Consider the following 86965-nt stretch of genomic DNA (forward strand, 5'->3'; position numbering starts at 1 on the left):
TGCTTCTCGCCGGCCCCCATCGGGGGCGGTGGCGGGGTGACGGCCAGCCGTCCGGGCACCGTCAGCGTGCCGATTTCGTAGTCGGCGAAGCTGCCCTGGCGCGCCGACACCCGCCAGATCCCGTCGTGGGGCAGGGCGATCGCGGCCGCGTAGTGCGCCGGTTCGCGCAGGGCGACACCGCCGAACACCGCCGGAACACCCTGCGCGGGCGTGAAGACGAGGGCGGTCGAACCCAGTTCTCCGTAGCTGACGTGGGAACCGTGCTGCAGCACCCAATAGCCGACGGTGTAGGGCTGTCCGGCTCCGAAGGTCTCCGGCAGCGGGTCGAGGTACGTCGTCGCCCAGTTGCCCGCCACGGCGCCGGGCGCCGGCACCAGCATGGCCACCAGGACGGCACCGAGCAGGGACACGAGTCGCAGTTTCATGCCCGCACTACACCGCGGCGCACGAACCGGTTCCCGGGGGAACCTCGCGGCCGCGGCCGGTGTAGAGGAGGGTGGAACAGCCGTGGGAAGGGGCGGGCGACGGACGACGACGAGGTGGTGGCCCGGATTCGCGACGGTGACCCGGCGTCCTACGGGACGCTGGTCGACCGGTACACCGCGCTCGCCCACCGCACGGCCTACCTGCTGGGCGCCGGGCACGAGGCGGAGGACGTCGTGCAGGAGGCGTTCGTGAAGGCTTTCCGGGCGCTGCCGTCGTTTCGCGGTGGCGCCTCGTTCCGCGCCTGGCTGCTGCGCATCGTCGCGAACGAGACGCACAACCTCGTCCGCTCCCGGCGACGGCGCGCCGCGACCGAATTGCGTGCCAGGCGCCTGGAGCCGGTCCGCGACGAAGATCCGGCGGCACAGGCGGTGTCGGACGCGGCCGGTGCCGCGTTGCTGGACGCGGTGCGGACGTTGCCCGAGAAGAACCGGGCCGTCGTGATCTGCCGGTACTTCCTCGACCTCACGGAAGGAGAAACGGCGGAGGTGCTCGGGTGCCCGCGGGGTTCGGTGAAGTCGCGGGCGCATCGCGCGTTCGCCCGGCTGCGGGAGCTGCTGGCCGAGCCGGACAAGGAGGCGGTCGGTGACTGATCCCCGGGACGCGCGGCTCGCCGCCGCGCTGCGTGCGCTCGGCGACCGCCTCGACGTGCCGCCGGCCCCCGAGGTGCGCGCGGCCGTCCTGGCCCGGGTGACCGCCCGGCCGCGACGGCGTCCGGTGGTTCCGCGCTGGGCCACCGTCGCCGCGGCGCTCGTGCTGGCGTTCGCCGCGGCGGTCACGCAGTCGCCCGCGGTCCGCGCGACCGTGACCGACCTGCTGCGGTTCGCCGGCATCGAGCTGCGCGGCGAACCCGGCCCCACCGTGCGCGGCCAGGGCCTGCTCCCCGGCGAGCGCTCGGTGGAGCTGGCCGAAGCGCGCCGGCTGACGGCGTTCCCGATCGGGGTCCCGGCCGCACTCGGCCGGCCGGACGACGTCCGCGTCACCGGCGATCCGGCGCGCGTCGTTTCGCTGCTCTACCAGGCCGGGCCGGGCCGGCCGGCCGCGGCGGCGGGGCCGGTCGCCGTCCGGCTCGACGAGTTCGACGGGCAGCTCGGCCCGGTCTTCGAGAAGTTCCTCGGCATGTCCGGCGGCCGTCAGGTGAGTGTCGGCGGCGGACCGGCGATCTGGATCGACCGGCCACACGGGCTGATGTACGTCGACCGGGCCGGCGAGTGGCGCACCGAAACGGCACGCCTCGCCGCCCAGTCGCTGATCTGGCAGCGAGACGCCGTCACCTACCGGCTCGAAGGCGCGTTCACCGTCGAGGACGCCCTGAAGATCGCGGCGACGGTCTCGTGATCGAGCGTTGTCCCGCAAGGGGAAAGCGACCACCGAAGGTTGTTCATGATCGCTTTTCGCCGCCGTCCGTGAACCCACGGACTCGGGCAACGCACGACAACGCGACCAGGTCGGCTTGAACCGCCCGTCCCAGCGGCCGGATGTCCGGGCTCCGGCCGCTCCCCGAGGCCGCGCCTCAGCCGGCCGCGCAGTCGAACAGCGTCATGCCGCTCGGCGCCCGGAGCGGCACCGGCGTGCAGTGGCCGCGCGCCCACGCCGCGCGTTCACCGAGCACGCCCGGCAGGCCGGGGACCGCGGGCAGGTAGAGGAACCGCAGCTGTCCCGTGTGGACGAGCTCCGCGACCTCGTCCGGTTTCGGGTACGGCGAGAAGCCGGTGAACCCGCCCATCGGGAGCACGCTGTACCCGGCGGCGAGGTAGGGCGACGCGGTGCTCGCGTCCCCGGTCGCGAACAGGAACCACTCCCCCGCGTGCCGCGCCCGCAGGTGGCCCAGCAAGCCGGGGTCGACGTCGGCCCCGGGCAGGGGCGCGTCGATCGGGGGCACCGGCCCGGTCGGCGGGATGCCGAGGATGCGGGCCAGGGTGATGCGCGGATCGGCGACGCCGAAGACCGCGACGGCGGTCTGCGGTCCCGCGACCGGGTTGGCGGTGTGCATCGAGTTCGGGGGCACGGCGGGGGTGATCGCGATCCAGGCCACCGGTGCCGCCAGCAGCACCACCGCACCCGAGGCGGCGACCGCCCGGCGTGCGCCGCGCAGCAGTGCCGGCCCGAGGACGGCCACCACCGCGGCCGCCACCAGCCAGCCCGGCCCGCCCGCACGGGTCACGACCACGGTGGCGCCCGCGCCGGAGAGGACCCCGCCGGCCGGCAGCACCCACCACCGGCCACCGCGGTCTCGCCACCACGTCCAGGCCACGGGGACACCGGCAGCGACGACCGCGGCCAAGGCCGGCGCGAGCAGCGTCGCGTAGTACGGGTGGATGCCCGGCAGGAAGCTCAGCACCAGCACGGCCGTCAGCAGCCAGCCGCCCCAGAGTGTCCACAAAGGATCGCGGCGGTGCGTCCACCAGGCGGCGGCCAGCAGCACCAGCGCCAGCGGAACCAGCCAGCCGATTTGACCCCCGAGCTGGTCGTCCAGCAGCCGCAACGGTCCGGGCGGCCCGCCGTAGGGCGCCGCCGTCGCCGACAACGGCGAACCGCCTCCGGCCAGGCTCCGGCCGAGGCCGTTGTAGCCGAAGACCAGTTCCCACCACGAGTCGCCCCGGCTGCCGTCGACGTGCGGACGTTCGCCGCGCGGGACGAACCCGACGGCCACCAGCCAGGTCAGGGACACCACGAGCGCCGTTCCGCTCAGCACGGCCGCTCGCCACAGCCGCGGCCCCGGACCGGCCAGGCACGCGGCCACCAGCGCGGGCAGGACGACCCAGGCTTCGACCATCTTGATCTGGAAGCCCACGCCGACCAGCGCGCCGGCCGCGACCACCCAGCGCCACCGGGCGTCTTCGCGGGCGCGGGTCAGCGCGTAGGCCGCCGCGACCAGGCACAGCACGAGCAGCGGGTCGACCAGGTTGACCCGCGCGGTCACGAACGCCACCGGCGAGGCGAGGAGGACGACCGCGGCGATCAGGCCGGCCCGTGTCCCGGCCCAGCGGCGGACGGCGGCGAACAGCAGCGGCACGGTGGCCGTCGCGGCGAGCGCGCCCGGCAGCAGCAGGACCCACGAATGGAACCCGAGCACCCGCACGAACAGCGCCTGCACCCACAGGCCGCCCGGCAGCTTGTCCACCGTCATGCTCGCCGCCGGGTCCACCGCGCCGAAAACGAACGCGGACCAGCTCGTGCTCATGCTGCGCACCGCCGCGCTGTAGTAGTAGTGCGTCCCGCCCCGGAACAGCCCCCAGCCGTACAGACAGCCCGCCACCAGGGTCAGCACGACCAGCGGCCGTCGCATCGCACCCTCCTTGCTACCGTTTGTAGTACTACGCGAAGTAGTACTACACCGGTGGAGGTCTGTCTACTACGCTGTGTCGTGACAGGCGGGGTCGTGACACGCTGGGTCGTGCCGGACGGAGGGGCGATGGGGAAGCTCGGTGAGCTGGAGCGCGCCGTGATGGACGCGTTGTGGGCGCGGACCGGCCCGTGCAGCGTGCGCGCGGTCCACGAGGCCCTCGCCGACCGGGGCCTCGCCTACACGACGGTGATGACGGTGCTGTCCCGCTTGGCGGACAAGGGTTTCGCGCGCCGGGAGCGCGACGGGCGAGCCTGGCTGTACGCCCCCGCCGCGAGCCGCGACGAGTACGTCGCCGAGCTGATGTTCGAGGCGCTCGGCGAGACCGGCGACCGCGACGGCGCGCTGACGCACTTCGCCCAGGCGGTGAGCGCCGACGAGGCCGACGTCCTCCGCAAGGCGCTCACCCGCAAGCGCCGGCCATGATCTACGTCCTGCACCACCTCGCCGCGCTCCTCCTGGCCGGGCTCGCCGCCGGTTACCTTCGACGGGCGCGGTGGCCGGTCCTGCGGCCGCGGCTGGCCGTGGCGCTGTGGCAGGCGATCGCCCTCACGATCGTCGTCGCGGCCGTCAGCGGGCTGCTCGCGCTGGGGCTCGTGCCCCTGCGCCAGGGCATCGTGCCCGGCCTGTTCTCCTTCGCCGCCGCCCCGCCGGATCCGCTCGGCGCCCTCGCGATCACCGCCGGACTCGCGCTGGCCGCCGCGCTCGCCGGGCAGCAGCTGTGGTGCGCGGTCCGCGTCGCCCGGCAGCGAGCCCGGCATCGCGACCTCCTCGCACTGCTCGCCGAGCCCCGCGGTGACGCACTGGTCCTCGACCACCCGCGGCCGGTCGTCTACTGCGTCCCCGGCCGGACGGCCGAGATCGTGCTCAGCACGGGTGCCCGCAGCGTGCTGACCGACGGCGAACTCGCCGCGGTCCTCGCCCACGAGCACGCCCACCTGCGTGAGCGCCACGACCTCGCCCTCGCGCCGTTCGCCGCACTGGCCCGGCTGTTCCCCCGCTGCCGCCGGCTCAGCGCGGACATCCACCTGCTGCTGGAAATGCGGGCCGACGACCGGGCCGCCCGCCGGCACGGCCGCGACACCGTGGCCGCCGCGCTCGAGAAGTTCCGCGCGCACGGCGCAGCCGCCCCACCCCCCGGCACCCTCGGCGCGGCAGCGGCCACGACGTCGCGGATCGACCGGCTCCGCCGCCCACCGGCCACCGGTCCGCTCGTGCTGCCCTGGCTGGTCACCGCCACGGTGTTGACGCTGCTGGCGACGCCGCTCAGCCTGCTGCTCACCCCGCGCTGAGCCTCGCCGCGGCGACGTAGGCGACGAACCCGGCGCGGTGGGCCCGTGCGGCCGACCGGAGCGTCGTTCACCCTCGAGCGCGGGATTCCGCAGCCGCCAGCCGGTGGTACTCGGCCCGCGTCACGGGGAGGACGGTGCCGTGCCGGGGACGGCCCGGCAGCTGGGCGTCCGCCACCGGACGCCAGTCGCCGGAGGCCAGGTCCGTGGTCACGAACGGCCGGTAGCCACGGCCGCCGTACTCGTCGATGAACAAGTACCACCGCTTCTCGGTGTTCGACCGGAACACCAACGGGCCCTCGCCACCGACGACGGCGTCCTTGCCGATGCACTCCTTCACCAGCGCGTACGAGCTGCTGGTGAGCACGGTGGACTTCTCCTCCGTGATGTACCGGCCGCACGGTGTGGCGCCACCGCCTCCCGGGCCGCGGTCGTCCTGGGAGAACCGGTAGTACTCGCCGTCGTGCCGGATCACCGTGGAGTCGATCACCGAATGCCCCGGGTCGAACCAGGCCTTCGGCTCGCTGAACGTGCGGAAGTCCCGGGTGGTGGCGTACACGATCCGGTTGTAGGACGTCGAGGTGTGACCGGTGTCGTCCGGCGGGTAGATCGTGGATGCCCAGAACGCCACATACGCACCGCGCGCCGGGTCGTAGAACGCCTCCGGCGCCCACACGTTGCCGGCGGTGTCCGGCGCAACCCGGACCAGCCGCGGCTCGCTCCACCGCACCAGGTCCGCCGACTCCCACACCACGATCGAGCGGCTGCCGTGGCGCCACGACTGCTCCCAGTCGTCCCGGCCGTACATCCGCAGGTCCGTCGCGATCAGGTAGAACCGGTCACCACGCGGCGACCGGATCACGAACGGATCCCGGACCCCCTTGGTCCCGACGGTCGAAATCAACGCCGGGCCGCCACGGGGTTCCCGCCACCGCAGCGGGTCGTTGCCCTGGCTGAGCGCGAAGTAGACCTGCTCACCGTCGGGCGTACCCTCGCCGGTGAAGTAGGCGAACAGATAACCGGCATAACCCGGGCGGGCACTCGCGGATCCCGCGGGCACCACCAGCCCGCAAGCGATCAGCAGTACGGCGGCGATGCTCCGGAACCGGCGCATGTGTGCGTCCTTCCGCTCGAACCCGTCGGGATATGCCCTCAGCCAAAAGCAGCGCCACGCTATTGCGTACTTTCCCGAAGTGTCAAGCATTCGTCGAATTCGACAAACAGTTCGACAATTCGACAATTTCCGGGTTCCGGCCGAGCGGCACGATCGGAAATCCGAATCATGATGAACCATCGAGCGGCGAAGCACCGAGATCGGCCGGCGGTCGTCGAGCGTGCCGTCAAGTCGGCAGCACGGCGGCGACCGGACGGTCGACGTCCACGTCCGCATGCTCCGGGCCGAGCTCGAGCCGCACCTGGACCCGATCACCACGGTCCGCGGCGTCGGCTACCGCTTCGAGGAATCGGCACCGGTGACCCTGGTCTGAGCCGACGGTGAACAGGAGAACCGCGGCCGCACTCCGGCCGGCACCCCGGAAGAAGCCGCCACGCACGCGTGGAGCGACGAGGACCGGGCCCTGCTCGCCGACCGCGTCGCCCCCCCAGTTCACCGGCTCACCGGCTCACCGGCCACGGTCACCCGAAGGCCGCCCGGTGGGCTGCAACGCAAGGGGACGGCAGGTCGTCCGGGACGACGACGCTGCCGGTGATCGTCGTGCGGGGTTCGAGCGGGATGGCCCGCACCCGCGTGGAGCGAAGGTCGGCGACCTGATCTTCCGGCAGCACCGTCCAGCTGCCCGGATCGGAGCCGACCTCGACGATCGTGTCCCCGGCCGTGCCCGCGCGGTGCCCCGGCCGCACCGCGGCTCCGGCCTCCCGCAGCGCGGTGACCACGGACGGGTCGTGGTCCTGGGAGGTCCGGAAGGGACCACCGGCCAGTTCGGCCACGCCGACCGCCGCGCGACCGGCGGCGGCGTGGCGCGCGGAGACGACCGCGAACAGGGACTCCGTCCACGTCGGCAGCACCCGCAGCCCCGGCGCCGCCCGCACACCCCGCGCCAGTGCCAGGTCGAGTTCCCCCTGCCGCAGCGCGTTCAGGCGTGCGGGCAGCGGCAGGTCGACGAGCACGACGTCGAACGCCGCGGCCTGCTCGCGCAACGCGTCGATCCCGCGTTCCAGCCGCGCGGTGAACTGGCCCGTGCCGATGCCGATGCGCAGCACGCCCGCCCGTGGGCTCGCCGCGACCCGCACCCGGTCGGCGGCCGCGAGAGCCTCGCGCGCCGCGTCGAGCACCCGGTGTCCGGCCGCGGTGAGCCGGACCCGCCGCGGTGAGCGGTCGAACAGCCGGACCCCCAGCTCACGCTCCAGCCGCGCGATCTGCCTGCTGACCGCGGGCTGGGCGATGTGCAGCCGCTCGGCGGCCCGGCCGAAGTGCAGTTCGTCGGCGACCGTGACGAAGTACCGCAACGCCCGTAGTTCCACCGGTCCTCCCTGCGACGATGCCCTCAGGTTATCGCTGCGCGGGCGACCTGGCCCTCGTTCGCGGCGGGGTGCCGTGCTGAAGTCGGGGCATGACCCTCGATCTCGGCCTGCTCGGCGCCCATCTGCGCGAGCACGAAGTGAACCCGGCAGCCGCGGCGGAAGTCGAGCGAGCCGGCTACGGCACGCTCTGGCTGGACGCCTCGCCGGCCGCCGGCCTCACGCTCGCGGAGAAGTTGCTCGACGCGACCACCCGGCTGACCGTCGGCACCAGCGTGGTGAACGTCTGGACCGCCGACCCGGACACCGTCGCCGCCTCCTACCACCGGATCGACGCCCGGCACCCCGGCCGGTTCCTGCTCGGCGTCGGCGTCGGGCACCGCGAAGTCCACGCCGAATACGCTTCGCCGCACGACACTCTGGTGTCCTATTTGGACAAGCTCGCCGCCGCGGGCGTCCCGCCCGGCCGGACCGTGCTCGCCGCGCTCGGGCCGAGGATGCTGCGCCTGGCCCGCGACCGCACCGCCGGCACCATTCCCGGCATGGTCACCCCCGAGCACACCCGGCAGGCGCGCTCGGTCCTCGGTACGGGCAAACTGCTGCTGCCGGGGCACTTCGCCCTCGTCGAGCCGGACGCCGGACGGGCCCGCGCGATCGCCCGGTCCGCCCCACCCGGGACGGCGCTGGCGGTCACCAACTACGCGAACAACCTCCGGCGGCTCGGCTACACCGACGACGACCTCGCCAACGCGGGAAGCGACCGTCTCATCGACGCGCTCGTCGCCCACGGCGACCCGGCCACCGTCGCGACGAAGCTGCTGGCCCACCGCGACGCCGGTGCCGACCACATCGGCGTCTTTCCCCTCGGCGACGACCCGGTCGCCACCCTGCGCACGGTCGCCGATGCGGCGCACGCCGTCAAAACCCCGTGACGTGCCGGAGGATCAGCTCGGCACACCCGGCCGCGGTCGTGGTGGCGGTGTCGACGACCAGGTGATCGCGGTCCCACGGCTCGTACTCCCGCTCGACGACGTCCCGCCACGTCGGCAGCTCGAGGCCGGGGATGTCGGCCGTCCGCCCCTCCACGCGGGCGCGGTGCTCGGCCGGGTCGGAGCAGACGAGCTCGACTTCGAGGACGCGGGGCCCGGCCGCGCGCCACGCGTCCCTGGTGATCTTCAGCGGATTGACGCACTCGGCGACGACGGTGACGCCGTTGGCGAGCTGGTCGCGGGCCAGTGCGTAACCGGCGACATACCCCGCGGCCCGCGGTGCTGCGGGGAGCTCGCCCGAGTCCACGAGAGCCTGCTCGATCGTGTCGATCCGCAGGTAGGCCGCGCCCAGTGCGCGAGCCAGCGGCCGGGCCACCGTGGACTTGCCGGTGCCCGGCAGGCCGCCGAGCACGACCAGGACGGCGGACATCACCGGGCCTCGGGATCCAGCTTGCGGTCGGCGTCGTCGCCGCGGACGAGCGTCGTCACGCTCGGCAGCTTAGCCGCCCCGGCAGCCGGGAACGGCCTTCTCACATCGCGGACTCTGCGGGCTACCGCGTGAAGAGGGCGTTGACCTGCTGGTTGGCGACCTTGAGCGAGTCCGGTTCGGCGGTGAGGCTCATGATCGCGTCCATCGCCGGGTTCATCACCGCCTGCAGTTCGGTCCAGTGCTGGGCCACCGGCGCCAGGTGCGTGCTGTTCTCGTCGATCGGCACCTGGAACGCCGCCGTGTCGATGCCCTGCCCGGCGAACGCGTCCTTCGAGATCCGCGCCGAGGACTCCACCGCGGGGAAGGCGATCCCCTCGGCGGCCGTCAGGTCCTGGCAGGCCTTGGACCCGAGGAACGCCACCAGCTTCTTGGCTTCGCCGGCGTGCCGGGTGCCGGCGGCGATGTTGTCGGCGAGCCCGTTGAACATCGACGCGCGCCGGCCGTCCGGGCCGGACGGCACCGGGGCGATCGTCGTCTTCACGCCCTGCAGCCGGAAATAGGTCTTCGTGTTCCAGCTTCCCTCGGTGACCATCGCGTACTTGCCCGCGCCGTAGTTGTCGGGCTGGCGCCCCACCTTGCCGCCGCCGGCCACCTGGAGCGTCGGCAGGTACCCCTTCTTCGCCAGCGACTGGAACCACCCGATCGTCTCGATGAACTTCGGGTCGCCGTAGTTCCACCGGGCGCCCCACGGGTTCCGGTCGGCGTGGGTCCAGCCGGTGCCGAAGGCGTACTGGCTCCATTCCGTCTGCCCGAATCCCCCGCCCGAACCGTTCAGCCCCAGGCCGTACACCGCGACGTTCGCCTTGTCGAAGCCGGGCTGGTCGCCGCGGACGCCCTTGCGGTCGATCGTCAGGTGCGCGATCGTCTTCTCGAACGTGCCGCCGTCCCGGGGGTTCCAGGCCATCGAGTTCAGCTGCTGGGCCGTGATCCCGGCGTCGTCGAGCATCTTCTGGTTCGCGAAGACCGCGACGGTGTCGTAGTCCTTCGGCAGGCCGTAGCGCTTGCCGTCCTGGCCGACCCACAGATCGGCCAGGCCCTTGCGGTAGCTCGACAGGTCCGCCTGCTTCGACTCGACGACATCGTCGATCGGCATGATCTGGTTCTGGCCGGCCAGCTCCGGGTAGTGGTTCAGGTGCGAGACGAACACGTCCGGGCCTTCACCGGACACCAGACCGGCGGTCAGCGTGGTCCAGTAGTCGTCCCACCCGTACTGGGTGAGCTTGACCCCGATGCCCGGGTTCGCGCCGGTGAAGGCGTCCGCGCACTTCTGGTACCCGGGCTGCTGGGCCGAGTCCCACAGCCAGTAGTTCAAGGTGACGTCTCCGGAGCTGCCCGCCGTGCCCGAACAGCCGGCCAGGACCAGGGCACCGGCCGCCGCGGCGGCGGTGAACCGGCTTCGTTGCCACTTCATCGGGGTTCCTTTCCCCCGGGCTACTTCAGCCCGGTCGAGCCGATCGAGTTGATGACGCGCCTGCCGAGCAGGGCGAAGAGCACGAGGACGGGCAGGGCGGAGACCAGGGTCGCCGCCATGAGGCCGGGCCAGTCCGGATTTCCCTGTGGTGTCTGGGACCGGAACACGCCGAGGGCGACCGTGAGCACCCGCACGTCGTCGGCCTTGCCGACCAGCAACGGCCAGAAGTAGTCGTTCCACGAGGTGATGTAGGTCAGAATGGCCAATGTGGACAGTGGGGCGGAGCTCATCGGCAGGATGAGCCGGAAGAAGATGCGGGGACGGCCCGCCCCGTCGAGGATCGCGGCCTCTTCGAGCTCCCGCGGGATGGCGAGGAAGAACTGGCGCAGGAAGAACACCGCGAACGGCGCCATCAGCAGCGTGGGCAGGACGATGCCGAGGAAGGTGTTGAGCAGGCCGAGGTCCCGCATGAGGACGAAGTTCGGCAGGATGGTGAAGATCGGCGGCACCATCATGGCGGAGAGGAAGAGGAAGAACACGGCGTCGCGGCCCGGCCACCGCAACCGGGCGAACGCGTAGGCCGCCATGGCGCTGAAGAACGTCTGGCACACCGTGGTGGAGGTCGCGACGATCACGGAATTGCGGAGGTAGAGCCAGAAGTGCAACGAGGCACCCGAGCCGCCGCCGGCCAGGGCCTCGGCCGGCGTGGCCAGGCCGAGGACGCGTTTCCAGCCGCCGAGGCTGAAGCCCGCCGGGAACGGGTTTCCGCTGCCGGCCGCCAGAGCGCCGTTGCTGGAGAACGACGTCCGCAGCATCCAGTAGAAGGGGAACAACGTCACCAGCAGGACCAGGCCGAGGACGATCCACGCGATCGCCCGGCCGATCCCGCGCGACCGGCGCACCGGGGTGGCCGCCTCGGGCGGCGGGACGGAGGTCCGGGGCAGCACCGTGGTCATGGCTCGCTCCTCACGCCAGGTCCGAGTGGCCGGCCCGGGTCAGCCGCAGTTGCAGGAGGCTCACCGCGGCGAGCACCACGAACAGCACCACCGACACCGCGGAGGCGTAGCCGAACTTGAACCGGCCGAAGGCGAGTTCGTAGATGTAGTAGTAGAGGACGCGGGTCGCGTTGACCGGACCGCCCTGGGTGGTGACGGCGACGGTGTCGAACGTCTGGAACGAGCCGACCACGCTGACGACGAGGACCAGGGCCAGCACCGGGCGCAGCAGCGGGAGCGTGACCCGCCAGAACATCTTCGCCTCGGTCGCCCCGTCGATCGCCGCGGCCTCGTAGACGGTCTTGGGGATCATCTGCAGCCCGGCGAAGATGAGCAGGGCGGTGTAGCCCAGGTGCCGCCAGACGTTGACCAGCGCGATCGTGGGGATGGCCAGCGCCTGGTCGCCGAAGAACGCCAGCCTCGGCAGGCCGAGCCAGTCCAGGACCTGGTTCCCGATCCCGAGCTGGTAGTCCAGGATCCAGAACCAGACAAGCGCGACGACCACGTTCGCCACCAGGTACGGCGTGAGGATCAGGCCGCGGATCACCATCGAGCGCGTCAGCCGGTGCAGGAGCACCGCGATCCCCAGCGCGAGGACGGTCTGCACGCCGATGTTGATCACGACGTACTCGAGGGTGACCCACAGGGCGTTCCAGAAGACCGGGTCACCGGCGAGCTGCCGGTAGTTGTCGGCTCCGACGAACTTCCCGGGCCGGAAGACGCTGAAGTCGGTGAAACTGGAGAAGAGCCCGCGTACCGCGGGGACGAGGGTGAAGGCGAGCAGCCCGGCCGCGGCGGGTGCGACGAACAGCCAGGCGGCGCGCGTTTCCCTGGCGGGCAGGAACTTCACCGCCGCCTCCTCAGCGCTCGGCGATGACGTGGATCAGCTGCAGCTGTTCCGGTGGCAGTGCGGGTGCCTGCACCCCCGCCGCGGCCAGCGTGGCGCCGGACAACGTCGACGGCCGGTCCGCCCAGTCCGGGAACGCGGGCAGCCCGTGCCGCCGCGTCCGCTCGACGGCCGAGAGGAACCGCACGGTGTACCGGGTTCCGGCGGCCAGCCCGGGCAGCCGGATGCGGCCGGGCGGGGCCCAGGCGCCGGTTTGCAGGGCGACGAACGCGAAGAGCGCTTCGGCGCGATCCTGCGCGACGACGCCGTGGAGCCAGTGCGCCGGGTCGGGGTGGTCGGCGCGGACGACGGTGCCGCTGTGCAGCAGCGGCCGGAACCGCTTGTGCAGCGCGATCCAGGCCGTGAGTTCGGCGAGTTCGGTCTCGCTCGCCGATGTCAGGTCCCACTCCATGCCGAAGTGCCCGAAGAACGCGGTGCCGGCGCGGAAGTCGAGCGTGTGCGTGCGGCCGGTCGTGTGTGCCGTCGGCGCGCCGACGTGCGAGCCCAGCATCTCCGGCGGCAGCAGCAAGCCGGTCCAGCGCTGGATGTGCTGGCGCTCGAGCGCGTCCAGGCAGTCGCTGGCCCAGATCCGTTCGGTGCGGGCGAGGATCTCGAGGTCGGCGCGGCCACCACCGGACGAACAGGACTCGATCTCCAGGCCCGGGTGCTTGGCGCGGAGTTCGTCCAGCAGCCGGTAGAGGGCGCGGGTCTGGTCGTGCACGCCGGCCGTGCCGCTCGCGGTGTGCCCGGCGTCGACGAGATCGCGGTTGTGGTCCCACTTGAGGTAGCCGACGCCGTACTCGGTGACCAGCGCGTCCAGGCGTTCCAGCAGGTAGGCGTAGGCGTCCGGCCGGGCGATGTCCAGCACCTGCTGGTGCCGCGCCTCGGGTGGGAGCCGCGCTTCCGGCCGGAGGATCCACTCCGGGTGCGCCCGGGCGAGGTCGGAGTCCGGGTTGACCATTTCCGGCTCGACCCAGAGCCCGAACTGCATGCCGAGCGAGCGGACGTGGTCGGCGATCGGGCGCAGGCCGTCCGGCCACACCCGGTCGTCGACGAACCAGTCACCCAGTCCCGCGTTGTCGCTTCGGCGGCCGCGGAACCAGCCGTCGTCGAGGGTGAACCGTTCCGCGCCGACCCGCGCGGCGAGCTCGGCGAGCTCGCGCAGCTTCGCCGGATCGTGGTCGAAGTAGACCGCTTCCCAGGTGTTCAGGGCGACGGGGCGTGGCGAACCGGGGTGCCCGGGCCGGCTGCGCAGGTCGGCGTGGAACCGCCCGGACAGCTCGTCCATGCCGTCGCCGTGGGAACCCAGCAGCGTCGGGCAGGCGTAGGACTCGCCCGGCGAAAGGACGATCTCGCCGGGGAGGAGGAGCTCACCGCCGGCCAGGATCGCGGTGCCCGCGGCGTCGCGCTCGGCGTAGGTCGTGTGGTTCCCGCTCCAGGCGGTGTGCACGCCCCAGACCTCGCCCCGCCGGAAGCCGAAGCCGGGCTCACCGGCGAGCAGCAGCAGGGTCGCGTCGAGGCCGGTCCGGCCGCGGCGTCCGCTGCGCACGTAGGAGCCCAACGTGAACGGGTGCCGTTGCGGGGCGCGCTCGCGCAGGTGCCGCCCGGTGAAGTCGAGCAGTTCCCCGGCGGTCGTCGGGACCGGCAGGTTGAGGGTCAGCGCGTCGAGGCCGTAGTCGTCGTCGCCGGTGTTCGTCACCGTCGCGCCCAGCCGCACCACGCCCGACGGCGAGAGCGCCACCCGCAGTTCGAGCGCCAGTCCGGCGGCCGCGTCCCGCGCTGTCGTGATCAGGGTGCCGTCCGCCGTCAGGTCCACGGCGGTTTTGGTGAACAGCGGGGAGAACGCACGGCCGGCACGGCTGCCGGCGATGCCGGGTGTGCCGAACCAGCCGGTGGCGGGTTCGGCCAGCACGCCGACCGGCAGCGGGTCGTCGACGCTGTTGGAGACGACCGGCGGCCGGGCCGCGCGCACCAGGTCCCTCAGTTCGGCTTCGGTGGGCCGGCCGAGATCGGTGCCCCAGTGCACGACGCGGGGCAGGCGGTCGCCGGTCGCGTCGAGCACGAGGCTGGTACCGGCGGCGGCGAGGTACACCACACCGGGGTTCGCCGGCTCGTCGTCGGCTGCGGTGAACGTCGTCGTCAGCACGGGGTTAGTTTCATCACAACACTAACGAGTGTCAAGAAGTAGTGGTCCGGTCACCGAAGTTCGACGGTTTCGCGCGTAGGACCCCTAGGAACGCGTACTTAGTTCCGGAACAGGCAAAACCCCAGCCACCCTGCGCGGTACGCTCCCCCGGTGACATCCGGAACCCGCGCAGGCCGGGCACGGGCGGCGGCGCCCTGGCCGCAGCTGCCCGAGGCCGCTCGTCAGGTGCTCCTCGAGGTCCTCGTCCACGGCCCCACCTCGCGCGCCGAGATCGCCGCCCGCCTGCAGGTGTCGCGGCCGACGCTCAGCCGGATCACGCGGCAGCTCTTCGACGACGGCCTGCTGACCGAAGGCGGGACCGAGCTGCGTTCGTCGACCGGGCGGCCTTCGGAGCTGCTGCAGGTCAAGGGCGCCGCCCGGCACTTCTTCGGTGTGAAGCTCACCGGCGACCACCTCTACGCCGCGGTCACCGACCTCAACGCCGAGGTGGTGGCCTCCCTCGACACCCCGCTGCGCTCGGCGGAGGTCGCCGAGGTCGTCCGCCAGATCGCCGAAACCGCCTCGGCGCTGCGGATCGGGTTCCCGGACCTGACCGCCGCGGGCGTGACGCTGGCCGGCACGGTGCGCTCGGGGGTGGTGCACGGGTCCGCGTACCTGCGCTGGTCCGGGGTCCCGCTCGCCGACCTCGTCGCCGAGGCGACCGGCCTGCCCACCGCCGTGGACAACGACGTCCAGGCACTGACCGCCGCCGAGCACTGGTTCGGGGCCGGCGCCGGGCTGCGGTCACTGGTCGTCGTCACGATCGGCGTCGGCATCGGGTGCGGCCTGGTGCTCAACGGCGAACTCGTCGAGGGCGCCCACGGCACCGCCGGGCGAGCGGCTCACGTCGTCGTCGACCAGTCCGGACCGGTGTGCGACCTCGGGCACCGCGGCTGCGCCGCCAGCTACCTGTTGAACGAGTCGATCGTGCGGGCACTCGGCACCGCCGACTACGCCGGCGCCGTCGCGCGGGCCCAGGCGGGCGACCCCGCGGCCCGCCGGGTGTTCGGCGACGCCGGCTTCGCCCTCGGCACCGTCATCGGCACGGTCGCGAACCTCGTCGACCCGCAGAAGGTCCTGCTGACCGGCGACGGCCTGCCACTGTACGAAGTGGCCGCCGACCGGGTGCGGGAAGGCATCGCGAAGTCCTACGAACCGGACCCCGCGCAGCTGCACCTCGACGTGCAGGCCTTCGACTTCGGCGAATGGGCGCGGTCCGGCGCCGCGCTCGCCATCCGCGCCGCGCTCACCGGCGCCCGCTGAGGCTTTACAGCACACTCCCTCGCCGCTAACGTCTTCCTCGCCTGAGAGCGCTTCCACATCGACCGTCCACAGTGGCCGGTCGATCGCCCTCGGGAGGTACCGTGCACAGATTTGCCGGCTACTGCGCGCTCGTGCTCACCGCGCTGATCGCCGTCCTGATCGTCCCCACGACCGCGTCCGCCGCCACCCCCACGCGCATCATGGCCCTCGGCGACTCGATCACCGGCTCGCCGGGCTGCGCGTTCGGAGCAGGGCCGCCACCGGCCCGGTCCCAGCCCTGCTCCCGCTCGGGTTCCGGCGCGCTGTTGCCGGGCCGCCAGCGCCCCAATGTGGCCTTGGGTGCGCTCAACGCACCCAAGGCGGCCTTCGGTGCGTCCAACGCACCCAAGGTGGCCTTCGGTGCGTTGAACGCACCCAATGTGGCCTTCGGTGCGTTGAACGCAACCAAGGCCACATTGGGGCGGTTGGGGGCTACTTGTGGGTGGCGGGCGAAAAGGTCGTCGGCCTCGGCACCCGTTGCCGAGGCCGCCACGAACGGACCGGGCGGCGACCACGCCGAGCCGGCGGAGGCGTCGATCTTCCGCCGCACCGTCCACAGTGGCCCAGCGATCCGTCGCCAGGCGGCAAACCGGCCGTGAGATCACCTCCGCGGCACCCGCCCGGTGCTGCCCCGGACCGCGAACACCGGCGTCGAGGTGCACGTGTCGGCCACGGACCCGCCGTCGACCTTCCGCCGCAGCACCGACACCGCCAGCGCACCGAACTCGGCGATCGGCCGCTGGACCGCGGACAACGCCGGGCGGACGAGCCGGCAGAGCACCGAGTCGTCCCACGCGATGATGGACACGTCCGCGGGAACCGCCAGGCCCAGCCCCTGCGCGGCCATCAGGCCGCCCACCGCCATGACGTCGTTGTCGAACACCAGGGCGGTCGGCGGGCGCTTCGCCGTCAGGACGCGACGAGCCGTGTCCGCGCCGACCTCCTCGGTGTAGTCGGCGTGCACCGTGCGCGCGTTCGCCAGGCCCAGGCGGTCCGCCGCGGCCACGAACGCCTCCGTACGGGTTCGTGTCTGCCAGAGCGGCTCGGGACCGGCCACGCGAACGACCGACCGGTGTCCGAGGCCGGCCAGGTATTCGAGCACCCCGCGCATCGCCTGCCGGTCGTTCATCCACACTGAAGGCAGGTCGGACCGGCCCAGCGGACCGCCGAGCGCGACGGCGGGCAAGCCGATCGCGGCGAGTTCGTCCGGCCGGGTGTCGCCGATCCGCAGGTCGGACAGGAGGACGCCGCCCACGGTCTGCTCGCGGTGCCAGCGCCGGTAGATCCCGAGTTCGGCGGAGCGGCTCGGGGCGGCCTGCATCAGCAGCGACGCCGACCCGGTGGCCAGCTCCCGCCGGATCCCGGCCATGAGCTCGCTGAAGAACGGCTCGCCGGTGAGCGCGGCCGCCGGCCGGTTGACCACCATCCCCAGCGCTGCCGACCGGCGGACGTGGCGGTGGGTGCCACCGCCCGGCGTCCAGCCGAGCTGCCGGGCGATCTCCACGACCCGGTGGCGCGTCGCTTCCGAGACACCACGACGGCCGTTGAGCGCGTAGGAGACGGCTCCCTGTGACACGCCGGCACGCGCGGCGATTTCCCTGACGGTCGGACGCTTCATCGCACCTCCGGGTAGAACCGGCTCGAAAAGAAATCATCTGCACACCCGGAAAGGTTTTCCGAATTCGGCAAGGCTCCGCCACGGAGCATTCCGGTGCGGCCACGGCAGCCGCCCCGGACGGAACATTCCGCCCGGGGCGGACCGGCTCACCTCAGATTGGGCACTTCGTCCCTGGTGACCACGTACGAGCTGTTGTACGTCTTCTGCAGCTGGCTGATCGGGTTGCGCGAGGTATTGGTCAGCCACTCGGTGTGCCAGGTGTTGAACATGACCCACCGCGTGTTCGACGACTGCAACTGGTCCGGGTCGGGGATCGGGCCGTTCTCGTGCAGGGCGATCGGGATCGTGCCGCCGACGATGTTCCTGGTGGCGTTGAACAGGCCGGTCTGCGGTCCGTGGTCACCGGCGTAGGTGTCGGAACCGGCGATGTCGACAACGGACTTGCCCGGGTAGAACGACGAGCTCGGCTGGCCGTTGAACGGCAGCAGCCAGACCAGGTTGTCGAGCCCCTTGGTGCCGGTCAGGTGGTTGTACGCGAACTGCCACAGCCGCTTGTACTGGGCGCCGCCTTCCTTGCTCCACCAGAACCAGGTGCCGCCGGCTTCGTGGAACGGGCGCCACAGCACCGGAACCGCGGCGTTCTCCATGATCTGCAGCTGGGCGGCGGCCTTGTCCAGCCGCTGGACGAACGAGGCGTACTCGGCCGTTCCCGGCGTGAGCACGGCGTTGATCGACACGGCCATCTGGCTGCCCTCGTAGGTGTCCGGCTTCGTCGGCGCACCCATGTGGTAGCCGACCATCGGGATACCACCGGCGTTCCACCACGACACGCCGCGGGCGCCGACGCCGTCCTGCTCGATGTCCATGCCGCGGATCGCCGGGTACTTGCCCGTCCGGTCGCGGATGTAGTTCATCTCGTACTCGGAGCCGGCCACCCAGGTGGACTCCTCCTGCCCGGAGATGATGTGGTTGCCGTATTGGCTGTAGAAGTAGCAGAGCAGCTTCTTCGCCTGTGCCGTCGCGCGCGGGTTGACGGGATTGGCCGAGCAGGTGCCGGGCTGGTTCGAGCCGCCGCCGACGCTCCACCGCTGGTTGGCCTGGCCGTGGCAGCCCCAGAGCTGGACCGTCGTGCCGTTCGCGGTCGCCGCGGCCGTCACGTCGGCGCACAACCCCGACTGGGCGCCGTAAATGCTGCCGTCGGAGCGCAGGGTGAACTTCTGGTTCGCCGCACCGGTGCAGGACCGGATCTGCAGCTTCGTGCCGGCCGCGGTCTGGCTGCCGTAGGCGTCGAGGCACATCGAACCGCCGAACACGCGCAGCTCACCCGCGTCCGTGACGGTCCACTGCTGGTTGGCCTGGCCGTTGCAGTCCCAGATCTGGATCCCGGTGCCGGCGGTCTGCACGTTGCCGATCACGTCGAGGCAGCGGGCGGAAGCCGCGCTGACGAGCGCGCCGGTCTGGGCCGCCGAAGCAGTTCCGCCGTCGACGAGGAGCGGGACGACGAGCGCCGACGCCGCCAGGACCCGGGTGGCTCTCCTCCCCCAGCGGCCGAACCCGCTTCCTGCCGGTGGCGAACTTCGAGGGAACGACATCGCATCTCCTTTGATCACGATGAAGGCCGGCCCGGCTCGAAGCGGGCACGACTGGTAAGGATAACAGCGACTGAGAGCGCTTCCAGTCGAATTCTAACAACCACGCCCGGCACCGGAAACCCTGCGCGGATAAGTTCGCGCACGAAATTAAAGATGTTCAGCTGCGTTCAGTCGAAGAATTGCGCAGCACAAACAAGGAAGTTGCCGACCGGGCCGACGGCGGCGAAAAGGCGGCAGCGAAGAAAACTGCGGGCTGCCGGAAACGGAGCGGACAGCTCAGGCGACCGGAGCGGTGCTGGCCCGCAGCACGCACTTCGCCGCGGGCGACCAGCGTTCGGTGACCGGACCGCCGTCGACCAGTTCCAGTACCGATTCGGCCACCGAGACGCCGTACTGGTGCACGTCGACGCTCATCGTGGTCAGCGAGGGCGTGGCCAGGCGGCACAGGGTCGAGTCGTCCCAGGCGATGATGCCGAGCTGGTCCGGAACGCCGACCCCGAGCTCCTTGGCCGCGCCGAGTCCCGCCAGTGCCATCACGTCGTTGTCGTAGAGGATGGCGGTCGGCGGCGCACCGCCGGAAAGCAGCTCGGTGGTGCGTTTCGCGCCGGACTCCTCGGAGTAGTCGCCCTCGGCGACGATCGGCTCGATGCCCACCTCGCGGCAGCCGGCGACGAGCGCGTCGGTGCGGGCCCGGGTGTGCAGCAGCTGCGCGGGTCCGGTCACCCGCGCGATGCGCCGGTGCCCGAGGTCGAGGAGCACCTGCAGGGCGGCCCGGACCGGTCCGGTGTTGTCGGTGCGCACGGCCGGGAAGCCGTGATCGTCTTCGGGCTCGCCGACCAGGACCGCCGGCATGCCCAAAGATCGCAGCAGGGCCGGCCGCGGGTCGTCGTGGACGAGGTTGACCACGACGGTCGCCTCGACCATCCGCTGGGCGGCCCACCGCCGGTACGCCGCCAGCTCGGCGTCCTGTGTGGACACCACGTGCAGCAGCAGCGACAGGTCCCAGTCGGCGAGGTGCTGCTCGATGCCCGCGATGAACTCCATGAAGAACGGCTCGGTGCCGAGCAGCCGGGGCGGGCGGGCCAGCACCAGGCCGATGGCGCCGGAGGGGTGGTGCGTGCTCATCTAGGACCTCATCACCGGGGAGCCGAGTGCGTTCGCCGACCGCAGCACCAGCGGGTCGGCGAAGGCGGCCGGATCGACGGTGTTCGCGGTGCGGACCACGAACGACCGCGTTTCGCCGGGCAGCAAGGTCACCAGCATGTCGTCGACCACGGCGTCGGGTGCCACCCGGTCGGCCAGGAGGGCGACGTCGCGGGCCAGTGCGGAAGCGGTGACGTCGACGCGGTAGCCGCCGGGCACCGGAGCGGCCTCGGCGGACAGCGGACCGGGCACGTAGTCGTGCTCGAGGTCTTCACCGAAGACGTGCACGAGCCGGGTCTCTTCGGTCGTCGCCACGAGCACCTCCTCCCCGGATCCGGCCGGTGCCAGCTCGGCGGTGGAGCGGGCCGGCACGGTGAACCGCAGTGTACGTCGCCCGGTGACCTGGCCGGCGACCGTCCGCGTTTCCAGCTCGAGCTCACCCGACCACGGCGTGGCGGTGTCGTTGACCGCGATGACGACGTCTTCGCCGTCGCGCGGCTGAACGGTCAGCAACCGGGGGGCAAAAGCGTGCTTGAGGGCGTACCACAGCGGCTTGAGCCGTTCGTCCGAGTCGATCGCGGCCCACGACGTGACCGGCCAGCAGTCGTTGAGCTGCCAGACGAGCGCTCCGGCGGTGCGCGGCCACCACGACCGGAAGTGCTCGATCCCGAAGGCGACCGCGCGGGCCTGGTTGAGCTGGGTCGCCCAGTGCCAGTCGGGGAACGCCTCCGGCCGCGGCAGGTGGGCCGCGAGACCGCGGTCGAGCTTGCCGTTGCCGTCCTCGGCCTTCTGGTGCCGCAGGAACGCCGCCGACGTCGGCGTGAGCGGGTCGTCGTGGATCCACCGGGCCAGCGTGGCCCACGTGGGCGGCCCCTGGAAGCCGAACTCCGAGCAGAACCGCGGGACGTGGTCGCGGTAGTGCGTGTAGTCGATCCGGTTCCACACGTCCCACTCGTGCCGGGTGCCGTGGTCGGGGTCGTTGGGGTGGATCCCGCCCGGGCTGTACGGGCTCCCCGGTGCGTAGTGACGGGTCGGGTCGAGCTCGGCGACGATGGCGGGCAGCAGCTCGGTGTAGTACTTCAGGCCCCACGTGCGGCCGTCGAGCTGTTCGGGCCAGCCCCAGTCGGCGAACCCCCAGAGGTTCTCGTTGTTGCCGTTCCACAGGGCGAGGGAGGCGTGCGGCGTCAGCCGGGCGACGTTCTCCCGCGCCTCGGCCTCGACCTCCGTCCACAGTGGCTCCTCCTCGGGGTACGAGGCGCAGGCGAACGGGAAGTCCTGCCACACCAGGACCCCGCGTTCGTCGCAGACGTCGTAGAAGTCTTCGGTCTCGTAGATCCCGCCACCCCAGATGCGCAGCAGGTTGAGGTTCGCCCCGAGGGCCTGGTCGACCCGGCGGGCGAGCCGGTCGCGGGTGATCCGGGTGAGGAAGTGGTCGTCGGGGATCCAGTTGGCCCCCTTGGCGAACACCGGCGTGCCGTTGACCACGAACGTGAACGGCGTGCCGATCTCGTCCGGTTCGGTGTCGACGGTGATGGTGCGGAACCCGATGCGGCGCCGGTAGGCGTCGAGCGCCGTCCCGGCCCCGACGAGGTCGACTTCGAGGTCGTAGAGCGGCTGTTCGCCGTAACCGGCGGGCCACCACAGCCGGGCGTCCGGCACCGTGAGGGTCACCGTGCCCCGGGTTTCGCCCGGCTCGACGGTGGCGCGGGAAGCCCGGTTCGCGGCCGGGATCGAGGCGACCAGCTCGAGCCGTTCGCCGGTCCCGGGAGTGGCGTGCTCGACGTCCGCGTGGACCGTGACGCGACCGGTCCCGTCCTCGTCGACCGTCACCAGCGGCCGCACGGTCGCGAGCCGGGCGGCGGTCCACCGCTCGAGCCGGACCGGCTTCCAGATCCCCGCGGTCTGCAGGTCGGGTCCCCAGTCCCAGCCGAACGAGCAGGCCATCTTGCGGATCATGTTGAACGGGTGCGGGTAGGCGTGGTCGCGCCAGCCCAGGTCCGCCTCGACCGACTCGGCGTGGGTCAGCGCGCTCGCGATCTCGACGAGCAGGGTGTTCGTCCCGTCCCGCAGTGCCTCGCGGACGTCGAAGCGGTGCGTGCGGTGCATGTTGGCGGCCCGCCCGAGCCGGCGGCCGTTGAGGGTCACGGTCGCCACGGTGTCGAGGCCGTCGAAGACGAGATCCGCGCGTTCCGCCGCGGACGGCGCCGAGGAGGCGAACTCGAGGGTGTAGCGCCACCCGGCGCGGTGCATCCACGCCACGTCGGCCTCGGCGGTGTCGAGGTACGGATCGTCGATCAGGCCGGCGGCCAGCAGGTCCAGGTGGGCGGAGCCGGGCACGGTGGCGAGGAGCGCGCGACCCCGGACCGGGTCCGGAACCGGACCGGCCACGGCCTCGACACGCCAGCCCTCGTGCAGTTCCTGACGGTTCACTTCGGGCGCTCCTCACGCGGCCGGCGGCTCGCCGAGGAGCCGCACCCTGGGTGGCGATTGTTACTCAAGTAACTTAAGTAAGTCAACCGAGGTATGGTTCAGACAACACTCCCCCGATCAGGGGGTCAGGCCGATGACACGGGCAAGCGGAGCCACCGCCGGCGGGGACACGTGCAGCACCCCCTCCGCGGCGTCCCACGTCAGCGGCCACGGCTCCGGGTGGGCGGGGAAGAGGATCTCCGGCTTCGCCGCGACACCCCGCAGGTGCGGTACCGGCACCGCGAGCTCCCCGCTCGCGCCGGGCTGCCGCCACACCGTCAGCAGCGTGCGCGCCGGAGCCCGCAACCCCATCGCCGGCCATCCGGACCGCGCGCCGGGCAGCCCGAAGGGCCAGAACGGCCGCCCGTTCCCGACGTCGGCGCGCACCCGCTTGTGGACCTCGACCGCCTCGCGGACGAGGTCCAGCTGCGCGGAGTCCATCAGGTCGAGCCGTCCGGTCAGGTAGAGCCGGCCGAGCAGGCCGGTGGCCAGCGTGTGGACGGCGTCCTCGAAGGACATTTCCGGCTGTGCGCACGCCCAGTTGCCGGCCTGCTCGGGCAGCACCGAAGCCGGCGCGGCGGCGGCGATCGGTGGGTACAGCAGGGGGTTCTGCTGGTCGGACGTGGACTGCAGGTGCATCCGTGACAGCATCGCGTAGTCCATCCGCATCGCCCCGGAGGCGCAGTTCTCCAGCAGCAGCCGCGGATGCCGCCGGAGCACGTCGTCCAGCCAGGCCAGGTGCGCCCGGTTGTGCTCCAGCAGCCCGGCACCCGGTGCGAGCCCGCCGAGGTCGGTTCCGGGTCCGGGCATGATGTTGTAGTCCAGCTTGAAGCAGCCCACGCCGAACTCCGCGATCAGGCGGTCGACGACCTCGTCCAGGTGGGCCCGGGCGGCCGGGTGGCGCAGGTCGAGGTGGTACCGGCCGTGCTCGACGACGCGCCGGCCCAGCCGCTGCAGGAAAGCGCCGCCGGGCAGGCGGTCCGCCACCGGGGAGCGAACGCCGACGACCTCCGGCTCCAGCCACAGACCGGGCACCATCCCGTGCGCCCGGATGCGCTCGAACACCTCGCCGAGCCCGCCGGGGAAGCGGGTGGCCGACGGCGAGGGAGACCGGGACCGAGACGAACGGTTCGTCCGCGGTGACCCTGGCGTGCCACTGGTGCTCCGCGTCGGTGGGTCCGAGCAAGGCGACGTACGCCCCGGCGGCCGTCTCGCCGATTTCCCAGTGCCACGTCCCGTTGTGCTCGATCTGCCAGGCCAGTGCCCACGAGTCGTCGTGCGCGACGACCAGCCCGGTCGGCAGCCGTTCGCCGGTCGACCAGGTGCTGCGCGAGGTCACCGCCAGGCGGCCGCGCGGCGGGTGGTGGTGGACGACCGGGTCCATCGCGGCCAGGCCGGCCTCCCGGAGCGGGATGCGCCGCCATCGGGACTCCGCGGCCCAGTCGGAATCGGCGAGCAGGACGTCGAACCCGGTCACCCCCAGCCCGGTGTCCCCCAGGAACGCGCCGGTGACCGCCGAGGTGACCGCCTCGACGACCACCTCGCCGCCGCCTTCGACCGCCAGTTCGGTCCAGGTCCGCACCGCGGCGACGCCGGGCGTCGCCTCGAACACGCTGGTGACGACGAGGCCGGTCACAGCGTCGAACTGCTCGATCCGCAGTGCCGAGTCCAGCCGTCGGTGCGCGCGGTAGCGGAGCCGGGCGCCGACGGCCGTGTCCGCGTAGCGGTGACTTCCGGGGAACCGGCCGTGGCCCAGCGCCTTCACCTCGGCCAACGGTGCCCCCGCGGCAGCCCGCGGAGTTCCGGTACCCGCGGGACGCAGCGAGCGCAGGACCACGGGCCGCTCCGGGCCGACGTCGAACACCAGGACGACCGAGCCCGGTGCCCACCGCAGAGTCATGCCCGCGATCCGTAGAACCAGCACCGCGCGAAGTGCGCGTCGCCCACCTTCTCCGCCGACGGTGTCGTGGTGCAGATGTCCATCGCGAGCCGGCAGCGGTCACGGAACGTGCAGCCGCTGTGCACGCCGGGACCGGGACCGCCGCCGACCGGATCGGCCTGCTCCGGCACCACCGCCCCGCGCTTGTCGGGATCGGGGGCCGACGCCGCGAGCAGCTGCGTGTACGGGTGCTTCGGCCGCAGGATCACCTCCGAGGCCGGGCCGTGTTCGACGATCCGGCCGCGGTAGAGCACCGCGATGTCGTCGGCGAAGTGGCGGGCCGTGGCCAGGTCGTGCGTGATGTACAGCACCGCCAGGTCGTCCTCGCGCTGCAGCCGCCCCAGGAGGTTGAGCACCCCGAGGCGGACGGAGACGTCGAGCATCGACACCGGCTCGTCCGCGATCACCACCTTCGCCCCGGGTGCGAGCGCCCGGGCGATCGCCACGCGCTGGCGCTGCCCGCCGGACAGTTCGTGCGGCCGTCGCCGCGCGATTTCGTCGGCGGGGCCCAGGTTGACCCGCTCCAGCAGGTGCCGGACCTGCCGCCAGGTGTCCTCGCGGCCCCGGGTGCGCCCGTGCAGCAGCAACGGGCGCGCCAGGTGGTGCTCGACGGTGTGGAAGGGGTTCAACGACGCGAACGGGTCCTGGAAGACCATCTGCACGTGGTCGCGGTACGCCCGGCGGGAAACCTCGGTGCCGTCGACGCTGGCCACGATCCGGCCGGACGTCGGCGGCTCGAGGCGCGCGACCATCCGGGCGATCGTCGACTTCCCCGACCCGGACTCGCCCACCAGCGCCGTCGTCCGGCCGGGCGTCAGGGTGAACGACACGAGGTCGACCGCGCGCAGCCGGGACCGGCGCACCCCGTCGCGGACCCGGAAGTCCTTCACCAGGTCGCGGACCGCCAGTTCGGTCACCGGACACCTCCTTCGGCGAGGGCCTGGTCGCGCAGGAACGCCCCGCGCTCCCCGGTCAGGCTCGGGAACGACTCGAGCAGCGTCCGCGTGTAGGGGTGCGACGGCGCGCGGTACAGCTGCTCGGCCGCCGCGTATTCGACGACTTCGCCGTCCTTCATCACCGCGATCCGGTCGGCGATCTCCAGCAGCAGCGGCAGGTCGTGGGTGATCAGGAGGACGGCGAAGCCGAACTCGTCCCGCAGCCGCAGGATCTCCTTCAGGATGCCGCGCTGCACCACGACGTCCAGCGCGGTCGTGGGCTCGTCCATGATCATCACCTGCGGGTCGAGCAGCAGGGCCATCGCGATCATCACGCGCTGCCGCATCCCGCCGGACAGTTCGTGCGGGTAGGAGCCCAGCCTGCCGGGGTCGACGCCGACCAGCCGGAGGACCTCCGCACACTTCGCTTTTCGCTGCGCCTTCGGCATTTCCGGGCGGTGGGTGAGCAGGACGTCGGCCAGCTGCGACCCCACGGTGGTCACCGGGTTCAGCGCGTTCATCGCCCCTTGGAAGACCATCGAGAGGCGGTCCCAGCGGAACGCGCGCAGCTCTTCGCGTTCCAGGGCCAGCACGTCGATGGCCGGGCCGTCGCGGTCGTGCAGGACGACGGTGCCCGCGGTGACCTCCGCGGGCGGCCGGTGCAGCCGGTTGATCGCGTAGGCCAGGGTCGTCTTCCCGCACCCGGACTCCCCGGCCAGGCCGAGGATCTCGCCGCGCCGGAGCGTGAGGGACACGTCCTTGACCGCGTGGACCGGGGTCGCGGTGCGGTAGACGACGTCGAGGTGGTCGACGCTCAGCACGACGTCGTCCCCGGCCTCGGCCGGCTCCCGCGCTTCCGGCCGTTCGGCCCGGCGCCGCCGGCCCGCCACCCGCAGCTTCGGGTTGATGATCTCGTCGATGCTGAAGTTGATCAGCGCAAGCCCGCAGCCGAACAACGCGATGACCAGCCCGGGCGGGACGAACCACCACCAGGCCGCCCGCTGGAGGGCGAACCCGTTCTGCGCGAAGTAGAGCATCGTCCCCAGCGTCGAGGAGTTCGACGCCCCGAGCCCGAGGAACGACAGCCCGGCCTCGGACAGGATCGCCGCGATCACCGCGAACACGAACTGCGACGCCAGCAGCGGCAGCAGGTTGGGCAGGATTTCGACGGTGATGATCCGCCACCGCTTCTCCCCCGCGACACGCGCCGCGGCGACGTAGTCGCGATTGCGCAGCGACAGCGTCTGGGCGCGCAGGACGCGGGCCGACGCCGCCCACCCGGTGATGGCCAGCACGAGCGCGACCGTCCACGCGCCGCGCGACTCGGGCGGCACGAACCCGGCGATGACGATCACCAGCGGCAGCCCCGGGATGACCAGCATGATGTTGGAGAACAACGAAAACACTTCGTCGACGGCGCCGCCCGCGTAGGCGCCGATGACCCCGAAGAACGCGGAGAGCACCGTCGCCAGCACCCCGACGATCAGGCCGATCTGGAGGGAACCACGGGTGGCGTACGCCAGCTGCGCGAAGACGTCCTGCCCGGTCTGGGTGAGACCGAGCAGGTGGCCGTTGCCCGGCGGGGCGAGGCCGGCGTCGCGGATGGCGTCGGGGTCACCGGCGAACAGCGGGCCGAGGATGCCGAACAGGGCGATGACGGTGACCAGGCCGAGCCCGACGCCCAGGCGGGGCGACCAGGCCGGCAGGACCGCGCGCAGGCCGCTGATGCGGCCGCGGCGGACGGGCGTCAGGATCGGCGCGCCGGTGGTGGTTTCGGGACCGAGATTCGTCACGGGTGCTCCTTCTCAGGCCCGGGCGCGGGTGCGCGCGTCGATCAGCCCGTACAGCAGGTCGATCACGAGGTTGGCGCCGAGCACGGCCACGGTGATGATGAGGAAGATGCCCTGCATCAGCGCGTAGTCGTTGTTCTGCACCGCCTGCAGCAGCTTCGAGCCGATGCCGGGGTAGGAGAACACCTGCTCGGTGACGATCGACCCGGACACCACGAAGCCGAGCGAAATCGCGAAGCCGGCGACCGACGGCAGGACCGCGTTCCGGGCGGCGTAGCGCAGCATCACGCGCCCGTCACGCAGGCCCTTGGCCTGCGCGGTGAGCACGTAGTCCTCCGAGCCGGTGGACACCATCATGTTGCGCATGCCCAGCAGCCACCCGCCGACCGAAGAGACGACGATGGTGAGGGCGGGCAACGTGCCGTGGTAGACGGCCGACGCGAGGAAATCGGCGTCCCACCCGGGGTCGAGGGCCACGTCGTACCCGCCGAGCAGCGGGAACCAGCCGAGGGCGCCGGCGAGCAGCGCCGCCAGCAGCAACGCCAGCCAGAAGTACGGGACCGCGGCCAGGACGGTGGTCCCCGGCACGAGGGCGTCGAGCCACGTGCCGCGCTTCCAGCCGACGAACATGCCGAGCCCGACCCCGAGCACGAACGACAGCAGCGTCGCGATGCCGACCAGGACGACCGTCCAGGGCAGCGCCTGGGCGATCACGTCGGACACCTTCGCGGGGAAGACGCTGACCGACACGCCGAGGTCGCCGTGCGCCAGCCGGCCCAGGTAGGAGCCGTACTGGGCCCACAGCGACTCGTCGCCGCGGGTGCCGAGCAGCAGCTCGTAGGCGCGGCGGACCGATGGATCGGGCGTCGCACCGCGCTGGGCCAGCTTCGCGAGCAGGACGTCCACCGGGTTGCCGGGGAGCAGGCGCGGGATCAGGAAGTTGAGCGTCAGCGCCGCCCACAGGGCGACCAGGTAGAACGCCAGTTTCCGGAGGTAGTAGGTCATCGGTTCGCGGGCTTGAGCGTCTTGTAGATCTGGGCCTGGTCCGGCCGGCTCCACACCGCCGGGAAGGCGTACAGGTTGTCCTTGGCCGGCCAGCCGGTGAACTTGGCCGAGTGGTACACGCTGGTCGTGCCGCCGGTCAGGATCGGGATGTAGGGCATGTCCTGCTCGGCCCGGGTCTGGACGACGTCGAAGTAGGGCTGCCGCTTCGCCGCGTCGGTCGAGTCGATGCCCTTCACGGCGTTGAGCGCCGCGTCGACTTCCGCGTTGGAGTAGCGGCTGTAGTTAGGGTAGGCCGACTCGCCGACCTTGGCGGTCGTCTCGGTCGCGAAGTAGTAGTTGTAGTCGTAGAACGGGTCCGCCGACGGGCCCTGGTTCATCGCGTCGATCAGCAGCTGGAAGCGGCCGCGGACGCGGGCGTCGGCCCATTCGTTGTAGGACACCTGCTGGGCCAGCAGCTTGATCCCGGCCGGCTGCAGCTGCTGGGCCATGGTGTTGATCGCGGTGATGTAGTCGGTCCAGCCCGAGGGCACCTGGACCGTCAGCTCCAGCGGCTTGCCGTCCTTGGCGAAGAGGCCGTCCGGGCCCTTCACGTAGCCCGCGCCCTGCAGGAGCCCGGCCGCGCGGGCCAGGTCGGGTGACTTCGGGGCGACCCGCTCCTGCAGCTTCGGCGAGACGTACTTGGCGTCGCGGCCGAGCAGGGTGAACCCGGGCGAGATGTCGGAGGCGGTGTCCTCGAAGGCCAGCGCGTTGAGCTGGGTGCGGTTGATCGCGTAGTAGATCGCCTTGCGGACGGCCGGGTCGGTCTGCGGGCCGGTGCAGCCGAGGGCGGCGTTCGAGCAGGCGGTGAGGTTCATCTGGTTCATCGGGACCGTGATCGCCTGGTAGCCCGGGTAGTTCTTGGCGACGTCCTTGATGTCGGGGACCGGCCCGGTCTGGAAGTCGATCTGCTTGCTCGCCAGCGCGTCCACGCCGGACTGGTTGCCGGCCAGCGCGAGGTAGCGGATCCGCTTCACCGCGGGCTCGCCACCCCAGTAGCCGGGGTTGGCCTTCAACGTGAACGCCTGCGGCTTGAACTCCTCGAGGGCGAACGGGCCGGTGCCGACCGGCTGCGCAATCACGTCGTTGGCCGGGTCGGGGATCTTCGACCACAGGTGCCGGGGAACGATGAAGGTCTTGCCGAGGACCTGCGGGCCCTGCATGAACGCGGGCTTCGAAAAGGTGATCTTGACGTGGGTGTCGTCGGTGGCGACGGCCTTGCCGTCGTAGCCGGTGGTGTTGATGGTCTTGTTCTTCGCGACCATGTCCAGCGTGAACACGACGTCCTGCGCCGTGAACGGGGTGCCGTCGGAGAACTTCACGTCCGGCCGCAGGGTGACCGAGAGCTCGGTGCCGTCGGCGTTCCAGGCGAAGTCGGTGCCCAGCAGCGGGACCGGTTTCGCGTCCTGGGTGATGTTGTGGAAGAACAGCGGCTCGAAGATCGTCCCCGAGCCCTCCATCGTGCTGGAGGAGAAGGGGTTGAAGTTGATCTGGTAGTCGCCCGACTGACCGGTGTAGGAGACCAGCGTGCTGTCCGCCGCGGAGCCGCTGTCCGACGACCCGCATCCGGTGACGAGCGTGGTGGCCGCGACCGCGGCGAGCGCGGCACCGCACACCCTGCGACGCGATGAGTGAACCGACATCAGTCCTCCTGGCTGGGCTGCGTTGACCTTCCGCCATCACGGCAGGCATGAGACTGGAGGCATTGTTAAGTCAACGAAGAAATGAAGTCAAGGTCTGGGCGGCATTCGGCGGCGGGGAGGGCTCGTCTACGCCCAGCCGGCGGCCCGCGCCTTGCTACCCTTCGCGTATCGAGCTAAGTAAGTCGGCAGGAGTTCGGAGATCGGATGAGTGGCCCCACCAGGACGACCCCGCACACCAGCAGCCGGGCCGCGGTTCTCGACGTCATCCGGGCCGCCGGCACGATCAGCCGGGTCAGCCTGGTCAACGCCACCGGCCTGACCGGGGCCACGATCTCCACCGTCGTCCGCGGCCTCATCGACGACGACCTGGTCCGGGAATCCGGCCGGGCCGAATCCACCGGCGGCAAGCGCCGGGTCCTGCTGCAGCTGAATCCGTCGGCCCGGTACGCCGTGGGCATCCACCTCGACCACGCCGACATCACGTACGTGGTCACCGACCTCGCGGGAGCGGTGGTCGCGCGCATCTCCCGGCCCGGCGCGGGGAACGCCGCGCCGGAAGCGGTGGTGAAGCGGATGACCGAAGAAGCCACCGCGCTCGTCGCCAGCGCCGCCGTCGACCGCGAGCGGCTGCTGGGGTTCGGCCTGGTCTTCCCCGGGCCGCTCAGCGCCGGCGAAGGCATGGCGATCACCCCGCCCGCCATGCGGCGGTGGGCGGGCTTCCCGCTGGGCGGGGAGATGCGCCGCGCCACCGGCCTGCCGGTCGTGCTCGACAACGACGCGACCGCCGCGGCGCTCGGCGAGCACTGGTCCGGCGGCGTCGACCTGCCGGCCACCTTCGCCGCGCTGTACATGGGCAGCGGCATCGGTGCCGGGCTGATCGTCAACGGGATCGGCTACCGGGGCGCGAGCGGCAACACCGGCGAAGTGGGCCACATCTGCCTCGACCTGGACGGGCCCGAATGCTGGTGCGGCGCGCGCGGCTGTCTCGAGGTCCTCGCCGGACCGGCCGCGGTCGTGGCCGCGGCCCGCGCCGACCGGCGGCTCGCCCGCGCGGCCGGGCTGTCCCGGCGGGACCACTCGCCGGGTCATTCGGTGATCCCGGACTTCACCGCGGTCAGCCGGGCCGCCCGACGCGGCGACGAGGGCGCGGTCGCCCTGCTGGAGCGCTCGGCCCGCTACGTCGCCGTCGCCGTGCGGAACCTGGCGAACATCACCGACCTCGAAGCCGTGGTCCTGACCGGCCCCAGCTTCGCCATCGCCGGGCCGAGCTACCTGCCGGCGGTCGAACGGGAACTGGACGGCACGTTCTTCGCCCGGGCCAACCACCGGGTCGGAATGCGGCTGTCCCGGGCGGCGGCCACGGCGCCGGCCATCGGCGCCGCCGCGATGGTGCTGCAGTCCGAGCTCGTGCCGCTGCACAGCGGCCTGCGGCTGCCGGAGAACCTCCAGCCGTCCGAACCCCCGCTGCTGCCCGCCTCCTGACCCCGTTCAACCGCGGGCGAGCAGCAGGCCACCGGCGAACGACGCGCAGCCGGGCAGCACGGTGATCAACGCGGCCTGGTAGGCGTGGTAGACGTCGGGTTTGCCCGCCCACACGGTGGCCGCCGGGGCGTTGCCGTGGTCGAGTTCGTGGTGCCACGACCCGCCTTCCCGGTCCACGAAGTACTTCTCCGCGTGGTCGCACCACCGCCGGAACCACGAGCGGTACCGCGCGTCCCCGGTCGCCTGGTGCAGCACCCACGCCGCGGCCATCGCCTCGGCCACGACCCAGTGCAGGCGGCTGCGCACCACCGGCGTCCCCGCGAAGTCCGTGGTGTAGACGAAGCCTTCCGCACCGTCGACCGACCAGCCGTCCCGGACCGCGGCGTCGAACAGGGCACCAGCGCTCTCGAGCAGCCAGCCGGGCGCGCCGGGCCCCAGCGCGGTCCGCACGTGGACCGCCAGCCGGGCCCATTCGAAGAGGTGCCCGATGGTGACCCCGTACGGCCGGAACGGATGGGCCGGCTGGTCTCGGTGGTACTCCAGTACCTCGGTCCAGTCCGCCGTGAAGTGCTCGGGCAGCCGCCAGCCGTGCTTGCGGGCGACCTGGCCGGCGAATCGTTCGACGACGCGAGCGGCTCGATCGAGCAGCCGCGCGTCGCCGGTGGTTTCGCCGGCCGCGAGCAGGGCTTCGACGGCGTGCATGTTGGCGTTGGCGCCGCGGTAGGGCTCGAGCCGGGTCCACTCCCGGTCCCAGACGTCGGCCGCCAGGCCCGCCTCCGGCTCCCAGAAGCGTTCGTCGAACACGGCCAGCGCCTCGTCGAGCAAGGCACGGGCGCCGTCGATCCCGGCGGCGGCCGCGCTCGCCGCGGCGAGGACGACGAAGGCGTGCTCGTAGGCGCGTTTCTCGTCGACGGCCGGGCCGGCCACCGTGGCCGACGCGAACCAGCCGCCGTGCTCGCCGTCGTGCAACAGGCCGGTCAGCGCGGCGATCCCGTGCTCCGCGAGCTCGGCGTGCCCGGTTCGCCCCTCGAGCACGGCCAGCGCGAAGACGTGCGTCATCCGGCACGTGATCCAGGTTTCCACCGGTCGGTCGTGAACCGGCCGGCCTCGGTCGTCCAGCCAGGCGAAGCCGCCTCCCGGGTGCCGGGCGGCACGGGCGAACTCCAGCAGCCGATCCGGCTCGGCGAGCAACCAGGCCGGCACCACCTCGGCGGCGGGCAGACGGCTCTCGGGCACCAGACCTCCTCGTGTGCGCGATCTGCGCGTGGGCGGCATTGCTTCGCTCAACGCCGGATCCACCGCTGGTTGGCCTGCCCGTTGCAGGTCCAGAGCGCGATCCGGGTGCCGTTCGCGGTGCCCTGGTTCGCCGCGTCCAGGCACCGGCCCGACTGCGTGCCCTTGACGGACCCGTCGGACAGCGTGGTCCACTTCTGGTTGGCCTGGCCGGTGCAGTCCCAGATCTGGATGGCGGTGCCCGCGCTCGTGCCCTGCCCGGTGGCGTCGAGGCACTTGTCGCCGTAGACCCGCAGTTCACCGCTCGCGGTGGCCGTCCACTGCTGGTTGGCGCCGCCGTTGCAGTCCCACAGCTGCACCGCGGCGCCGTTGGTGTGGCTCGCCGACGCGACGTCGAGGCACCGGCCGGATTGCGCGCCGACGAGCGAGGTGCCGGACGGCTGCCCGATGCCGAAGAAGCGGATCACTTCGTCGGCGAGGATCTGCAGGTTGTGCGGCTGGCCCTGTTCCCGGATCGCCTCGACCTGGGAGCCGTGGCGGGTGCGGGTCCAGGTGCTGCGCGGGGTGTTGTACTCGGTCGAGGTCGGCGTCGTGCTCACGCCGTGCACGTTGGTCCACTGTTCGATCGCCTCACCGAAGTTGGCGAAGCGCAGCACGTCGTCCTCGGTGCCATGCCACAACTGCACCCGCGGCCGGGGGCCGCTGTAGCCGGGGTAGGCGCTGCGCACCGCATCGCCCCACTGCTGCGCGGTCTTGTCGACGCGGCCCTCGGCGCAGCCGGTGTGCCAGGACGCCGGGCCGGCGAAGCACCCGAACGGCACGCCCGCGAACGACGCGCCGGCCCGGAACACGTCCGGGTAGGACCCCAGCAGGACGTTGGTCATCATGCCGCCCGAGGAGTGCCCGGTGACGAACGTGCGGGCCGGGTCGCCGTGGTAGCGCTGCTGGACGTACTTGACCATCGACACGATGCCCTGTGCGTCGCCACCGCCGTTGTGGGTGAGCACCGCCGGGGAGTGCACGTCCCAGCACCCGTCGGAGCTGACCGCCGAGGGGTAGATCACGATGAACCCGTACCGGTCGGCCAGCGAGGCGTACTGCGTGCCGGCGTAGAAGTCCTGCGCGGTGCCGTGGCACCAGTGCACGCCGACCACCACGGCGGGCTGGGCCGCCACCGTGTCCGGCACGTACACGAACATCTTGATCCCGCTGGGGTTGGCGCCGAAGTCCCGGACCTCCTGCAACGACGCGGCCTGCGCCGTGGCGGGCATCAGCAGCGCCGCCAGGCAGGTGAGCAGGGCCGTGACGAAGACCGCCGCCGTCCTCGATCTGCTGTGTGCCATCCGAACCGCCTTGTCTCCTCGATGAGCTTCGACATTGTTAGGTTCCTGAAGAAACAAAGTCAAGACCGGCGCGGCCCGGTCCCGACGTGCCTTCTCGCGGCTTGATCACCCAGTAAGGTGTGCGGATGCGGCAGGAAGAGCCAAGCGCGCAGCGCGCCCGCCGGGCGAGTATCCGGCAGGTCGCCGCCGCCGCGGGCGTGTCCTCCTCCACCGTGAGCAACGTGCTGAACAACCCGGAGGTCGTGGCCAGGAGCACCCGGCGCCGGGTGGAGGACGCCATGTCCGAAGTGGGCTACGTCCGCAACGGCGCGGCCCGCCAGCTCCGCGGCGCACCGAGCACGATGGCCGGCTGTCTGTTGCTGGACACCGCCAACCCGTTCTTCGCCGAGGTTTCCCGGGGCATCGAGGACCGGCTCGCCGAGGCGGGTTGCCTGCTCATCGTCGGCAGCACCGACTCGCGTGCCGCCCAGGAGAACAACTACCTGCGCATGATGGAGGAACTGGGCGTGCGCGGCATCCTGGTCAACCCGGCGGGCTCGCGGCTGGACCGGCTGGTGCGGCTCAGCGAGCGCGGCACCCCGGTGGTCCTGGTCGACCACCCCCGGGAGGGTGCCGGGCTCTGCGCGGTCGCCGTCGACGACGTGCACGGCGGCGGCGTGGCCGCCGACCACCTCCTCCAGCTCGGGCACCGGCGGATCGCCTTCCTGAGCGGCCAGGAAGGCGTCCGGTCGCTGCGAGACCGCGCGGAGGGAATACGCCGGTCGATCACGGAGGCCGGCTTGGACGTTTCCTCGACGCTGGTCGAGATCCCGGTACCCGAGCCGTGCACGGTCGAGGTGGCCGACTCGGTCGTCGACCAGGTGCTGGCGGCATCGCCACGCCCGACCGCGGTCATCTGCTTCAACGACGTCGTCGCCTTGGGACAGCTGCGCGGCTTGCGCCGGCGCGGCATCCCGGTGCCCGGGCGGATGTCGGTGATCGGCTACGACGACGTCCAGTTCGCGGAGCAGCTCTCCCCCGCACTGACCACCGTCCGCCAGCCCAAGTACCAGCTCGGCCGCGCCGCCGCGGAACTGCTCCTGGCCGAGGACCGGCCCGGCCACCAGCACCAGGAGATCCGGTTCACCCCGGAGCTGGTCGTCCGCGCCTCCACTGCGCCGCCCGCGTCGACGTGGTGAAAGACTCGTTCACCACGTCGACGGCCGCCTTTCCCGGTCCCCTTACGCCCGGCGGGTCCAGACCTGGTTGGCGCCGCCGGTGCAGTTCCACACGATGACCGGCGTGTTGTCGGCGGTGCCGCCGCCGGACACGTCGAGACAGGCACCGGCCTGGGCGTTGGTGATCGTGCCGTTGGCGTTCACCGTCCACTTCTGACTGTTTCCGCCGCCGCACGAGTTGATCGTCACCGCCGCCCCCGGCTGCCCGCTCCCCGCGTCCATGCACTTCGCGCCGTCGTAGACCCGCAGCTCACCGGCCGGCGTCGGGGTCCAGCGCTGGTTGGTGCCGCCGTTGCAGGTCCAGACGACCAGTGCGGTGCCGTTCGCCTGGGACACGTTCGGCACGTCGACGCACTTGCCGGAGCCGGTGCCCACCAGGCTGACCGCCTGGTCGCCCGGTCCGGGGTCGCCGCCCGGGACGTCGAGCGGGCAGGTGCTGCGATAGCCCGAAACGCCGGTCGAATCCGCCAGCGCCGGGCACAGGAACTTGCCGTAGCGGGTGTCGTGGTCGACGAAGATCTTCAGCCAGGGGATGACCCGCCGCATCATCACCGAGTTCGACGACGTCGGGAAGGCGTGCCCGGCACCGGCCAGTTCGAGGTAACCCTTCTCCACCCCGGCCGGAATGCCGTTGTAGAGGTTCTGGACGCTCGACGGGGTGACCGTCCCGTCGTACTGCCCGGCCAGCAGCAGGGTGGGGACCTTGTCGTTGGTCAGGTTCTGCGACGGGCTGAACGGCGCCAGCCCGACCGCCGCCCACAGCGAAGGCCGGCGCAGCGCCGCGGACATCGCGCCGCCCCCGCCCATCGAGTGGCCCATCACCGCCAGCCGCTTGGTGTCGACCCGGTCCCGCACCGAACTGCGCTGGGTCAGGTAGTCCAGGGCCGCCAGCAGCTGGGTGCCGCGGGCGGTGTCGAAGTCGTTGCGGCTGAGGGTGTCGATCCCGATGACGACGAACCCGAACGAGGCCAGCCAGTGCCCCATCCACGCGCCTTCGGCCGCCCAGGTGGCGGTGTAGCCGGGAACGATCGCGATCGCGCCGAAGGTCCCCTGGCCGGTGTCCGTGGGGTAGTAGATCTTTCCCGCGGCGAAGCCGTTCCCGCCGCCCACGGTCTGCTCCGCGGTCGCGAAGGTCCCCCGGGTGGCCGCGACGCTCGCGGTGGTCGGTTCCGGCCCCCGCTGGTACGGGTTGTCGGCGGCGAAAGCCGGTCGGGCGCCGGCCGGCGTGACGGCCCCGAGCGCGACCGCGACGGCGGCCAGAGCCACCGCCCATCTCAGTTTACCGAACATGCGAACGCATCCTTTCCTTGACGTGCACCACGAGCAGGCAGCTCACCCAGAAACGCCGAGGGGGCACTTTCCCGTGAAAGTGCCCCCCTGGGGTCGGCACGTTCACGGGGAAGTCACCCGAGGACCGCGGCGAGCCGGGCCGCGATCTTCCGGTGCCCCGCGTCGTTCGGATGCGTGCCGTCCGCGGTGTCGGTGGCCGGGTCGATCCAGCCTTCGGTGGAGACGTACCGGACCTTGCCGTCGCCCGCGTTGTTCCGGGCCGCCACCGCGGCCTTCGTCTCGGGGACGTACCACCGCTTGAAGATCTCCATCGCGTGGATGGTGGCGTTCGGGTACTTCGCGCGGATCCGTTGCAGCAGCGTGACGTAGGCGCTCTGGAACTGGGCGCCGGACACGTTGTGCGCCTTGTCGTTGGTGCCGAGGTTGAGCACCACGTCACTCACCTGGTACCGCGAGAAGTCCCAGTCCGGGGTGCCGGTGTCGAGGCCGGTCTTGAGGAACCGGTCCCGCATGCCGATGCAGCCGTCGGACGACGGGTACAGGCAGACGCTGGGACGGGCGATCTGGGTCGCCGCGGCACCCAGCCGGTCCGCGGTCACCTGGGGGTAGGCGGTCAGCGCCTCCTTCGACGACCGGTAGCCCGCGGTGATCGAGTCACCGACGAACTCGACGATCCGGGACGGCACCTTCGGCACCACGGTGTGCGCCCCGGGATCCAGGAGCACGCCCTGGAACACCTCGTCACCGTGGTAGGAACCGGCGTCCTGGCGGTAGGCGACCCGCAGCGTGTGCGTGCCAGGAGGCAGCCGCGACGGCGTCAGGTTCACCGTCCCGCTGACCCCCTTGTAGGACACCCAGCCGCCGCCGTCGATGCCCGCGTACAGGTCGACGCTGCCGCGCTGCCGCAGTTTCACCGTGGTGCCGGTGAACCCGACCACCGCGTGGGCACCGGTCCACCCGGGCACGTACGCGCCCGGCGACCGGGTGTCCCACCGCCCGGAGTACCGGATGTTGGCATCGGAGGGCGACCCGTCACCCGTGGCGGCGGCGGCCGGGTGCACCACCGTGGTGACCGCGGCCACGACCGCGACCGCCAGCGTCGCTGCCCGCGGCTTCCTGCTCATCGTCATCAATCGTCCGTTTCTGGCCGAAGGAAGTGTGATTCAGGCGTGAAAGCGCTTTCCCCTCGTTACCGGCCGTTCCGGTAAGAATGGAACCGCACTCCCCGAGACGGTGGCAAGACTGCTCTCCGTCGAATTTTGCGAATGGCGACGGATGCGGTGACAAATTTTCTCCTGCAACTGAACGATAAGCCGGTGCCGGATTCCACGGTTCGGCTTCCCCGGTGTCCCCTACCTGGCGGCGTCGACGTCGGCCTGCAGCTCGGCGGTGAACGCCTTGGCGGCCGCCTCGGGGGCGGCCCGGTCGAACAACACGTCCTCGGCGTGCCGCTTGAGGATCGTCTCGACGGTGCTCGCGCCGTTGGGCGTGACCCGGGGTGGGTCACTCACCTTGATCTCGTTCAGGTAGTCGGCCGCCGCCTTGTCGGTGGGCTTGAGGCTGCTGTCGATGGCCGTGCGGATCTTCGTGTTGGCCGGGACGCCGCGGTCGGTCAGCATGATCTTCGCCGCGTCCGGGTCGTTGGCCAGGAAGTCCAGCAGCAGCGCGGCTTCCGCGGGGTGCTTGGAGCGGGCCGAGACCGACCAGAACATCGACGGCTTGTAGTACGCGGCGTGTGCCTGGGCGTCCCCGGGCAGCTTGAGCAGCTTCAGGTTCTGGCCGCTCGCCGCGCTCAGCGTGGTCAGCTGGGTGTTCCAGCAGAAACCGAACGCGGTGGCGTTGGTGGCCACGGCCGACTGGGCGAGCGTGCCGCCGGCCTTTTCGATGGTGACCGAGGGCGGTGGCGCGGCGCCGCCGCGGGCCAGGTCCCGCAGGTAGGTGAAGTAGCGGGTCAGGACCTCGGGCGGGATGGCGACCTTGCCCTTGTCGTCGAACAGCGACCCACCGGCCTGACCGGCCCAGATCTGCAGGCCGCCGGCGTCGCTGAAGCCCGGTGACTGCACGCCCCACACCGAGCCGCCACCGGCCTTCGACACCTGCTCCCCGACCTTCTTGAGGTCGTCCCACGACCAGGTGGCGTCGTCGGGGAGCGGGATCTGGTACTTGGCCAGCAGGTCGGTGTTGGCCACCATCGCGTAGGAGCCGAGGCCCACCGGCAGTCCGTACTGCTGTCCGTCGATCGCGCCGGTGGCCAGCGCCTTGGCGTCGAAGTCGCCGGTGTTCAGGTGCGTCTTCTCGGTGTTCAGGTCCAGCAGGGCGCCGCGCTGGGCGTAGGAGGCGAGGTAGAGCTCGTCCATCTGGATGACGTCCGGCGCGTCGTTGGCCGCGACGGTGGTGGCCAGGCTGTCCCAGTAGCTGTTCCAGTCCTTGAACTCCCCGCGCACGGTGATGTTCGGGTGCTTCTTCTGGAACAGCTCGATCACCTGCTGGGTCCGCTTGTGCCGGTCGTCGGCACCCCACCAGGTGAAGCGCAGCGTCACCGGCCCGGCGGACAGCTCGCCGCCCCCGCCGGAGCCGGACGAACAGGCGACCGGCAGGGACGCGGTCAGCGTCAGCAGAACCGCCCACGCGAAGCGGCGGATACGTCTCGAGCGCATGGTCTTGTTTCCTTTCCGGGGCTACTTGCCCCCGGTCGTGGCGATGCCCCGGACGAGGTAGCGCTGTCCGAAGAGGAACGCCAGGAAGATCGGGAGCAGGGAGAGGACACTCATCGCGAACAGCGAGCCCCAGGAGGTCGTCGAAGTGGCGTCGACGAACGAGCGCAGGGCGACGGGAACGGTGTACATCTCGGGATCGGTCAGGTAGATCAGCTGGCTGAAGAAGTCGTTCCAGGTCCAGATGAACGTGAAGATCGTCGTGGTGGCCAGCGCCGGCTTCATCAGCGGCAGGATGATCCGCAGGAAGATCCGGGGGTGGCCACAGCCGTCGATGCGCGCCGCCTCGTCCAGCTCCCGCGGCAGCCCGCGGATGAACTGCACCATCAGGAAGACGAAGAACGCGTCCGTGGCCAGCATCTTGGGGACGATCAGCGGCAGGACCGTGTTCACCCAGCCCAGCTGCGAGAACAGGATGTACTGCGGCACGATGATCACGTGGATCGGCAGCATGATGGTGCCGAGCATGATGGCGAACCACCAGCGCTTGCCGGTGAATTCCAGCCGGGCGAAGGCGTAGGCCGCCATGGAGCACGACACCAGGTTGCCGATGATGCAGCCGAGCACCACGATCGCCGAGTTGACCAGGTAGTGCCCGAACGGCGACGCCAGCGCGGTCCAGCCGTCGGCGTAGTTCTGGACCCGCAGGTGGTCCAGCACCAGGCCGGGGCTGCGGAAGATCTCGTCGTTCGGCCGCAGCGAGCTCACGACCATCCACAGCACCGGGTACAGCATGACCACGGCGAGCAGCACCAGGCCGGCGTGCTTGCCCACGGTCCGCAAGGTGGCGGTTTCAGTCGTCATAGAACACCCAGAACCTCGACGCCCAGAAGTTGATCCCGGTGAACCCGGCGATGATCAGCAGCAGGGACCACGCGAGCGCGGAAGCGTAACCCATGTCGAAGCGCGCGAAGCCCTGCTGGTACAGGTAAAGCGTGTAGAGCATGGTGGAGTCCGCGGGGCCGCCGGTGCCGCCGGACACCACGAACGCCTGGGTGAACGACTGGAACGCGTGGATCACCTGCAGCACCAGGTTGAAGAAGATGATCGGCGACAGCAGTGGCAGGGTGATCCGCCGGAACCGGGTCCACTTGCCGGCGCCGTCGATGGCCGCGGCTTCGTAGTAGACCGCGGGGATCTGCCGCAGCCCGGCCAGGAAGATGATCATCGGCGCGCCGAACGTCCACACGTTGAGCACGATGAGGGTGGACAGCGCGGAATCCGGGTCGGAGATCCAGCCGTGCCCGCTGATGCCCACCAGGGCGAGCAGGCGGTTCACCAGCCCCTCGGTCCCGAAGATCTGCCGCCACAGCACCGCGATCGCCACGCTCGAGCCGAGCAGCGACGGCAGGTAGAACGCCGACCGGTAGAAGGCCAGCCCGCGCATGCCCCGGTCCAGGAGCATGGCGACGCCGAGCGCGCACGCCAGCTGCAGCGGCACGGACACCAGGACGTAGGTGAAGGTCACGCCCAGCGCGTTGTGCAGCCGCTCGTCGGTGAAGATCCGGGCGAAGTTGGCCGTCCCGATGAACTTCGGCGGCTGGATGAGGTTGTACTTGGTGAAGCCGAGACCGAGCGACGCCGCGATCGGCCCGGCGGTGACGAACAGCAGCCCGGCGAACCACGGCAGCAGGAACCAGAACGCGGCCTTGTTGTCGCGCTTGGAGGACTGCGCGCCGCGCCGGCGCAGTCCTCTGAGTTCGTCGAGGGTGCTCACGCCGCCGACTCTCCCCTGAAACTCGGAAAACGCATTCCCGGAGTGTGGTCCGCGGCACACACCGCGTCAAGAGTGGGTCAGCGAGCCGCCGCGGCACGCTCGCGCGTGCTGTCCCGGACGACCAGCCTGCCTTCGACGGTCACGTGGGTGACCGCACCGGGTTCGCCGAGGGCGAGCCGGATCGCCTCGGCTCCGGCGTACGCGAGCGGCAGCGCCACGGTGGTGAGCCTCGGCGTGACGTTGACCGCGAGCCCGACGTCGTCGAACCCGGTCAGCGACACGTCGTCCGGCACGGCGACCCCGGCCTCGCGCAGAGCGCGGAGCGCGCCGACGGCGAGCAGGTCGTTGACCGCCAGCACGGCGTCGGTCCCCCGCAGCCCTTCGGCGGCGAGCCGGTGCGCCACCTCGAACCCGCCCTCCCGGCTCACCGGGCAGTGCACGATCCGCACCGCGGACCCGTCGACGCCGCCCGCCCGAAGGCCTTCGACGAACCCGGCGGTCCGGGCCGCCGGGGCGGCCTCCCCCCTGGCGCCCGCGATGATCGCGACGCGGCGGTGCCCCGACTCGGCCACGTACCCGCCGAGCCGTCGGGCGGCCCCGTGGTTGGCGAACCCGACCGAGTGGAACGGCAGGTCCGTGTCCCCGACGATCACCACCCGCCCCCCGTCGTGCTCGTAGGCGCGCAGCTCCGCGAGCAACCGCCCGGACAGCGCGCCGGCGTCGACCCGGCCGGAAGTGAGCACCAGCGCCCGCGGGCGCAGCGCACGAACGCGGCGGATGGTCTCGAGCTGGCGTTCGGGGTCGCCGCGAGTCGCCGAGACGGTCACGAAGGCACCGGCGGTGCTGGCCGCCCGCTCCATCGCCGACACCACGATCGCCATCGACGGCGTGGTGACGTCGTCGGCGACCAGTGCCAGCGAGTCGCTCACCCGCCGCATCGCCCGCGCGGACGCGTCCGCCGTGTACCGCAGCCGCTCGGCCGCGGCCAGGACGCGCTCCCGGAACTCCGGCGCGACGGTCCGGGAACTGGCCCCCAGCACCCGGGACGCCGTCGCGAGCGACACCCCGGCGGCCGCCGCGACGTCGTGCAGCGTCACGGTGTCCCGTGCCGGATGCGGCATCACTACCCCACTTCGAACGCACCGATGTCCGGCTTCCCGGTGTACAGCGGGGTCCCCGCGTAGTCACGGCCACCGTTGCCGCTGATCGCGACGCCCCGGTTGACCGCGGGTGATCCGGAACGGACCCGGAGACCGTACGCCGCCGCGAGCCGCGGCCCGGACTCCGGTGTGCCTGCCGTCCAGTCCGGCGAGCCGGTGAACTGCGGATCCGCGCGGACGGCGTGCGCGTCACCGGAGGGCACCGGCAGGGAGGCGCCACCGTAGAGGTTGCTGTCGTACCGGATCGTCGGGCTGGTGGTGAGCGATGCCCCGGCCACCTTCGAGTACAGGATGTTGCCCGTGATGTCGTACGACGAGGCCAGGGAAGACCCGTAGCCGTAGACCAGGTGCTTGCCGCGGTCGTTGTAGATCGTGTTGCCGTACACCTTGGCCTTCGCCGCCTTGTCGGAGTGCAGGTAGACGGGGTACCGGGTGTTGCCGGCGATCACGTTGTAGCGCAGCACGACGTCACCGAAGACGAACTGGCACAGCAGGATGCCGTCGCCGTTGCCGTGGGACCAGTTGTACTGGACGACCACCTTCGTGGTGCCCTTGTCGGCGTCGATGCCGTTGGAGTCCGCGCCGTTGGCCTTCGGCTTGGTCTCGGCGACCTCGTTGGACTGGATGGTCACGTCGTCGGCGAAGTAGGCCTCGATGCCCGACGTGCCGGCCCGGTGGACGACGTTCCGCTCGACCAGCGCGTGCCGGACGCCGGTGAGGTACACGCCGTTGCACCCGTAGGCGGTGCCCGGCTGGCTGATGTGGTTGCCGCGGATCACCACGTTGGTGTGCGGGGTGAACCTCGTGTCGCCCGCGCTCGCGCGGCTTCCCCAGCCGGTGGCGACGGCGCCGGGGGCGTCCCCGGAGTACTGCTTGACCGAGATGCCGGCGAACGAGGTGTTGGCGATGACCGAGTTCTGGATGGTGACGCCGTCGAGCACCGTCGGGGTCGCCGGGGGTGCGCCGACGTTCGCCACCGTGGAGTCGAAGACGATGCCGCCGGTCTTCTTCGACCGGTCCCAGCCCATCTTGAAGTGGATGCCGGGCGCGTTGTCCGCGGTGTCGCCACCGATCCAGTTCACCTCGCCGGTGACGTCGTGGACGTGCACGCCGTCGATGACGAAGCCGTGGAGCTGCCGGCCACCGGTGCCGGTGACGTGGATGCCCCGCAGGTCCTTGAGGTTCGCGCCGGGTGTGCTCGTGGCCGGCGCCTGGTTGGTCACCTCGAGGCGCCGGATCGTCCAGAACTCCTGGTCGGAGAGGCGCACGGTGTCGCCGACCGCGCCGCCGCCGTCGATCCGGGGGTTCGCGCCGTCGCCGTACCGGTCGACCGTGATGGGCGCGCCCGACGCGCCGGAGCCTTTCGGCCACAGCTGCCCGTTCCACCGGCCACCCGCCCGGAGCAGGATCTGGTCACCGGGCCGGAAGGTCACCTGGTTGACCCGCGCGAGGCTGCGCCACGCGTGCGCGCTGTCCAAGCCCGAGGAGGCATCGTTGCCCTGCGTGGCGTCGACGTAATAGCTCACTCCCGCCGCGGCGGGACCCGCGGGCGAAGCGAGCGCGACCTGGGCCGGGGCGACGAGCAGGGCCGCCGCGAGCAATCCGGGAGCGGCATGCCTGGAGATACTGAGCATGTGGGGACCTCTCACACCATCGTGGAGCCACACTGTCGAGTTCATTGCATCGGAAAACGTATTCCACCATCTATCGTGCGGATCCACAAGAACCCGCGAAGCGAGCGAAAGAGTTCGGGCACGTCATGACCGAGGAACGCATCGGCTCCTCCCCCACCCTGCGGGACGTCGCCGCGGAGGCGGGCGTGTCCCCGGCCACCGCGTCGCGGGCGCTCAACGGCAGCACCCGCAACGTCAGCGCGGAAAGGCTCGCTCTCGTGCTGCAGGCGGCCGAGAAACTCGGCTATGCGCCGAACCTGTCCGCGCAGGCCACCGCCCGGGGCTCGACGAAGACGGTGGCGCTGATCGTGCACGACGTCGCCGACCCCTACTTCTCCTCCATCGCCGCGGGGGCCATCGAGGGCGCCGAAGCCGCCGGCCTGACCGTGACCATGGCGGTCACCGACCGGTCACCCGACCGGGAACTGGAGATCGTCTCGACCCTGCGTGGCCACCGGCCGCACGCCATCGTCCTCGCCGGGAGCCGGATCGGCGACGACCAGGACGCACTGGCCGGAGAACTGCGCGCCTACGAGGCCGCGGGCGGGCGCGTGGCCGTGGTGAGCCAGCCGGGCCTGCCGTACGGAACCGTCACGATCGACAACCACCAGGCCGCCGCGGACCTCGCGGCCGCGCTGGTCGCGCACGGGTACCGGCGCTTCGCCGTGCTGCGCGGCCCGGACGACCTGCGCACCTCCAGGGACCGGTCGGACGGGTTCCTCGCCGGCCTCGCCCGGGACGGGAACGCGGTCGTGATCGAAACCGGCTTCACCGAGGACGGCGGCCACACGGCCATGACCGATCTGCTCGGCCGCGGCCTGGACGGCGTCGAGCTGGTGTTCGCGGTCAACGACGTCATGGCGATCGGCGCCATGCGGGCACTGCGCGACGCGGGCCTGGTCCCCGGCCGCGACCTCGCCGTGGCCGGCTTCGACGACATCGACGCCGCCACCGACGTGGACCCCGCCCTGAGCACCGTCCGGGTCCCCATGCGGGCCATGGGCCGGCGCGCGATCGAACTCGTCCTGGCCGGCGGAGACGGGAACGAGGTCGTGTGGCTGCCGACGACGGTCTGCCTGCGGGACAGCTCACCGGGCCGGGCATGAACTCCCCGGCGCCACATTCGAACCGTTCGACAATTCGCGGCTGACTTCGCTGAACATTTCCGCGGCTGGGCACGTTCACAGATATTCGCGCACCGAGTCTTGCGGCTGTCCCCGACTTGCGGTTCCATCGTCACCAGAACCGCACTCAGTCGCGTGCGTACACTCCCGGCGTGAACCGGCGTTTCCCTTTCCACGGACCAAGTAAGCGCTTTCTTATGGTCCGGCTCGCACGCCGTCCGAGACGCTCACCAGGAGAGGACCGAGGATGAGCAGACGATCGAGTCGCCATCGGACCCCGAGGATCGCCGCCCTTGCGGTGGTGACGCTGACCGCGTCGACGGTGAGCGTGGACCGGGCCGCCGCCGCGGATCCCGCGCCCTGGCCGGCGAACCCCGCCTGGCAGCGGTACGTCCAGGCACCGGCCACGCCGAACGTGACCCCGGTCGCCGTGGTGAGCACGTCGGGCAACGTCACCAACGCGGCCGCGTTGACCTCGGGTGGCAGCGGCAGTGCCAAGCTGACCATGGTGCCCGGCGGGCCCGCACCGAGAATCCTCTTGGACTACGGCAAGGACGTCGGTGGCTTCCCGTACTTCGCGGTGACGGCGGCGAGCGGCAACCCGGTGCTGCGCGCCGCCTACAGCGAGGGCAGGCAGTTCATGAGCGCCAAGGGGGACGGCGGCGGCGCGTTCAACGCGGGCGACAAGTCCAGGGCCAACAGCTACACCGTCCGGGGGGCCGGGACGATCAACCACGGCTTGATCCAGGGCGGCGAGCGGTTCCAGGAGATCACGCTGACCTCCCCCGGCTCGCTCACGCTCAGCGCGGTCGGCATCCGGTTCAGCGCCTACCGCGCGACGGCGGACAAGTACCAGGGGTACTTCATGTCCAGTTCCGACGAGCTGAACAAGATCTGGTACGCCGGGACCTACACCAACGAGCTCAGCATGCTGCCCGCGGGACTGGCGGGCAACCAGTCACCCCTGATCCTGGACGGGGCCAAACGGGATCGCAACGTCTGGATCGGGGACATCTACCTGGAGGGCCCGACCAACTACGTGAGCCTGGGCGGCAACGGCAACGAGTACCTCAAGCAATCCATCCGGCTGCTCGGCAGCCACCAGCTCAGCAGCGGCTTCGTCACCGGGTGCCTGGCACCGCAGACCCCGGTGCACACCGGCCCGCCGATCCCCGGCACGACCGCGTGCTACTCGACGAGCTACTCCCTCTACTTCGCTCCCGACCTGGCCGACTACTACCGCGCGACCGGCGACCTCGATTTCGCCCGGCAGCAGTTCCCGATCGTGCAGCGGCAGCTCGGCTGGAACGCCTCGCGGCTCAACTCGCTCGGCCTGCTGGTCACCGACACCAGCGACGGCCTGGACTGGGACTGGTACGACGGCAACAAGACCGGCGCGGTGAGCATGTACAACATGCTGTACCACCTGAACCTGACCGAGGCCGCCTACCTGGCGCGGGAGACGGGCCGGCCCGATCTCGCGACGCAGTACACGAACCGGGCGGGGGCCCTGCGCACCGCGATCAACACCCACCTCTTCAACGCCCGCACCGGTGTCTACGACCTCAGCGACCAGAAACGCGGCACCGTCGCCCAGGACGCCAACGCCGCCGCGGTCACGTTCGGGGTCGCGCCACCCGGTGCCGTCCCCGGCATCCTGGCCAAGCTGAAGTCCACGCTGTGGGGCCCCCACGGCCCGCAGCCCTTCTCCGCCGACACCGGCTACGCCAAGCTGGTCAGCCCGTTCGTCTCCGGCTTCGAGCTGCGCGCCCGGCTGGCCACCGGCGACACCGCCGGCGCCACGCAGCTGCTGACCGATGTCTGGGGCCAGATGGTCCGGCCCGGCCCGAACTTCACCGGCGCCCTCTGGGAGAACCTCAACCCCGACGGCACCATCCCGAAGGGCAGCACGAGCCTGGCACACGGCTGGTCGTCCGCACCCACCTCGGCGCTGACCGGCTACGTGCTCGGCGCCCGGCCGGTCGGCGCCGGCTACGCCACCTGGATCGTCCAGCCGCAACCCGGCTCGCTGAGCTGGACCGTGGGCCAGGTGCCCACCCCGCGCGGGCCGCTGGCGGTCAAGTGGGGCCGCGCGGGTGGCGGCGGGTTCGACATGGAGGTCACCGCTCCGGACGGGACCAGCGGCACCATCGCCGTCCCGGCCGCCGGCCCGGGCACGGCGATCACCGTGAACGGCACGACCGTCTGGGACCGCGGAACGTTCACCGCCGGTGCCGGAGTCACCAGCGCGCACAGCGACGGGTCCTACGTGCACCTCTCCGTCAACGCCTCGGGCAGCTACCGCGTGGCCGCCCGCGGTGGTGCGGGTGCGTGAGACCGGGACGAACGAACAACCGCGGGGTATTGCCGGGCGGTGTTTTCCGGCGGTACCGTCGTCACACCGACCAGTCCAAGGCCCGGCACTTGGCTGAAGATCGATTGTAACGTCGCAAATCCCACCCGCCCCGACTGGTGGCACGGGGTCGCCCACGGGCCCGCGAGGCAGCGCTCCGCACAACGCAGTGCTTGGAGGAAAAGATGATTCCTGTTCCCACCGCCCCACGGAAACGGCGAAGCCGGTGGTTCGGCGCGCTGTCGGCCGCCGCCCTGGCCGGCACCGCCCTGCTCGGCGCCCCCGCCGCGTCGGCGGCGACCGGCGGTCCGCTCGTCGGCGCCGGTTCCGGCCGGTGCCTCGACGTGACCGGAGCGAGCCAGGCCGCCGGAACCGCGCTGGAGATCTGGGACTGCCACGGCGGCGCCAACCAGAACTGGATCACCACCCCGGCCGGGGAACTGCGGGTCTACAACGGGACGATGTGCCTGCAACCACAGGACAACCAGACGGCGGCCGGCACGAAGGCGGTGATCGGCAACTGCACCGGCGGGCCGAACCAGCAGTGGCGGCTGGGCGGCGACGGCTCGGTCACCGGCGTGGCGTCCGGGCTGTGCCTGGACGTGTCCGGAGCCGCCACGGCGAACGGAGCGGCCGTGGTGCTGTGGACCTGCAACGGGCAGAGCAACCAGAAGTGGACGTTCCAGGGTGGCGGCAACGGGCCCGATTGCAACGTCGCAACCGTGGACCCGAACGCCACGCCGCAGGCCCGGCGCCTGCTGTGCTACCTCTACAGCCAGTACGGCAACCACATCATCTCGGGCCAGCAGGAAACCAACGGCAGCGAAAACGAGTTCGGCTTCATCGCCGGCCACACCGGAAAGACCCCGGCGATCCGCGGGCTGGACATGTGCGACCGCCCCGGCGCCGTCGACCGCGCGGCCGCCTGGTGGAACGCCGGCGGTATCCCCATGATCGGCTGGCACGTCGGCGCGCCGGCCACCAGCCGCTGCAACTACGGCGGGACCGCGTCGATCACCAACACCCTCACCCCCGGCACCCGCGAATACGCCTCCTACACCGCCGAGCTGGACGAAGCGGCCGGCCAGCTGCGGCGCCTGCAATCCCAGAACGTCGCCGTCCTCTGGCGGCCGTACCACGAGGCGGGCGGCACCTGGTTCTGGTGGAGCAAGGAGGGCGGCGCGCAGTACCAGCGGCTGTGGAAGTTCCAGTTCAACTACTTCGTCAACGTCAAGGGCATTCACAACCTGGTGTGGCTGTGGCCGTCCAACGGCGAGCCGAATTCCGCCTTCTACCCCGGGAAGTCCTATGTGGACGTCGGTGGCGCCGACACCTACGTCAACGACCGCGGCCCGCTGACGTCGCTGTTCAACGCCACCCGCAGCATCGTCGGCGCCACGATCCCGATCGCCCTGCACGAGAACGGCGCCATCCCCGACCCGGCCCGGCTCCAGTCCACCGGCACCCGCTGGGTCACCTTCTGCACGTGGAACGGCACCTGGATCACCGGTCAGGACCCCGGTTACCTCAGGACCACCTTCACCAGCCCCTACGTCGTCACCCGCGACGAGGTCCCCAACCTCAGGTGACCGGGACTCCGCGCAGCTGCCTTGGAGGAAAGATGAGGTCTTTCTCGACGAAGGAGAACCGTGCACCGGCCCGGTTGCCGCGTTCGGCGCTCGTGTCCCTGCTCGCGGTCGTGCTCGGCGCGACGAGCGGAGCCCCGCCGGCTTCGGCGGCTCCGCCGGGTGCCGGCCCGGCGGGGCCCGCGGTGACCGCCGGCCTCGACGGGGTCACCGCGGGCAACGCGGCGATCGCCTCGGCCGACCTGGCCGGGAGGTGGAGCTTCACGCCGGCCGGGCGGGCGACGACCTCGATCACGGTGCCCGGGGGTGGCTGGTACAAGCAGGGCTTCACCGACGTGAACGAGGCGGTGTACTCCCGCACCGTCACCGTGCCGGACGCCGGGCAACCGCAGTCCACCTGGATCGAGTTCGGCGCCGTCAACCACCAGGCGACCCTGTCGGTGGACGGGCGGGTGGTCGCCACCCGGACCACCTCGTTCACGCCGTCCGGCTTCGACATCAGTGCCCACGCCGCCCCCGGCACCACCCACACGATCAGCGTGGCCGTCAAGGGCCGGGGCGCGTTGAAGACGCCGGCGGGCAAGTACCTCGTCCCCCAGGCCGCCGAGTGGTCGGAGGCGGTTCCCCAGGGCATTTTCCGCTCGGCGTTCCTGCGGGTGTACCCGGCCGTGCACGTCAGCGACACGTTCGTCCGCACTTCCGTCGCCGATCGGACTCTCACTTACGACGTGTCCGTCACGAACACCTCGGCCGGCAGCCGGACGGTGACCCTGACCGGCTCGCTCGCTTCGGACACCGGCGCGTCATTCGGCTACCCGGCGCTGCCGAGCCGCACGGTCACCGTGGCCGCCCGCTCGACCGCCAAGGTGACGATCGGCCCGGTGGCGTGGAACCTCGGCTCCGCTTCGTACTGGTGGCCCAACGTGCCCTACCGGCCGGGGTACCGCGCCCAGCTGCACACCCTGTCGGTGCACGCGGCGACGGACGACGGCCGCACCAGCGACGCGCGCTACCGGTTCGGCTTCCGGGAAAGCACCCAGAACGGCGAGCACTACCACCTCAACGGCGTGCGGGTGAACTACCGCGGCGACAGCCTGCAGGGCGCCGACTACGACCGGATCAACAACGGTGGCAAGGGTGACGCCTACGACACGCTGCCCGGCTTCCTCCCGCCGTCCGCCACCAACGGCGGCTGGCCACAGGCGATCGGCAACTACCAGCGGCTCAACTACAACGTGGTGCGGATCCACCAGGAGCCGGCCAGCCCGTACATGCTGGACGTCGCCGACGAGCTCGGCCTGATGATCATCGACGAGACCGCGATCCGCGGCTGGGCACAGGACTTGGCCGCCGGCCGCCAGTACAACGTGGACCACGCCCGCGACCTCGTCCTGCGCGACCGCAACCACCCGGCGGTCGTCCGGTGGAGCCAGATCAACGAACCGAACTTCACCGATGACTCCGAGAGTTTCGAGCAGGCCCTCTACACGGCGATGAACGGCAACGACGGCACCCGGCCGATCAGCATCGACGCCTCGCCCGGCGGCGATGCGCCCAGCCGGTACCCGAACATGAACTACCCGAACTTCGCCATTTTCCCGCACTACCTCGACGGCAACAGCAAGTACGGCGAGGCCGTGCGCCCGGTGGCCGGCCAGCCCGACGGCGAGGGCGAGTACCTCTGGCCGGCGTGCAGCACCAAACAGGGCTTCCTGTGGTTCGGCACGACAACCATCGCCAAGCGCGGCAAGGACGCCGACGACCTGCGCCCGTACACCCTGCTGTCCGCCTGGGCCGGCTTCGTCCCGGGGGTGCGGACCACCGACTTCCGCACCGAGGAGGACCGCAACCCGGTCTACGGGGCGGACAACCTGCCCGACCCGTGGAGCAACCCGGTGGTCCAGCGGGTCCAGGCCGCGTTCAACCCGGTCGCCGCGATCGACCTGCCGTACTGGTCGGCCTCCGGCGCGTCGGACGCGAACGCCACCTTCCCGCTCCCGCAAGCAGTGGGCGGGTACTCCGCCGGCAGCACGATCAGCCGCGACATCACGGTGTTCAACGACGACTTCACCGGCACCGCGGTAGGGCTCGGCTGGAGCGCCCGGCTCGACAGTCCCACCGGGACGGAGGTCGCGTCGGGCAGCACCACCCTCACCGTCCCCCTGGGCTCCCGGACGACGCACACCGTGTCGTTCAAGGCCCCGGCCGGCGGCTCCCGGGTGTACCTCGTCTTGTCCACCACCAAGTCCGGGAGCACCACGTTCCGCGACTCGGTGGAGTACTTCACCCTCGGCAGCACCGGCCCGGCACCGGGCAGCTACCGCATCGTCGCCCGCCACAGCGGCAAGCCGCTGGCCATCGCCGCCGGCTCCACCGCCGACGGCGCCAAAGCCGTCCAGCAGTCCGGAACCACGACCTGGGCCTCGGCACCGTCCAGGGCGGGGCCTACACCCTGCGCCACGCCGCGACCGGCAAGGTGCTCGACGTCAACGGACACGCCACGGCAACCGGGGTGCAGCTGCAGCAGTGGACCCCACCGGCGCCACCAACCAGCAGTGGTACCTGCGGCCGACGGGCGACGGATACTACACCATCGCCGGCTACGAAAGCGGGCTGGTGGCCGACGTCCACGGAAATTCGACCGCCGACGGCGCCGCGGTCGTGCAGTGGACGGCCACCGGCGGCACCAACCAGCAGTGGCAACTGATCCCGGCCTGACGGTCAACCACCCACCTCACCCACGGAGTCTCCCATGACCATGCAACGACGTGCTTTCCTGCGTGCCGGCGCGGCCGGAGCGGCGGGCCTCGGCCTCGGCCTGCTCGGCGCGGGACCGGCACTCGCCACCGTCACCCCGCTGGGCGCGCCGGCCACGACGTTCGCCGTGGGCGTCCGCCAGTACAACTGGACGCGCGGCAACCGCCCGATCACCACCTACGTGTACTACCCGGCCAAGGGCACGCCCGGCGGCGGGCCGGTCACCAACGCACCCGTCGCCGACGGCGTGTTCCCCGTCTGCGAATACACCCACGGCAGCGGCGGCAGCCCGCAGGGCTCCCTTTCGCACATCCAGCCGCTGGCCGCGGCGGGCTTCATCGTGCCGGGGCCGCACTTCCGCAACGCGAACATCGGCGACACCTACAACGGCAACCTCGGCCGGGACGTCTCCGAGGTCATCACCCGGACCTTGGCGCTCAACACGGCCAACGACCCGTTGCGGGGCCACGTCAACACCACGGCAGGCGTAGGGGCGTACGGCTATTCGATGGGCGGTATGACCACGCACAGCCTGCTCACCGTCGCGCCCGACCCGCGGATCACCGCGGCGGTCCCGATGTCCTGTGTGGACATGGGCAACCCGGCCGCGTCGGTCAAGGCCAAGGTCCTGTTCATCCACGGCGACCGGGACCAGCTGTGCCCCTACTCCTCCGCCCGTCAGGCCTACCGGGAACTGCCGCGCCCCAAGGCGTTCCTCACCTTCCGCGGCGCGGATCACAGCAGCTACTTCCGGGACGCCCGCGCCCGCAACACCTTCGTGGACTGGATGCGCTGGGGCCTGTACGCCGACACGGCCGCCCGTGACCGCCTCCGCGGCGACGCCTCCTCCAGCGGCACCACCTGGGAGGCCGAGCTGTAACCGAGCACACTGAACAGTTCAGCGCTTGCTGTCATAACACTGGTGACTGTACTGTTCGAGACATGCTGACATGTGAGACGCGGGGAGCTGCGCTGGCGCGGCTGGGACGCGCACTGGCGGACCCGACGCGCTGCCGGATCCTCGTGTCCCTGCTGGACGGGATGAGCTACCCGGGGCAGCTCGCCACCGAGCTGGGGTTGGGCCGCTCGAACGTCTCGAACCACCTGGCCTGCCTGCGCGGGTGCGGCCTGGTCGTCGCGACCTACGAGGGACGCCAGGTCCGGTACGAGCTCGCGGACGCGCACCTGGCCCGCGCACTGGAAGAACTGGTCCAGGTCGTGCTGGCGGTCGACACCGCGCAGCCGTGCGTGGACGACGAGGTCCCGGCCGCTGCGGTGGTGAGCTCGTGAGCCGCGACACCGGCGGGCGCGTCGAGCTGCCGTTGACCGGCCCGGCGGCCGAGCCGGACGGCTGTGCCGACGGGTGCTGCGCCAGTACCGCGCCGCCGGTGGACCCCGGACGGCGGGCGGTGCTGTCGCGGCGGGTGCGGCTGCTGGTCGCCGCCACGATCAGCTACAACGTCGTCGAGGCGATCATCGCCATCTCGGCCGGATCGATCGCGTCGTCGACGGCCTTGATCGGGTTCGGCCTGGACTCGGTGATCGAGGTCGCCTCCGCCGCGGCGGTGGCGTGGCAGTTCTCCGGCACGGATCCGGAGGCCCGGGAACGCACCGCGTTGAAGGTGATCGCGGTGTCGTTCTTCGCCTTGGCCGCCTACGTCACCGTCGAGTCGGCGCGATCGTTGTTCGGCGCCGACCCGGCGGAACACTCCACGGTGGGGATCGTGCTGGCCGCGGTGTCGCTGCTGGTGATGCCGTTCCTGTCCCACGCCCAACGCCGGGCCGGCCGGGAACTGGGCTCGGCGAGCGCGGTCGCGGACTCGAAGCAGACGTTGCTGTGCACCTACCTTTCCGGCGTTCTGCTGGTCGGGCTGCTGCTCAACTCGCTGTTCGGCTGGTCGTGGGCCGACCCGGTCGTCGCGCTGGTGATCGCCGGGGTCGCGGTGAAGGAGGGCCGCGAGGCCTGGCGGGGCGAACACTGCTGCTGACGGCACGCCCCGTCGGGGCTGCCCGATACGTTGGTGCCATGACGCTCTTGGGGGTTCTCGAGGACGACGAATACCTGCCCGGCCACGGCGTGCTGGTGATCCGCGACCGCCACGCCCCCGATGCGGGGGAACCGCAGGGCCACGCACTGCTCGGCGAGCTCGCGACCGACGCGTTGTCCGGCACGATCGCCACCGCCGGTGACGGCTGGGTGCACGGGCGCGCCGGCGACCCCGGCCAGGCGGTGCGGCTGGAAGCCCACGACGGGCCACCGCGGATCGCCCTCGCCGAGTGGGAGGACGTCGTCGAAACGCCGTTCCACAGCCGCACCGGCCGGCTCGCCTTCGCCGACCTCACCGGCGGCGAAGACGAGGGCACCCTCGAACTGGGCCGGCGCGGGTTGTTCCGCGCCCGGATCGCCCGCCGCGCGGCCACGGACGGCGAAGAGGGCGACGTCTGGCTGCTGCAGTTCTGGCCCTGCGCCGATCCGGGGCTGCCGCGCTGGGTGCGGCGGACCCGGCCGGCGATCGGCAGCCCGGATCCCGGCTGGCAGCTCGTGCTGGGCTACCCGGTGCTGGAGGTCGCCCACTTCGCCGCCGGGTACGGCCCGCCCCCACCGGAGTCGTGGCTCGACGAGCCCCTGCGCGGTGACCCGCCGGACGCGGCGCTCTGCGCGCAACTGGGCGGCACACCACCGGAATCGCCCCGCGACGCCATCGAGCTGCTCGTCGCGGCCGGAGTGCTCGTTCCCGACGGCACGCGGCACCGGTTCGCCGAGCGGCCGCCGTCCGCGGCCGAACGCCTCGACCTGCCCGGCCGGCTCGCCACCCAAGTCGAGCGGGCCGCGGCTCACACCCGGTACTGCCGGGTCGCCGCGGACCTCACCTCCGTCGCCGCGTGGGGCCACCCCGCCCCGGTCGACGACCTCGCCGAACGGCTGCTCATCCCACCCGGTGAGGTTCCCGGACTGCTCGCCTACGCCACCACCCGGTACGTCGAGCCGGTCGAAGGCGGAATCGTGGCGCGGCCGCGGCTTCGCTCGTAGGCGGCCGATCCTGCACGCACCGGAATTCACCGAGCACCAGCCCACCTAACGACCCGCCGCCCCGGGGTGCTGCGGGAGCTCGATGTGGACACTGGCACCCGATCCCGGTGGCGGGTCCGCGAACCACACCCGGCCGCCGTGGGTGCGGACCGTGGCCGCCACGATGGCCAGCCCCAGGCCGGAGCCCGGGAGGGCGCGGGCGGCCGGAGCGCGCCAGAACCGGGCGAACGCGCGCTCCCGGTTCTCCGCCGGGATTCCCGGGCCCTGGTCGGTGACGACCAGGGCGCCCGGCTCGCCGTGCACGTGGACGACCGAGCCCGGCGGCGAGAACTTGATCGCGTTGTCGAGCACGTTCAGCACCGTCCGTTCCAGGGCGGCGGCGTCGCCGGTGGTCGACCAGGGAGTCAGCTCCACCGCGAAGCCGTGCCGGGTCGTCCGGCTCCGGGCGCGGGCGACCGCGCGCTCGACCACGGCCGCCACCGCGACCTCCTCGCCGTCCGGCTCGCGGGTGTCCCTGGCCAGCTCCACCAGTTCACCCACGAGGTCGCCGAACTCCGCGGCCTGGGCCTGCAACCGGTCGACGATCCTCGCCCGGCGGCCGGGCGGCAGGGGGCGGCCGGAGCGCTCGCTGCGGGCCAGCAGATCGGCGTTGGTGCGCAGGCTGGTGAGCGGGGTGCGCAGTTCGTGCGCGGCATCGGTGACCAGCTCGCGCTGCCGTCGCCGCGAATCCCGCAACGCGCCCGTCATCGCGGTGAACGCCCGCCCGAGCAGGCCGGCCTCGTCGCGGCCCGCCACGGGCACCGGGGTGTCCAGGTCCTCGGTACGGGCGATGTGCTCGGCCGCGGCGGTGAGCCGGCCCAGCGGCGCGAGCGCGCGGCGGGCGAGCAGCAGGCCGGTCGCGCCCGCGACGAGCACGCCCGCCAGGCACACCAGGAACAGCAGCGTGCGCAGGCCGGCCAGGGTCTCCTCGACGGGCACGAGGCTCCGGCTGATGGCCACGACGTCACCGTCGCCGGCCGGGCGCAGCACCACCCGCACCGGCACCCCCGCCGCGGAGGTCCCGTCCCGCAGGGTCACGGCCGTCACGGCGTGGTCCGCCGGGTGGGTGACCACCGCGTCCACCCCGCCGGGCACGCACCCGGTGCCGTCGGCCCGCAACAGCTGGATGCCCTCGAGGAACCGCTGCACGTGGTGCGCGGACGGATCGCACAGCAGTGCCTTGCCGGCCATGGCGGGGCCGGCCGCCCCCGCGCGCATGGTGGCGAGCGTCGGAACTTCCTGGTCGAGCAGTGTCCGGTCGAGCTGGGCGAGGAGGTGGTGCCGGGTCGCGAACCAGGTGCTGCCGCCGATGCCGACGACCGCGGCCGCGACCACGCCGGCCGTGATCGCCGCGACCCGGCCACGCAGCATCATCCGCCGGCGCGCAGGACGAACCCGACACCGCGCACGGTGTGCAGGAGGCGGTCACCGCCCGCCGCCTCGGTCTTGCGGCGCAGGTAGCCCACGTAGACGTCGAGGGTGTTGGCCGACGGCGGGTAGCCCCAGACACGCCGGTGGAGGTGGGCGCGGGTGAGCACCCGCCGCGGCGCGGCCAGGAACTCGCGCAGCAGGTCGAACTCGGTCGGGGTCAGCGCGATCGGCCTGCCGTTCCTGGCCACCTCGCGGGTGACCGGATCGAGGACGAGGTCCGCGTGCCGCAGCGGCTCCCGGCGCGGTGCCGGAACGCTGTGCCGCAGGAGCGCGCGCAGCCGGGCGAGCAGTTCCTCCAGCGCGAACGGCTTGACCAGGTAGTCGTCGGCGCCGGCGTCCAGGCCGGTGACCCGGTCGCCGAGGCCGTCCCGCGCGGTCAGCATGAGCACCGGCAGGCGCTCGCCGCTCGCCCGCAGCCGCCGGCACACCTCCAGGCCGTCCACGCCCGGCATCAGCACGTCCACGATGGCGAGATCGGGGCGGGGCCCGGCCACGAACCGGCGCAGCGCCCGCTCGCCGTCGGCCACGGTCTCCACCGCGTAGCCCTCGAATTCGAGGCTGTCGCGCAGGCTCTCCCGCACGTCCGGGTCGTCGTCCACCACCAGAAGCCGCACGAGCACAACGTAAACCCGGCGAAGCGGAAAGCGGGCCGCTCTCACGATCTTCTCAGTGTCCGCCCAGGACTCTCTCATCCGCGGCCCGGCAGCGTGGGGACCATGACCGATTTCCCCCGCCGCACCTTCCTCGCAGGCACCGGCCTCACCGCCGCCGCCTCGCTGCTGCACTCCGCGCCCGTGGCCGCGGCCACGGGCGCCGACCCGGACCGGCTGTTCGCCGATGGCTGGTTCGCCGCTGCCGACCGCGGCTACGCGCGGATCCTGGCCGAGCACCCCGACGACGCGCACGCCGTCGCGCAGCGGGGTTACCTCGCCTTGCTGGGCAACAGGTTCACCGACGCCGAGCAGTTCCTGTCCCGGGCGGTCGGCCTCGGCGACCCGGCCTCGCGGCACCGGCTCGCCGAGTGCTTCGTCCGGCAGGACCGCCACGACCGCGCCGTGCCGCTGCTCCGCTCCACCGGTGACCCGCGTGACGCGGCGCACGCCGAGCTGTACTCGCACCTGGACGGCCCGGCGTGGCAGGTGCACGGGGTGGCGGACACGCGCCTGCCGTTCCTCATGACGGACCCGGTGCCCGCGGTCGAGGCGTCGGTGAACGGCGGTCCCCCCAAGGGTTTCCTGCTCGACACCTACGCGCCGCTCGACCTGAACCAGGCGGACGCCGAGGAGGCGGGGCTCCGCTCGCTCGCCACCGTGCCCGGCCGGGCCATGGGCGGGCCGATCACCATCCACCTGGGCATCCTGCCCTCGCTGCGCGTCGGCGGCATCGAGCTGCGCAACATCCCGATGCAGTGGGCCGCCATCCGGCGGCCGGCCCTCCCCGACGGCACACAGCCGGCCGGCGTCCTCGGGACGACGGTCTTCTACCACCTGCTGGCCACGATGGACTACGCCGGCCGGGCCCTTCGGCTGCGGCGCCGGACGGCCGGGTGCCGGACCGACGGCGACCGGCTGCCCCTCTGGCTGGCCGGCGACCACTTCCCGTGTTCGCTGGGCCGCGTGCTCGGCTACGGCCCCCGGGTGGTCACCCTCGACACCGGCGGGCTCGCCCACGGCCTCGACACCACGGTGGAGCTGGCCGAGCGGCTGGGCATCCCGGTGGACCGCGCGCACCCGCAGCAGATGGGCGGGAACACCGTGTACCCGATCACGGCGGAGCGGATCAGCCTCGGCGGGGCGACCGGGTACGACGTGCGCGGCTTCGCCTCCGAGCGCGGCGGCCTCGGCATTCCCGGGCCCGGCCAGGCAGGGCAGTTCGGGTTCACACCGATCGCGAACTTCACCCACGAGTTCTTCAAGCCGTTCGCCGTCACGTTCGACTACACCGCCATGCGGGTGATCATCCGCTGACGCGGCCAGGCTCCCGGGCGGCGGCGGTCCCTGCGATCATGGCCGCATGACGCCACGCCGCTGGAATCCGGGAACCGTCGCGCCGCCGATCGGGCGGTACAGCCACCTCGCGGAGGTGCCGCCCGGGCACCGGCTCGTGTTCGTCGCGGGCCAGCTCGGCACCCTCCCGGACGGCACGCTCGCCGGCCCGGACGCGGAGACGCAGGCGCGGCAGATCTTCGAGAACATCGAACTCCTGCTCGCGGCGCAGGGAGCCGGACCCCGGCACCTGGTCAAGCTCCTGACCATGGTGGCGGGCACCGAGCACCTGGCCGGGTACCGGGCAGCGCAAGCCGAGGTGTTCGCGAAGTGGTTCCCGGACGGCGATTTCCCGGCGCAGTCGCTGATGGTGGTGGCCGCGCTGGCCGGGCCGGACTTCACGGCCGAGGTGGAGGCCATCGCCGCCGTACCGGGGGCTTAGCCGGCGACCAACGCTCCCCCGCGCCGTGATCGGCTACACTCGGCCAGGTCAATTCCATGGAAGCTACTTCCGGCGATCGAACCGGGTGAGGAACGGGGCCATGCAAACCACCGACGGGCCGGTCTCGATCGAGGTGCGCGGTGCTCGCGTTCACAACCTGCGGGACCTCGACGTGTCCGTCCCCTTGCGACAGCTGGTCGCGATCGTGGGCGTTTCGGGTTCGGGGAAGTCGTCGCTCGCGCTCGGGGTGCTGTACGCCGAAGGGTCGCGGCGGTACCTCGAAGCGCTCTCGACCTTCACGCGGCGGCGGCTGTCGCAGTCGGCGCGTGCGGCGGTCGACAGCGTCGAACACGTTCCGGCCGCGCTCGTCCTGCGTCAGCGTCCGGGGGTGCCCGGGGTCCGCTCGACGTTCGGCACCTCGACCGAGCTGCTGAACGTCCTGCGCCTGATGTTCTCCCGGCTGGGAGCGCACCGCTGCCCGAACGGCCACCGGCAGGCACCGACGATCGACGTCGCCGTCGGGCTGAACCTCACCTGCCCGGAATGCGGGGTGGAGTTCGCCCCGCCCGGCGCGGAGTCGCTGGCGTTCAACTCCGACGGCGCGTGCCCGCGCTGCAGCGGCACGGGCGCGGTGCGGGAGGTCGACGAGGCCGCGCTGGTCCCCGACCCGGCCCGCTCGATCGACGACGGGGCGGTGGCACCGTGGTCGATGTTCGGGCTCACGGTGATGCCGCAGGTGGTGGCCGAGTTCGGTGTCCGCACGGACGTGCCCTACGCCGAGCTCACCGAGGCCGAGCGGGACATCGTCCTGCACGGGCCGTCCGAGAAGCGGCACATCACCGTCCCGTCGAAGAACGGGAAGCTGTTCGAGCTGAACTTCACCTACCGCAACGCGCGCCAGGCGGTGCAGGAAGCACTGGACAAGGCCGCCACCGAACGCGGGCTGAACCGCGTCGGCAAGTTCCTCAGCGTGCAGGTGTGCCCGGTGTGCCACGGCACCCGGCTCAGCGACGAAGCCCGCGCCACCCTGGTGGACGGCATCACCCTCGCCGAAGCCACCGCGAAGACCCTGGACGACGTCCTGGCCTGGGCGCCCGCCGTGATCCCCGCCCTGCCGGCGTCCATGACGCGCATGGCGGAGAGCATCGTCGACGAGCTGCTGGTGAACGCGCGGCGCCTGGTCGAACTGGGCCTGGGCTACCTGAGCCTCGACCGGGCGTCCTCGACGCTGTCCACCGGGGAACGGCAGCGCATCCAGCTGGCCCGGGCGGTGCGCAACCGCACCACCGGCGTGCTCTACGTGCTGGACGAGCCTTCCGTCGGCCTGCATCCATCCAATGTGGACGGTCTGCTCGGCGTCGTCCGCGACCTGCTGGCCGACGGCAATTCCGTGGTCCTCGTCGACCACGACGTCCAGGTCATCCGCGAAGCGGACTGGGTGATCGAAATCGGTCCCGGCTCGGGCGCCGAAGGCGGCCGGATCATCGCCACCGGCGACGTCCCGGCCATCGGGCGGCACCCGGCGTCCCTCCTCGGCGGATTCCTCGCCGGGCGCGAACCGGTGGTGGTGCGGGAACGAGCCCGCGAAGACGAGGTGTTCGCCCTCGGCACGGTGCGGCTGTCGACCGCGCCGCTGCACACCGTGCACGCCCTCGACCTCGAGCTCCCGGCCGGGCGGCTCACCGCGGTGACCGGCGTCTCGGGCTCGGGCAAGACCACGCTCGTCCTCGACAGCCTGGTCCCCGCGCTCACCGCGCACCTCGACGGCGCGGCGCTGCCGGCCCACGTCCGCGGCCTCGAGCCGGGCCGGATCACCCGGGTGAACGTCGTCGACGCCACCCCGATCGGCGTCAACGTCCGCTCCACCGTCGCCACCTACAGCGGCGTCCTCGACGACCTGCGCCGCGCCTACGCCCAGACCCCGCAGGCACGCGAACGCGGCCTGGCCGCCGGCGACTTCTCCTACAACACGGGCTCCCTCAAGTGCCCGCGCTGCGACGGCACCGGCCAGGTCTCGCTCGACGTCCAGTTCCTCCCCGACGTCGACATCGTCTGCCCCGACTGCGACGGCTCCCGCTACGCACCCGAGGCCGGCGCGATCCGCCGCACCCCCGCGCACGGCGCTCCCAGAAGTGGCCTCGCCCTCCCCGAGGTGCTCACGCTGACGGTGGCACAGGCGCTGGACCGGATCGGCGACCTCCGCCGCGTCCGCACCCGGCTGCAGACCCTCGTCGACCTCGGGCTGGGCTACCTCACGCTCGGCGAAGCCACTCCCGCGCTGTCCGGTGGCGAAGCACAGCGTCTCAAGCTGGCGTCCGAACTCCACCGCGACCAGGCCGACACCCTCTTCGTCTTCGACGAACCCAGCGTCGGCCTGCATCCCCTCGACGTCCGCGTCCTGCTCGACGTCGTCGGGCGCCTGACCGGCAACGGCGCCACCGTCGTCGTCATCGAACACGACCTCGACCTGATCGCCAACGCCGACCACGTCATCGACATGGGACCCGGTGGCGGCGCCGCCGGCGGCGAAATCGTCGCCACCGGCGCTCCCGGCAGGCTCGCCGGCCTGACCGGCAGCGTCACCGGACGTTACCTGCGGGACCACGTCGGATCACAGCGGTAGGGCGGAGGCGGAGCATGGCCGACTTGCGGCAGGTGTTCGACGAGCTGGTCAAGTACGAGATCGAACTGTGGGACGCGATCGACGCGCGCCTGCGGGCCGAGTGCGACCTCCAGCTCACCTGGTTCAAGGTGATGCAGCTGCTCGACCGGCTGCCGGAGGCCCGGGTACAGGACATCGCCGCGGAGTTCTCCATCACGGTCGGTGGCACCAGCAAGGTCGTCGACCGGCTCGAAGCGTCGGGGCTCTGCCGGCGCCGCCCCCACCCCCACGACCGGCGGTCCTCCGTCATCGAGCTGACCGCGAAGGGCCGCCGCCTGCTGGGCAAAGCCGCCGTCGTCGTCGACGGCGAACTGCAGGCCCGGCTCGGCTCGGTGCTCCCCGAACGGGCACTCGCCCAGCTCCACCGGACCCTCACCACGCTGCGTGCCGCCGGGCGCGCCCTCGACCACCACCGCTGAGCTTTTCCGGAAATCTCAGTCTCTGGTCTGAGAAAAGCCGTCACAAATCCCCGTTTTTTGCCTGAGGACAATGCGCGACACGACCGCGTAACCTCATTCTCGGCCACGGCGAAACGGGAGGTCCGACCATGAACGACGACCGGAAATCCGCAGTACCGGCACGGCATCGGCGCAACGGGAGGTTCGGCACCCTGCCGAAAATCGACGTCGTCGGTCTCACCATCGACCTCGCGGTGGCCACGGCGTTCCTCCTCGTCCTCGCCAAGGCGACCGGGCCACGGGACGAAGCGGCCTGACGACCCGGCCCTCCCCGGCGGCGGGCGGAAACCGTCGTCCGGGGAGGGCCGCGAAGGCGATCAGGTGAGCGCGAGCGCCACTTCGTCCGATCCGAGGATTCCCCGGCGGAGGTTCTGCACCCGCTCGGACGGCTCCAGGCCCAGTTCGCCGAGCAGCGCGTGCCGCAGGCGCTCGAAGACTTCCAGCGCTTCCACCCGGCGGTCCACCCGGTGCAGCGAGAACATCAGGTACTCGTGGAAGCGTTCGTGGTACGGATGCTGGTGCACGAGCATCGTCAGCTCGCTGACCAGTTCCCGGTGCCGGCCCAGGCGCAGCTCGCTTTCGATCCGGAGTTCCCGGGTGGCCACCCGGCGCTGCTCCAGCCGGGTGATCTCCGATCCGAGCGGCAGCCCGTGGTCGATGTCCGGCAGCACCGGGCCCGTCCACAGCTTTTCGGCCCGCCGCAGCAGTTCGACGGCCTTCGCGTCGTCGCCGTCGGCGACGGCGCGCTCGCCCGCGCCGGCCAGGCCCAGGTATTCGTGGAGGTCGAAGGAGCAGTCCGCGAGCTGGAACCGGTAGCCCTCACTGCGGGTCACCAGCACTTCGTTGCGCACCTGGTCGGGCGGCAGGTGCAGGCCCTGGGCGAGCCGGCGGCGCAGGTTGAGGATGTACGTCTGCAGCGCGGTACGCGCCCGCCGGGGCGGTTCGGCCGGCCACAGTTCGTCGATCAGCTGGTGCACCGGGACGATGCGCGCGTAGTTGAACAGCAGCAGTGCGATCACTTCACGCTCTTTGGGTGCGCTGGGCGCGGCTTCGGTGCGATGTCGCCCGCGGATGGACAAGTTGCCCAGGATCGTGATGGTGGTGCGGTCCCCCATGTTTTCTCCTTTGCAGGAAAACAGTCTCCAGAACCAATGTGGAAGTGTTACCGACCGTGACGCCGCCCTCCCCCTCGAATGGCCGGCCACATTCGGAGCGCATGCCGGAATCTCGCCTCGAATTCTGCCGGCCCCTTTCGCCGGTACGCCCACCAGTCAACAACCCCCGAGCCGGTATTGTACACCGTCCAGAACCCACCATTCGCGATTAATCCGAATGCGCCACCCAGCCGTCCTCGACGAAAACAGCGGAAACGAGAAGGCCGCCAAGCGGATCTCGTGGCGGCCCTCCCGCATCGACACGGATTCGATCGGCCTGCCCATCGCGATGCGGGGTGGGCATACGAAAGCGCATTCCGCGTCAGTCCACCGCCGACGGCTGCTTCGGCCCGACGCCCGCGGCATCGGGGGAAAGCCGCACGAACGCCGAGAGCCCGGCGGTCAGCAGGTCCGCGGCGGTCACCACGAGCCGGCTCATCGCGACGACGGCCACGACGGCGGGCACCGACGGCTCGGCGAGAGCGACGTTCAGCGCCAGCCCGAGCACGGCTTCCCGTGCCCCGAGCCCGGCGGGCAGCACGACCACCAGCACGCCGGCGACCGACGCCAGCGCGAACCCGCCGAGGAGCACCGCGGTCCCGGGCAGCCCGTTGATCGGCACCCCCCGGGTGAGCACCACCAGGTGCAGTCCGGCGAGCACCCACCCGGCCGCCATCAGTCCCACGGCGCCGAAGACCGCGCGCGGCCCGGGGAGCACCACGGTCTTGCCCGTGCGCCGCCGCACGATCGCGGCGGCGGTCCGGGTCAGCGGCGGGGTGCCGATGACCAGCAGGCCGGCCGCGAGCAGCGGCACGACCACCCACCACACCGGCTGGACCGCGGCCAGCGCGGGCACCGCCACCAGCCCGACCGCCAGGCCGGCGACCGTGGACACGAGCACGCTGGCGAGGAAGGCGCTGGCCAGCAGGCCCGGCGGCTCGCGCAGCTTGCGCGCGAGGTCGGCGTGCGCGACGGCGGGCCACAGGCCGCCGGGCAGGTACCGGCCCAGCCCGGCGACGAAGTACACCTTCGCCGCGACCGGCGTCGCCAGCCGGCAGCCGAACGCCGCGAGCAGCGCACGCCAGCCCGCCATGCCCAGCCACGCACCCGCCGCCGCGATCGCGACCGCGGCGGCGAAGCGTCCCCAGCCCAGCGCCGCCACCATCGCGGCGACGTCGCCGCGGTGCACGAACACCTGGTAACCCAGGAAGCCCAGCACCGCGACGTACAAGCCGGCCCGCACCACGGCGAAGACCCTGCGCCCGGTCACCGCCCACCGGCCAGGGAGATCCGGGTCCGCTGCAGGTCGTGGTCGGACAGCCCGGCGGGGTCGTCGAACCGGTAGTCGTGCACCCGCACCCCCGGCGTGGTCAACGTCCAGTCCAGTCGCCACAGCGGCGCGGACGCCGGCCAGGACCGCGGGTAGAGCGACGAGCTCGCCCGGCCGGCGTCCACCAGCGTCCCGCGCAGGTCGTCGAGGTCGCCCATGGCCGGGCTGGTGTTGAAGTCACCCGCGACGAGCAGCGGGTTCGGGTTCGCGGCGACGTCCTCGGCGAGCCCGGCCAGCTGGGCCTTGCGCAGCCCGTCCCGCGCGCGGACGTAGCTGTAGAAGCCGTGGCTCAGCGGGCTCCGGGTGACGTCGACCTGCACCGGCAGGTGCACGTTGTAGACCGTCAGGACCGACGAACCCACCTGCAGGTCGGTCCGCAGCACCTTCGCGCTTTCGAACACCTCGTCGTACGGCGCCCCGTCGGGCAGGCCGCGGTCCGGCCCGACCCGTGGCCGGTCGAGCACGGGGTACCGCGACAACGTCAGCAGCTCGCCCCGGGCCACGACGTGGTAGCCCGGGAACTCCGCGCGCAGCCGGGCCAGGTCGTCCGGGTCGCGCGCGCCGTCGGCCCCGGCCAGGTCCACGTATTCCTGCAGCAGGTAGATGTCGGCCGGGTGCGCGTGCAGGTAGGCGTAGAACCGGTCCGGGTCGTCGGTCTGGTGCCAGTACTCGGTGTTCCAGGCGACGACGGCCGGCGCGTCAGCCGGGGCCGCGCCACCGTGCCCGCCGAACGCGGCCACGTTGATCCCGCTGCGTCCCGCGCCCGCCACCAGCGCGGCCACGGCCATCACCAGCACCAGCCGGAACGCCGTCTTCGGCACGCGCCGCCGCAGCAGCCGCGGCACCGCGAGGGCGAGCGCGATCAGCACCGGGCAGAGCAGGAAGGCGAGCGGGGGCACGAGACCGGGCAGCAGCCACACCCACGGGCCGCCGGTGAACAGCACGTAGGCCACGGTGAACAGCAGCCAGGCCGCGGTGAGCCCGACCAGCACCCGGGTGGCGGCACACCACCCGGCGGGCCGCGGCCGAAGCGCCTGCTCCGGTTCCTCGAGCGTCTCCGCCGTCATGCCGGGACCTCGTCGTAGATCCGCCGGAACCGCGGGGACAGGACCCACTGCGCCGCGCCGGTCAGCACCCCGGCCGCGATGGCGACGTTGGACACCAGGTTGGTACCGACGAAGAAGAGCCCGAACCCGACGCCGCGGCGGCGCGCGACGAACCGGTACATCGCCCCGTCGGCGGCGATCGAGCCCAGCAGCAGGCCGGCCGGGACGACCGTCCACAGTGGTCCCGCCAGCAGCGGCAGCGGCACGGTCAGCACCGCGCCCAGCGCGGCCAGGCTGCCGGCCGCGCGAGCGGGCGACTCCGGTCCCTTGCCGAGCTTCTGCCCGCCCGCGAACAACGGCACCCGCAGCAGCGACCGCGTGAACACCTTGTTCAGCAGCACCTTCAGCTTGTCGTCGTGGTCGTGCCTGCCCCGCACCGCGGAGGTGAGCCGCAGTTCGTACGCCCGGCCCAGCCGGGCACCGTAGTCGGCGTCCTCGGTGTGCCGCAGCTTCGCGTTGAACGGCCCGACCGCGGCGAACACCTCCGCCCGCATGGCCATCATCGCCGGGTAGATCCCGGAGATCGGGCCCTCGCAGGCGACCTGGACGTAGTGCAGCTGGAGGCTCCGGTAGCGTTCGACGGGCCCGTCGTCGATCAGCGGGTCGGCGTCGTAGATGCCGCACACCGCGCCGATGCGCTCGTCGGACCGCAGCAGGGTGACCGCGTTGGCGACCGCGTCCGGCGCGAGGCCGACGTCGGAGTCGAGGAAGAAGAACACCTCGCCGGTGGCGGCTTCCGCGCCGACGTTCCGGGCCCCGGCGCAGCCCATGTTGACCGGCGTGTGCACCACCTTGGCGCCGAAGGACTGCGCCACCGCGACCGAGTCGTCGGTGCTGCCGTCGTCGACGACGATCACCTCCAGCCGCGGGTACGCCTGCTCGGCCAGCGCTTGCAGGCACAGCCGCAGGGAGCGTTCGTAGTTGTAGTTGGGGATGATCACCGATACCAGCGGGGTCCGCTCGATCATGGGAGTTCTCCGTCGATCCGGTCGGGGTGGCTTGCCGTGGCGAGCACGTCAGAACAGGGCCTTCGCCAGGCCCAGCGCGCCCTGGTTCCACGGGTCGCGTGAGGTGCGGCCCGTGTCGGCGGACGGCTTGCGGGACGGCCCGCGCTGCGTGCACCACCAGCGGTAGGTGTCCAGGATGGCCTGCCGGTTGGACAGCCGCGGGACGAAGCCGAGCCGCTCGCGGGCCTTGTCGATGCTGACGTAGGAGTCGGCCATCAGCTTGTGCAGCAACCGGCCGTAGACCGGCGACATCTTGTACCGCTGCAGCACCCGGAGCACGGCCAGCGCCGGCCTGGCGGGCAGCGACACGACCCGCTTGCCGTGGCCGGCCGCGTCGAGCACGCACTGGAAGTCCTCGCGGATCGTGCCGAAGTCGGCGGCGCCGAGGTTGTAGGTGTCGTTGGCGAGGACCGGGTCCGCGCCGAGGGTCGTGACGACCGCGTCGACGAGGTCGCCGACGCCGAACATCTGGATCCGCACGTCGCCGCGGCCGAGCACGGGGAAGTTGTGGCCTTCGGCCGCCCACTCGAACAACATGGCGAACAGGCCCATCCGGCCCGGCCCCAGGAACGTCTTGGGCCGCAGCATCGCCACGCACAGCCCGTCACCGCGGAAGGTTTCGCAGACCTCCTCGGCCGCGGCCTTGGCCCGGCTGTAGGAATCGACCGGGCTGCGGGGGTACGACTCGGTCGTCGGGACGACGTCCGGCAGGCCGTAGACGGCGGTCGAGGAGATGTGCACCACCCGCGGCACCGCGCGGTCCCGGCTCGCCCGCAGCACGTTGCGGGTGCCGTCGACGATGACCGACCGGATCTCGCCGTCGGAGTAGCTGGGCAGCGCGGCCGCGCAGTGCACCACGGCGTCGACGCCGTCGGCGGTCCGGTCGAGCAGCTCGGGATCACGGATGTCGCCGCGGACCTCGGTGACCCCGGCCACCGGTTCCCGCGGTGGGTGCAGGTCCACGCCGACGACCTCGGCGCCGTCGGCACGCAGCCGGCGGACGAGGTTGCCGCCCAGCATTCCGCTGCTGCCGGTCACCAGAACCCGGGTCACCACTGTGCCCTCACGCGGTCCTTGACGAACTTCGCCAGCAGCCGCGGCAGGCCCTTGGCGAGGGTCTTGCCCAGCGCGTCGAGGAACTGCTCGATCTCCTCGCGGCCGACCACCAGCGACGGCGCGACCACCAGCGGCGTGTCACCGTTGGGACTGAAGTACGTCAATATCCCGTGCTCCCGGTACAGCTCGCTGATCACGGCGCTGGTCACGAGCTTGGTCCGGAACTTCGGGTCCTTGGCGAACCCGGACGGCGCGAGCCGGGCCGCCATGCTGAGGATGGCCGGGCCGTTGTCGAGGAAGACGCCGAACAGGGAGCCGGTACCGGACACCCGCGTGATGGTGTCGGGGAACTCCTTCTGCAGCCGTTCCAGGCCGGCGCCGAGCACCGCTTCGACCTCCCGCGCCCGGCGCGGGAAATCCTCCTCCACCACGATGTTGACGGCCTCGATCGCGGTCGCGGTCTCCTCGCCGAAGCCGTAGTAGGTGGTCGTGTGCAGGATGACGTCGCCGAGCCGGTCGTAGGCCTGCCGGAACAGCGGCTCGCGCACGGTGTAGCCGGAGATCGACGCCTTGCCGCCGCCGAAGGACTTCGAATAGGTGAGGACGTCGGGCACCAGGCCCTCGTGGCGCATGAAGTAGAACAGGCTGCCGGTCTTGCCCCAGCCGGTGTAGATCTCGTCGAAGATCAGCACGATGTCCTCCGCGGTGCAGAGCGCCCGCAGTTCACGCAGTGCTTCTTCGCTCCAGTGGCGCATGGTGGACGCGCTGAACGGCTCGACGAGGAGCGCGTAGACGTCGGACGTGCCGTCGGGCCGGCGGTGCGCGGCCACCAGCTCGCGCACGGCCTCGACGTCACCGAACGGATAGGAAACGTTCGGGATGCCGGGGAACTCGAAACTGTTCTCCCGGGATCCGGTCAGGCTCCCGGTGGCCAGCAGCTTGCCGTGGAAGCTGATGTCCGACCGGAGGATCGTGTTCCGCTTGCCTTCGTGGTACTTGTAGGCGAGTTTGACCGCGCCCTCGTTGGCCTCGGCACCGGAATTGGGGAAGTAGGAGATGTTCAGGTCGCCGGGCAGCACTTCGGCGACATTGTGGCTGAGTGCGGCGACGTAGGGCGAAAGGAACGCCTTGTGCACCTCCATCCGGTGCCGTTCCTGGAAGCGCCTTCTCGCCGCGAGAATGCGCGGGTGGTTGTGGCCGTGGTTGAGGACGCCGACCGCGCCGGTGAAGTCGAGGATGCGCTCCCCGTCCCGGGTCGTGATCCACACCCCGTCCGCGCTGTCCACGAGCCGTTTGCCGAAACCGAACGTGGACATCAGCGAGACCTGGGACCGGCTCACGTGGTCCCGGTAAAGCGCCTGCAATTGCTTGACGGTGAGGGATTCGCATTCTTCGACGGTTATCAGGCTGGCCATGGTGCTCCTCGTGACGGTTTTCCGGCCGACTCCGATGAAAGCTACGGCAGAGCCGTCGCGGGACGCTTCAGGCGACAGTCTGAGATGTCCGCTGTCTCGTTCTCCGCCAAAAGAATGAGAAGGCCGGACACCAAGGTGCCCGGCCTTCTCGTTCCTCTGGCGGAGACGCTTTCTCAGGCCGACGTCAGCCGGACGTCCCCGTCGTCGGCGAACCGGTCGAGCGGGGTGGGCTGCGCCGGCACCTGCACGATGCCCGACCGGTAGGCCAGTGCGACCGCCTGCGTGCGGTCCCGGACCCGCAGCTTCTGCAGCAGGTGGTAGATGTGCGACTTGATGGTGCTCGTCTGCACCACCATCTCGGCCGCGATCTCGGCCGTCGTCATCCCCTGCGAGATGTACTGCAGGACGTCGCGTTCGCGCTGGGTGAGCTGGTCGAACACGGCCGGCCGCGGCTGGTCGCGCACGAGGGTGTCCAGCAGTTTCCCGGCGACCGCGGGTGGCAGGCTGGCGTGGCCGGCGGCCACCGCGCGGACGGCACCCGCCAGTTCGCGCGCCCCGCTCGACCGGCACACGAATCCCCGCACGCGCGGGGAGAGCAGGCGGGCGACGCGGTCACCGTCCTCGGGGCCGCCGATGAGCAGCACCGGCACGACGAGGCCGGCCAGGGCAGCTTCGTCCGCTCTGCCGAGCAAGTCCACGGCGACGACCACCGCCGACGGCGACACCGCGCGGACCACCGCTCTCAGCGAGGCGAGTGACTCGACCTCCGCCGACACGCGCAACGCCGGGTCCCGCTCCAGCTTCCGTCTCGTTTCGGCCCGGTCGAGCGGCCCTTGCTCGGCCAGCACGACCTCGGTCCACCGGTCCGCCGGGCGGTGTTCGCGCTCGAATGCCACTTCGCTCCCCAGTCGCAAAAGTCTCGTGCCCGCGGCACGGCAGCTCTTCGTCGATCCTGTCCAAGGGTGGAGTGAGTCCTGCTTCCGCCTGCCGGTCATCGTGTGGACGGGCGCTCAAGGAAGGATCAAGGACCGCTGCACGAGGCCAGGACCGGCGGGAACCCGGAGGTGGCGGATGCCGGCGCGTCGGCCGTCCTCAGCGGCGCGTGGTGCGGACGTCGTCCATGCGGGTCGCGCTGACCGTGAGGTCGCGGTACGGATAACCCTCGCGTTCCAGCAGATCCATCGCCCGCAGCTGGGCTTCGTCGTGAGCCCGCTGCGTCGCGTCGTCACCCGCGTCGACCTCGACCAGGACCCGGAAGCTGAACCCGCCCAGGTGCCGGCTGTAGGTCAGCGTTCCCGCTTCGCTGAACGACAGGCCGGAAAGGTCGTCGTCACTGGCGTTGGCCAAGAGCTTCTCGCGGACGGCCCCGGCCGGCCGGTCGAACTTGCCCCGGACGAGGACGCGGTAGGTCGGCATGCGCGTCAGGGTACCGAAGCACGCTCCGGGAGCGGACTGGTTTTCCACGCCGGGCGAGTCCCCGGCGGTGGCAGGATGGCCGACCATGACCGACACCGAACCGCCGGACGCCGGCGAGGACACGTTCATCGCGGCGGTCCGCTCCGGCGATACCGCGCGGTTCGCGCTCCTCACCGAACGCCACCGGCGTGAGCTGCAGGTGCACTGCTACCGGATGCTCGCGAACTACGAGGACGCCCGGGACATGACGCAGGAGACGTTCCTGCGCGCGTGGCACAAGCGGGCGTCGTTCGAGGGCCACGCCGCGCTGCGGACTTGGCTGTACCGGATCGCGACGAACGTCTGCCTCGACTTCCTGGACAAGCGCACCCCCGTCCCGGCCGGGCTGCCGGACCCCGGCGCCGAGCTGCCGCACCTGCAGCCGTACCCCGACCGGATGCTCCCCGCGGACCCGCAGGAATCGGTGGTGGCGCGGGAGACGATCGAGCTGGCGTTCATCGTCGCCGTCCAGCGCCTGCCGCCGCGGCAGCGGGCGGTGTTCATCCTGCGCGACGTCCTCGGCTGGCCGGCGGCGAAGGCCGCCGGCGCCCTCGAGCTGACCGTTGCGTCGGTGACCAGCGCACTGCAGCGGGCACGCGTGACGATGCGCGAGCAGCTGCCCGGCCGCCGCCTCGACTGGCGGAGCCCCGGGCAGTCGGCTGCCGAGCGCGGCGTGGTGCGGTCGTACATCGACGCCCACGAGCGCAACGACCTCGACGGGCTGATCTCCCTGCTGCGCGACGACCTGCGCTTCGCGATGCTGCCCGACCCGGGCACCGTGACCACGACGGCCGGGGATGCGGTGGACGGCTGGGTCTCCGGTGGGCTCTTCCGGCCCGGCCACGACGACTGGCGCGGCATCGCCACGACGGTCAACCGCATGCCTGCCGCCGCGCTGTACCTCCGCACCCCCGGCGACCCGGAGCACCGGCTGTTCGCCGTCGCGGTCCTGCACGTCGTCGACGGGAAGATCGCCGAGCTCACCGGGTTCGACGCCACCGGCAAACCGTGGCTGGGCCTGCCCCCGACGCGGTGATCACCAGGTCCCCCCTCAGCACCGCGTCTCGTACCGGGTCAGCACCACGCCGCCGGGAAACGTCCGCGTCTCGACGAGGTTCAGGTTCACCCAGCTGTCCAGCGCCGTGAAGAACGGCGTGCCGCCGCCGACCAGGACCGGCACGGTGACCAGCACGTACTCGTCGATCAGCCCGGCCCGCACGGCAGCCCCGGCGAGCGTCGCGCCGCCGATGTCCATCGGGCCGCCGTCCCCGGCCTTGAGCCGGGTGATCTCGGCGACCGCGTCGCCGGTGACCAGGCGGGTGTTCCCCTCGACCTGGGCGAGCGTCGAGGAGAACACCACCTTCGGCAGGTCCTGCCAGCGGCGGGCGTACTCGATCGTCGCCGGTGTGGCGCCGGGCTGCCGGTCGGCGGTCGACCAGGGGGAATTCATCGCCTCCCACAGCTTGCGCCCGTACAGCGCCAGTCCCGTCGCGGCCACCCGGTCGGACCACCACTGGAACAGCTCGTCGCTCGGCGACGAGTCCGCTCCCCCACCCCCGCTCCAGCCGAGGTCATCGCCGGGCGCGGCGATGTAGCCGTCCAGAGTCAGGTTCATGGCGAAGATCAGTTTCCGCATGGTGCCGGCCTCTCGTGAGTCGATTTCCCCCGTACCGACGGGCGCGGCGCGAAAACCTGATCGGTCCCGTCAGCGGGCGACGTAGCCGCCGTCGACGGGCAGGGCCACGCCGACGACGAACGCGGCTCCCGGGCTGCACAGCCACAGCACGGCTTGGGCGATCTCTTCCGCGGTCCCGAGCCGGTTGATGGGCTGGCCGGCCTCGGCTTCGGCGCGGTCGAGCTCCCCCTCGGCGATCATGTCGCGCACCATCGGGGTATCGATGGTGCCGGGGCAGACCGCGTTGACGCGGATGCCGCGCGGGGCGTACTCGAGCGCGGCACTGGTGGTCAGGCCGATCACCCCGTGTTTGGACGCGTGGTAGGAGGCCCGGCCCGGAAGACCGACGAGACCGCCCAGCGAGGAGCAGTTGACGACGGCGCCGCCGCCCTGCGCCCGCATGTGCCGCAGTTCGTGCTTCATGCAGGCCCACACCCCGCGCAGGTTGATCGCGTGCACCCGGTCGAACCGCTCGGCGGGTTCGTCCGCGGCGTCGCTCGGCGGGAGCTGGATGCCCGCGTTGTTGTAAGCGAGGTCGAGCCGGCCGAACGCTTCGACCGTGCGGTCGACCGCGGCGGCGACCTGCTCTTCGTCGGTGACGTCGCACGTCAGCGCGAGAACCCGGTGTCCGGCGGCGGTGAGGTCACGCTCCGCCGCGGCCAGCGCGGCTTCGTCGACGTCGGTCAGGCCGACGGCCGCGCCGGACTCGGCGAACGCGCGGGCCGTGGCCAGCCCCATCCCGGATCCGGCACCGGTGACGAAGGCGACCTGGCCGCTGAAGTCGTAGGTGGGGTTCATCTCGTCCTCTCCCCTTCAGCGTTCGATGGTGACCCGGACGGCGGTGGCGAGCACCTCGGCTCCGCCGTCGGCCAGGCGGCCGAGAACGACGACACCGTCCGCGCGGGGAGCGTCGCGGTAGTAGATGGCCAGGTTGCCCCAGGGGGCGTAGAAGGCGAGGTCGCCGGCTTTCGGTTCGGCGCTCGCGGGGGCGCCGTCGGTGGCCGGCCGGCGGGGCAGATCGGAGATCCGTTCCGTCTGGTGGAAGTCGCTCAGCTCCAGGGTGAGCGGGAGCAGGGAGGCGAAATCACGAGCGGCCGCGCTGTCGTTCAGCGCCGCGTGCACGACGTGGCCGTCGGTGGTGAGGCGGATGTTCACGGTGGTGGTGCTCCCGGTTGTCGGTGCGAGGGTCGTCGAGGACGCCTGAGGTGGCGAGGACGGCGGCGTTTCGGCACCGCAGGCGACCGCGGCCGGCAGAACCGCGGCCGGCGGGACCGCCTCCCAGGCAAGCAAGGATCCGCGTGCGCCGGAAGGTTCTCCCGAAAGGTGTACTGGCAGAGCACCCTTCGCCCGGGTGAGCGGACCTAAGGTGGCGAGGTGGACAATCGCCAGGAAATCCGCGAGTTCCTCGTCTCGCGGCGGGCCAAGATCACACCCGAACAGGCCGGGCTGCCCGCCGGGAGCAAGCGCCGGGTGCCGGGACTGCGTCGCAGCGAGGTCGCCATGCTGGCCGACGTCAGCGTCGAGTACTACGCGAAGCTCGAACGCGGGAACCTCGCCGGTGTCTCGCCGTCCGTGCTGGACGCGGTGGCCCGGGCCCTGCAGCTCGACGACGCCGAGCGGGCCCACTTGCTCGCCCTCACCCGCGCCGCCGACGGCACGAGCGCGATCCTGCGGCGGCGGCCGAAGGCCAGGCAGTGGACCCCGCGCCCCAGCCTGCAATGGGTGCTCGACGCGGTCACCGACGGACCCGCGTTCGTCCGCAACGGACGGATGGACCTGCTGGCCGCGAACCACCTCGCGCGGGCGTTCTACTCCGAGGTCTACGCGAGCCCCCAGCAGCCGCCGAACTTCGCCCGGTTCCAGTTCCTCGACCCGGCTTCGTACCGGTTCTACCCGGACTGGGGCTTCTTCGCCGACGTCTGCGTCGAGATCCTGCACATCGAAGCGGGCCGCAATCCCCACGACAAGGGCCTGCACGACCTGATCGGGGAACTGTCGACCCGCAGCGAGGAGTTCCGCACCCGGTGGGGCGCGCACAACGTCCGCCACCACGGCAGCGGGTCGAAGACCTTCCACCACCCGATCGTCGGGACCATCACCCTCGCCTACGAAGGCCTGGAGCTGGCCGCCGAACCCGGGCTCACCCTCACTGTCTACACCGCCGAGCCCGGCTCGCCGTCGGAAGAGGCGCTGCGGTTGCTGTCCTCCTGGACAGCCACGCAGGAAGCCGAACACACCACTGTGGACAGTGCGCTTACCCCGGCCACGCGCAGGGAGGCGAGCGGCACCAAGCGTGGCGCGGAAGGCGAGCAGGGTCCGGCGGAGTAGCCCGGCACCCCACGTTGGGGTGTACTGCCGGTACACCTTTCGTCAGTGACTCGCCGCCGGCCCGAAAAGGCGGTTGGCCGATGTTCGCGAGCCGTCCGGCCCGCCACCGCCACCGCCACCGCACTCGGACAACACCTGCGCGAACCTGCCCGACCTGATCGACCGCGTCCTCACCGGGCACATCGACCCCGGCCAGGTCTTCGACCTGACGGACGCCCGGCCACGGCGAGCGCCGGCCCGTGTTCGGCCCCTCATCGCCCTCGCCATCCGCTCACGAAGCGGAGCCGGTGGCCCTCGACCGGCGAAGAAGAGCAGGTGGCCGCGCCGTGTAGAGCAAGCCAACGGGCCATCATACGAGCGATCCGCCCGCTGGACGAGGTACTGCCGGTACACCTCTCGCCAGTGACTCCCACCCCGCGCGGACACCTGGTTCGGTCGGATCCATGCCCTCCGAAGATCCTCACGCACCCGGAAACCCCGAGGCGGACTCGCCGGCGGCCCACCCCCGGCGGACGTTCATCGCCGCGTCGGCGGTGAGCGGTGCCGTTGCCGTGGCCGGTCCGGCGCTGCTGGGCGCCGCACCCGCCGCGGCCGGCGCCGGCGCTTCGAGCAGCCGGGTTTCCCTGACCGTCAACGGAACCCGCCGCACCGTGACCGTGGACAACCGGACCTCGCTGCTGGACCTGCTCCGCGAGCACTTCGGGCTGATCGGCACGAAGAAGGGCTGCGACGCCGGTGCCTGCGGCGCGTGCACGGTCCTCGTCGACGGCCGGCGCGTCAACGGCTGCCTGACCCTGGCGGTCCGGCTCGAAGGCGCGCAGGTCACCACCATCGAGGGACTGTCCCCCGGTGACACCGGGGCGTTGCACCCGTTGCAGCAGGCCTTCATCGACCAGGACGCGTTCCAGTGCGGGTACTGCACCCCCGGGCAGATCATGTCCGGCCTCGGCTGCATCGAGGAAGGCCGCACCGGATCCCCGGCGGAGATCCGGGAAGCGATGAGCGGCAACCTCTGCCGGTGCGGGTGCTACGTCAAGATCGTCAAAGCCATCCAGCAGGCGGGGAGCTGACGCGCGGTGGAACCCTTCTCCTACACCAAAGTGCGCGATGTCCGGGCCGCCGTCGCGGCCGGGCGGCGCGGCGGGCGCTTCATCGCCGGCGGCACGACCCTGGTCGACCTGATGCGCGAAACCGTCGAACGCCCCGGCAGTGTCGTCGACATCAGCGCTCTCCCGCTGCGCGACATCACGGTCACCCCGGGCGGCGGCATGCGGATCGGCGCGCTGGTGCGCATGGCCGACACCGCAGCCGACCCGCGGGTCCGCAGCGCCTTCCCGGTGATCGGCGAAGCGCTGGAGCTGAGCGCGTCCGCGCAGCTGCGCAACATGGCCACCATCGGCGGCAACATCATGCAGCGCACCCGCTGCACCTACTTCCGTGACGTGACCGCGAACTGCGGCAAACGGGCACCCGGCGCGGGGTGCGCCGCCCTCGACGGCTACAACCGCGGCCACGCCATCCTCGGCGGCTCCGCCGCGTGCGTCGCCACGCACCCGTCCGACGTCGCGGTCGCCTTCGCCGCCCTGGAGGCGACCGTGCGCCTGCTGGGACCCGACGGCGAGCGCACCGTTCCCTTCTCGGGATTCCTCCTGCAGCCCGGCAGCACTCCCGACCGGGAACAGGCACTACGTCCGGGCGAGCTGATCACCGCCGTCGAAATTCCCGCGTACCCGCGCCCGCTGCGGTCCGGCTACCTCAAGGTGCGGGACCGCCAGAGCTACGAGTTCGCGCTGACCTCGGCCGCGGTCGCGCTCCAGGTCCAGGGCGGCGTGATCCGCGTGGCGAAGGTCGCCGCCGGCGGGGTGGGCACCGTTCCGTGGAAACTCCCCGCCGTCGAGCGGCACCTGCTCGGCAAGCGGCCGTCGGAATCGCTGTGGAGCGAGGCCGCGCAGCGAGCGGCGGACGGCGCCCGGCCGCTGCGGCACAACGGGTTCAAGGTCGAACTGCTCAAGCGCACGGTCGAACGCCAGCTGCGCGTCGTGGGAGGTACCCGATGACCCAGCCCCGCATCGCCGTCGGCACCCCGCAGTCCCGGGTGGACGGACGGCTCAAGGTGACCGGACGCGCGCGCTACGCCGCCGACCACCCGGCCGACGGTGTCCTGTACGCGGCCGTCGTCGACAGCAGCGTCGGCCGCGGCCGCATCACCGGCATCGACGACGGCGCCGCCCGCGCCCACTCCGGCGTCCAGCGGGTGCTCAGCCACCTCAACGCACCCCGGCTGGCCTACCTGGACAACCCGGGGTCGAACAACCCGGCGCCCGGCTCGCGGCTGCGGGTCTTCCAGGACGACCGGGTCCGGTTCTTCGGCCAGCCGGTCGCCGTCGTGATCGCCACCAGCCACGAGGCCGCCCAGCAGGGCGCGCGCCTGGTGAAGGTCGCCTACGCCGCCGAGCAGCCGGGCACCGACCTGGCCACCGCCCCGGCCGACCCGCCGTCGACCTACTCGCGGGGCGACGCCGAAAGCGCGCTGAACGCCGCGCAGGTCCGGCTGGACCTGACCTACCGGACCGCCCGCAACCACCACAACCCCATGGAGCCGCACGCGACCCTCGCCCGCTGGGACGGCGACCGGCTCACGGTCTGGGACAAGACCCAATGGGTGGTCGGCGGCACGCAACAGGAACTCGCCGCCGTGTTCGGCATCCCGCAGACGTCGATCCGGGTCATCTCGCCGTTCGTCGGCGGCGCGTTCGGCAGCGGCCTGCGCGCCTGGCCCCACACCACCATCGCGGCGCTCGCCGCCCGCGAAACCGGCCGCCCGGTCAAGCTCGTCCTCGCCCGGCGGCAGCTGTACTTCGGCACCGGCTTCCGGCCCGCGTACTCCTACCGGCTCCGGCTGGGCAGCGACCGCACCGGACGGCTCACCGCGATGACCCACGAAATCCGCGGCGAAACCTCCAGCTACGAGACGTTCACCGAAGCGATGCTGGCACCGGGCCAGATGCTCTACTCCACGCCGAACGTCCGCCAGGCGTACTCGACCGTGCCCCTGGACGTGAACACCCCCATCTGGATGCGCGGCCCGGGCTACGCCTCCGCCGCCCTCGTCATCGAATCCGCGATGGACGAGCTCGCGCACCGGCTCGGCGTCGACCCCGTCGAGCTCCGCCTGCGCAACGAACCCGCCACCGACGAATCCACCGGGCAGCCCTTCTCCACCCGCAGGCTCCGCGAGTGCTACGCCGTCGGCGCCCGCGAGTTCGGCTGGCCGCGCCGGAATCCGGCCCCACGCTCCACCAGGGACGGCGACTGGCTGATCGGCACCGGCATGGCCGCCGCGGTCTACGACACCGCCCGCGCGCCCGCCCAGGCCCACGTCCGCCTCAACGCCGACGGCACCGCGCTGGTCCGGTCCGCGACCAGCGACATGGGCCCCGGCACCTACACGTCCATGCCGCAGGTCGCCGCCGACGCGCTCGGCCTCACCATGGAGACCGTGGACTTCCGGCTCGGCGACTCGCTCATGCCGCCGACCCCGCCCCACGGCGGCTCGATGACCATGGCCAGCGTCGGCTCCGCCGTCCAGGACGGCTGCGACCAGGTGCGCCGCCAAGCCATCGCGCTCGCGGTCGGCGACCCGCGATCCCCGCTGCACCGCGTCGATCCCGGCGACGTCATAGTCCGAAAAGGACGCATGCACCCGAAGAACGACCCCACGCGCGGGGAGACCTACCGGCAGCTGCTGGCCCGTACCGGCCGCGATCACCTCGAGGCGATCGGGTCGTGGGCACCGCCGGAGCAGAACAAGTTCTCGATGTACGGCTACGGCGCCGTGTTCGCCGAAGTCGCCGTCGACGCCCGCCTCGGGCTGGTCCGCCTCCGGCGCATGCTCGGCGTCTACGACGCGGGCCGGATCGTCAACCCCAAGCTCGCCGACAGCCAGGCCCTCGGCGGCATGGTCGGCGGCATCGGCGCGGCCCTGCTGGAGCACACCGTCACCGACCCGCGCGACGGCCGCATCGTCAACGCCAACCTCGCCGACTACCTCGTCCCCGTCAACGCCGACGTCCCCGACCTGCGCGCGGTCTACCTGGACGGCGAAGACCGCGAAGCCGACCCCCTCGGCGTCAAGGGCCTGGCCGAGCTGGTCCTGGTCGGCGTCGCGCCGGCCATCGCCAACGCGGTCTTCCACGCCACCGGGCGACGTGTCCGGGACTTCCCGATCACCGCCGAGGCACTGCTGTGAGGGCGCCCGACGCCGTCGCCGGCTCGGCGACGGCGGTCAGGCCGGCCTGACCGCCTCGATGTGCTCGTTCAGCCAGCTGCGAAACGGTTGCAGGCGCGGGTTGAGCGACCGGACCAGGTCGAGATCGCGGGCACCGACGAAGCCGCGCTCGCCTTCGACGTAGAACTGGAACATGTTGCCGAACTCGGCACCCGCGGGCAGTCCGAGCGAGCGGAACTGCTCGTGCGTGAGCGGCCGGTACTCGACCGGTTCGCCCAGTGCGCCGGCGAACGCGGCGGCGTACTGGGCGCCGGTCAGGTGTTCACCCGCGATGCTCACGGTCTTGCCCACGTACTCGTCACCGGCGGCGAACACTCCGTGGGCGGTGCGGCCGATGTCCTCCGCCGCGATGCCCGGCAGCTGGGCTTCACCGATCGGCAAGGTGAGCACGAGCCGGCCGTCCTCGCCCCGCGCCGGCCCGGTGCCCTGGGTGAATCCTTCCCAGTAGAAGGTGCTCCGCAGGTAGGTCGTCGGCACACCCGAGTCGCGGAAGAACGCGTCCGCCTCGGCCTTGGCGTCGAAGTGCGGAACCGTGTAGCGGCCCTGCAGCACCGGAACCCGCGGGTCGGACACGGGAAGGACCTCGCGGGTGTCTTCCAGGGTCGACCAGACGACGTGGGCGACCCCGGCCGCCTTCGCGGCCCGGGCGGCGGTCGCGGCCTGTGCCAGTTCGACGTCGGCGGACATGGACTCCCAGAAGCTGGTCACCACGAAGGCGCCGTGCGCGCCCTCGAACGCCTTGCGCAGGGACTCCTCGTCGTCCAGGGTCGCCGCCACCACCTCGGCGCCGCGCTCGGCCAGCGCACGGGCCTTCGCCGAGCCTGCGTTCCTGGTGACCGCCCGTACGGCGAACGGACCGCCGGGATCGGCCAAAACGGCCCGGACGAGACCTCCTCCCTGAGCGCCCGTCGCACCCAGCACCGTGATGATCTTCTTGTCGCTCATGAGAACTCCTTCGTGGCAGATCGATCGGCTTCGGAACCGAGGCTCGGTCAGGCGGTGGCGGGGACGACGACGGCTTTGCCGTGCACCGCACCTCCGGCGGCGCGGGCGTGCAGTGCCGCCAGTTCGGCCAGCGGCACCCGCTCCGCGACGTCGACGCGCAGTTCGCCGCGGTCGACCTGTGCGACCAGCTTCGCGAGCCGGCCGGCGTCGCTGCGGACGAACAGGTCGATGCCACGCACGCCCCGCTCTTCGTCGCCGGGGGCGGGCATCCACACGGTGGTGTTGACGAGGGCTCCGCCGGGGCGGACCAGGGTGACCAGTGCGGCCAGCCCGGCCGGGTCGACCGGTGCGAGGTTGAGCGCCAGATCGACGGGTTCGGTCACGGCGTCGGTCACCGCGGTGGTGGTGTGGTCGATGACCTCGTCCGCACCGGCCGCCTTGACCGCGTCACCGCTGCGCGGGCTCGCCGTGGCGATGACGTGGGCACCCGCGTGGTGCGCCAGCTGCACGGCGTAACCGCCGACCGCGCCGCCGGCGCCGTTGATCAGCACGCGCTGCCCGGCGGCCAGTTTCCCGTGGTCGAACAACGCTTGGTACGCGGTGAGACCCACCAGCGGCAACGCGGCGGCGTCGGCGAGCGGGAGGCTCTTCGGGGCCGCCACCAGGATCTCGGCGGGAGCGAGGACGTACTCCGCGGCGGCGCCGGGTTTGTCCATCGGCAGGAAGCCGACGACCTGGTCACCGACCGCGAAGCCGTCCACTCCCTCGCCGAGTGCGTCGACCGTGCCGGCGACGTCGAGGCCGGGCGTGTGGGGCAGCTCCACCGGGATGGGGCCCTGCATGAAACCGCCGCGGATGTTGCCGTCGACGGAGTTGAACGACGTCGCGGCCACCCGGACCCGGACCTGCCCGGCCGCCGGGACCGGCAGGTCGACGTCTTCGTGGCGCAGGACCTCGGGGCCGCCGTACTCGTGGAAGCGCACTGCCTTCATCGGAACTCTCCTGTTCTTGCTTCGAGTTCGAAGCAACTGAGACGAACAGTAGACTTACTTTGAATTTGAAGCAAGTGACGTGCAGCACACTCTTCGAATTCGAAGCAGTACACTGGGAGGCATGCCTGATTCGCCGCCGTCGCTCGATCCCGTGCAGCTCGGCGCCTACTTCGACCTCATCGAGGTGACCAGCCTGCTCCGGCACGCGGTCGAGCAGCAGCTGCGCGAGGTCGGCGACCTCAGCTACGTGCAGTTCCAGCTGCTGGCCCGCCTCGGGGACGCCCCGACGGGCAGCCACCGCATGACCGACCTCGCCGACGGCGTCGTCTACAGCCGCAGCGGCCTGACCTACCAGGCCGGCCTGCTCGAAAAGGCCGGCCTGGTCGTCCGAACGCCTTCACCGGACGACGAGCGGAGCGTCACGGTCACCATCACCGATGCCGGCCGGGCCCTGCTGGCCCAGGTGCTGCCCGGACACATCGAGGTGGTCAGCGGTCTGCTGTTCGAACCGCTGTCGCGCGACGACGTGCAGGCCCTCGCCGGCCTGCTGGCCCCGGTGCGCGACCACATGCGCTCGACGCCGCCCCGCTCGGCCGCGCCCCGCCGCCGCAAAGCCTGACTCCTCGCCGGCCTGCCGGTGCAGCTCAGGTCACCTTGATGACGACCTTGCCCGCGGTGTGCCCGTTTTCGACGGTGGCGAGGGCGGCCGGGGCGTCGGGCAACGGGTGGACCGCCGTGATCGCCGGTGCGAGGACTCCGTCGAGCGCCAGCCGGGCGGCGCGCTCCAGGTTCTCGCGGTCGAGGCGGCGCTCCACGAACCGGCCGCCGATGCCGGGCACGGACTGGTCGCCCACGGCGATGACGTTCCGGGGGTCCCGCGCCAGCGGGGCGACCGCCCGCAGCGAGGGGCCGCCGACCAGGTCGACGATCCCGTCGAAGCCGCCGGGAGCCAGCTCACGGGCGGCGGTGACGACGTCGTCGGTGGTGTAGTCGACGAAGCGCACCCCGACGGCCTCGGCCGGCGCACGTTTGGCGGCGCTGCCGGTGCCGGCCACGTGCAGCCCGCGCGCCGCGGCCAGCCGGGCGACCGCGAGGCCGACCCCTCCCCCGACGCCGTTGACCAGGATCGTGGCGCCGGACGGCAGGCCGAGCTGGTCGAGCGCGTCCACCGCGGTCGTCCCGGCCACCGGCAGCGTTGCCGCCACGGTGACCGGCAGCCCCGCCGGGACGCGGGCGGTGTTCGGCGCGGACAGCACCGTCGTCTCGGCGTAGGTGCCGCCGCCGGTGAGCGCGAAGCCGAAGACCGCGTCCCCCACCTCTAGCCCGTCGACGTCCGCACCCCGGGCGAGCACGGTTCCCGCCGCTTCCATGCCCAGCACGCGCGGGAACGGCCGCCCGCCGTCGAGCCCGGGGACCAGACCCGCGCGCACCAGGTGGTCGAGCGGGTTCACCCCGGCGACGTCGACCCGGATCAGCACCTCACCACGACCGGGAACGGGATCGGGACGGTCGAAGAACTCCTGCACTTCCGGCCCGCCGTGCCTGCCGAAACCCCATGCCTGCCCCATTTTCCGCGCCTTTCCGGGTGACCGGCCCGGTGGTTCCGGGCCCTGCGGCCATCCTGACCGCTGACACCGGTGTCAGGGGCAACCGGCTGAGGCGCGGGTCACACGTCAGCCAGCTTCGCCCGGTGCCTGCTGTTGACGCCGAGCAGCCCGTCGAGCGCGTCCCGGGTCTCGGTCAGGTGCGCGATCTCCGCGTCGATCCGGTCGCGCTCGCGCTGCATCGTCGCGAACGCGAACTCGACGACGCCCAGGTCGCCGGGGGTCTCGACGCACGGCAGCACCATCGCGATCACCCGGCTGGACAAGCCCGCCTCGAACAGCTGCCGGATGAGCGCCACCCGCTGGACCTCGGCGTCGGAGTAGTGCCGCTGCCCGGCGCCGGAGCGGGTGCTGGTCAACAGGCCCTGCGCTTCGTAGTACCGCAGGGAGCGCGGGCTCACGCCGGTGCGCCGGGACAACTCGCCGATCCTCATGTCTTAGAAGCTACGCCCGGATGACCGGGTGCTCGCCGGGTCCGGCGTGGCTCATGGCCGGTCCAGGCCCGCCTCCGCCAGGAGGGAGCCGAGGGCGTCGATGCCGAGCACGCGCGCCCCACCGGCCTCGGTGGCCACCACGACGCCGACCACCTCGCCGAGTTCGTCCAGCACCGGCCCGCCCACGCCGGCCGCCGGGACCCGCAGCCCGACGTGGAACAGCCGGGCACCGGCCGCCGTGCCGAACCGGTCGACCAGGCCGGTGCCGCCGTCCGGAGTCCGCAGCAGGTCACCGACCCGCGCCAGTGCGGGATACCCCAGCGGCAGCGGGTCGGCTTCGACCGGCTCGGCCAGCCGGAGCACGGCCACGTCGTGCTCCGGCGAGTCCGGCAGGTGGATCCGGGTCACGCTCCGGGTGCCCTGTCCGGTGGTGACGACGGTGTCCGCGGCGAACTTCGTCCCGCCGGTCACCACGACCCGGTCCGAGAGCAGGAATCCGGCGCGGGATTCCGCTCCGGCCTGGACCCGGACCAGCGCGGACGCCGGGTCTCCGGGCGGGCCCGGCTCGGCCCGGCGGAACTCCCGGTACCCGTCGGCGTCCCCGGTCTCGGCGAGGCAGCGGGCGTACCGGCGGCGGTCGTCGGCGGCGGACGGCGGTGCGTCGAGTGCCGCCAGTGCCTGCCGGTAGTCGCCGGCCGCGTAGTGGGTGCGGAACCGGCGCAGCGGGTCGGGCTCGGCCAGCGCCAGCCGCACCAGCACCGCGTTCCACCGCGCGATCTTCCTCGTCAGGTCCCGCAACCCCGTGATCCGGGTGGTCAGCTCGCCGGTCAGCCGCGTGGTTTCGGCGAAGTCGGCGTCGAGCGCGCCGCCGGGCCGGTCGACGTGGTTCAGCGCGGCGACGGCGGCTTCGCGCACCCACTCCCGCGCGAGGCGCAGGTCCAGTTCGGCCTGGCCGGCCTGGCCGAACATCTCGACCAGCAGCCGGGTGTCGGCGTCGTCGGCGCCGGACACCGGGACGTGACTGCCCTGGCGGTGCCGGAACTCCTGCCACGCCGCGTCGCTGTCATCGTCCATTGTGGACGCCGCCAGCGCTCTCAGCCGATCGCGGAGGCAGGCGAGCTCTTCATGCTGCTGTTCGATTTCCCGCTGCCGGTCGTAACTGCGGGTCAGTTCGGCGATCTCCTTCGGCGAGAGCAGGGTGGTGTCGGCGATCCGGATCGAGCCGGCCCGGCCCGTGGCCCGGTCCCGCGCGGTCACCGAAAGCACGCAGCTGGCGTCGATCTCGAAGGTGACGTCGATCTGGGGCACGCCCTTCTCGGCGGGCGGGATCCCGGCCAGCTGGAACTGGCCGATCTTGGCCTCCCGGTCGAGACCACCGTTGAAGATCTCGATGCGCACCACGGACTGGTTGTCGTCGTGCGTGGTGAACACGTCCGAGCGCGTCACCGGGATGGTCGTGTTGCGCGGCACGAGTTCCGACAGGCGCTCGCGGTCGTGTTCGTCGCGCACCCGGATCCCCAGCGACAGCGGCGTCACGTCGAGCAGCACGATGTCGTCCAGGGATCCGTCGCGCATCGCGCCGAGGAGCGCGGCGCCACCGGCCACCGCGGTCCGCGGATCGGACACCACGGTCCGGCGCAACCCGAACGCCCGTTCCACCGTTTCCCGCACCATCGGGGAAAACATCGGGCGGCCGACCAGCACCAGGTACTCCGGGCGGGTGGCGACCGACGAGCTGAACCCGGCGCAGACCTCGTGCAGGTGCGCCAGCTGCCCGGCCAGGATGCCGGCCAGCTCGGCGCGGGTCAGCTCCAGGCGGACGTCCCCCTCGCCGAGGCCACGCAGTTCGCACTCGGCGTGCTCCCGCGCGGACAGCTCGACCTTCAGGCGCTCCGCGGCGATCGCCAGGCGCCGCCGCATCGAACCGCTCACGGCCACCGGAACGCCGAGCCGTTCCAAGCGGCCCGCCAGTGCCGTGGTGATCGCGGCGTCGAAGTCCTTCCCGCCGAAGCGGCTGTCCCCGCCCACCTCCCGCACGTCGTAGACGTTCTCGCCGACGTCCAGCAGGCTCAGGTCCAGCGTTCCCGCGCCGAGGTCGACCACGGCGATCGCGCCGCCGAGCCGCCGTTCGCGCGCGGCGGTGACGCACGCGGCCGTCGGCTCGTGGATCAGCCGGACGAGGTCGACCCCGGCGATGCGGCAGGCCGCCCGCGTGGCGGCTTTCTGGTTGTTGGTGAAGTAGGCCGGGATGGTCACGACCACCCGCGGCCGCGGCAGCCGCAGGTCGTGGTGCTGCTCGGCCCACGACAGCCACTCCGGCCGCACGCCAGCGAGTTCGACGGCGGCCAGCTCCGCGACCCGCTCCCGCACCCGGCCCGCCAGGAAGGTCTCGACCAGGCCACGGGCGTGCCGGACGAGGCGGGCGGCAACCTCCTCCGGGCGGAAGGTGCGGTCACGGACCTTGAAAACCGTGCTGCGGCCCATCTTCCGCTTGGCGGCGTCGATGTGGCCGACCAGCCACGGCACGAGTGTTTCCTCGCCGTGCAGGCCGACCAGCTCGTTGCCGTCCCGGTCGAGGCTCACCGTCGAGGCGAAGTGCATCTCGCCCTTCCACGGGCAGAACACCGGTTGCCGCGTCCGGGTGTCGTAGACGGCCGCGGCGCAGGTCGTGGTGCCGAGGTCGAACCCCCAGATGCCGCTGTACCGTGCGTCGACTTCGGCACGAGCCTCGGCGACCCAGACCTGCGCGCGCTCCTCGAACCGGGCGCGTTCCCGCGCGCCCAGCGCGTCGAGCGCCTCGGTGACGCGCGTGGTCAGGTCCGGCGGCACCAGGCCGTCGCCGACGAGCCCGCGCAGCACGTCCGCGGCCGGAGACTCGGTGCCGCGTGCCTCGACCGCCGTGAGGCAGCGCCGCACGAGTTCGTCGTGGTCACCGGTCTTGCGCAGGCACTCGGCCAGCCGGACGTCGTCGGCCGCGGCGTCGCCGAGCCGGCGCACGAGGCAGTCCGCCGCGGCGGCGAACCAGCCGGCCGCCAGGTACAGCGGGACGGCCCGCTCCAGCTGCCCGACGCGGTCGTACAGCGCGGCCGCGCCGGCCGCGTCACCCCCGGCCTCACACGCCTCGGCGCGGGCGGCGAGTGCGGCCGGCGTGTCGTCGTCCCGCAGCACCCGGACCGCCTCGCCGAACCGGCCGTCCCGCCGGAACAGCTGGTGGGCGCGGAAGAAGTCGCCGCCGTCCTCGGCTCTGGCGGCCGCCAGGGCGTGCTCCCCCGCCGCCTCCTCGACGCGGCTCCACGCCCGGAGGACCTCCCGCCGGTCGCCGCCGTGGCGCAGGCGCTCGCCGAAGTGCCGGCGCGTCACGCCGAGGAGCGTGGCCCGCAGGTCGGCCAGCGCCGCCCGGTGCCCGGCGTGCTCGCCGTGGTCGAGGACCTGCTGCAGGTGCCGGGCGGCCTCGGCGAAGTCCTCTTCCTCGATCAGCCGGTGGACTCCGGCCACGAAGCGGTCCACTAGCCCGTCGATCCGTTCGTCCGGCCCGGGCGGGCACGTCACCAGTGCCTCGGCGAACAGGCCGAGCGCTTCCGCGTACCGGCCGGCGCCGGACAGCAGGTCGGCCAGCCGCCCGCACAGGGCCGTGACGGCGTCGCCTCGTTCCCGTGCCAGGGCGAGCCCGGCGGCCACGTCGTCGATCTCCGCGCTGGCCAGGCAGACGGCCACGGCCTGCCGTTCCTGCTCCCGGGTACCGGCCAGCCGGACGGCGGCCGCGCCGTGCCCGAGGAACCGCCGGACCTCGAACAGCTCCGGCACCAGCTCCGGCGGCAGCTGCTCGAAGAACCGGCGCCACAGTGGCTCGTCCTCGGCGAAGTCCCGGAACGTGTGGCCGCGCAGGACCCGCGTCACGACGTCGCGGTCGAGCACGCCCAGTGCCCGCCACCGATCGAAGGCCCGCACGATCGATGCGGCGCCGGTGAGCAGTTCGGCCAGCCGGTCCCGCCCGCGGCGTTGGGCCCGGGGCAGGCCCAGCCGCGTCGCCACCTCGAACACGACCGTCGCCGCGGGGCGATCCGCGCCGGTGAGCCGGTGCTCGTCGGCCGCGGTCAGCGGGTAGCGCTCCGCCGGGATCCGGTGGTCGTACCGCAGGAAGAGCTGCTCGGCCTGCGCGGTGTCCACGCGCAACGCCAGCCGCAAGGCGGTGCCGTAGGCGTGGATCGCCCGGTCGGACGGCGCACCGGCGGGTGGTTCGGGAAAACCCGCGACGAGCCGGGCCGTGGCGCGCGCCAGCCGTCTCGCCGGGCCGCCGCCGAGCAGGTCGCGCAGCGGGGAAACGCCGTCCGCCTTCATCCGGGGAAGAGTGGTGGTTCGGTGAGTTCGAGCCATTCGAGGTCCATCGGTACCAGGGTGGTGGAGAGCACCAGTTCGCGGAGCAGGTTCACGGTCAGGGTCAGTCCGACCGGTTCG

Annotated in this window: 74 protein-coding genes and 2 pseudogenes (1 of these 76 running past the window's edge); 30 read left to right on the plus strand and 46 right to left on the minus strand. The window is 71.9% G+C overall.

The genetic code is table 11. The features are described from left to right. Positions 1-425, minus strand: partial view of a hypothetical protein gene (locus ACLJQE_RS33305; RefSeq protein ID WP_410643502.1) — the 5' portion only. The gene continues 199 nt to the left of window position 1, outside the view; 425 of the gene's 624 nt are visible here — the first part of the coding sequence; its start codon is at positions 423-425; its stop codon lies beyond the left edge, outside the window. 117 nt (positions 426-542) lie between these two features. Here ACLJQE_RS33305 and ACLJQE_RS33310 point away from each other — a divergent pair, with 117 nt between their 5' ends. Further along, positions 543-1076 (plus strand): RNA polymerase sigma factor, encoded by a 534-nt coding sequence (locus ACLJQE_RS33310; RefSeq protein ID WP_410643503.1) that lies wholly within the window; start codon positions 543-545, stop codon positions 1074-1076. Continuing rightward, a complete protein-coding gene (locus tag ACLJQE_RS33315) occupies positions 1069-1821 on the plus strand; it encodes a hypothetical protein (protein ID WP_410643504.1) in 753 nt (250 codons plus the stop codon). Before ACLJQE_RS33310 ends, ACLJQE_RS33315 begins: the two co-directional genes overlap by 8 nt. Positions 1822-1996: 175 nt before the next feature. On the opposite strand, the gene ACLJQE_RS33320 is transcribed toward ACLJQE_RS33315, so the two are convergent. Next, the gene (locus ACLJQE_RS33320) at positions 1997-3772 is read right to left on the minus strand and encodes an ArnT family glycosyltransferase (protein WP_410643505.1); all 1776 of its coding nucleotides are present in this window, start codon (positions 3770-3772) and stop codon (positions 1997-1999) included. Positions 3773-3898: 126 nt separating this feature from the next. Here ACLJQE_RS33320 and ACLJQE_RS33325 point away from each other — a divergent pair, with 126 nt between their 5' ends. Further along, positions 3899-4255: a BlaI/MecI/CopY family transcriptional regulator gene (locus ACLJQE_RS33325; protein WP_410643506.1), complete on the plus strand. Its 357-nt coding sequence runs from the start codon at positions 3899-3901 to the stop codon at positions 4253-4255. Next, the gene (locus ACLJQE_RS33330) at positions 4252-5121 is read left to right on the plus strand and encodes a M56 family metallopeptidase (RefSeq protein ID WP_410643507.1); all 870 of its coding nucleotides are present in this window, start codon (positions 4252-4254) and stop codon (positions 5119-5121) included. Before ACLJQE_RS33325 ends, ACLJQE_RS33330 begins: the two co-directional genes overlap by 4 nt. Before the next feature lie 67 nt (positions 5122-5188). On the opposite strand, the gene ACLJQE_RS33335 is transcribed toward ACLJQE_RS33330, so the two are convergent. Next, positions 5189-6232: a glycoside hydrolase family 43 protein gene (locus ACLJQE_RS33335; RefSeq protein ID WP_410643508.1), complete on the minus strand. Its 1044-nt coding sequence runs from the start codon at positions 6230-6232 to the stop codon at positions 5189-5191. A 220-nt stretch (positions 6233-6452) separates the two neighbouring features. On the opposite strand from ACLJQE_RS33335, the gene ACLJQE_RS33340 reads away from it, so the two are divergent. Beyond that, on the plus strand, positions 6453-6605 hold the full coding sequence (locus ACLJQE_RS33340) for a helix-turn-helix domain-containing protein (protein WP_410643509.1): 153 nt from the start codon (positions 6453-6455) through the stop codon (positions 6603-6605). A gap of 148 nt (positions 6606-6753) precedes the next feature. Here the strand turns inward: ACLJQE_RS33340 and ACLJQE_RS33345 are convergent, their stop codons facing one another. Beyond that, complete coding sequence (locus ACLJQE_RS33345) at positions 6754-7599, minus strand: LysR family transcriptional regulator (protein ID WP_410643510.1); 846 nt, start codon at positions 7597-7599, stop codon at positions 6754-6756. A gap of 89 nt (positions 7600-7688) precedes the next feature. Between ACLJQE_RS33345 and ACLJQE_RS33350 the strand changes: the two genes are divergently transcribed. Continuing rightward, positions 7689-8528: a TIGR03620 family F420-dependent LLM class oxidoreductase gene (locus tag ACLJQE_RS33350; protein ID WP_410643511.1), complete on the plus strand. Its 840-nt coding sequence runs from the start codon at positions 7689-7691 to the stop codon at positions 8526-8528. Here the strand turns inward: ACLJQE_RS33350 and ACLJQE_RS33355 are convergent. The 5 genes from ACLJQE_RS33355 to ACLJQE_RS33375 form a co-directional block, all read right to left on the minus strand. Continuing rightward, positions 8515-9015, minus strand: a complete 501-nt coding sequence (locus ACLJQE_RS33355) for an AAA family ATPase (protein WP_410643512.1) — start codon at positions 9013-9015, stop codon at positions 8515-8517. The genes ACLJQE_RS33350 and ACLJQE_RS33355 overlap by 14 nt on opposite strands. 121 nt (positions 9016-9136) lie before the next feature. Beyond that, positions 9137-10486, minus strand: a complete 1350-nt coding sequence (locus ACLJQE_RS33360; RefSeq protein ID WP_410643513.1) for an ABC transporter substrate-binding protein — start codon at positions 10484-10486, stop codon at positions 9137-9139. 20 nt (positions 10487-10506) lie between these two features. Beyond that, a complete protein-coding gene (locus ACLJQE_RS33365) occupies positions 10507-11442 on the minus strand; it encodes a carbohydrate ABC transporter permease (RefSeq protein ID WP_410643514.1) in 936 nt (311 codons plus the stop codon). Positions 11443-11452: 10 nt separating this feature from the next. After that, positions 11453-12331, minus strand: a complete 879-nt coding sequence (locus ACLJQE_RS33370; protein ID WP_410643515.1) for a carbohydrate ABC transporter permease — start codon at positions 12329-12331, stop codon at positions 11453-11455. Between the two features lie 10 nt (positions 12332-12341). Next, positions 12342-14513 (minus strand): alpha-galactosidase, encoded by a 2172-nt coding sequence (locus ACLJQE_RS33375; protein WP_410643516.1) that lies wholly within the window; start codon positions 14511-14513, stop codon positions 12342-12344. Between the two features lie 150 nt (positions 14514-14663). On the opposite strand from ACLJQE_RS33375, the gene ACLJQE_RS33380 reads away from it, so the two are divergent. Then, positions 14664-15815, plus strand: a complete 1152-nt coding sequence (locus ACLJQE_RS33380) for an ROK family protein (RefSeq protein ID WP_410643517.1) — start codon at positions 14664-14666, stop codon at positions 15813-15815. Between the two features lie 118 nt (positions 15816-15933). Here the strand turns inward: ACLJQE_RS33380 and ACLJQE_RS33385 are convergent, their stop codons facing one another. The 6 genes and pseudogenes from ACLJQE_RS33385 to ACLJQE_RS33410 all read right to left on the minus strand — a co-directional run. Then, on the minus strand, positions 15934-16404 hold the full coding sequence (locus tag ACLJQE_RS33385) for a hypothetical protein (RefSeq protein WP_410643518.1): 471 nt from the start codon (positions 16402-16404) through the stop codon (positions 15934-15936). A gap of 51 nt (positions 16405-16455) precedes the next feature. After that, positions 16456-17472, minus strand: coding sequence for a LacI family DNA-binding transcriptional regulator (locus tag ACLJQE_RS33390; protein WP_410643519.1), 1017 nt, complete (start codon positions 17470-17472; stop codon positions 16456-16458). A 146-nt stretch (positions 17473-17618) separates the two neighbouring features. After that, on the minus strand, positions 17619-19064 hold the full coding sequence (locus tag ACLJQE_RS33395) for a glycosyl hydrolase (protein WP_410643520.1): 1446 nt from the start codon (positions 19062-19064) through the stop codon (positions 17619-17621). A 276-nt stretch (positions 19065-19340) separates the two neighbouring features. Next, a complete protein-coding gene (locus tag ACLJQE_RS33400; protein ID WP_410643521.1) occupies positions 19341-20189 on the minus strand; it encodes a LacI family DNA-binding transcriptional regulator in 849 nt (282 codons plus the stop codon). Further along, entirely contained in the window at positions 20190-22637 is a 2448-nt protein-coding gene (locus tag ACLJQE_RS33405) for a glycoside hydrolase family 2 protein (RefSeq protein WP_410643522.1), read from the minus strand. A 117-nt stretch (positions 22638-22754) separates the two neighbouring features. After that, positions 22755-23756: pseudogene (locus ACLJQE_RS33410) on the minus strand (glycoside hydrolase family 36 protein); the annotation flags it as partial. A 92-nt stretch (positions 23757-23848) separates the two neighbouring features. On the opposite strand from ACLJQE_RS33410, the gene ACLJQE_RS33415 reads away from it, so the two are divergent. Further along, complete coding sequence (locus ACLJQE_RS33415) at positions 23849-24367, plus strand: hypothetical protein (RefSeq protein ID WP_410643523.1); 519 nt, start codon at positions 23849-23851, stop codon at positions 24365-24367. A gap of 205 nt (positions 24368-24572) precedes the next feature. Here the strand turns inward: ACLJQE_RS33415 and ACLJQE_RS33420 are convergent, their stop codons facing one another. Genes ACLJQE_RS33420 through ACLJQE_RS33435 form a run of 4 tightly spaced genes read right to left on the minus strand, consistent with a single transcriptional unit; the run spans position 24573 to position 30024 of the window. Further along, positions 24573-25532 (minus strand): ABC transporter ATP-binding protein, encoded by a 960-nt coding sequence (locus ACLJQE_RS33420; RefSeq protein WP_410643524.1) that lies wholly within the window; start codon positions 25530-25532, stop codon positions 24573-24575. Next, complete coding sequence (locus ACLJQE_RS33425) at positions 25529-27343, minus strand: dipeptide/oligopeptide/nickel ABC transporter permease/ATP-binding protein (protein ID WP_410643525.1); 1815 nt, start codon at positions 27341-27343, stop codon at positions 25529-25531. Before ACLJQE_RS33425 ends, ACLJQE_RS33420 begins: the two co-directional genes overlap by 4 nt. Positions 27344-27355: 12 nt before the next feature. Beyond that, on the minus strand, positions 27356-28345 hold the full coding sequence (locus tag ACLJQE_RS33430) for an ABC transporter permease (RefSeq protein WP_410643526.1): 990 nt from the start codon (positions 28343-28345) through the stop codon (positions 27356-27358). Beyond that, complete coding sequence (locus tag ACLJQE_RS33435) at positions 28342-30024, minus strand: ABC transporter substrate-binding protein (protein WP_410643527.1); 1683 nt, start codon at positions 30022-30024, stop codon at positions 28342-28344. The genes ACLJQE_RS33430 and ACLJQE_RS33435 overlap by 4 nt, the downstream gene beginning before the upstream one ends. A gap of 204 nt (positions 30025-30228) precedes the next feature. Here ACLJQE_RS33435 and ACLJQE_RS33440 point away from each other — a divergent pair, with 204 nt between their 5' ends. Further along, on the plus strand, positions 30229-31506 hold the full coding sequence (locus tag ACLJQE_RS33440; RefSeq protein WP_410643528.1) for an ROK family protein: 1278 nt from the start codon (positions 30229-30231) through the stop codon (positions 31504-31506). A 6-nt stretch (positions 31507-31512) separates the two neighbouring features. Here ACLJQE_RS33440 and ACLJQE_RS33445 read toward each other — a convergent pair whose 3' ends face one another. Further along, on the minus strand, positions 31513-32742 hold the full coding sequence (locus ACLJQE_RS33445) for an AGE family epimerase/isomerase (protein WP_410643529.1): 1230 nt from the start codon (positions 32740-32742) through the stop codon (positions 31513-31515). Between the two features lie 47 nt (positions 32743-32789). After that, positions 32790-34082: a PHB depolymerase family esterase gene (locus ACLJQE_RS33450; protein WP_410643530.1), complete on the minus strand. Its 1293-nt coding sequence runs from the start codon at positions 34080-34082 to the stop codon at positions 32790-32792. Between the two features lie 125 nt (positions 34083-34207). On the opposite strand from ACLJQE_RS33450, the gene ACLJQE_RS33455 reads away from it, so the two are divergent. Then, complete coding sequence (locus tag ACLJQE_RS33455) at positions 34208-35260, plus strand: LacI family DNA-binding transcriptional regulator (RefSeq protein ID WP_410643531.1); 1053 nt, start codon at positions 34208-34210, stop codon at positions 35258-35260. A 42-nt stretch (positions 35261-35302) separates the two neighbouring features. Here the strand turns inward: ACLJQE_RS33455 and ACLJQE_RS33460 are convergent, their stop codons facing one another. The 7 genes from ACLJQE_RS33460 to ACLJQE_RS33490 form a co-directional block, all read right to left on the minus strand. Continuing rightward, on the minus strand, positions 35303-36589 hold the full coding sequence (locus tag ACLJQE_RS33460) for a ricin-type beta-trefoil lectin domain protein (protein ID WP_410643532.1): 1287 nt from the start codon (positions 36587-36589) through the stop codon (positions 35303-35305). A 113-nt stretch (positions 36590-36702) separates the two neighbouring features. Further along, entirely contained in the window at positions 36703-37713 is a 1011-nt protein-coding gene (locus tag ACLJQE_RS33465) for a GDSL-type esterase/lipase family protein (RefSeq protein ID WP_410643533.1), read from the minus strand. A 228-nt stretch (positions 37714-37941) separates the two neighbouring features. After that, the gene (locus ACLJQE_RS33470) at positions 37942-39246 is read right to left on the minus strand and encodes an ABC transporter substrate-binding protein (RefSeq protein ID WP_410643534.1); all 1305 of its coding nucleotides are present in this window, start codon (positions 39244-39246) and stop codon (positions 37942-37944) included. Positions 39247-39267: 21 nt separating this feature from the next. Continuing rightward, a complete protein-coding gene (locus ACLJQE_RS33475) occupies positions 39268-40107 on the minus strand; it encodes a carbohydrate ABC transporter permease (protein WP_410643535.1) in 840 nt (279 codons plus the stop codon). Continuing rightward, the gene (locus tag ACLJQE_RS33480; RefSeq protein WP_410643536.1) at positions 40097-41020 is read right to left on the minus strand and encodes a carbohydrate ABC transporter permease; all 924 of its coding nucleotides are present in this window, start codon (positions 41018-41020) and stop codon (positions 40097-40099) included. Before ACLJQE_RS33480 ends, ACLJQE_RS33475 begins: the two co-directional genes overlap by 11 nt. Before the next feature lie 77 nt (positions 41021-41097). Further along, a complete protein-coding gene (locus ACLJQE_RS33485; RefSeq protein ID WP_410643537.1) occupies positions 41098-42141 on the minus strand; it encodes a LacI family DNA-binding transcriptional regulator in 1044 nt (347 codons plus the stop codon). Between the two features lie 2 nt (positions 42142-42143). Continuing rightward, complete coding sequence (locus tag ACLJQE_RS33490) at positions 42144-43814, minus strand: right-handed parallel beta-helix repeat-containing protein (RefSeq protein ID WP_410643538.1); 1671 nt, start codon at positions 43812-43814, stop codon at positions 42144-42146. A gap of 125 nt (positions 43815-43939) precedes the next feature. Here ACLJQE_RS33490 and ACLJQE_RS33495 point away from each other — a divergent pair, with 125 nt between their 5' ends. The 9 genes and pseudogenes from ACLJQE_RS33495 (at position 43940) to ACLJQE_RS33535 (ending at position 54704) form a co-directional block, all read left to right on the plus strand. Beyond that, entirely contained in the window at positions 43940-44959 is a 1020-nt protein-coding gene (locus ACLJQE_RS33495) for a LacI family DNA-binding transcriptional regulator (protein ID WP_410643539.1), read from the plus strand. A gap of 265 nt (positions 44960-45224) precedes the next feature. Then, positions 45225-47312 (plus strand): alpha-L-rhamnosidase C-terminal domain-containing protein, encoded by a 2088-nt coding sequence (locus tag ACLJQE_RS33500; protein ID WP_410643540.1) that lies wholly within the window; start codon positions 45225-45227, stop codon positions 47310-47312. Positions 47313-47515: 203 nt separating this feature from the next. After that, positions 47516-48919, plus strand: coding sequence for a glycosyl hydrolase (locus ACLJQE_RS33505; protein ID WP_410643541.1), 1404 nt, complete (start codon positions 47516-47518; stop codon positions 48917-48919). Positions 48920-48951: 32 nt separating this feature from the next. Beyond that, a pseudogene (locus tag ACLJQE_RS33510) lies at positions 48952-50388 on the plus strand (glycoside hydrolase family 2 TIM barrel-domain containing protein); the annotation flags it as partial. A gap of 1054 nt (positions 50389-51442) precedes the next feature. Beyond that, positions 51443-51634, plus strand: a complete 192-nt coding sequence (locus ACLJQE_RS33515; RefSeq protein ID WP_410643579.1) for an RICIN domain-containing protein — start codon at positions 51443-51445, stop codon at positions 51632-51634. Between the two features lie 34 nt (positions 51635-51668). Further along, complete coding sequence (locus ACLJQE_RS33520; protein WP_410643542.1) at positions 51669-52553, plus strand: alpha/beta hydrolase family protein; 885 nt, start codon at positions 51669-51671, stop codon at positions 52551-52553. A gap of 62 nt (positions 52554-52615) precedes the next feature. Further along, positions 52616-52963: an ArsR/SmtB family transcription factor gene (locus tag ACLJQE_RS33525; RefSeq protein WP_410643543.1), complete on the plus strand. Its 348-nt coding sequence runs from the start codon at positions 52616-52618 to the stop codon at positions 52961-52963. Continuing rightward, positions 52960-53661 (plus strand): cation transporter, encoded by a 702-nt coding sequence (locus ACLJQE_RS33530; protein WP_410643544.1) that lies wholly within the window; start codon positions 52960-52962, stop codon positions 53659-53661. Before ACLJQE_RS33525 ends, ACLJQE_RS33530 begins: the two co-directional genes overlap by 4 nt. Before the next feature lie 38 nt (positions 53662-53699). Then, positions 53700-54704, plus strand: coding sequence for a hypothetical protein (locus ACLJQE_RS33535; RefSeq protein ID WP_410643545.1), 1005 nt, complete (start codon positions 53700-53702; stop codon positions 54702-54704). A 45-nt stretch (positions 54705-54749) separates the two neighbouring features. Here the strand turns inward: ACLJQE_RS33535 and ACLJQE_RS33540 are convergent, their stop codons facing one another. After that, positions 54750-56117: an ATP-binding protein gene (locus tag ACLJQE_RS33540; protein ID WP_410643546.1), complete on the minus strand. Its 1368-nt coding sequence runs from the start codon at positions 56115-56117 to the stop codon at positions 54750-54752. Next, positions 56114-56788 (minus strand): response regulator transcription factor, encoded by a 675-nt coding sequence (locus tag ACLJQE_RS33545; RefSeq protein ID WP_410643547.1) that lies wholly within the window; start codon positions 56786-56788, stop codon positions 56114-56116. Before ACLJQE_RS33545 ends, ACLJQE_RS33540 begins: the two co-directional genes overlap by 4 nt. 102 nt (positions 56789-56890) lie before the next feature. Here ACLJQE_RS33545 and ACLJQE_RS33550 point away from each other — a divergent pair, with 102 nt between their 5' ends. The 5 genes from ACLJQE_RS33550 (at position 56891) to ACLJQE_RS33570 (ending at position 61978) form a co-directional block, all read left to right on the plus strand. Beyond that, positions 56891-58141, plus strand: a complete 1251-nt coding sequence (locus ACLJQE_RS33550; RefSeq protein ID WP_410643548.1) for an aspartyl protease family protein — start codon at positions 56891-56893, stop codon at positions 58139-58141. A gap of 46 nt (positions 58142-58187) precedes the next feature. Continuing rightward, the gene (locus ACLJQE_RS33555; RefSeq protein ID WP_410643549.1) at positions 58188-58601 is read left to right on the plus strand and encodes a RidA family protein; all 414 of its coding nucleotides are present in this window, start codon (positions 58188-58190) and stop codon (positions 58599-58601) included. 100 nt (positions 58602-58701) lie between these two features. Beyond that, entirely contained in the window at positions 58702-61224 is a 2523-nt protein-coding gene (locus ACLJQE_RS33560; protein ID WP_410643550.1) for an excinuclease ABC subunit UvrA, read from the plus strand. Between the two features lie 14 nt (positions 61225-61238). Next, positions 61239-61682 carry a MarR family winged helix-turn-helix transcriptional regulator gene (locus tag ACLJQE_RS33565; RefSeq protein ID WP_410643551.1) on the plus strand — a complete coding sequence of 148 codons (444 nt, stop codon included), beginning with the start codon at positions 61239-61241 and terminating at the stop codon, positions 61680-61682. Positions 61683-61810: 128 nt separating this feature from the next. Continuing rightward, positions 61811-61978: a hypothetical protein gene (locus tag ACLJQE_RS33570; protein WP_410643552.1), complete on the plus strand. Its 168-nt coding sequence runs from the start codon at positions 61811-61813 to the stop codon at positions 61976-61978. Between the two features lie 60 nt (positions 61979-62038). On the opposite strand, the gene ACLJQE_RS33575 is transcribed toward ACLJQE_RS33570, so the two are convergent. The 8 genes from ACLJQE_RS33575 to ACLJQE_RS33610 all read right to left on the minus strand — a co-directional run bounded on the left by ACLJQE_RS33575 (position 62039) and on the right by ACLJQE_RS33610 (position 70205). Beyond that, positions 62039-62836: an AfsR/SARP family transcriptional regulator gene (locus tag ACLJQE_RS33575; RefSeq protein ID WP_410643553.1), complete on the minus strand. Its 798-nt coding sequence runs from the start codon at positions 62834-62836 to the stop codon at positions 62039-62041. A 361-nt stretch (positions 62837-63197) separates the two neighbouring features. After that, positions 63198-64145 (minus strand): hypothetical protein, encoded by a 948-nt coding sequence (locus ACLJQE_RS33580; RefSeq protein ID WP_410643554.1) that lies wholly within the window; start codon positions 64143-64145, stop codon positions 63198-63200. Continuing rightward, positions 64142-65272 (minus strand): endonuclease/exonuclease/phosphatase family protein, encoded by a 1131-nt coding sequence (locus ACLJQE_RS33585; RefSeq protein ID WP_410643555.1) that lies wholly within the window; start codon positions 65270-65272, stop codon positions 64142-64144. Before ACLJQE_RS33585 ends, ACLJQE_RS33580 begins: the two co-directional genes overlap by 4 nt. After that, positions 65269-66279, minus strand: coding sequence for a glycosyltransferase family 2 protein (locus ACLJQE_RS33590; protein ID WP_410643556.1), 1011 nt, complete (start codon positions 66277-66279; stop codon positions 65269-65271). Before ACLJQE_RS33590 ends, ACLJQE_RS33585 begins: the two co-directional genes overlap by 4 nt. Positions 66280-66327: 48 nt before the next feature. Further along, entirely contained in the window at positions 66328-67371 is a 1044-nt protein-coding gene (locus ACLJQE_RS33595; RefSeq protein ID WP_410643557.1) for an NAD-dependent epimerase/dehydratase family protein, read from the minus strand. Further along, on the minus strand, positions 67368-68789 hold the full coding sequence (locus tag ACLJQE_RS33600; RefSeq protein WP_410643558.1) for an aspartate aminotransferase family protein: 1422 nt from the start codon (positions 68787-68789) through the stop codon (positions 67368-67370). Before ACLJQE_RS33600 ends, ACLJQE_RS33595 begins: the two co-directional genes overlap by 4 nt. Positions 68790-68962: 173 nt before the next feature. Next, on the minus strand, positions 68963-69685 hold the full coding sequence (locus tag ACLJQE_RS33605; RefSeq protein ID WP_410643559.1) for a response regulator transcription factor: 723 nt from the start codon (positions 69683-69685) through the stop codon (positions 68963-68965). Between the two features lie 196 nt (positions 69686-69881). Further along, complete coding sequence (locus ACLJQE_RS33610; protein ID WP_410643560.1) at positions 69882-70205, minus strand: DUF6204 family protein; 324 nt, start codon at positions 70203-70205, stop codon at positions 69882-69884. 85 nt (positions 70206-70290) lie between these two features. Between ACLJQE_RS33610 and ACLJQE_RS33615 the strand changes: the two genes are divergently transcribed. Beyond that, on the plus strand, positions 70291-71280 hold the full coding sequence (locus tag ACLJQE_RS33615; protein WP_410643561.1) for an RNA polymerase subunit sigma-70: 990 nt from the start codon (positions 70291-70293) through the stop codon (positions 71278-71280). Positions 71281-71295: 15 nt separating this feature from the next. Here the strand turns inward: ACLJQE_RS33615 and ACLJQE_RS33620 are convergent, their stop codons facing one another. From ACLJQE_RS33620 to ACLJQE_RS33630, 3 genes are all read right to left on the minus strand, one after another. Continuing rightward, entirely contained in the window at positions 71296-71880 is a 585-nt protein-coding gene (locus ACLJQE_RS33620; protein WP_410643562.1) for a dihydrofolate reductase family protein, read from the minus strand. A gap of 69 nt (positions 71881-71949) precedes the next feature. Next, positions 71950-72717: an SDR family NAD(P)-dependent oxidoreductase gene (locus ACLJQE_RS33625; RefSeq protein WP_410643563.1), complete on the minus strand. Its 768-nt coding sequence runs from the start codon at positions 72715-72717 to the stop codon at positions 71950-71952. A 15-nt stretch (positions 72718-72732) separates the two neighbouring features. After that, positions 72733-73074 (minus strand): cyclophilin-like fold protein, encoded by a 342-nt coding sequence (locus tag ACLJQE_RS33630; RefSeq protein WP_410643564.1) that lies wholly within the window; start codon positions 73072-73074, stop codon positions 72733-72735. Positions 73075-73293: 219 nt separating this feature from the next. On the opposite strand from ACLJQE_RS33630, the gene ACLJQE_RS33635 reads away from it, so the two are divergent. From ACLJQE_RS33635 to ACLJQE_RS33650, 4 genes are all read left to right on the plus strand, one after another. Next, positions 73294-74247, plus strand: a complete 954-nt coding sequence (locus ACLJQE_RS33635; protein WP_410643565.1) for a helix-turn-helix transcriptional regulator — start codon at positions 73294-73296, stop codon at positions 74245-74247. A 443-nt stretch (positions 74248-74690) separates the two neighbouring features. After that, positions 74691-75317, plus strand: a complete 627-nt coding sequence (locus ACLJQE_RS33640) for a (2Fe-2S)-binding protein (RefSeq protein WP_410643566.1) — start codon at positions 74691-74693, stop codon at positions 75315-75317. 6 nt (positions 75318-75323) lie between these two features. Beyond that, positions 75324-76304, plus strand: a complete 981-nt coding sequence (locus ACLJQE_RS33645) for an FAD binding domain-containing protein (RefSeq protein ID WP_410643567.1) — start codon at positions 75324-75326, stop codon at positions 76302-76304. Continuing rightward, positions 76301-78496 carry a xanthine dehydrogenase family protein molybdopterin-binding subunit gene (locus ACLJQE_RS33650; protein WP_410643568.1) on the plus strand — a complete coding sequence of 732 codons (2196 nt, stop codon included), beginning with the start codon at positions 76301-76303 and terminating at the stop codon, positions 78494-78496. The genes ACLJQE_RS33645 and ACLJQE_RS33650 overlap by 4 nt, the downstream gene beginning before the upstream one ends. A gap of 36 nt (positions 78497-78532) precedes the next feature. Here the strand turns inward: ACLJQE_RS33650 and ACLJQE_RS33655 are convergent, their stop codons facing one another. Continuing rightward, a complete protein-coding gene (locus ACLJQE_RS33655; protein WP_410643569.1) occupies positions 78533-79480 on the minus strand; it encodes an NmrA/HSCARG family protein in 948 nt (315 codons plus the stop codon). A 47-nt stretch (positions 79481-79527) separates the two neighbouring features. After that, the gene (locus ACLJQE_RS33660; RefSeq protein ID WP_410643570.1) at positions 79528-80472 is read right to left on the minus strand and encodes an NADP-dependent oxidoreductase; all 945 of its coding nucleotides are present in this window, start codon (positions 80470-80472) and stop codon (positions 79528-79530) included. A gap of 121 nt (positions 80473-80593) precedes the next feature. Between ACLJQE_RS33660 and ACLJQE_RS33665 the strand changes: the two genes are divergently transcribed. Next, positions 80594-81091 (plus strand): MarR family winged helix-turn-helix transcriptional regulator, encoded by a 498-nt coding sequence (locus ACLJQE_RS33665; protein ID WP_410643571.1) that lies wholly within the window; start codon positions 80594-80596, stop codon positions 81089-81091. Between the two features lie 25 nt (positions 81092-81116). Here ACLJQE_RS33665 and ACLJQE_RS33670 read toward each other — a convergent pair whose 3' ends face one another. The 3 genes from ACLJQE_RS33670 to ACLJQE_RS33680 all read right to left on the minus strand — a co-directional run bounded on the left by ACLJQE_RS33670 (position 81117) and on the right by ACLJQE_RS33680 (position 86848). Next, positions 81117-82040, minus strand: a complete 924-nt coding sequence (locus ACLJQE_RS33670) for an NADP-dependent oxidoreductase (RefSeq protein WP_410643572.1) — start codon at positions 82038-82040, stop codon at positions 81117-81119. A 98-nt stretch (positions 82041-82138) separates the two neighbouring features. Continuing rightward, positions 82139-82510: a MerR family transcriptional regulator gene (locus ACLJQE_RS33675; protein WP_410643573.1), complete on the minus strand. Its 372-nt coding sequence runs from the start codon at positions 82508-82510 to the stop codon at positions 82139-82141. A 51-nt stretch (positions 82511-82561) separates the two neighbouring features. Further along, entirely contained in the window at positions 82562-86848 is a 4287-nt protein-coding gene (locus ACLJQE_RS33680) for an Hsp70 family protein (protein ID WP_410643574.1), read from the minus strand. Between the last annotated feature and the right edge of the window lie 117 nt (positions 86849-86965).

It is taken from the genome of Amycolatopsis sp. lyj-346, from assembly GCF_046548975.1.
GTDB lineage: Bacteria > Actinomycetota > Actinomycetes > Mycobacteriales > Pseudonocardiaceae > Amycolatopsis.

Excerpts from the sequence above, each read along its gene's own strand:
- ACLJQE_RS33540 (WP_410643546.1), bottom strand. The coding sequence starts at position 56,117 with ATGATGCTGCGTGGCCGGGTCGCGGCGATCACGGCCGGCGTGGTCGCG.
- ACLJQE_RS33655 (WP_410643569.1), bottom strand. The coding sequence starts at position 79,480 with ATGAGCGACAAGAAGATCATCACGGTGCTGGGTGCGACGGGCGCTCAG.
- ACLJQE_RS33470 (WP_410643534.1), bottom strand. The coding sequence starts at position 39,246 with ATGCGCTCGAGACGTATCCGCCGCTTCGCGTGGGCGGTTCTGCTGACG.
- ACLJQE_RS33335 (WP_410643508.1), bottom strand. The coding sequence starts at position 6,232 with ATGCGCCGGTTCCGGAGCATCGCCGCCGTACTGCTGATCGCTTGCGGG.
- ACLJQE_RS33350 (WP_410643511.1), top strand. The coding sequence starts at position 7,689 with ATGACCCTCGATCTCGGCCTGCTCGGCGCCCATCTGCGCGAGCACGAA.
- ACLJQE_RS33550 (WP_410643548.1), top strand. The coding sequence starts at position 56,891 with ATGACCGATTTCCCCCGCCGCACCTTCCTCGCAGGCACCGGCCTCACC.
- ACLJQE_RS33535 (WP_410643545.1), top strand. The coding sequence starts at position 53,700 with ATGACGCTCTTGGGGGTTCTCGAGGACGACGAATACCTGCCCGGCCAC.
- ACLJQE_RS33675 (WP_410643573.1), bottom strand. The coding sequence starts at position 82,510 with ATGAGGATCGGCGAGTTGTCCCGGCGCACCGGCGTGAGCCCGCGCTCC.
- ACLJQE_RS33365 (WP_410643514.1), bottom strand. The coding sequence starts at position 11,442 with ATGACCACGGTGCTGCCCCGGACCTCCGTCCCGCCGCCCGAGGCGGCC.
- ACLJQE_RS33400 (WP_410643521.1), bottom strand. The coding sequence starts at position 20,189 with ATGAGCACGCACCACCCCTCCGGCGCCATCGGCCTGGTGCTGGCCCGC.
- ACLJQE_RS33610 (WP_410643560.1), bottom strand. The coding sequence starts at position 70,205 with ATGCCGACCTACCGCGTCCTCGTCCGGGGCAAGTTCGACCGGCCGGCC.
- ACLJQE_RS33325 (WP_410643506.1), top strand. The coding sequence starts at position 3,899 with ATGGGGAAGCTCGGTGAGCTGGAGCGCGCCGTGATGGACGCGTTGTGG.
- ACLJQE_RS33500 (WP_410643540.1), top strand. The coding sequence starts at position 45,225 with ATGAGCAGACGATCGAGTCGCCATCGGACCCCGAGGATCGCCGCCCTT.
- ACLJQE_RS33455 (WP_410643531.1), top strand. The coding sequence starts at position 34,208 with ATGCGGCAGGAAGAGCCAAGCGCGCAGCGCGCCCGCCGGGCGAGTATC.
- ACLJQE_RS33490 (WP_410643538.1), bottom strand. The coding sequence starts at position 43,814 with ATGCTCAGTATCTCCAGGCATGCCGCTCCCGGATTGCTCGCGGCGGCC.
- ACLJQE_RS33640 (WP_410643566.1), top strand. The coding sequence starts at position 74,691 with ATGCCCTCCGAAGATCCTCACGCACCCGGAAACCCCGAGGCGGACTCG.
- ACLJQE_RS33465 (WP_410643533.1), bottom strand. The coding sequence starts at position 37,713 with ATGAGCAGGAAGCCGCGGGCAGCGACGCTGGCGGTCGCGGTCGTGGCC.
- ACLJQE_RS33520 (WP_410643542.1), top strand. The coding sequence starts at position 51,669 with ATGACCATGCAACGACGTGCTTTCCTGCGTGCCGGCGCGGCCGGAGCG.
- ACLJQE_RS33665 (WP_410643571.1), top strand. The coding sequence starts at position 80,594 with ATGCCTGATTCGCCGCCGTCGCTCGATCCCGTGCAGCTCGGCGCCTAC.
- ACLJQE_RS33670 (WP_410643572.1), bottom strand. The coding sequence starts at position 82,040 with ATGGGGCAGGCATGGGGTTTCGGCAGGCACGGCGGGCCGGAAGTGCAG.
- ACLJQE_RS33355 (WP_410643512.1), bottom strand. The coding sequence starts at position 9,015 with ATGTCCGCCGTCCTGGTCGTGCTCGGCGGCCTGCCGGGCACCGGCAAG.
- ACLJQE_RS33390 (WP_410643519.1), bottom strand. The coding sequence starts at position 17,472 with ATGAAGCGTCCGACCGTCAGGGAAATCGCCGCGCGTGCCGGCGTGTCA.
- ACLJQE_RS33590 (WP_410643556.1), bottom strand. The coding sequence starts at position 66,279 with ATGATCGAGCGGACCCCGCTGGTATCGGTGATCATCCCCAACTACAAC.
- ACLJQE_RS33555 (WP_410643549.1), top strand. The coding sequence starts at position 58,188 with ATGACGCCACGCCGCTGGAATCCGGGAACCGTCGCGCCGCCGATCGGG.
- ACLJQE_RS33680 (WP_410643574.1), bottom strand. The coding sequence starts at position 86,848 with ATGAAGGCGGACGGCGTTTCCCCGCTGCGCGACCTGCTCGGCGGCGGC.
- ACLJQE_RS33450 (WP_410643530.1), bottom strand. The coding sequence starts at position 34,082 with ATGGCACACAGCAGATCGAGGACGGCGGCGGTCTTCGTCACGGCCCTG.
- ACLJQE_RS33320 (WP_410643505.1), bottom strand. The coding sequence starts at position 3,772 with ATGCGACGGCCGCTGGTCGTGCTGACCCTGGTGGCGGGCTGTCTGTAC.
- ACLJQE_RS33525 (WP_410643543.1), top strand. The coding sequence starts at position 52,616 with ATGCTGACATGTGAGACGCGGGGAGCTGCGCTGGCGCGGCTGGGACGC.
- ACLJQE_RS33600 (WP_410643558.1), bottom strand. The coding sequence starts at position 68,789 with ATGGCCAGCCTGATAACCGTCGAAGAATGCGAATCCCTCACCGTCAAG.
- ACLJQE_RS33330 (WP_410643507.1), top strand. The coding sequence starts at position 4,252 with ATGATCTACGTCCTGCACCACCTCGCCGCGCTCCTCCTGGCCGGGCTC.
- ACLJQE_RS33360 (WP_410643513.1), bottom strand. The coding sequence starts at position 10,486 with ATGAAGTGGCAACGAAGCCGGTTCACCGCCGCCGCGGCGGCCGGTGCC.
- ACLJQE_RS33565 (WP_410643551.1), top strand. The coding sequence starts at position 61,239 with ATGGCCGACTTGCGGCAGGTGTTCGACGAGCTGGTCAAGTACGAGATC.
- ACLJQE_RS33395 (WP_410643520.1), bottom strand. The coding sequence starts at position 19,064 with ATGTCGTTCCCTCGAAGTTCGCCACCGGCAGGAAGCGGGTTCGGCCGC.
- ACLJQE_RS33620 (WP_410643562.1), bottom strand. The coding sequence starts at position 71,880 with ATGCGGAAACTGATCTTCGCCATGAACCTGACTCTGGACGGCTACATC.
- ACLJQE_RS33625 (WP_410643563.1), bottom strand. The coding sequence starts at position 72,717 with ATGAACCCCACCTACGACTTCAGCGGCCAGGTCGCCTTCGTCACCGGT.
- ACLJQE_RS33585 (WP_410643555.1), bottom strand. The coding sequence starts at position 65,272 with ATGACGGCGGAGACGCTCGAGGAACCGGAGCAGGCGCTTCGGCCGCGG.
- ACLJQE_RS33460 (WP_410643532.1), bottom strand. The coding sequence starts at position 36,589 with ATGTTCGGTAAACTGAGATGGGCGGTGGCTCTGGCCGCCGTCGCGGTC.
- ACLJQE_RS33485 (WP_410643537.1), bottom strand. The coding sequence starts at position 42,141 with ATGCCGCATCCGGCACGGGACACCGTGACGCTGCACGACGTCGCGGCG.
- ACLJQE_RS33435 (WP_410643527.1), bottom strand. The coding sequence starts at position 30,024 with ATGTCGGTTCACTCATCGCGTCGCAGGGTGTGCGGTGCCGCGCTCGCC.
- ACLJQE_RS33495 (WP_410643539.1), top strand. The coding sequence starts at position 43,940 with ATGACCGAGGAACGCATCGGCTCCTCCCCCACCCTGCGGGACGTCGCC.
- ACLJQE_RS33560 (WP_410643550.1), top strand. The coding sequence starts at position 58,702 with ATGCAAACCACCGACGGGCCGGTCTCGATCGAGGTGCGCGGTGCTCGC.
- ACLJQE_RS33650 (WP_410643568.1), top strand. The coding sequence starts at position 76,301 with ATGACCCAGCCCCGCATCGCCGTCGGCACCCCGCAGTCCCGGGTGGAC.
- ACLJQE_RS33475 (WP_410643535.1), bottom strand. The coding sequence starts at position 40,107 with ATGACGACTGAAACCGCCACCTTGCGGACCGTGGGCAAGCACGCCGGC.
- ACLJQE_RS33430 (WP_410643526.1), bottom strand. The coding sequence starts at position 28,345 with ATGACCTACTACCTCCGGAAACTGGCGTTCTACCTGGTCGCCCTGTGG.
- ACLJQE_RS33440 (WP_410643528.1), top strand. The coding sequence starts at position 30,229 with ATGAGTGGCCCCACCAGGACGACCCCGCACACCAGCAGCCGGGCCGCG.
- ACLJQE_RS33570 (WP_410643552.1), top strand. The coding sequence starts at position 61,811 with ATGAACGACGACCGGAAATCCGCAGTACCGGCACGGCATCGGCGCAAC.
- ACLJQE_RS33505 (WP_410643541.1), top strand. The coding sequence starts at position 47,516 with ATGATTCCTGTTCCCACCGCCCCACGGAAACGGCGAAGCCGGTGGTTC.
- ACLJQE_RS33660 (WP_410643570.1), bottom strand. The coding sequence starts at position 80,472 with ATGAAGGCAGTGCGCTTCCACGAGTACGGCGGCCCCGAGGTCCTGCGC.
- ACLJQE_RS33615 (WP_410643561.1), top strand. The coding sequence starts at position 70,291 with ATGACCGACACCGAACCGCCGGACGCCGGCGAGGACACGTTCATCGCG.
- ACLJQE_RS33575 (WP_410643553.1), bottom strand. The coding sequence starts at position 62,836 with ATGGGGGACCGCACCACCATCACGATCCTGGGCAACTTGTCCATCCGC.